This is a genomic window from Vibrio paucivorans (assembly GCF_054053395.1).
Window position 1 is genome coordinate 689,524 of record NZ_CM133230.1, and the last position, 115,343, is coordinate 804,866.

A 115,343-nucleotide genomic window follows, 5' to 3' on the forward strand; every position below is an offset into this window, starting at 1 on the left:
ATGTCCTGCGCTCTTACGAGATGCTTGAAGGAGAGGTACCGGCAACACAGGAGCAATGTGTTGAGGGAAAGACCATCACCAGCGTGAGGGCAGAAGAAGGTGGCTTTGTGATTTGCCATGTTGAGTTATTGGATAGTGTCGAACAAGGCCAAAAACTTGCTACGCAATACAATAGCTTTGGTGATGAGATTCAAACCTACTACTCACCTTCAAGCGGGACGGTGATCAGCCATAATGTAGAATCGGTTCGAGCACCGGGCTCACTAGTGGTTCGATTGATAAAGTAAACCCGATTTATCAATATCATATTGAAATAAAAAAAGGCCACCCGAAGGTGGCCTTTTCCAAACGTTTGGTGGAGCTGGCGGGAGTTGAACCCGCGTCCAAAAACCATTCATCATTGGTACTACATGCTTAGTCGATCTTTAATTTCACCACCTACCTGCGAACCGACACGCTAGTAAATGGCTAACCTGAATTATAATTCGCCGTTCATCTCTCAGGTGGGAAAATCCGGGCTAGCGCGTTTGGGTTTGATCTCTCGTTGGTCCCCGTCTTACGTGCGGAAGCTAGGGCGAGAGAGCTCTGAGCAGGTTATTAAGCTGCTAGTGCGTAGTTTTCGTCGTTTGCGACTATTTTTTTGCGGCTTTTTACGTGGCCAACCGCCCCACGGCATGCACCTCAGACTGCAAAATTCCTGTCGAATCCTAAATCAGCCCCAAAGTGTTCTTCGCATAGTACCAGAAAAGCTTAACCTGTCTAGCGTTACGCGTTTAAGTGCTCACATTTAACGCAATGCGCTTTTCATTACGCGTGCTTTCTCGCGAGCCCAGTCTTTCTCTTTAAGATCAGTACGTTTGTCGTGAAGCTTTTTACCCTTCGCAACGCCAATCTTCATTTTCACCCAAGAACGAGACCAATACAGCGATAGCGCTGCAAGTGTCATCCCTTCGCGGTTGATTCGACCAAATAGGTTATCTAGCTCGCGGCGGCTCATTAAGAGCTTGCGAACACGAGTAGGGTTAGCGACTACGTGTGTAGATGCTTGGTTCAAAGGAGTGATTGTCATGCCACTTACAAAGGCTTCACCATCACGCATGAAAACGTAGCTTTCTGCAATGTTAGCTTTGCCTTGGCGAAGCGCCTTCACTTCCCAGCCTTGTAGCTCTAGCCCTGCTTCAATTTCATCGTCGATGAAATATTCGTGGCGAGCTTTTTTATTGAGCACGATAGTATTGCTACCCGCTTTATTCTTTGATTTCTTTGCCATAGTCTCCGCATTATACGGCTTGGATTTCGGATAGGAAATGCTTTTATTTGCGCTATCAGAGAATAAAAGTAAAATTGCACCACGCTTAAGAACAAATTTTGGCGATAGAGGAATAACTATGAAGCAAGTCAGTCGCTCTGCGTTGGTCTCATTTAGTGCAGAGCAGATGTTCGATTTGGTTAATGATGTGGCTAAGTACCCAGAGTTTTTGCCGGGGTGCTCTGGCTCACGCGTGATTGAATCGTCGCAAGATGCCATGGTTGCTTCTGTTGATGTATCCAAAGCTGGGATCAGTAAAACCTTTACGACTTCAAATGAGTTAGTCGCAGGTTCAGCGATCATTATGAGTTTGGTCGATGGGCCATTTAAAACCTTAAAAGGGGGCTGGTACTTTACACCGCTTGATGACAAAGCATGTAAAGTAGAACTTAAACTGGAATTTGAGTTTTCTAGCAAAATGATCGAAATGGCTTTCGGTAAGATTTTTAATGAGCTAACCAGTAACATGGTCAATGCATTTACCAAACGCGCGAAACAGGTGTACGAGTGCTATGAGTATTGAGTCGGAAATGATTCATGTTGAGGTGGTGTATGCGTTGCCTCAAGAGCAGCGAGTATTTACGCTGGTAGTTAACAACTCTATGACGGTTGAAGAAATTATTCAGCAATCAGGTGTGATGAGTTTGTACCCGGAAATCGATCTGGCTAAGAATAAAGTCGGTGTGTTTAGTCGCAATGTGAAGCTTGATGCGACGGTGCGTGACAAAGATAGAATCGAAATCTATCGCCCGTTATTAGCCGACCCGAAAGAGATTCGGCGAAAACGTGCCGAACAGGCGAAAGCGGCAGGCAATGCGGATCCCGTAACTGGTGGGAAACCTAATACCTTACGTAAGACAAGCTAATGTATTTATACAAAAACACCTCCAACCGGAGGTGTTTTTGTTTGTGACTGTTGAGCTTATCTCGGTGAGTCTATGGTACTCGGTGTTTCTTCTTGGGTATAAATGAGTCCATCGGCAAGCTCTGTTGCCCGTAATAGTGATTGGCCTACAATACTATTTGGGCTGCTAAGAGACGCGAGGTTAGCCATCTCTATAAATGCGGTTTCTACGCCGTTTTGGGCGAGCAATTTCTCTACACTATTAGGTACACTTGATGCGTAATAGGGAGTCGAGCGCAGCTCAAGCTCAGCTTACATTGGTGTAATGTAGCCGTGGTCAAATGAATGGAGCAAACTGTACACGTTGTCTTCACCTATCATCTCTTTTAAGTGAGCAAATGCACCGATCGAGTCATGCCAAGCTCCGATGTAGGAGCTGATGTGCACGTTGTGTCCCCAAGCAACAATATTCTTATTTGGGAACCATTCTGTTTTTAGCCAATACAAGTTATCTGCTTGCATGATTTCATCGTCATTGTATGAGTCAAACCAACGGCTGTTGATTTGTGCTTGCATGCTTTTGACTATTTGTAGCCAGAATGTCGCATAGTCGCGAAAACCTGAACGATCTTCGAGGGCAGGTAGGGCCTGCGACGCTTTCATCTGAGTGAGCGCTGAATTAAGGCTTTGCAATTGGGTTATGAGTAATTCTTTATTCGCTGTGTCTGGCTCTTCAAAGTACCAAGGGCACATCATGGCGTTCCCGTTAGCAATAAAGCTATCCCAATCTAACGAGACGAGCTGATTCGCTTCGGAAAAAGTTTTCATTTCAGGAAGCATAGTGTCGCATGCAGGATCGCTGCTGTGTCTACCGTCAAAAGCAACTAGGTACATTGGGTTGTCGGTAAAGGCTTGCTGCTCTACGTATTCGTATAAAGGGTAAATCTCTGGTGTTTCTGCATATAGGAACATAAAGGAGTAAAGTATTGCGTCACGTACATCGGTGACGTCTCCATCCATTAAGCGTTGCCACAAACGCAGCCCGTCGTACAGGCCGCTTTCCATCGCGAGAACCTGATAGCCTTCTTCTTGATGAAGGTACTTAGCGACCCTTGATTTTAACTTATAACCTTGAGCACCACCGTGTGTGGCTTCGCCTAAACCAATAATGCTTTTTCCCGAGACGGCAGTACCAATCGCTTCGAGATCGCTATTATCCGTTTCACTGAACTCCAAGCTGTTAATGTAAGAGGTGACAGAGACTTGCTCTGGTTCGTTGTCTCCGCCACAGCCGAATAGCAAAAGAGTACAAAGTAGGGTACCGGTTATAGATTGATTATTCATAAGCAACTTCCTTGATATGTATGTTGCTATGAAGATTAGGTTTATGGATGGGCCGTTCAAATAGGGGAAAAGCCTAATTGCGGTGGTGTTCAATGTGTGGGGGGGGGGGGGCGAAGGGGAGTTTCTCGATTCACTGCGAATAAAAAAGCCTCCTAGGTGGAGGCTTTTTCATAAAAACTAGAGAGAACTCAAACTAACTTATTGAATTTGCTCAAAGAAGGTATCACTGGCTGGAAAGTCACCCGTAATATCTACGAGAGTGCCAGCTGCGTTGAAGTTCACAACGAGATTCTTTTGAATCGATGCTTTGTGGCCTTCAGTGTGGTGGTAGATGTAGTACCAAGTGTCAGGGTAGCCATTTTCAATCAGCATTGGAGAGCCCATTACATAACGCACTTGCTCTTTAGACATGCCGAACTTCAGCTTATCGACTGCTTCTTGTTCTACGTAGTTACCTTGATTGATGTCGATACGGTACACCAATTTTTCCAACAGGGAACAACCTGTCAGCATTGTCATTGCTAGTGGTACAGCGATTAGCCACTTTTTCAGTTGCATACTTAAAATTCTTAACTAATGGATCTCGAAACTGAGCTGATAATAAACAAGCTGGGAGCTAAAGTAAAAAGCTCCCTGCACTTTGAACTGTTTCAGACCATGAATTTTGAATTTGGTTGCAAACTCGACGCATTTTTTCGCCAAAAGGGAACTTATCCCTGCAAAAGCCTCAGCGGTAAGGCTAGGCGGCAATCAAAAGCTCTTTAGCGTTCGCCAGTGTGGAATCAGTGATTTGGCTACCACCGAGTAATCTTGCTAGCTCGGAAACGCGTTGCTGATCATCTAATTGGTGCATCTGAGTTTCTGTCTTTCCGGCTTTTGTCTGCTTGGCAACAAACAATTGCTGATGGCCGCAGCCTGCAACTTGCGGAAGGTGGGTAACACATAGAACTTGCGTTGACTCACCAAGTGTACGAAGCATTTTGCCTACCACTGCCGCTGTTGGACCACTGATACCCACATCCACCTCATCAAAGATCAGGCTTGGAGTATCCACTTTCTGTGCGGTAATGACTTGGATTGCTAAAGAGATTCGAGACAGTTCACCACCAGAAGCCACTTTAGCAATTGGCTGCATTGGTTGGCCTGGGTTGGTTGATACTAAGAAAGTCACGCAGTCTAACCCGAGTGGCGATGGGTGAGTATTTTGATTGTCTACATCAATACAGAACTTGGCTTTTTCCATGCTCAGTTCGTGCATACTTTGGCTAATCAGTTTATTTAGCTCCTTGGCGTAGCGGCTACGAGACTTGTGCAGTTTCTCAGCGGTCACTAGGAAAGCTTGATACTTATCTTCGACTTCTTGTGCTAACGCATCCAGTTTTTCATCTGAGCAGTCTAGTGCTTCGATCTGAGCTAACAAATCTTGGTGATGCTGATAGAGCTCCTCAGGCATGACATGATGCTTTCTCGCGATAGACATGACTTTGGAAAAGCGTTCTTCAATAAAGGCCATACGAGCGGGATCGACGTCTATGGCATCAAGGTAGTTACGTAGCTCACTATTGGTTTCTTCTATTTGGATAATTGCTTCCGCCAGCATATTCGGCAGTTCAGCGAGTTTCTCATCCAATTCAGCGAGTTGAATTAGGGAGTGATTGGCTGATTGCAAAATACCAAGTGCATTAATTTCTTCACCTTCGTAAATAAGCTCGATGGCTTGCTGGCAGGTAGAGGCAAGCTCTCCGCTATTCGACAATCGTTTGTGTTCTTGTTCGAGTTCTTCAAATTCATTCTCCCCAATCGACAGTTCGTTGAGTTCTTTGATTTGGTATTCCAGCAATTGTTTTTGTGCGAGGTTTTGTTGGCTGTTTTCTTTGAGTTGCTTGAGCGTGTTATCTGCTTGACGCCAAGCTTGATATGCGTTTCGCGTATTTTTTAAAAGGTTGAGGTGGCCAGCATACTGGTCGAGCATTGCCATTTGGTGATCGCTTTTCATCAATTGATGATGGGCATGCTGACCATGAATGTTAATAAGCAGCTGACCAAGAGTTTTGAGCTGAGAAAGCGGAACGGGACTACCGTTTACGAATGCACGGGAGCGGCCTTCTTTTGTAATCGTACGTCTGAGAATACATTCGCTGCCATCGAGTAAGTCGTTATCTTCTAACCAGCGAGTTGCATGGAGATTATTGTCCAACAGGAATGCAGCACTGACTTCGGTTTTTTCTTCACCTTGGCGTACCATGCCAGCTTCAGCTCTTCCGCCAAGGCAAAGCCCTAAGGCATCAATAGCAATAGATTTACCTGCACCGGTTTCACCGGTAATGGTCGTCATTCCTTTAGAAAGCTCTAACTGCAAAGACTTAACGATAGCAAAGTTATTAACACTTAAATGAGCCAGCATTTTGGTTACCTGTATAATTGAACGATACTGTATAAAGAAACAGTATATACTGTTTCTTTATACAGTAAAGTGAGCAGGTGATTTTTTTGTGAAGAGGATCAGAGCAGAGATTTACTGAGAGAGTGATAACGTCGCTGTGGTGGTGTTTTGTTTAACGTACTTTGAATTAATCCTATAAAAAGAAAGGGTTGACGTTTTTCGTCAACCCTCGCAAATGTATTTAATGGCTTAGAAAAGCTTACTCGACCATCCCAGTTTGTTTCGTAGCACATGGTAATAGCTGTAGTCTTTAGGGTGGATGAGTTTTAAAACATTCGGACTTTGATAGATGAGGATTTCATCACCAGGTGAGACTGGCAGAGAAATTTGGCCATCACAACTCACTTCTTGAGTTCCTCGGTTATCTGGCGACACAACCAGTTTTATACGGCGTTTTCCGTCGACGACGAGTGGTCGGCTAGAAAGAGTATGCGGGAACATTGGTACTAAACTGATCGCGTTCAAACTAGGGGATAGTATAGGGCCACCACCGGATAGTGAATAAGCGGTTGAGCCAGTTGGCGTCGAAACAATTAACCCGTCGGAACGTTGAGAGAACGCAAAGCTGTCGTCTATATAGACTTCGAATTCAATCATATGAGCCACTTGGCCCGGGTGAAGTACGGCTTCGTTTAGAGCTGCATTGTGGCTTTTGATTTGGCCGTGGCGGTGGATCTCGGCTTCGAGTAGAAAGCGCTCTTCCACCATGTATTCGCCATTGAGTACATCAAGTAATGCCGTTTGGAAGTTGTCTGGATTGAGGTCGGTTAAGAAGCCTAGGTTTCCTCGATTGACCCCAATTACGCAGATGTCGAAACGCGAGAGTACCCGTGCAGCACCTAGCATGTTTCCATCACCGCCGACAACAATGGCGAGATCAGCCTTTTTCCCTAACTCTATCAAGCTTGCGAAATGGTTCTCGGGTACGTCGTCGAGAATTTCACACAGTCTGTCATCGATATACACTTGGTAACCAAGAGATGTTAGCCAAAGATACAACTCTTTATGCGTTTGAATCGCTTGTTGATCTCGTGGTTTTCCGATAATCGCAATCACATCAAATGATTTTTTCATAGGTTTTCCAGGCGAATTAGGCTTGATTCAGGAATCTTCATCCCCATAATAAGGGCAAGTTACCCATTTATGCGAATTTTTGTGTATCTAATCCTTATAAACTTGAAGGAATTAGACACTGAGCAAGTTGAATTCAGGAGAAATCATGAGCAACGAAGAAAACAAAGTTACAGAAGAAGAGCTTGATCAAATCATCGAAGAAGCAGAGAAAGTAGAAGCGGCTGCTCAAGAAGCAGAAGCAGAACTTGAAGAAGCTGGTGACGAGAAAGACGTTAAGATTGCTCAACTAGAAGCAGCACTATTGTCTAGCGAAGCGAAAGTTCAGGAGCAAAAAGATTCTGTATTACGTGCGAAAGCTGAAGTAGAAAACATGCGTCGTCGTACTGAAACTGAAATCGATAAAGCTCGTAAATACGCGTTGAACAAGTTTGCTGAAGAGCTTCTACCTGTTATCGACAACCTAGAGCGTGCAATTCAAGCTGCAGATGCTGAAAACGAAGTGGTTAAGCCTATTCTTGAAGGCGTTGAGCTAACGCACAAAACATTCGTTGATTCAGTGGCTAAGTTTGGCCTGAAAGAGATCAACCCTGAAGGTGAAGCGTTCAACCCTGAATTTCATCAGGCTATGTCGATCCAAGAAAGCCCAGATCACGAATCAAACACAGTTATGTTTGTGATGCAAAAAGGCTACGAATTGAATGGTCGTGTAATTCGCCCAGCAATGGTTATGGTTGCAAAATAACACACTGCAACAGAGTGAATTAAGAGAGGCTTTTGCCTCTCTTTTTTTTTGCTTTTTGTTTAAAACAATAGCAAATACAAAGGTAGGAGAGGGGGAGAGCAACTAATTAATTGTTGTGATTGGTAAATGGTGTTTTATATCGTTAGATATATGATTGGCTAGAAATTGTTCTAACTTGTTTGGTGTGACATTTTTGTAAATAAAGACTTTTATTTGTAACTTTTGTGTGTATTATGCGCGGTTGTTAGCTGTTTAAAACAAATAAATAGCTTAATTATTACAAATATTCAACACAACAAACTGGAGACGAACGATGGATAAATCGCTCTCAAGTAAAATTTTTGTAGGCTTATTTGCTGGTCTGCTTATCGGTACTGCGATTCAGTACTTGTTTAATGGGGTAGCTATCTTTGATACGTACTTGCTAGGTGCAGCTGAAGGCGCTGGTGGTATGTTTGTTTCATTGATTAAACTTCTTGTTGTGCCACTTGTTTACGTATCTATCGTATGTGGCATCGTCGATCTAAAAGACATCACTGCTTTTGGTCGTTTAGGTGGTAAAACTTTTGCTCTATACATTATTAACACCATCATCGCGATCACTGCGGCATTGACTGTTGGCCTAATCTTCCAGCCAGGTGCAGATGCAAACCTAGCTGGCACTATTTCTGAAGCGGTTCAATTAACCACTACAGAAACACCAGATATTTTCTCTCTTGTTGTGAACATTGTACCTAGCAACCCTGTTCAGGCGTTTGCAAACGGTGACATGCTACAAATTATCTTCATGGCGATCCTGACTGGTCTTGCGATTCAAGCTTTGGATTCACGTGGTGGTCCGGCAATCCGCACGTTCAAAATGGCAAACGAGATTATGATGAAGCTTGTTGGCCTAGTAATGAGCCTTGCGCCATACGGTGTATTTGCTCTGATGATTCAACTAGGTGCAACACTAGACGCGAACACGCTAATGTCGGTTGCGGGCTATGTAGCACTCGTTGTTGCAATGCTGGTATTCTGGATTTTCTTCTTCTACCCAATGATGGTTGGTCTAACGACAGGTATTTCTCCAAAAACGTTCCTGCGTGCGACTCGTGAGCAAATCCTTTTCTCGCTATCAACAGCAAGCTCCAATGCAACAATTCCAGTAACAATGCGCACTCTAACTGAGAAGCTTAAAGTTTCTAAGTCAGTGGCTGGTTTCGGTGTACCACTAGGTGCAACCATGAACATGTCTGGTGTGTCTATCTACATTGCACTAGCAACTATTTTCGTAGCAAACGCGTTTGGTCAACCAATCAACACAGCTGACGTATTCACGCTTGGTTTAACTATCCTTCTACTATCGATCGGTGCTGGTGGTGTTCCAGGTGGTGGCGTGGTAATGGTTGGTGTTCTATTGCACCAACTAGGTCTTCCACCAGAAGGCCTTGCAATCATTGCAGCAGTAGACCGTATCAACGATATGTTCTGTACTTCTTCTAACGTAGTGGGTGATACCGCTGTAAACACTATCGTTGCGAAGTCAGAAGGCGAAGTGAACAAAGAGCAAGAAGTGGACGTTCAACCAGCGCAATCGAACGCTTAATTGTCAACTTATCGTATAAAAGCGAGGCCAAGTGCCTCGCTTTTTTATTTCTAGTCGCAATATTTTTCCATTTTTTTAGTTTTCTCCCTTGAAAAGCAGTTTGCCGCCCCTATCTATGGTGCATACAAGAAGCAAACATAATTATTTTTGTTTGTGTGAAAGGGTTGAAAGCCCACTATTCGTCCCCCACATAGGGGATATACAAAACGAAAATAGAATTTATTCGGAGATAGCCTGATGGGTAAAATCATTGGTATTGACTTAGGTACTACTAACTCTTGTGTTGCTGTTCTAGATGGCGACAAACCACGCGTAATCGAAAACGCGGAAGGTGAGCGTACAACAGCATCGGTAATTGCATACACAGATGGTGAGACGCTAGTTGGTCAACCAGCAAAACGTCAAGCAGTTACAAACCCAACTAACACGCTATTTGCTATTAAGCGTCTTATCGGTCGTCGTTTCGAAGACGAAGAAGTACAACGTGACATCGAAATCATGCCTTTCAACATCGTGAAAGCTGATAACGGTGATGCTTGGGTTGAAGCGCAAGGCCAAAAAATGGCGGCTCCTCAGGTTTCTGCTGAAGTACTTAAGAAAATGAAGAAAACTGCTGAAGACTTCCTAGGTGAGGAAGTAACTGGTGCAGTTATCACAGTTCCTGCTTACTTTAACGATGCTCAGCGTCAAGCAACTAAAGATGCTGGCCGTATCGCAGGTCTAGAAGTTAAACGTATCATCAACGAACCAACTGCTGCTGCTCTAGCTTACGGTCTAGACAAGTCAGGCGGCGATCGCACTATCGCGGTATACGACCTTGGTGGTGGTACATTCGATATTTCTATTATCGAAATCGATGAAGTTGAAGGCGAGAAGACGTTTGAAGTTCTAGCAACTAACGGTGACACTCACCTTGGCGGTGAAGACTTTGATAACCGTCTAATCAACTACTTAGTAGAAGAGTTTAAGAAAGAGCAAGGCATCGATCTTAAATCTGATCCACTAGCGATGCAGCGTGTTAAAGAAGCGGCTGAAAAAGCGAAGATTGAACTGTCTTCTGCACAGCAAACTGACGTAAACCTACCTTACGTAACGGCTGACGCGACTGGTCCTAAGCACATGAACGTTAAAGTAACTCGTGCGAAGCTAGAATCTCTAGTTGAAGATCTAGTTCAACGTTCTCTAGAGCCGCTAAAAGTTGCTCTAGCTGATGCTGACCTATCTGTAAGCGACATCAACGACGTTATCCTAGTTGGTGGTCAGACTCGTATGCCAATGGTTCAAGCGAAAGTTGCTGAGTTCTTTGGTAAAGACGCTCGTAAAGACGTAAACCCTGACGAAGCAGTAGCAATGGGTGCTGCAGTTCAAGGTGGCGTACTTGCTGGTGATGTGAAAGACGTACTTCTGCTAGACGTTACTCCTCTGTCTCTAGGTATCGAGACTATGGGCGGCGTAATGACTAAGCTAGTTGAGAAGAACACAACTATCCCAACGAAAGCGAACCAAGTATTCTCTACAGCTGAAGACAACCAAAACGCGGTAACAATCCACGTTCTTCAGGGTGAGCGTAAGCAAGCGACTTACAACAAGTCTCTTGGTCAGTTCAACCTAGAAGGTATTCAGCCTGCACCACGTGGTATGCCTCAAATCGAAGTAACTTTCGACCTTGATGCGGATGGTATCCTGCACGTATCTGCTAAAGACAAGCAGACAGGTAAAGAGCAGAAGATCACTATCCAAGCTTCAGGTGGTCTAAGCGACGACGAAATCGAGAAAATGGTACAAGAAGCAGAAGCTAACAAAGAAGCGGACAAGAAGTTCGAAGAGCTAGCTACTGCACGTAACCAAGCAGACCAAATGATCCACGGTACTCAGAAGCAAATCGAAGAAGCGGGTGACGCACTTCCAGCGGAAGAGAAAGAGAAGATCGAAGCAGCAATCAAAGAACTAGACGAAGCGAAGAAAGGCGACGACAAAGAAGCTATCGACGCGAAAGTTCAAGCTTTAATGGCTGCAGCTCAAAAGCTGATGGAAATCGCTCAACAACAAGCTCAAGCTCAGCAAGGTGCTGAAGCGGGTCAACAGCAAGCGCCAGAAGACGATGTTGTAGACGCTGAGTTTGAAGAAGTAAAAGAAGACGAGAAGAAGTAATTTCGTTTCAGGATAGCTAGGCTCCATTACCAGAAGTCTCGCTATCCGCTTAGAAATCTTTTGCAAGTTATAGTGCGGGCGTTTGAGGTGACTCTTACGCCCGCATGTTTGTAAACAATGTCTATCTAACTAAAAGTGTCTTTTTGGCGAGAAGTCATTAGGGCGTGTTGAACTTTCGAGCTGATTTTTGCAGCATTTTGTGGAAGATTTATACAAGGCAGAGGCTTTGATGTGTAGCTAGCCTACATGAGAAGCCGATAACGCAGTAGAAATGAACCACAAAGGCTGCCCGAAGGGTTCGGCTAAAATCGTTTTATGCTTTGTTGAAGACTCTTTGCTTAGAATGACTAGGCTGCACAGTCTTCGCCGCGCCTAAAACGATTTTATCTCGAACAAAATTTAACCACGAAGATCAACACGCCCTATAATCCAGAGCCATTAGTTAGATCGATATAAACACCAAGCGACATTCGGTCGTTTGCAGTAAGAAATTGGTGACGAAAACAATGTCAAAACGTGATTTTTACGAAGTATTAGGCGTTAGCCGTGATGCATCTGAGCGCGATATTAAGAAAGCGTACAAACGCTTAGCGATGAAGTTTCACCCAGACCGTAATCAGGGTGATGAGTCTGCAGCGGAAAAGTTTAAAGAAGTAAAAGAAGCGTACGAAATTTTACTGGATCCTCAAAAGAAAGCGGCTTACGACCAATATGGTCATGCTGCTTTTGAACAAGGTGGCATGGGCGGCGGTGGCTTCGGCGGCGGTCAAGGCGACTTTGGTGATATCTTCGGTGATGTTTTCGGTGATATCTTTGGTGGTGGTCGCCGTGGTGGCGGTCAGGCGCGTGCACAACGCGGTGCCGATTTACGTTACAACATGGAACTGTCTCTAGAAGAAGCAGTTCGCGGAGTATCAAAAGAAATTGAAGTTCCTACGTTAGTTAACTGTGACGTGTGTGACGGTAGCGGAGCTAAGAAAGGCTCTTCTCCTGAAACCTGTGGTACTTGTCATGGCCACGGCCAAGTGCAAATGCGCCAAGGCTTCTTTGCTGTACAGCAAACCTGTCCTACCTGTCACGGTAAAGGCAAGATCATTAAAGACCCGTGTAACTCTTGTCATGGTCAAGGTCGTAAGCAGAAAACCAAGACACTTAACGTTAAGATCCCTGCTGGTGTGGATACTGGTGATCGCATTCGTCTATCTGGCGAAGGTGAAGCGGGAGAAATGGGTGCACCAGCGGGCGACCTATACGTACAGGTTCATGTGAAAGAGCACCACATCTTTGAACGTGATGGCAACAACTTATACTGTGAAGTTCCAGTAAGCTTCGCGATGGCTGCGCTTGGTGGTGAGGTTGAAGTACCGACCCTAGATGGTCGTGTTAGCCTTAAAGTTCCAACTGAAACCCAAACCGGCCGCATGTTCCGTATGCGCGGCAAAGGTGTGAAGGGCGTTCGTGGCGGTGGTGTTGGTGATTTGATCGTTAAATTTGTTGTAGAAACGCCAGTTAACTTAAGTTCGCGTCAGAAAGAACTTCTGAAAGAATTTGAAGAGTCTTGCGGTGGCGAAGCGGCAACTAAGCATAAGCCTAAATCAGAAGGTTTCTTCAATGGTGTGAAGAAATTCTTTGATGATTTAACTAGCTAGTATTTAGTCACGAAGAAATGAATTAAAAAAAGCCTGCAGCCGCAGGCTTTTTTACATTTCGTTACTGTAAGTAAGATATACGTTAAGCCTGTCTACGCTTTACTCTTAAGCGTAAGAGTTATGCCAAATCATCTGCATGCTAACAGTCCCCTCAAACAATTGATCTAGCTTGCTTGTCTTTCAATAAGTAATGAGGGAACAAGATGAAGAAGTTAGCAGTGGCAGCAATTATCACCAGTGGCCTTTGGGCTGAGTCAATTAAAGCGGAAACTGGTGTAGGTGCTTTTGTAGGGAATCCATATTGGGGAGCAGAGCTTAAGCACAATGGATTGCGGATGAACGTCAGTTTGGATGAGCAATTTGGTTTGGCAATGAACAAAACATTCGCGGTAAACAACACACCATTGTATCTATTCATAGGCGGTCAATATGTTGATCGAGAGCGCCACTATATCGCGGTAACTCCGGGTATCGGCGCGGAATTTCGTGTAAAGCCAATGGGGTTCTATCTGGATCTAGCGCCTAGCGTGTATCTCGATGAACTTGAAGTTGAACTGGAGGCTAGAGCAGGATTACGAGTCTACTTTTGAGTTGTTGGCGTCACCAACATTCAGAGGGGAGCGCCTCACCGTCTGATGATAAAGACATTTGATGGTTGCTCGGTAGGCAGCTGTCGTTGGTTTGGCCTTTAGTGTTCTGTGCAGTCGCCACTATGGTGTAGGCGGCGGTGGCTGAGCTTGTTATTGAAAAGAGGTATCGCTCATTCGAACTTTCACAGACGGTGCAGCTACCACCACTTAACAGGCTCCCCCAACTGTAACCAGTGCCATAGTTCTGCTCGAGCAGGAGCTGTAGTTTCACCATGTCAGCCTTGGCAAGGTTGCGATGAGCTTGCAAGCTGTGATTTTGGTAAGCCGGGTAAGCAATGCTGGCTAAGATACCTATAATGACCACTGTCAGCATTACTTCGATCAGGGTCATACCTTTCGCATTACATCTCGCTGTTTTGCAAAGATCTTTTCGAATCATTTCCATTACTTCTGTGAATTCACCTCCGCTATTTTTAGGAGCTGTTAGCATTCGTGCAAGTTCATATTGGTCGACATCATGATTTACAGAAGAAATTGGGAAACGTCTCTCGGGTTTACACTCTTAGAGCTTTTGATCACCATTGCTGTCATGGCGGCTATTTTATTGGCGGCTGCTCCTAGCTTTTCTAGCCTTACAACAGCGAGCCAAATGACCCGGCTAGCCGACGAGCTACTCGGTTTTATGAGTCAGGCAAAATCTGAAGCGGTTTTCCGCAATCAAGACCTGTGGGCTCATATCAATGTTGCAACCATTCCGGATGATTCAGGGGCGTGGTCGATAACTTTAACTGACTCGGATGCACCCGGATCGGGAACGGCATTACTGACTATGTCGGGAAAGCCCTTTACCAACATCGCTCTGGAGCCGGTTTATAGTTCAGAGCAAGTGAAGTTTGGTGGGGTGAGAGGCAAAGTAAAAGCGGGAAGCATGTACTTTTATCCCACCGGGCAAACAAGTAAAAAGCTTAAGCTGAGCACTTCTTATGGTGCATCTCGAATTCTAGTATGCGGTGTTGGGGGAGACGTCTATGGCTATCCAGAGTGCGATTAGTCGTTCTTCAGGAGCATCGCTCATTGAGTTCATGGTGGCTTCATTGGTGGGTGTGATTGCAATTGGCTTAGTTGGCTCAGTGTTTATGTCCGGCCAAAAAGCTGCACTGGAGCGAAGTAAGCATATTTTGTTACTGCAGAATATGAACGCGGCTATGCAGCAATTGAAAGAAGACATGCAAAGAGCTGGCTACAATGGCAGTGAAAGTGGCGTCGTAATGTTATCTGGGGCTTCGCAAGTGGTTCATACCCAATCTTCCCCTGGAACGGTGGGGTATGTATATCGGGTGATGACGTCTGGAGCGGAGGATCTCAGACATGTTGTCTACCGTCACCAACCTGAGTCATCAGGGGCAGATCTACTTAGGTTATGTGAAAAACATCAGTCTGACGTACTGACTCCCGCTTCTGCTGCGGACTCGGGTTATGCGGGTGTCTGTTTTTCTATTTTTGATCCTAACCAAATCAACGTCGATGGTTTCTCTGTCGAGAATTCGTTGGTTGCCAGTGATTCTGCCAGTAGTGCATTTACGACAATTTCAATGAGTGCATCCCTTATTGGCGATTCTTCTGTTTCTCACTCAATGGTGCTGAACGTACAGCAGAGGAATTGGCAATGAGAGCGCAAACCGGTATCGCCACTCTATTGGTGACCAGTGTGTTACTCACAGCGGCATTGCTGATTACGTTGGGTAGCTATAAGTCACTTTTTTATCAGATCAAGAGAGCACAAAACGAAGTCAAAGCTCGTCAACAACATTGGGTAGCGGAAGGTGCCTTAGAGTGCTTCTATACCAAAGCAATTCAAACTCAAACCATTCCACAGTCTTCGAACTTCTCTGAGTGCAATACCAATGGAACAGTAACGTTTGGTTTTCAAACGTTAACGGCAAATCAAACATTGATCACCGCTTCCTATGGGTTTGCTCAAATTCAGAAGATCCTAACTTACCCGGGTAAGGGCGCGTCCGGTGTTATGAAAGCAACCTCAAGTCTCTATTTCGCTGGAGGGATGGCAATGCGGCCCGATCCGGGTGCGAGCTTAGGCGATGATGAGTGGGGATGTACGATGTTGCGTTATAGCAGCGACTTTAAAGTGTTTGGCACGATATCAAATCAAAACCTCAATGACGCACATCCACCCTATGCAGGCTTTCCATCCGGACAAAGTTGTCGCAATAGTAGCGGTGATAGCCACATCACTACGGCAATAGGAAACTACAATACGCCAACCGATCTGCAGCAAGATTTCGTCAATGATACGAGTCAAAAACCGTTTGAAGATCTGTTTGCCACCCCTCGTGAGCAATGGTTTGAAGTGATGTCGTCACAAGAGTTCATCAAGATATCTGACAGTATCCTAGTTAATGGGAGCGGTGAGTTGCTGTATGAGCAGTCCACATTGCCTGCGCCACAAATTGTTACTCACTGTGGGGATGAAATCGCGACTGCGATTGAATCTGGAGAGGATCTGATTTGGGTATATGGCAGCTGTCACCTTGATAGTGATGATCTTGCTAATATCGGCGAGGCTATTGACCCTGCGACAGGTACTTCCCCCATCGCTGGCGGAGTGATACTGGTCATCCACAATGGGCTGCTGTCTACGTCTGGAGCGCTCGATTTTAAAGGTATGCTGTATCACTTTGTGTCAGAGGATTCCGATGGTGAACCAGAGTTTGAGCCTACCGCATCTCTTTGGGAGTCTTTGGATGCCCCTCAAAAGCTTGTCCTTGATGGAGCTGTAGGACCGGTATCGGGTGTATCAGCTAGCAATACTGCGTATTTTCAGAGTGGCTCTTTTTATCCCATTGGTGGATATGTGATGGATGCTCCGGGGACGTATGCGGTTTACAACTCTTCAGTGAGCTTTAGTTACGACCAAGATGTTATTAATGTCCCTCTCTCTAAAATGAAAAAGCTCGAATGGAAGTCGGGAGGTTGGTATGTTCAATAAAGCATCACCAAGTGTTAAGCAATGTGGCTATAGCTTGGTCGAAGTGATGATTGCATTTATCTTAATCGGTGTGGCGTCACTGGCTTTATTAAAGCTGCAAGCGTATGTCGAACAAAAATCGGATTTTGCAACCCGCAGTATAGATGCTCTGAATATGGCTGAGCAAAAGTTGGAGTGGTTTCGTACTCGAGGTGCTTCATCAGCACTTTCTTCAATCGGTGTGGCGGACTATACAACTGACATTATAACCGGCAGTGATAATTCAGATCCTATCTACTCAGTGTCATGGACACTAGAAGAGGAAAGTTTGTCGGGGGCGCTGAAAACGATCAGCGTGGAAGTCAGTTGGTCCGATAGAAAAGGGACTACGCAAAACATCCATTTAGACTCTATGATCTCTCTTTATAGCGAATTTAGCGACTAGATAGGCTTATAGTTGCTTATTTTTGATTATGTAATGGGTGAGAGGTGAGTGGCGCTGTATGTTTTACAGAGTGGTGTATTTATTGTTGAAAAAACGTATATCATCATGTCTTTTTTGTGTTGCACGTAGATTGCGTTTTTGCAAAATATGTCTCCATTTTTGAATTATCCCTTAGAACCTTGTGCTTTTATTTGTGTCTTTTAATAGAATAAAGGTCGAAATATAGACCAGCATAATTATTCAAAAAGGTCTTGGGCACCAACATCAATTATGGAGTTACCATGAGTAACCAAGCTGCAAAACAAGCACCATCGCCGAAGCCGAGCGGTATGGATCGCTTTCTAAACTTTATTGAACGTGCAGGTAACAAAATTCCAGATCCTGCCATTCTATTTTTCTGGGCACTTGTCATTGTTTGGGTATCATCTGCACTTTTGTCGAACGTTACGTTCGATCTAATCAATCCTCGCACAGGTGATGCTCTAGAAGTAAACAACCTTTTAACTGGCGAAGCACTTGCTAGTTTCCTTGCAAACATGGTGACAACGTTCACTGGCTTTGCTCCATTAGGCATCGTATTGGTTGCGATGTTAGGTGTTGGTGTTGCGGACTCGTCTGGCTTCATCACTACTGGCCTTAAGAAGATGCTGAACTTCACACCAGCTAAGCTTCTAACGCCTATGCTAATCCTAGTGGCAATCGTATCGCACACTGCAGCGGACGCGGGCTACGTATTGGTTATTCCACTAGGTGGTATCATTTTCCACGCGGCGGGTCGTCACCCTCTAGCTGGTATCGCGGCAGCATTTGCTGGTGTATCTGGTGGTTTCTCTGCAAACTTCATCCCTTCAGGTATCGACCCTCTACTCGCTGGCTTCACGCAAACAGCGGCGCAAGTTCTTGATCCTGAGTACATCATTAACCCATTAGCAAACATCATGTTTACTGGCCTTTCTTCAGTAGTGGTTATTGCTATTGGTTGGTATGTGACAGAGAAAATCATCGAGCCTCGCTTAGCGAACACTCCAATTGATGACGATGCAGAAGAAGCACCAGACCTAGGTACGTTCACTGAAATCGAATCTAAAGCTTTCCGTTACGCGGGTTGGGCAATGGTAGTAGGTATTGCGGCTCTAGTATTTGCGGTAATGCCTGAAGATTCGGCGCTTCGTTCACCTGAAGGTGAAATCACGGCATTCTCTGCACCACTAATGCAGTCAATCGTACCGCTTATCTTTGTACTGTTTATCATCCCAGGTATCGTTTACGGCCGTGTTTCTGGCAAGTTCCAGAACAGCAACGACGTGATTAAATCGATGTCTGAGACGATGTCGACAATGGGCGCGTACATTGTAATGTCGTTCTTCTGTGCTCAGTTCCTAGCGGCATTTGGTCAGTCAAATATCGGTACTATGCTGGCGCTTTACGGTGCAGAAGGCCTGAAAGCGATGAACCTGCCTGGTCAAGCAACCATTGTGGGTATGATTTTACTTACTGCTAGCGTTAACTTACTGGTAGGCTCAGCATCAGCGAAGTGGGCTCTGATTGGTCCTATCCTAGTACCTATGCTAATGGCGGTAGGTATTTCTCCAGAGCTTTCGCAAGCTGCATACCGTGTAGGTGACTCTGTATCGAACATCATCTCACCACTAATGGTATTCTTCCCACTTGTGGTTGTTTACTGTCAGCGCTACGTTAAGTCGACAGGTATCGGTACGCTAGCGTCATTGATGATGCCATTCTCGATCGCAATGTTGATCGGTTGGACTGCGTTCCTACTCGCTTACTGGGCGCTAGGCATCCCACTAGGTATCCAAGCTCCGTACACTTACACAATGTAATTTGTCGTAACGTATCATTGATTAAAAAGCCTCGCTTATTAGCGAGGCTTTTTTATTGGTTATGGAATATAAATCTGCTTAATGTGTTTATGGTGGATTAAATAATTATAAAAAATAAGTATCAATGGTTTTAAATTCTACTAATTGTTTTATATATAACATTACCCATGATTCATCAGGGTGAGTTTTGGAACTATCTATCGCTAAGCCTTTCTCTATTAGTGTTTAATGTTTATTTGGTACGTCGTTCTGGGTTTTACACCATATATTCTGTTTGCTAATGTGCCCGCCCACTCAATAAGTGTGACTTAGTTAAAGTTTAGGATGTAATTTATGAGTGACATTGCAGCGCCAGAGCCAAAAGCATCAGGTGTAATCGGGTTTATCGAACGAGCGGGTAAAAAGATCCCGGATCCGGTGATTATTTTCATGTTCTTGTTTGCTTTTTCATTAGTGCTAACCAGCCTGATGGATGGCGTGAGCTTCGAGACCATTGGAAAAGGTGGAGAGGCGGTTGAGTTCTCTGTAAAGAACATGCTTGCAACAGAAAACTTCCGCTGGATGTTTGAAAATGCATTGCTGCAGAACTGGCTAGCCTTTGGCCACGGCGTACTTGGTGTCATTCTGATTGTAATGCTCGGGGTTGGCATTGCTGAAAATTCTGGTTTATTGACCGCAGTGATCAAGAAAGTCGGCCTTAAAATCAGTGACCGCTTGCTTCCTCTTCTGGTGGTGTTCCTAGGTATTATGAGCTCAATTGCGGCAGATGCTGGTTACCTTGTACTCATCCCGTTAGCGGGTCTTTTATATGCTGGTTTAGGCAAGAATCCACTTATTGGTATGGCTGCTGCTTTTGCGGGCGTATCAGCAGGCTTTAGCGCCAACTTACTGCCTGCGACACCTGTCGATGTGGTACTGGGTGTAAATGCAAAGATCTTTGCTGAATCGCAGAATGTTCCTTTTGTTGGCCGAGATGGCGAAGCGCTAAACCCAGCGACGATGCATTACTTTTTTGTACTGGTTTCTACTTTCCTACTTGCTATCGTTGGTGCTTGGGTGACAACCCGCTTCATTACTCCTCGCTTAGAAAAAATGTCTTACCAGCTTCCAGAAGAAGTAAACTTTGATGAGTTTGAACTGAGCAAAGAGGAGCAGAAAGGCCTGCGCTGGGCTGGTGTTGGCCTGTTGGCATCACTAGCTGCCATTTACGGATTGGCAGTTGGTCCACTAGCAACCTATACAAATGATGCAGGTAAAGAGGTCACACCGTATCTGGATAATATTATTCTGCTGATTTCACTTATCTTTGCGGTTGTCGGTTTATGCTTTGGTGTGGCTACGGGTAAGTTCAAAAAGCTTCAAGATGTAGTGACAGCCATGGTTAAGCAGATGAACACGATGGGTTACGTGTTAGTGCTGACTTTCTTCTGTTACAACTTCCTTGCGCTTCTGAGTTACTCGGGGTTAGGCACATACGTAACTTACCTTGGTGCGACATTCCTACAATCTTTAGGTTTGCAGCAGTTCCCTGCACTGATGTTGCTCGGTTTCATTTTGACTACAGCAGTGATTAACTTGTTTGTCGGTGGTTTGACTTCGAAGTGGATGCTGCTGGGTCCAATCTTCGTTCCTATGCTATATCAAGTAAACCCGAACATGACGCCGGATCTTGTTACTGCGGCTTATCGTGTTGCTGACTCATCAACCAATATCATTACTCCAATGATGAGCTATGCGGGTGTCGTACTGGCATTCATGCGTAAGTACAAACCAGAGCTGACTTTCGGCGATGTGATTGCGATTATGGTGCCTTACTCAGCGGCATTCTTGACCTTATGGTCGGCAGTGTTGATTGGTTTCTTCGCCTTTGGCTTACCGCTAGGTTTCTAACTAGAGACTGCTATGTACTAATAACGCCCAGCTTATGCTGGGCGTTTTGTTATCTCGGCTTGAAACGCTATAATTCTTTCTCTTTTTACTTCTTCTGCGAGCTTTCCTGTGTCTACTGAATCTACCGCGTCTACCACTCAGTTTACCGAACAAGATTACCACTTTATGCGAATGGCGATATCACTAGCCGAACGTGCAGAAGCTGAAGGGGAAGTGCCAGTAGGTGCTGTATTGGTTAAAGATGGAGAAGTGATAGCAGAAGGCTGGAACCAGTCTATTGGTCATCATGATGCGACGGCACATGCAGAAATGCAGGTGTTACGCCGTGCAGGACGATCTCTAGAGAATTACCGTCTCTTGGATACCACGCTGTACGTGACATTAGAACCGTGTCCTATGTGCGCTGGAGCGCTTTTACATAGCCGAGTTAAGCGTGTGGTATTCGGAGCCCCAGATCTTAAAGCTGGAGCGGCGGGAACCGTTCTTAATCTGTTCGAACATCAAGCCGCTTATCACTATGCTGATGTGGAAAGTGGGCTACTAGAAGAAGAGTGCCGCACTCAGCTTCAGGCTTTCTTTAAGCGCCGCAGAAAAGAGATAAAGGCTCAGAAACAAGAACGTCGTATGAGCTTACAAGCAACGTCTGAAAATAAAGGAAAGTCGAGTAAGAAAGGTGGCTAAACCAGTTGCTGCATAAAAGCTCGGTTACGCCATATGACTTTCTTCTTGTTATTCGCCAACATTCGCTTACGGCGATTAGCTGATACAGTTTGATTAATTCGTTTCGGTTGTCGGTTACGTTTTAGCATTGCTTGATGCCCTCAATGAAAGTGACAGCGAGTGTTTGTGTTTGCAAACCTCTATTCAGCCCTCTTTATAGAACGCAATTATTACCAATTTATGACGTTATGGCTGCGCGATGACAGACAAAAAAGCCGCACAAAGTAGTACGGCTTGTAGGTTAACTCTTTAACGAAGCTATTGTTTTTCTTCTTCCGTTTGCTCTGTGGCCTCTGCACCAGAAACGGTATCGTCGGTGCTATATAGGTCATTTTCAGGTACTTGAATCACGGTTAAATCATCAATACCACCCACTTCATTATCGCGATTTTGCTGCTCTACATGACCGATAATGCTTTGGTAATAACGTCTGATGTTCTCTACATAGTTTCGGGCTTCATCACCACGAGCAAACCCGTAACGAGTTTGGCTGTAGTATTTTTTCTGGCGCAGTAGTGGCAGACGATCTTTTACATCTGCCCACGCATCTGGGTTACCACCTTGCCACTTGGTCAGTCGTCTGGCATCCATCATATGGCCATAGCCGACATTGTAGGAAGCAAGCGCAAACCAGATCTTCTCGTGTTCAGCGATGCTGTCAGGGACACGACCTACCATACGACGCAGGTATTCCACTCCGCCCCAAACAGACTGTTCAGGGTCAAGGCGATCGCTGACTCCTACACTCTTGGCTGTAGGTAGGGTAAGCATCATCATGCCTCGTACACCTGTTGGCGATTTTGCTTTCGGATTCCAGTGAGACTCCTGATAAGCCAATGCTGCTACTAAGCGCCAGTCAAATTCGTCTGAGTACTCTTGGAACAGCGGCGCCCATTTCGGCAACTTGCTATCTAACGCGCGAATAAATGCTCGGGTATCCACATAATCAAAACTGTTTACATGGCCGATGTACTTTTCTTCCAACGCGGCAAGCTGATTCGACTGTTGTAGCCCACCAAAGAACTCAATCAACAGCGCATACAAACTCTCGTCATCAGAACGATTTAGGAACCAAGAGATTGGCTGATCCTCTGTTAGCTCGAATGCTAATGCGATGTCTGGGTAAATGCGCTGCGAAAGTGAAATTTCGACAGAGTCGGCAACGGTAAATTGCAAATCGCCATTTGAGACTTGTTTTAAGAGTTCGTTAACGTCGGCATTGATATCAACTGAGTATTTGAATTCTGGGTGCTTTTGTTGAACTTCACTTAGGCTATTTTTGAAGTGTGAGTCGTCTACGATAGTGAGCACTTTTTCTTGACTGGATTCTTCAATCAGTGACGGTTGCCTTTCTAGCAGTTGTTCTAAATTACGAGGTCGCCATTGACCTTTCTTATAAACCACTTGTTGGCTGACATAGTAATAGACAGGTCCCGCACGGAAGTTCTTTAAGCGCTCTTCTGATTGGCTTAAACCCGCCGCGATAATATCAATCTCACCATTTTTAAGCGCAGGGTAAAGGCTAGACATGCGATAAGCCGGCTTCATTTCTAACTTCACGCCGAGTTCATTAGCAAGCTCTCGTGCTAGCTCGTAGTCTAATCCCGCAGGACCATCTGGGCCGATGTAGTAAGAAAGCTGATTGTTGAGCGTACCAACACGCAGTACACCGCGTTCACGAATTTGGTCTAGTTCGCTTTTCGGCTGCGACTCAATTTGGCAGCCAGCTAGCAGAGTTAGAGCTGTAAACAGTGTGGCTAAGCGTTTAAAAGATAACGGGTATTTGATTAACATTTAATTCTTCTCATACATCCAGTAAGGCTTTTATATCAAAGCGGGGCGAGCAGGCAAAGTGAGTAAACGAAAGAATTAGTGAACTGTGTACTATTTCATCAATTTGCCTGTATTTCAAAATTGACAAAAAAAATGACGCAAACGGTTGCGTTTGGTGTTACATCACAAAAACAATTGCTATATAATGCGCTCGCAAAGGAGAGGTGGAATCGGCATAGGTTCTTAAATCTTAGGGAATAGCTTCGAAGTAAAACAGTCTAACCCACTGAATTTATTCCAATATCACCTCAGGTCATGAGACCTTAACCAATTGCATAAGAGACCTAAGCACATGAGAATTTTTCGTGGCTCCCCAGCTCTATCTGAATTTCGTGTTAACAAGCTTCTAGAGCTTTGTCGTGAACTTGGCCTGCCTGTGACTGGCATTTACGCTGAGTTTGCTCACTTCGCTGAATTATCAGCAGACCTTGATGCGTCTGAAGTTGAGAAACTAGAAAAACTACTGACTTACGGTCCAACAATTGAAGAGCATAAGCCAGAAGGTCTACTTCTACTTGCGACTCCTCGCCCTGGTACCATTTCTCCTTGGTCTTCGAAATCGACCGACATCGCTAATAACTGTGGTTTAGGCAAAGTAGTTCGTCTAGAACGCGGCACGGCATACTACATCGAAACATCGGCAGAGCTTTCTGAGCTTCAACTCGTTGAGTTAAAGGCGATCCTTCACGATCGCATGATGGAAGTGGTTTTCACTGACTTCGAATCAGCAGCCGCACTTTTCCAAGTTGCAGAGCCAGCACCAGTCGCTGACGTTGACCTACTCAATGGCGGTCGTTCTGCGCTTGAAAACGCAAACGTTACCCTAGGCCTTGCGCTTGCCGATGACGAAATCGAATACCTTTACGATGCGTTCGTAAACAAGCTAGATCGTAACCCAACTGACATCGAGCTAATGATGTTTGCACAGGCGAACTCAGAGCACTGTCGTCACAAGATCTTCAACGCAGACTGGACTATCGACGGCGTTAAGCAAGAGAAGTCTCTGTTCAAGATGATCAAGAACACCTTCGAAACCACACCAGAAAACGTACTGTCTGCGTACAAAGACAACGCAGCAGTAATGGTGGGTTCGGATGTCGGTCGTTTCTTCCCGAATCCAGAAACTCGCCAGTACGGTTACAGCCAAGAGAAAGCGCACATCCTGATGAAGGTGGAAACGCACAACCACCCGACAGCTATCTCTCCATGGCCGGGCGCTTCTACTGGTTCTGGTGGTGAAATCCGTGACGAAGGCGCTACGGGTATTGGTGGTAAGCCGAAAGCAGGCCTAGTTGGTTTTACAACGTCTAACCTACGTATTCCTGGTTTTGAGCAGCCATGGGAAACAGACTTCGGTAAGCCAGGTCGCATCGTTAACGCACTAGATATCATGCTAGAAGGCCCACTTGGTGGCGCAGCGTTCAACAACGAATTTGGTCGTCCAAATCTACTTGGTTACTTCCGTACTTACGAAGAAAAAGTGAACTCTCACGCTGGCGAAGAAGTTCGTGGTTACCACAAGCCAATCATGATTGCTGGTGGTATGGGTAACATCCGCGACGAGCACGTGCAGAAGAAAGAGATCCCAGTCGGAGCAAGCCTAATTGTTCTTGGTGGTCCTGCAATGAACATCGGCCTTGGTGGCGGTGCAGCATCTTCAATGGCGTCTGGTCAATCAGCAGAAGATTTAGATTTTGCTTCAGTACAGCGTGAGAACCCAGAGATGGAACGCCGCTGTCAGGAAGTGATCGACCGTTGTTGGCAGCTTGGCGACGAGAACCCAATCGCATTCATCCACGATGTGGGCGCGGGCGGTATCTCTAACGCACTTCCAGAGCTTGTAGACGATGGCGAACGTGGCGGTATCTTCCAATTGCGTGATGTTCCAAACGACGAACCGGGTATGAGCCCACTTGAGATCTGGTGTAACGAATCTCAAGAGCGCTACGTAATGGCAGTTGCTCCAGAGAACATGGAAGTATTCGATGCGATCTGTAAGCGTGAGCGCGCACCATACGCTGTAGTAGGTGTGGCAACGGAAGAACGTGAATTGAAACTTGAAGATTCACACTTCGACAACACGCCAATCGACATGCCGATGGATGTTCTTCTAGGTAAGACCCCTAAGATGCACCGTGATGCGAAGACGCTAAAAGCGAACAACCCAGCAGTTAACCGTGACGGTATTGAGTTAAACGAAGCCGCAGAGCGCGTGCTACGTCTACCTACGGTTGCAGAGAAAACATTCCTTATCACTATCGGTGACCGTACGGTGACTGGCCTAGTAGCTCGTGACCAAATGGTTGGCCCATGGCAGGTGCCAGTAGCAAACTGCGCAGTAACAGCAGCAAGCTACGATACTTACCACGGTGAAGCGATGTCGATGGGTGAGCGTACGCCAGTTGCTCTACTAGACTTTGGTGCTTCAGCTCGTCTAGCGGTGGGTGAAGCAATCACGAACATCGCAGCGACAAACATCGGTGATATCAAACACATTAAACTGTCTGCAAACTGGATGTCTCCAGCAGGCCACCCAGGTGAAGATGCAGGTCTTTACGAAGCGGTTAAAGCTGTGGGTGAAGAGCTATGTCCAGCACTTGGCCTAACTATCCCAGTTGGTAAAGATTCAATGTCGATGAAGACCAAGTGGGAAGAGAACGGTGAGCAGAAAGAAGTCACGTCTCCGCTATCTCTCATCATCACTGCGTTTGCTCGTGTTGAAGATGTTCGTAAGACAATCACCCCACAACTTCGTACCGACAAAGGTGACACGTCACTGGTTCTTATCGACCTAGGTAACGGTCAAAACCGTCTAGGTGCAACAGCGCTAGCACAGGTTTACAAGCAGCTTGGTGATAAGCCGGCAGACGTAGACAACGCAGCACAGCTAAAAGGTTTCTACGAGGGCGTACAAACTCTAGTAGCAAACGACCAAGTAGTGGCTTACCACGATAAGGGCGATGGTGGTCTATTCGTTACTCTTGCTGAGATGGCATTTGCTGGTCACTGTGGCGTTAAAGCGGACATCGCTGACCTAGGTGACGACGCTCTAGCAGCACTATTTAACGAAGAGCTAGGTGCAGTACTTCAGGTTAAGAACGATGATCTAGATTCTGTACTTTCAACGCTAGCAGCAAACGGCCTTGAAGCATGTTCACATGTTATCGGTTCTGTTGAAGCGTCTGATGAGCTAGTGATTACTTCTGGTGACACAGTCGTTCTTGAGCGTAACCGTACTGAATTACGCACTATCTGGGCTGAGACAACGCATAAGATGCAAGGTCTACGTGATAACCCAGCATGTGCTGACCAAGAGCACGAAGCGAAGAAAGACAACTCAGACCCAGGTCTGAACGTTAAGCTAAGCTTCGATGTGAACGAAGACATCGCAGCACCTTACATCGCGAAAGGTGCTAAGCCTAAGATGGCAATCCTACGTGAGCAGGGTGTTAACTCTCACGTTGAGATGGCTGCAGCATTCGACCGTGCTGGCTTCGAAGCAACTGATATTCACATGAGCGACATCCTAACCGGTCAAGCGGTTCTAGAAGAGTACCAAGGCCTAGTGGCTTGTGGTGGCTTCTCTTACGGTGACGTTCTAGGTGCGGGTGAAGGTTGGGCGAAATCTATCCTGTTCAACGAGCAAGCTCGCAACCAGTTTGAAGGCTTCTTCCAGCGTGAAGATACGTTCTCTCTAGGTGTATGTAACGGCTGTCAGATGCTATCGAATCTGAAAGAGCTAATCCCAGGTGCAGACCTGTGGCCACGCTTCGTTCGCAACGAATCTGAGCGTTTTGAAGCTCGCTTCAGCCTAGTCGAAGTGCAGAAGTCTGACTCTGTATTCTTCGATGGTATGGAAGGTTCACGTATGCCAATCGCAGTATCACACGGTGAAGGCCGCGTAGAAGTACGTGATGCTGACCACCTAGCGGCGATTGAAGCATCAGGTACAGTTGCTGTTCGTTACGTGGATAACCACGGTAATGCGACTCAGCAATACCCGAACAATCCGAACGGTTCACCAAACGCAATCACAGGTCTAACGACTCAAGACGGTCGCGTAACTATCATGATGCCGCACCCAGAGCGTGTATTCCGCACAGTCGCGAACTCATGGTCTCCAGAAGGTTGGGGTGAGAACGGCGCTTGGATGCGTATGTTCCAAAATGCACGTAAGAACGTAGGTTAATTCAACGACCTTAGTTTTCGCTTAGCAGCATAATAAAAGCGCAGATCGAAAGGTCTGCGCTTTTTATTTGTTGAAAAATCTATAGCCAACGGCTCTTTTTTGCGCTCTAATACCGCGCTTGCCAAGGGATGGCTAAATCCCTCAACAATCCCTTAGGAAATGAATATGTCGAACAACAAAAAATTTGCTATTCGCGTTACTGAAAAACGTAACGGTTGGTGTGCAGAAATTACTCGCCAAGTAACCTCGCGTAAAACATCAGTATCGAAGCGTGAAACAGGCTTTGAAACTGAAGCTCAAGCTCAAGAGTGGGCAGAGAAAGAATTAGCTGGTTTCATTCAAAACCAAGCTGCGCGCAATGAACGTAAAGGCGAAGCTCGTAAAGTACGCGTTGAACGTGAAGAGCGTTTGGCGCAAGAAGCTGCTGAGAAAAAAGCACGTCGTGCTGAAGAAGCAAAGCTAGCAGCTGCGGCTGAATTCGCTGAGGAAGAAGACTTCGCGGACGAAGACTAACTCACTATTGAGTTAGTCTTCATGCCAAATAAAAACCGCCTAATAAGGCGGTTTTTTACATCAGTTAAGCGACCAGAATGGGTTTAGCCTATCAGACTCCGTCGCTGATTAGCGAAACTGACCCGCTTCGGCCAAGAAGTCAAAACCAGCGGAAGCCAGTTTTGCTTCAAGCGCTGTTTTATCGATATCGAAATAAGCAACTAACTTGTCGAGATCCCCTGCGAAATCATCACGCAATTTCATGTTGACTATGCTCATCAACATCACGGGATCCATGCTTTCAAATTTAGACAAATTCATTACTTATCCTCAAAGTCTGAAATCAGCAGATTCGCTGCCGCGAAAGCCGCTTTTTCACGGGCTTCTTTTGGTAGTGACTCATCTGCCGCAATGTCGTTGAGTGCTCTCACTGCACAACTGATTGCCTGCGGTACATAGGCTTGATCGCCACTGCCGATTTGAGCGTAGAGTTCGCGGACTAGTTCACAACAGCCGTATACTTGCATGGTATTTCCCCTAAATGATAACTGATCTCAATATACACATTGAGCAAGAGAAAACAAAGTGAGAACCTTGTGCTAGCGCAAGAGCATGGTAGGTTTGGCGAGAAACTAACCTTGCACCTGCATTTCTAATTGCTGAACGACTTCTGGATTTAGGTTGAGCTGTTTACTCAGTTCCTGTAAGTAAGATTTTTCCATAAAGTTTTGTTCATCTGCGACCAACAGTGAAGCGAGGTAAACTTCGCTTGCTTGCTGTGGAGTGCGCGCTAATCGAGCGACATCAGCGGGGTCGAGAGGCTTGTTTAATTCTTGATGAATAAGCGCCTGCACGGAATCGTCCGCGCCCATTTCCGCAACCGCTTGGTCAATGCGCGCCATTTCTTGCTCATCGACGTGTCCATCGGCTTTGGCCGCTGCAATCATGGCTTTTAGAATTATTTGTTGGTGGTAATGATCACTTTCATCAAACTGGGCGTCAGAAGAAGCGGGTGGGGTACCGGGCTGCTTTGCTTGCCAATCGTTATAAACTTTATAGGCTAGCGCGCCTAGAGCCGCTGCACCACCGACACCTGCGGCCGTCTTAGCGTACTTCTTGGTTTTTTTAGAGCCCATCAGCACGCCAATTAGTCCGCCTGCGGCAACGCCAGCTCCCAGTGTTTTTAAGGTGCCTTTGTTGTCTTTAGAGGCGCTGCGCAAGCCTGAAGCATGCTGACTTAGCTTTTCGGAGCCTTGTTTAACAATGTCAGACTTTAGAATATCGGATTTAAGTGCTTGGTTGAGCAAACTGCTTAAGTTCATATATACCTCCAATGAATTTAGTTCAGTGTAGGAGACGTTAGATGAACCCAAGATTAATGACTGAAAACAAAAAGGGTTGGCAACGCCAACCCTTTATCTATTTTGCATTTGCTAAACGCTGTGGTTAGCTTAGCTGTGCCTGGATGTGCTCAACGATTTCAGCCATCGCTACAGGTGTTTTCTCACCGCTGCGGCGGTTCTTGTATTCGAAGTTGCCTTCTTTCATCGAACGATCGCCAATCACGATAGTGTGAGGAACGCCGATAAGCTCCATGTCTGAGAACATAACACCTGGGCGTTCTTTACGGTCGTCGAATAGCACTTCGATACCCATTGCAGTCAGTTCAGCATACAGCTTCTCAGCTGCCTCCTTTACTTCTTCTGACTTATGCATGTTCATAGGAACGATAGCCACTTGGAAAGGAGCTAGAGCGTCTGGCCAGATGATGCCGTACTTGTCGTGGTTCTGCTCGATTGCAGAAGCAACCACACGAGAAACACCGATACCGTAACAACCCATCTCTAGAATAACGTTCTTACCGTCTGGCCCAAGCACACCACAGTTCATTGCTTCAGAGTAAGCTTTACCTAGCTGGAAGATGTGACCAACTTCGATACCACGTTTAAGCTGAAGGGTACCTTTACCACATGGGCTTAGGTCGCCTTCGATTACGTTACGTAGGTCTTCTACTTGAGCAAGCTCGACATCACGACCCCAGTTGATACCGAAGTAGTGTTTACCGTCTACGTTTGCACCCGCGCCGAAGTCGCTCATTACCGCAACAGAGCGGTCAACGATGAACGGTAGTTCTAGGCCTACAGGGCCGAGTGAACCTGGACCTGCGCCGATCAGTGCGCGAATTTCTTCTTCGCTAGCCATCTCTAGTGGAGAAGCCACTTGTGGTAGGTTTTCAGCCTTAACTTCGTTCAGCTCATGATCACCACGGATGATCAATGCGATGATATCAGCTTCGATTTCTTCTGACGCTTTAACGAATAGAGTCTTAACGGTTTTCTCAATTGGTAGACCGTGTTGTTCGACTAACTCTGCGATGGTTTTCGCGTTTGGTGTATCAACAAGTTCCATCTCTTGAGTTGGTGCTGCCGCTTCTTCTGCAGGCGCTAGCGCTTCTGCTTTCTCGATGTTTGCTGCGTAATCAGATTCTGTTGAGAATGCGATTAGGTCTTCGCCGCTTTCAGCAAGCACGTGGAATTCTTGAGAACCACTACCACCGATAGCGCCAGAGTCAGCCAGCACTGGGCGGTATTCAAGACCCATACGATCGAACGCTTTACAGTAAGCGTCGTGCATTGCGTCGTAAGACTTTTGTAGACCATCTTTATCGATGTCAAAGCTGTAAGCATCCATCATCGAGAATTCACGTGCGCGCATTACACCAAAGCGAGGGCGGCGCTCATCACGGAATTTAGTTTGGATTTGGTACAGGTTTAGCGGCAGCTGTTTGTAAGAGTTCACTTCGTTACGCACAAGGCTAGTGATCACTTCTTCAGCTGTTGGGCTAAGTACAAACGGACGTGTATGGCGATCAGTAAAGCGAAGTAGCTCAGGGCCCATTTTTTCGCTACGACCTGTTTCTTCCCATAGTTCAAACGGCTGAACAACGGGCATCAAAGTTTCGACTGCACCTGCATTGTCGATTTCTTGACGAACGATGTTTTCGACTTTACGCAGTACACGTAGACCGGTAGGTAGCCAGGTGTATAGACCTGAAGCCAGCTTACGGATCATACCTGCACGTAGCATGAGCTGGTGGCTCACTACTTCTGCGTCGTTTGGAGTCTCCTTCAGAGTAGAAAGAAGATAATTACTGGTACGCATTAAATTTATCCGTTTATTAAAGTTAGTTACTCAACCTTGATTTGGCAGAGTATAAAGGACCCGCGAGGGAATTTTATTAGCCGTATATAATAGCAGCCATTTTACTAAGTCAAAAGCATTGTGAAGCTGAGACCTATTGTTGAATTCGCTTTTTACTCATCGTTGGTTAATTTGCATACATCAACCACGGTAACAAATGCGTTATTGGCTTTAAATTTCACGTCTAGATCAAACAGCCTAACTGAATAGAGCTTGTCGTCTTGGCTATTTTTGCGGTAAGCAGGCCTTGGATCTTGCGCCAACACTTCAGTGATCACTTTGTAAACTTGAGTTCTGTTTGGGTGACTATTGAGAATTTCTCTCGCACCGCAGTGAAAGGTCACACCTAACGTTTCTGGCGGGCTCTCAGCGTACCCACCACTGGAGTGTGGGAGTGAGTCGGTATAAGGAATATAAGGTTTGATATCAACAATAGGCGTGCCATCGACGAGATCCACGCCACCAAGATCAAGGTAAACTTGGTCACCTTTTTGTGTCACACCTTTTACTTCAACCGCTGACATGCCAATCCCATTTGGGCGAAAAGTAGCGCGTGATGCAAAAACACCAATACGTTGATTTCCTCCAAGCCTTGGTGGCCTGACGGTCGGTTTCCATCCTGCATTCAAATTTTGGTCGAATAAAAAGAGCAGCCATATGTGGTCGAACTGCTCTATACCGCGAACGGACTCTATACAGTTGGCAGTGCCTGTCAATCTTACTCGAGAGGTGGCAGACGGCACTAAGCTTGGTTGTCTAGGGACTGCAAACTTCTCTTTATAAGGAGATTCAATAAAGCCAATAGGGTCTATGGAATACATGGTAGTGACTCAAAATTTCAAATTAGCTAGAAAATATCACAAAACTGCTTGCGTTTCTTTTTGAGAATGATTATTAATTGCAGTGTTATATCATAACAAATTAATTTGAGAGGAAAGAATGAAACAGGGAATTCATCCTGAATACCGCACCGTGGTTTTTCACGATACTAGCGTTGATGAGTACTTCTTAATTGGATCAACTCTACAGACTGAGCGCACGATTGAATGGGAGGATGGTAAAATTTACCCGTACTTTATGGTTGAAGTATCCTCACAATCACATCCGTTTTATACCGGTAAGCAACGTGTGATTCAGAAAGAAGGTCGCGTCGCTAATTTCAATCGCCGATTTGGTCAGTTTGAAGCTGGAGGTAAATAATGAAAGTCGTTAAATCTCTGCGTAGTGCAAAGAGTCGTCACCCGGATTGCCAAATCGTCAAACGCCGCGGAAGGCTCTACGTTATCTGTAAAACTAACCCTAGGTTCAAAGCCGTTCAGAAGTAATACGCGACATAAAAGATCTATGAAATATAAAAGCCAAGTTTATCAACTTGGCTTTTTTAGTACGCAACCCAGAGAATACTTGGGTTTATGACCATTGCGTGACATCACAGTTTTAGAAATGACTAGGTCAAAAATTCTTAAGATCTATGAATTAAAACCGGTTCTATAGAAATAAGCGTTATATCAATAAAAATGGTTACAGGTGAATCGCTTGAAAGTATTCACGGCGAGAATGTTTGGTGGTTTTTATGGCAAAAATTGTATTTTTTTAGTTATTAGTTCTTTTAAAGCTGTTAAATGGTGGTTAATTATTAGGTTTTATGACATTTTTTGTTACATGTTGGGCTTCTGTTTATGTTCTCAGTCAAGTAACCTGCGCTCGCTTCGCTATAGATGGCGACGGCATAGGAATAACTACAAGGAGGGAACTGATGAGTTCATCAGCTTCGATTAAAAACAATTCACCTAAGAAACCGATATTTACTCGTTTTCTAGATACAGTTGAATATTTGGGGAACCTTTTACCTCACCCAATCACTCTTTTTGCCATTTTCTGTCTTGCTATCCTCGTAATGTCTGGCGTTGCCGGCTATTTTGAGGTTGCGGTTGCAGATCCACGTCCAGAAGGCGCGGCGGGTCGTGCTGCGGACGGTATGATTCAAGTGGTAAGCCTGCTCAACGCCGATGGTTTAGAGCTTATTGTAACTAACCTAGTGACAAACTTTGTTGGCTTCGCACCGTTAGGTACCGTATTGGTTGCGATGCTTGGTGTTGCCATTGCAGAACATTCTGGACTACTTTCTGCTGCAATGCGTGGCCTAGTCATGGGCGCTTCTCAGCGCATGGTTACAGTGACTGTCGTATTCGCGGGTATCATTTCAAATACAGCATCTGAGCTTGGCTATGTGGTACTGATTCCACTGGCTGCGATGTTGTTCCACTCTTTAGGTCGCCACCCTCTTGCTGGTCTAGCGGCGGCATTTGCGGGTGTATCTGGTGGTTACTCTGCAAACCTTCTAATTGGTACGGTTGACCCACTGCTTTCAGGTATTACTGAAACTGCAGCTCAGATGATTGATCCAAACTACACTGTTGGCCCAGAAGTTAACTGGTACTTCATGTTTGTTTCAACCTTCTTCATTGCGATTACTGGTGCATTCGTTACCGAGAAAATCGTTGAGCCTAAACTGGGCAAATACAATGACGAAGAAGCAGCAGAAGACCTTTCTCAAGACAAAATGGGCAGCCTAACTGCACAAGAGAAGAAAGGCCTTAAATTAGCGGGTATCGCGGTACTGGTTGTTTCAGCTCTTCTTGCTTGGACGGTTGTTCCAGCAGATGGCATCTTGCGTTCAGACGCAGGTACAGTTGCAGGCTCTCCATTCCTGAAAAGTATTGTAGCGTTTATCTTTGTGTTCTTCGCAGTACCAGGCTTCGTATACGGCCGTGTTGTAGGCACAATGAAAAACGATCGCGACGTGATTGATGCAATGTCGAAGTCGATGTCTTCAATGGGCATGTACATCGTATTAGTATTCTTTGCTGCTCAGTTCGTTGCTTTCTTCAAGTGGACTAACTTTGGTCAGGTATTCGCAGTTGCGGGTGCAGACTTCCTACAAAGCATCGGTCTAACAGGCCCAATGTTGTTCTTCGCATTCATCCTAATGTGTGGCTTCATTAACCTAATGATCGGTTCAGCTTCAGCGCAGTGGGCGGTTACAGCGCCAATCTTCGTTCCAATGCTGATGCTTGTTGGTTACGCACCAGAAACGATTCAAGCGGCATACCGTATCGGTGATTCAACCACTAACATCATCACTCCAATGATGAGTTACTTCGGATTGATCCTTGCGGTAGCGACTCGTTACATGAAAAATCTAGGTATCGGTACGCTGATTGCGACCATGCTACCTTACTCAATCGTCTTCATTGTAGGCTGGAGCTTGTTGTTCTACCTATGGGTATTCGTATTCGGTCTGCCAGTAGGCCCTGGTGCGGCAACGTACTACACGCCTTAATTGATTCGAACTCGAATCTAAAAAGCCTGCGCATTGCGCAGGCTTTTTTTATTTCTTATCTACTTACTTGCTTCTCCTGGACTAATAGGAGTAGGTCATGATGATGTTGAAAATCTGCCTGCCTGGGCCACCCATGTATTCCAAGTTCAGCCCGTATGTTTTGGTGATATTCCAGTTCATACCAACTAAGGCTGAGTAATCTTCTGCACTTTCTTGTGACAATTGGTAAGAAAGTCCTTCAACGCCTAGCGCATTATCTTCTTTAGTTAAGCCTTCGCTGTGCATGTACGCACCACCGATATAGGGGAAAACGTTGCCCCAACTTTCAGTTTGGATCAGCTTACCCACTCGCGGGCTAAACAAAATGGTTTTGGTATTGGTACGTTCATCGTCGGTGCGAGATTGAGTCATGCTGGCGGGCAACACATATGTGAAGTCACCCAGTTGGCCAACGAAGTTCATCGAGAAGCCCCAGTTCGTACCTTCTACATCAGGGGTAAACTCTGGTGTGGTGATAAAGTCTTGTTGGCACAGCTTGGGCCTATTCTCACAAATATCGAATAGAGAAGTAGGGATGGTGGCGGTGAGTGCAGTGCCACCATCAAATCGCCCTACATGGACACCCATTTGTAAAAATGGAAATACCCATGCTGCAGCGCGAATTTGCATACTTTTACTTTCGATCTCAGGTGTACCAAACGACACTTGAGAAAGATCGAATCTGTCGCCTAAGTTTACATCTCCAACTTGGACGCCAAGGTCGTACATGTTGATGTCTTGCTTGGAGGAATTACCAATCAGGGAGATCGAAAAAGGTAAGGGGAGTGAATAACCTAAATCGATGGCTTCTTGGGCGTGGAATGGCAGTGCGTGCTTCCACTTCTTATTGAGCTTTTCTTGGGTTTCGGCATCGGGGAAGTCGACACGCGCCCCTTCTTCTCCCCATGCAAACGTCGAGCTAGCAGCCAGTGCTGCGTATGCAGCAAGCTTAGTGAGTTTAGTCATTGTTACCCCCTAGAATGCTTCGTTGATCGACAAGTACAAGCCTTGAGCATCATTGGAGCCAAAGCCAAGGTCAACGCGGACATTCATGCGGGGTTGGAGTTCGTAGCGGTAACCTACACCATAGCTGTATATTTGCTCTTGATACAGCTCACCGGTGTGCTCTGCTGTACTGGCAATTCCCGCCCATAACGTAAAGCCGTGCTTGGTGTAATCACCATCACTTAAGAAAGATTGGCGGTACTCCATCGTGTGCTCAACACTGTGCATGTCGCGGTATCGCCCATAGTAGATCCCTCGCATCGAATCTTGACCACCAAATGTGGGCAGCTCGTAATACGGAACATCACCGGAGCTGAAGTTGGCTGTGTTGAGAAAAGCGAAGGTGGAGCCTTTCACCGGTGTCCAGTAGAAGCGATAGTCCGCTTCCATTTTTTCAAAATTGGAATCACTGCCAATGTTGTCTTGATAATTGGCATACTCAAGGCTAAAAAACTGGCCTTTTCGAGCATTGACAGCAACATCGCGAGTATCCCACTGCAACGCAATACCAAGCCCGAGAGCAAAAGGGTTCTCTTGGCCGTAAATGAAATCAGCATCCTGTGCGACAGTGCTAGACACCGACTCCTCGATTGCTTTTTTGTACTGCAATCGCAAGATAGGACCTAGGTAGATATTATTGCCTAGGTGAACACCAAGGTCGGCGTTATAGGTAATGAAGTCGTAGTCGACGAGATTCTGGTCATCTTTGCCGTTGTTTTTACCCGATTCATAGCCTGTGCCGAAGTAATACAGGCTCTGTTTGCCCATCGATAGCTGGCCGAAGTAGCGGAAACGATTTTGCTTGGAAAAGATTTTTTGTTTTGAGCGAATACCGAAACCAACACCACTGTCCATCTCGTTGGCAACCCCAACCAATGTAACCGATGAACGTTGAGTTGAATCTGGATCTTTTGGCGCAGCGTTGAAGGAATACAACCCACCAATGGCCAGCATAAAGCCAGTTTCAGGCATGTAAGCCGGACCACCCAGCAAGGAAAATAGACCATTGTCTTTTTCGGCCGGTGTGGTTGCCAGAACGGGATTTTCTTGAGCATGCGAGGCGGTAGAAAAACAGAAAAGCAGGGAGCATATCCATTGCAACGAGCCAAAAATCGTCGTTGTATTGCGTAGCATGGTGCACTCTTAGGTTCGCTAAAAGAGAGAAGTATCTATATCTGAGCTACGACTAGGTAATGAACTGTTTTTATATCTGGTATGCGTCAGGCGTATATTCTTTATCTAACAAAGGGTTAATCGCCATTATGAACATTGTTCAAAATGGCGAAAGTCGTAATAAGCGGGTTATTTAGGTCTTTTCGCGAGGATTTTATCTAGGTGATTAGCAAACTCTCTACGCTCTGTTTGAGACAGTGCGCTAGGACCGCCAGTTTGAATACCACTTGAGCGCATTGTATCCATAAAGTCGCGGATATTAAGTCGCGCTTTGATGGTGTCTTTCGTATAAAGTTCTCCGCGAGAGCTTAATGCCTGGCCCCCTTTGGTGATCACTTCATCGGCGAGCGGGATGTCAGAGGTAATCACTAGGTCGCCTGCTTCGGTGCGTTTTACGATCTCGTTATCAGCAATATCAAAGCCGCTTGGAACTTGCAGAGAATGGATATTGTCGCGTTTGGGTACTGGGACTACATGATTAGCAACAAAGGTACATTGTACGCCAGTACGTTCTGCTGCACGGACGATAGTTTCGCGGATCACTTTTGGACACGCGTCGGCATCTACCCATATTTTCATTAATCGTTTTTCTCTTCTAGTTGAGCTTCCAACGCAGCAACGCGCTGGGTGAGGGCGGCAATTTGCTGCTCGAGCGCGGCTATTTTGTCTTGTCCATCATCAGTTTTCACTGCGACTTCGACTTTAGGTACGCGGTTTGCTGCTTTCCAGCTCTTGATGGTAGTGATCAGTGCTGGCATAGGCACCGAGGTCGTTAAGCGAGATTTCACTAAGGCGACGGTGGGTTCTTTTCCCTGTGCGGCTAAACCTGCAAGTATGGTTTCTAGCTCTTTTGTTACGTCTTGAGTCAGCATGTTTAGCTCCTATATCTGCTTTAACGCTGATAATACGCGTTAAGGTAAAATTAAGCGAATATCAAAAATGCCTTATCGGTGTGAGAGATCTCGCACAGCCGTTGTGCGACAAAAGCAGAATTTGCGCAAGAGATTAGTGTGGTGTTTGTCTAACTTTATGAAAAATAAGCATTAGATGAGTTGTTTATGAATTGTTAAGGGAAAAAATGTGATAGCACCGGATTGTTCTATTTCTGAAAAGGCGTAAATTAAACCCTGTCGGAAGGAGCTGACACGGAACAGGAAAGGCCCAAGGATTTGGTCATCTTCAGGACGAAGATATGGTTGTTTAGGATAAATAACCAAGTAAGGATGCCGGGACATTGTAAGGACACAACAGTTAACAGGACGTTAGCTGCAAAGGAATGACAATGGACACCTCTAGGATGAGGAAGGACACCGCTTAAGGATAAGTGATGCGCGCTAACGGGGAATAGTTAGCTTTCAGGAAGAATAGGACACCGCTAGGACGGCGACGTACGGATAAAGCTGAAGGACTCAGCACTATTATGGATGATGCATGGAGCACACATTAGTAGCCGGACTGCTGCGAGTAAGACTATAGCCCCGATACGAAAGTGTCGGGGCTTTCTTTTTGGTGCATAGTCACTTCTCTAACTTTTTATAAAAACATCAATTACAACGACTAAAAAGTATCCTAGATCAATTACATACCAGTTGAGTTAGTTTAATTTTCGGCTTTCAATTATCAGCCTATACCTATCAAAGAACGTATATGAAACGTCAGTAGGTAGTAGGGCTGTGATGCGGTTTCTTTACGCGGATATTTTCTCGTGAAGGAGCATGTCTATGTGCTGCTATCAAGGATTGAGTGTGACTATAGTGACAAGAAGAATGCTTCTTCTTCCATACAATGAGTCGTTACAGTCAGAGTTTCTGATGTTGAACTGCTGCGCTAAAAATAGGGCCGAAATGAATGGTCCGCACTCTGTATCGTCTGCCAAACAACTATTTGATAAAGTCCTTAATGACCCTAATACCTACAGTATGGCTGTGCTAGATAGCCATACGCGTGAGTACATGGGGCATGTTTTTGTTTGCCAATTGGACACGGCGCCTGAATTAGGCTTTATCTTTGATAAGGTGTATTGGGGGCAAGGGTTTGCTTATGAAGCGCTGAAAGCATTCTTTCCGAAAGCGTGCCGAGAATTAAAATTAAGTAGGGTGATAGCTACCGCCAATACTCATCACGAAGCTTCGATTAAGTTATTAAGTAAACTTGGATTTAAGCATTCAGGCCAGCAAAAAGATCTGTACGGGCCTTATTATGAATTTGTATTTACATCCGATGTGGCGGTAGATGAAAGTTCATTGGCCTAAAGCCTACCATGATCAACTGACCTTGGTAGCAATCGTCTCCTAAGGCGGAAAATTCAAACTGATATGTTGTATGCCAACGCCAGCTTCCTGCTGGCGTTTTTAGTTTATGCTGCCCGAAAGCCACACTGATAAGTTGAAGATCAAGCTGATCGCATTTACGGCTGATTGCGGCTTTAGCCAGTTCCGATTGGCGGCGTTGTTGCCAGAAAAGAAAGCAGACAAAGCTGAGTCCCAGTATCGCCAGAAGATCTCCAAACATATGTGCTCCTGTTAGCCCTTAGCGGCTTGCTGAAGGTTAACCAAGGCTTTTGCCAGCTCTGGAGATGGGTTTGAGTGCAGCAGTGGTAGCAGTACCATGCGCAGCTCCGGCAGCATAACTAAATCCGCAAATAGCTGATTGAAAAGCGCTTGATTGCCTGTTTGAGCCAAACGCAGCAAGAATTGTTCTGCGGTATTTTCAAGCGCTAGTAAATGCCATGCTCGGCCTGCAATTCCGATCAATACTTCTTGATGACTCAAGCGTGGGCTAGAAAGAATTTGCTGCACCAGTGGAAGCGAGAGTTTGTCTTCCGCACCCGCTAGAGCTCGAGCTAAAGCGGATAACAAGAACAGATCTGGCTCGTCAGACTGAATCTGTGACTCGGCGAGTTCGGCAATTCTGCCAGCAAGTTTTGCTGGTAAGTCAGTATGTTCTAATGCACCTAACAGGGCGTAAAGAGGTTCACTAGGAAGGTGTTTCAGCGCTTTACGTACATTTACACCATTTTGCTCGATGCTTAATCGAGCACACAGGTCAGTAATTCCTTGTAGGCCAACGGTTTGCCAGTTATCCCATCCTAGATCACCGGTGAAGTAATGCTGCGCATGCTCGTAATATTGGCTGGTCGGCAAGTCTAGTTGTGCACGGACTTGGCTGTGAAAAACCGCCATTTTGTCGTCTTTTGGTTTAAACGTATACGGGTTGTTAGACAGTTTTTCTTGTTGCTCTTCACTCATCTCTTTATTTAGCCTAGTGCCCATGGCTTCAATGACGTATTTGAGGAAGTTACCAATATCGGCTTGCTTGAGTAAGCCACGCTCGTCTAAGTCAAACTTGAGAAACCAGATCCAAGGCTGGTTGTCTTCGTTCCAATAAGCGATAGCTAAATGCGCTTTTCTTTGCAGTGGAAAAGGGTATGGATGTTGGCCTTTTTCAACATTCTCAAATAACGGGTTGTCGATGGTTTTAATGCGGCGGCCCAAATCGAAGATTTTGTACTGGCAGCCACTGTTTTGAAGAAGTTGAGTGAGAGTATGAATGGTATCCATGGAAAATTGTGTCCTAACTGCATTTGTCTAATAGATGGTATCCTATGGCCCAATTTCAAGGTCCTGCACCCAAATAACTTCAAGATACTTTGAGCAATTGATGACACAGACTGAATCAATATTAGCATTACTCGACGCACTTCAAACTGAGTTGAGCCAACAAAATCTTTGGCAAACCGTTCCCCCAACTGATGAGGCGTTAGCCAGCGAACAGCCTTTCGCGATTGATACGCTCGCTCCGCACGAGTGGCTACAGTGGATTTTTATCGCCAAACTGCATTGGATGCATTCGCAGAATATGCCGTTGCCCAAAGGGTTTGAAGTGACACCTTACTTTGAACAAGTTTGGCAAGAGAAGCCTGAGTATCGTCAACTGTTGGTGATACTGAACAAGATTGATGAGGCGTGTGCCTGATGTTAGAGATAGTGTTTCAAGACGAGTACCTTGTCGCGGTCAATAAGCCCGCTGGAATGTTGGTGCACCGTAGCTGGTTAGATAAACACGAAACCCAGTTTGTGATGCAAACTTTGCGTGATCAAATTGGACAGCATGTTTTTCCGCTGCATCGATTGGATAGGCCTACATCCGGGGTGTTGGTGTTTGCTTTATCGAGTGAGATAGCATCTAAAGTCATGCCTATGTTCGCCAATCATGAGATGGAGAAAACTTACCATGCAGTGGTTCGAGGCTGGATTGAGCAGGGTGATATTCTGGATTACCCGTTGAAAGTGGAGCTCGATAAAATCGCTGATAAGTTTGCGAAAGAAGACAAAGAAGCTCAAGAGGCGATTACCGAGTATCAACCTTTAGCGAAAGTTGAAGTGCCTTATTCCACAGGACGGTTCCCAACCAGCCGCTACAGCTTGATTGAAATGAAACCGAAAACAGGGCGTAAACATCAACTTCGTCGCCATATGCATCACTTGAGCCACCCTATTATCGGTGACACCACCCACGGCGATGGTAAACACAATCGTCTGTTTCGAGAGTGCTATGATGCGCATCGATTGATGCTACATGCCTCCGAACTTCGCTTTGCTCATCCATTCACTGGTGAAGCTTTGGTGCTAACCGCGAGTATGGATGAAGTGTGGCAGAATCTGTTTACCCAGTTTGGCTGGTCACTACCAAACGCGTAGGTACCGTTTACGGCTACAAGAAACGAATAAAAAAACAAAAGCCCTCGAAAGAGGGCTTTTTAGATCGGGTTATGATTATCGCCAAATTTGCTTTGGAGGCTTATTTCGCCAGCCAGGGTCTTATTTCACGAGATAGTCACGAATCGATTGTTCAATTCCTTTGGAGTCTAAGCCAAGCTCTTCGTGCAGTTCTTGCTGAGAGCCTTGGGCTACAAAACGATCAGGTAAGCCAAGGTTCAGTACTGGCTTGAGGATCTTCTCGCTCATCATAAACTCGACAACCCCTGCACCAGCGCCACCTGCAATGGCGTTTTCTTCCAAGGTAACAATCACATCATGACTTGCCGCTAGTTCTTTAATCAGTGATTCATCCAGAGGTTTGACAAAGCGCATATCGGCAACAGTAGCATTAAGCGCTTCGGCCGCTTCGAGTGCACTTGGCATAAAGGTACCAAAGTTAAGAATTGCGACTTTTTCACCTTCACCAGCAGTTTCACAGCTACGAACAATGCGGCCTTTACCAATTTCTAGTTCGGTAAATTGCTGTTCGATTTCTGTCCCCATACCATTACCACGTGGATAACGGACGGCACTTGGACCATTGTGTTTGTGGCCGGTGTACAGCATTTGACGACACTCATTCTCATCGCTCGGCGCCATAATGACCATATTTGGGATGCAACGCATGAAGCTTAGATCAAAAGCACCTTGGTGAGTTTGTCCATCTGCACCAACAAGCCCTGCACGGTCGATGGCAAACATAACCGGAAGGTTCATGATTGCTACGTCGTGAATCAGTTGGTCGTAACCACGCTGCAAAAAGGTTGAGTAGATTGCAACGATAGGGTTATTGCCCGCAATCGCCATCCCTGTTGCTAGAGTCACAGCATGCTGCTCTGCAATCGCGACATCGAAGTACTGTTCTGGGAACTCTTTTGAGAAACGCACCATGCCAGAGCCTTCACGCATCGCTGGCGTAATCGCCATCAGCTTAGGATCTTGCGCAGCCATGTCACATAGGAAGTCGCCAAAAATTTTCGAGAATGTCGGTTTGCCATTGCTGCTTTTCGGCAGTTTATTGTGGCTTGGGTCGAACTTCGGTACACCGTGGTAGCCAATAGGATCTTTCTCGGCAGGCTCATAACCTTTGCCTTTCTTGGTCATGATGTGCAGGAACTGAGGACCCTTTAAGCCGCGCATGTTCTTCAGCGTTTTGATTAGCTCACTGACATCGTGTCCATCGATAGGGCCAATGTAGTTAAAGCCGAGCTCTTCGAATAGAGTACCTGGAACGACCATGCCTTTTAGGTGTTCTTCAGTACGACGAACCAACTCTTTAATAGGTGGTACACCGGATAATACTTTCTTCCCACCTTCACGAATTGAGGTGTAGAGATTTCCTGAAAGCACTTGAGCAAGATGGTTGTTCAGCGCGCCAACATTTTCTGAAATGGACATTTCGTTATCGTTCAGAATGACCAACATGTCTGAGTGAACATCACCCGCGTGGTTCATTGCTTCAAATGCCATACCAGCCGTGATGGCACCATCACCAATTACGCTGACGACTTTACGGTCTTTACCTTCTTTTTCAGCGCTGATGGCCATGCCGAGCGCAGCACTGATCGACGTAGATGAATGGCCGACAGATAGCGTGTCGTATTCACTTTCTTCACGCCATGGGAAAGGGTGTAATCCATCTTTCTGGCGGATAGTCGGCATTTGGTCACGGCGACCGGTAAGGATCTTGTGTGGGTAGGCTTGATGGCCCACATCCCAAATCAGTTGGTCAAACGGAGTGTTGTAGACGTAATGTAGCGCAACAGTCAGTTCAACGGTGCCAAGGCCAGAAGCCAGGTGGCCGCTTGACTGACTTACTGAGTTTAATAAATAGGTGCGTAATTCATCGCACAGCTTTGGTAGCGTTTCTTTTGGTAGGCTACGCAATTCGTCCGGCGTGTTTGCCAGAGCCAGTGTAGGATATTTTGAAATATCAAGAGTCATATAAATGCGCGCTTATAAATGTTAGTTCTTGCGCTCGATGACATATCGGGCGAACTCTTCGAGTAACTCTGTATTGTATGGGATAGATTCCAAAGCGTGTAGTGCTTCATTTAACAGAGTGTGAGCTTTGTTTATAGCACCCTCTAAGCCTAATAGGGCAGGGTAAGTGCTTTTATTGAGTTGTTGATCAGAACCTTGAGGCTTACCAAGCGTTTCGGTATCGCTAATAATGTCCAAAATATCGTCTTGAACCTGGAAAGCTAAACCGATGGCATCGGCGTATTTATCGAGCTGTGGCAGAACGTCGATACCTTTTTGTCCAGCAGCCAGTGCACCCAAACGAATCGCACATTTCATCAATGCACCGGTTTTGTTGCGGTGAATTTCTTCTAGCTCAGCCAGTGACACTTGACGGTTCTCAGCTTCTAAATCGAGAGATTGCCCCATGCACATGCCTTGTGCACCAGAAGCGGCTGCGAGTGCTTGTACCATTTTGATTCGGTTACTTTCAGCATCGGTACTTAACTCGCCTTCAGCCAGAATAGTGAAAGCCAGTGTTTGCAATGCATCGCCGGTTAAAATGGCAGTGGCTTCATCAAACTCGACATGACAGGTGGGTTTGCCACGGCGTAGCTCATCGTCATCCATTGCTGGAAGATCATCATGAATTAACGAATAGGCGTGAATGCACTCAACAGCGGATGCTGGAGTGTCTAGTTGCTCTGGCTTACAGCCGAGCATTTCACCTGTGATATAAACAAGAAATGGGCGAGCTCGCTTGCCACCTAGCAATAAGCCGTAACGCATCGCCTTAATCAGAGTTTGGTTCTGATGAGGGAGCTGGTTAAGCCAAGCATCAAGTTGCGAGTTGTTTCTTTGCTGATAAGAGGTTAGCGCCTCAATCATACGGATTCTTCACTTATTCTGGCTGAGGATTGAAATCACTAAGAGGAGCATTGTCGTCGTTTTGTAGCAAAATACTGACACGCTGTTCCGCGTCGTTAAGCTTGTTTTGACCACTACGAGCAAGGGCAATACCGCGCTCAAATTTTTTCAATGCATCATCTAAGGCAAGATCGCCGTTTTCCAGTTGGTCAACCAGAGTATCAAGTTCTTCAATTGTCGCTTCGAACGACATATTTTCAGGTTTCTTGCTCGCCATAATTTATCTACATTTAAAAGGATGGACGAAAGTTACCTTAGGGCGTGGAGATGGTCAAATTTAACCAAGTAAATTTGTCAGAAAAATGCAGTTTAGCGGGTCCTTATGTTACTAAGCGTAAAGCTCGGCTGAGTGAAAGCCAAAATATTTGCTACCATGCGCCAGGAAATCAGTTTCTTATGCCGATTTAGGCCCATAATTGTATTGAATAGTTGATCTGTGTGGAGGAAAGTTTGGAAACTGATATCAATTAAATAGTTAAAGATCTTATGATCATGCCGATAACTACTTTATACCAATCTGGATTTTTGCTGCATCAGCAAGTTTTTATCTCATAGTTTCTAGGTCTAGATTGGTATAAATCACATAAACGCTGAGAAATAGCATGAGGAGTGCTTTGTGGATTTAGCAACGCTATTAGGCCTGATAGGCGGATTTGCCTTCGTTATCATGGCAATGGTTTTGGGTGGAAGCATCATGATGTTTATCGATGTGGTATCGATACTCATCGTGGTCGGTGGCTCAACCTTTGTCGTTTTAATGAAATTTACCATGGGACAATTCTTCGCGTCGTTTAAGATTGCAGCTAAGGCGTTTATGTTCAAAACCGAAGAGCCTGAAGACTTGATCGCCAAAGTGGTGGAAATGGCTGACGCTGCACGTAAAGGTGGTTTCTTAGCACTAGAAGAGATGGAGATAACCAATAGCTTCATGCAAAAAGGCATCGATTTGTTGGTCGATGGCCATGACGCTGACGTAGTACGTGCGGCAATGCAAAAAGATATCGCCTTGACTGATGAACGACATGAGTTTGGTACTGCAGTATTTCGCGCGTTTGGTGACGTAGCACCAGCGATGGGTATGATCGGTACCTTGGTTGGCCTGGTTGCGATGCTTTCCAACATGGATGACCCTAAAGCCATCGGTCCAGCGATGGCGGTTGCACTTCTTACCACACTGTATGGCGCTATCTTAGCAAACATGTTGTTCTTCCCAATCGCCGATAAGCTATCTTTGCGCCGTGAGCAAGAAACGCTGAATCGCCGTTTGGTTATGGATGGTGTTCTCGCCATTCAAGATGGTCAAAACCCACGAGTTATCGATAGCTACCTTAAAAACTACCTTAACGAAGGTAAGCGCGCTCTCGATATTGATAACGAGTAAGGCTGAGCTATGGAAGAAGAGAATTGTAAATGTCCACCTCCCGGCCTTCCGGCTTGGATGGGCACCTTTGCCGATTTGATGGCACTTTTGATGTGCTTCTTCGTTCTGCTGCTGTCGTTCTCGGAAATGGATGTACTGAAATTTAAGCAGATTGCTGGCTCGATGAAATTCGCCTTTGGTGTACAAAACCGTTTAGAAGTGAAAGACATTCCTAAAGGGACCAGTATCATAGCTCAGGAGTTCCGTCCTGGTAGACCAGAACCGACACCTATCGATGTCATCATGCAGCAAACTATTGATATTACCCAGCAAACCCTTGAGTTTCATGAGGGGGAGTCGGATCGAGCAGGTGGTACTCAGCGTGATAAAGGTAAGCAGACCGGTGGTAAGTCTCCAGAGTCGTCGACTAAGGACAATCAAAATAACGAATCAGAACAGCAGCAACAACAGCAATCGGAATCTACCTCACAAGAGCTCGAGGTCGTCGAAGAAGCAGTGAAGAAAGCGCTGGAACGAGAGATTGCAGAAGGGGCGATTGAGGTTGAAAACTTAGGTCAGCAAATCGTTATCCGAATTCGAGAGAAAGGTGCATTCCCAGAAGGTTCGGCATTCTTACAGCCTAAGTTTAGGCCTTTAGTAAGGCAGATTGCGGAGTTGGTAAAAGACGTTCCTGGTATTGTACGTATCTCGGGGCATACTGATAATCAACGGCTAGATTCTGAGCTGTATCGCTCCAACTGGGACCTGTCGTCGCAACGTGCAGTATCAGTCGCGCAAGAGATGGAAAAAGTCCGTGGTTTCTCTCATCAGCGTTTACGAGTTCGAGGTATGGCAGATACTGCGCCATTGGGCCCAAATGATACTGAGGCTCAGCGTTCACGCAACCGCCGAGTAGAGATCAGTATTATGCAAGGTGAGCCTTTGTATAGCGATGAAGTTCCGTCTATACCGCAGCAATAGCCCAGCAAGAAACTTATATTAGGCGAGCAGAAATGCTCGCCTTTTTTATAACTGTGACCTCGTGTATAATCTTGCGCCCTTAGCGCGCGTTATCCTTGAGTGGCAATACACATACTCTTAGCGACGACCCGCATAGTCTTAATGACAAAGCTTGTAACCTTGTGAAGTGAACTATGAAATTTATTGTTAAGCCCCATCCAGAAATTTTTGTAAAAAGTGAATCGGTGCGTAAGCGCTTCACAAGGATTTTAGAATGTAATATTCGAATCATTATTCAGCGTCGTACTGAATCGGTAGCGGTTTTCAACCGCCGTGACCACATCGAAGTGACTGCTGAAAGTGATCAGTACTATAACGAAGTTCTTGAAATCCTAACCGAGACTCCGGGGATTCATCATGTGCTAGAAGTTCAGCAATCTGACTTCAAAGATATGCATGATATCTACGAGCAGGTACTGGAGCTTAATCGTAGCAAGATCGAAAACAAAACCTTTGTGGTACGCGCCAAGCGCCGTGGCAAACATGAGTTTACTTCGATTGAACTAGAGCGCTACGTGGGTGGTGGTTTGAACCAAGCAGTTGAAAGCGCTCGCGTTAAGTTAAGTAAGCCAGACGTCACAGTGAACATTGAAATTGCCAATGAAAAGCTGAATCAAGTCATTGCTCGCCATAAAGGTTTAGGCGGCTTCCCTCTAGGTACACAAGAAGATGTATTGAGCCTGATCTCCGGCGGTTTTGATTCTGGTGTATCAAGCTATCTACACATTAAGCGTGGTTCCAAAACCCATTACTGCTTCTTCAATCTAGGCGGTCCTGCACATGAGATCGGCGTAAAGCAAGTCTCGCACTACTTGTGGAACAAGTTTGGTTCATCCGCGAAAGTGAAATTCTTAGCTGTAGACTTTGAACCGGTTGTGGCAGAGATCCTAGAGAAAGTCGACGATGGTCAAATGGGCGTTATCCTCAAGCGTATGTTCATGCGTGCTGGTGGAATGCTGGCAGAGAAGTACGGCATTCAAGCGCTAGTAACGGGTGAAGCGTTAGGTCAGGTATCGAGCCAGACACTCACTAACCTACGCCATATTGACGGTGTAACGGACACTCTGATTCTTCGTCCTCTCATCAACTGGGACAAAGAAGATATCATCGACCTCGCTCGCGATATTGGTACAGAAGACTTTGCTAAAACTATGCCTGAATACTGTGGTGTCATCTCTAAGAAGCCAACAGTAAAAGCGGTAAAAGACAAACTGGAAGCGGAAGAAGCGAAATTCGACTTCTCGATTCTAGAGCAAGTGGTTCGTGATGCGCGCATGATTGATATTCGTGATATCGAAAAAGAGAGCCAAGAAGCTGCACCAGAAGTTGAGCAGGTTAAAGCAGTAGAAGAGCATGCGATTGTACTTGATATCCGTAGTCCTGAAGAAGAAGACGATAACCCACTAGAAATAGAGGGTGTGGAAGTTAAGCACCTTCCATTCTTCCGCCTTGGTACTCAGTTTGGTGACTTAGACCAGTCTAAAACCTACCTACTGTATTGTGACCGTGGTGTGATGAGCCGTTTGCAAGCGCTGTATCTGCAAGAGCAGGGCTTTAGCAATGTTAAGGTATACCGTCCTTAGTCAGTGTTCGTTTACAGCTTAGCTGTAACATATTACTGAAAATTAAAGCGCAACTCGTTGATTCGATTTGCGCTTTTTTAGTATCTAACGAAAGCGGCTGATTTTAAAAATGGAGTGGTTACGTTTAGGCTGAAAAAAGCTTGAGGCATAAAAAAACACCGCCTAATAGGCGGTGCTAAAAAATTTGACAGACAGGTCAAAAATACAGGAAGTATTCGTTTTGTCTTTGGGATAACAGAGACAAAACTGGTAGAAATCTACCTAACTCGAAGTACGAGTTTGCAAACACAACATCGCAACCACTGAGCCAATTGATTCAACCGAATCAAGCCGTTCAGGCCAGCGTTGCGGGATGAAATATAGAATTTCTCTAGCCGCTAGGCAACGGACAATTTATAATGTTTCAGATTAAAAAAACTAATCCAATTTTTTGAGTGTGTCTATGTCTAGAAGATTGCCACCGTTGAATTCACTTAAAGTGTTCGAAGCTGCTGCTCGTCATTTGAGTTTTACTCGCGCCGCTGAAGAGTTATTCGTGACTCAGGCTGCGGTTAGCCACCAGATCAAAGCGCTTGAAGAGTTCTTAGGATTGAAGCTATTCCGTCGTCGAAATCGCTCCCTGCTGCTGACTGAAGAAGGTCAAAGTTACTTTCTTGATATTAAAGATATTTTCTCATCGTTAGCAGAAGCGACTGATAAAGTGCTTGAACGCAGTGAAAAAGGGGCGTTAACCATCAGTTTGCCACCGAGTTTTGCTATTCAATGGCTTGTGCCAAGGTTGGCAGACTTTAACCAACAGGAACCAGATATCGACGTTAGAATCAAAGCAGTCGATATGGATGAAGGTTCTTTGACTGATGATGTCGATGTTGCGATCTATTATGGTCGTGGAAATTGGCCAGGCTTACGAGCCGATAAACTGTATCAGGAATTTTTGATTCCGCTTTGTTCACCTGCGTTACTTTTAGGTAACAAACCATTAGAAACATTAAGCGATTTAACCAAACATACCTTACTTCATGACACATCTCGTAAAGACTGGAAACAATTTGCTAAGCAATACGATTTAGACAGCGTGAATGTAAACCACGGGCCTATTTTTAGTCACTCGACAATGGTTCTTCAAGCCGCAGCTCACGGGCAGGGTATTGCGCTTGGCAATAATGTATTGGCACAACCTGAAATGGAAGCGGGACGCTTAATTGCGCCTTTCGATGAGCTACTCGTTACTAAGAATGCGTTTTATGTGGTGTGTCACGAGAAACAGGCGGATATGGGGCGTATTGCCACATTCCGAGACTGGATGCTGGCTAAAGCATTCAGTGAACAAGAGGAATTATTAGATGAGTAATTGGATTGTCGAAGGTGAGCAAGACTGGCCACTGTTTATTTTTGCTCATGGGGCGGGTGCAGGCATGGAGCATGACTTTATGCAAAGTGTTAGTGCAGGGCTAGTAGCTAAGCAGATCCGTGTTGCTCGTTTTAATTTCCCATACATGGTTAAGCGAGCGGAGGATGGTAAGAAGCGTCCACCTGATCGTGCACCTAAACTGTTGGAGGCGTATCAGGAAGTGATCACTCACTTTGCGCAAAACAAACCTGTAGTGATTGGTGGTAAATCAATGGGGGGCCGAATGGCGAGTTTACTGGCAGGAGAGCCGTTAGTTGCTGGCGTTGCATGCTTAGGTTATCCATTTCACCCTCCGGGTAAGCCAGAAAACTACAAAGGTGAGCACTTAGCCAGCCTTGATAAGCCATGCCTTATTTTACAGGGTGAGAGAGATACCTTTGGCAAGAAGGAAGAGTTTGACGATTTCGCGCTATCGGATTCAGTAAGGGTTTCTTTTTTACCTGACGGTGACCACAGCTTTAAGCCTCGCAAGCGCTCCGGGTTTACGGAAGAACAAAACATCGCGTCTGCTGTGGACTCTTTGAGTCAGTTTATTTTTGAGGTCTACGATGCAAAGTAAGTTATTGCTCACTATTGCTGGTGGATTGGGCGCTGTAGGTGTTGCACTGGGGGCGTTTGCCGCGCACGGTTTAAAAGCAATCTTATCCCCTTATCTTATCGGAGTTTTCCAAACGGGCGTGCAATATCAGTTCATTCATGTCTTGGCTGTGCTGGCATGTGGTGTATTACTACAGCTAAATCTTAGCGACAAAGCGCAAAAATATTTTTCCGTGCTGCAATTTGCTTTATCATCGGCATCCTTTGTTTTAGCGGTAGCCTCTACGCGCTGGCATTAACGGGTATTAAATGGTTTGGTCCTATCACGCCATTTGGTGGTCTACTCTTTATGCTAGGTTGGGGGCTGTTTGGCTATGCAGCACTACAGATGAAAGAGGTTAACAAGTGAAACACGTAATGCTCTACTGCCGCAGTGGCTTTGAAAAAGAGTGTGCTGGAGAGATTCAGGATAAAGCAACTCAGCTAGAGGTGTATGGTTTTCCTCGTGTGAAGAAGAATACCGGTTACGTGCTGTTTGAATGTTACCAAGATGGTGATGCAGATAAGCTAGTCAAAACTATCGATTTCCAGTCGTTAATATTTGCACGTCAAATGTTCGCCGTTGCGGTTGAACTGAGTGAACTGCCGAAAGAAGACCGTATTTCTCCGATTCTATCTGAGTTATCAGACGTTGAAGCGTTCCCTCACTGTGGTGATTTACGCATTGAAACACCGGATACCAATGAAGCGAAAGAACTACTGAAGTTCTGCCGTAAGTTCACTGTTCCAATGCGCCAAGCACTACGTGGTAAGGGGATTTTATACAGCAAAGACAACCCGAAAAAGCCAGTCTTACATATCTGCTTTATTGCTCCTGGTCACTGTTTTATTGGCTACTCTTACGCCAACAACAACTCAGCATTTTTTATGGGCATTCCTCGTTTGAAGTTCCCAGCCGATGCACCGAGCCGTTCCACATTGAAGCTGGAAGAAGCCTTCCACGTGTTTATTCCTCGTGAAGAGTGGGACACTCGATTAGCATCTGGGATGTGGGGCGTTGACTTAGGAGCTTGTCCGGGAGGCTGGACATACCAATTGGTGAAGCGTTCTATGTTCGTTCACTCGGTTGATAACGGTATGATGGCTGACAGTCTAATGGAAACTGGCCAAGTTAAGCACCACCAAGAGGATGGTTTTAAATTCGAACCAGCGCGTAAGAACGTGACTTGGTTGGTGTGTGACATGATTGAGAAGCCATCGCGTGTTGCTCAGTTGATGGGCGAGTGGATCATTCGTGGTTGGGCGAAAGAAGCAATCTTTAACTTAAAACTGCCAATGAAAGGGCGCTACGATGAAGTGCTGGAAGACATCGAGAATCTGAAGTACTTCTTAATTGAGAACGGTGTGAAATTTAAACTTCAAGCGAAACACCTTTATCATGATCGTGAAGAAATCACTGTCCACGTTCAGTCGCTATCGAACATCTCACCGCATTAAAGTCAGAGTGATTTGAATCAAAAAAGCCCACCGCGATCCTATAAAGAGCGGTGGGCTTTTTCTTTAAGAAGCTGTGATGATTACGCTGGTGGAGTAAAGCGTAAATCTTGTAAGTTAAACCCTAGCTCAATATCGATTTTGAGTGCTGAGACTTGTTTGCACGTTCTGGCAGACTCAATATGTTCATCAAACTTCTTACGGTATTTAGGTGCCAGCTCTTGGGAAGCGTAGGCTTGCTCTATGTCTTCAAACTGCGTCAGAATTTCTTTAGCCGCTTTTGGCCCAACACCCGGAATGCCTGGGACTTGGCTAGAGCTCACTCCCGTTAGCCCCCAATAGTCAGCAAGCTGAGTAGGCTTCACTCCAAACTCTTTTTGGATAAAGGGTTCATCAAGCCAGCGGTGTTGGAAATAATCTCGAATCTGCAGAGTTGGAGAGAGTAACTGACAATAGCCTTTATCCGTTGAAATAATCGTGACTTTCTCGCCATGTGAGGCCACTTTCACTGCTAAAGTCGCAACTAAGTCATCCGCTTCGTCGCCATCTGATAGTAAAGAGTCGATACCAAGCTCCCACCACGCTTGCTGAATAGCATCTAGCCCTTTTAATAAAGGCTCTGGCATCGGTTTTCTATTTTCTTTGTAGCTAGGCAGAATTTCTGCACGCCAGCCTCTGTCTTGAAGGTGGTGGTCAAACACCGCGATGATGTGAGTGGGTTCTGACTCAGAGATAATGCGAGACAAGGTGCGTGATGTGGTGGTGATGGTTCTTGCAATATCGTTTTGATCCGGCTGAGCTGAGTGCACGCGGCGGATAAGGTTAAGAGCGTCGATAATCACAAGGTGGATAGACATAATGTTCCAAAAAATAAGGGCTTATTCAGCCCTTATTGTACCTAACTTACTTTAAGATGCGAGCCTCGCTTCGAAGTGGGATTAGTCCGTACTTGCAATCTTATAGCACGGTACGTAATCACTGCCTCCTGGGAGTTTCATACGATGTTGATCAACAAAGTCGTTCAACAATTTATCCATTTTTTTCATCAGCTCGGCATCGCCATCGATGACAAAGGGACCTTTGCGCTCAATCTCTTGAATACCTTCTGCTTTGACGTTACCAGCGACAATGCCTGAGAACGCTTGTCGTAGCGCTGCGGCTAGGTTTTCCGGACGTTGGTCAAGGTGAAGGTCTAGACTCGCCATGCTTTCATGGGTTGGCTCAAATGGCATCTGGAACTCTGGTGCAATTTTCAGTGACCAGTTAAAGCTGTATGCGTCACCTGTGTCTTTGCGGTACTGACGAACGTCGCCCATAGACTGGCTCATGATCTGCGCCGCTTTTACGGGGTCATCAATTACTATCTGGTAGTGTTTCTGAGCATCTTCACCTAGAGTCTCGCCAATAAAGCGGTCTATTGATCGGAAATACTCTTCACTCTCTTTTGGACCGGTTAGTACGATTGGTAAAGGTTGATCGGCGTTTTCTGGGTGCATCATGATTCCCAGAATATACAGAAGCTCCTCGGCTGTGCCTGGGCCACCAGGGAAGATGATAATGCCATGTGCCATACGAACAAACGCTTCAAGACGTTTTTCAATGTCTGGCATGATCACCAGCTCATTTACGATAGGATTCGGCGGCTCAGCAGCGATGATCGATGGTTCGGTTAACCCTAGGTAACGCTGCTCATCATAACGCTGCTTAGCATGACCGATCGCAGCCCCTTTCATTGGGCCTTCCATTGCTCCCGGCCCACAGCCCGTACAAATATTGAGCTCTCGTAAGCCAAGCTCATGGCCGACTTCTCGAGTGTATTGATATTCTGTTGGGTTGATTGAGTGCCCGCCCCAACACACGACTAGGTTAGGTTCAATACCTGGTGTGAGAGCGCCAGCATTACGAAGAATGCCAAATACCAGGTTAGTTATGTGAGTGGCATTGGTCAGATTCAAGCGCTGGTTGTCGGCAAGATGCATGTTCACATAGACAATGTCACGCAATACCGAGAATAGGTGCTCTTGAATACCCTTAATAATATTGCCATCGACGAAAGCATGCTCTGGTGGGTTGCTGAGTTCGAGTTTTATTCCGCGTTCACGGCGCACCACATTTACATCAAAGGATTTGTATTTATCGAGTAGTTCTTTTGAGTTGTCGGTGTGACTGCCTGAGTTAAGTACCGCTAACGTACAGTTGCGATAAAGTTGGTAAAGATCACTGGATGCAGTTTTCTTAAGACGCTCAACTTCCAGTTGAGAAAGCAGATCCATGCTACCTGCAGGGCTAATATGAGTGATCATAATGGCCTCCTTGTGTTGAGAGGGAATAAGCCTCCCCACCTACGCTGGTGCGTGTAATTTGCAGGGAGTACTTGTTAGCTTAGCAAAGATTTTTGCTATATAACTAATTGAAAACACTATATCAATGAGAAATTGTCGCCAAATAGAATCTGGCTTTATCTAGAAAGGATGTGAAGCTGCACGGTTTTATGGTGCTACAGAATTTAATGTGGTTAAAAAGTAATCGAAATAAAAAAGACTATTTCCAAGTCAATTGGTTTGGACCAAAGTTCTTCGCTTCACTGAGTTTTCGATTCAGACGCTCAAGCACTTCTTCAGGGGTATCTGAGTCTTTAAAAGTGGTACTGGAAGCAGAAAGCGTAATGGTAATGCTTTGATCTTTAAACTTAAATGGCAGTTTGCTGACCTGACGCTGGATGGTTTGTACGATTTGGTAGCTTTCATTGTCGTTTTGTTCTGGGAGCAACAAAATAAACTCTTCGCCCGAGAAGCGTGCAACAGTGTCGGTTTCTTTAAGCTCTTTCAGCATAGTGCGGGCAATAATTTTAAGCGCTTTATCGCCAGCAGTGTAACCGAAGCTATCATTAATCGCTTTAAACTTATCCACGTCAAACAGTACCACACGTAAACTGTGCTGAGAGCGGATCCAACGGCGGTATTCTAATTCGAGACGATCACCAAATGCAGCGCGGTTGTAGACCTTAGTTAATGGGTCGAGCAGCATTCTTTGTGCTTGATCTTCAAGTCGGCGACGATAATCCTGAGTCAGCTCAAACAGGGCTTCGACTTGATTTTTGCCGTAGTTCATACGCTCTATTAAGGCTTGCTCACGTTGCTCTGCTAAGTTTAATCGTTCTGAAAGAGACGCAATTTGGCTCAGTAACGGGGACATGGCCTGTTGAGCTTGCTCAATCGAGGCGGACTGGGAAAGTGTGGCCTGACTTTTCCCAACTAAACTATCTAGCTCTTTGTTCATCTCTTGGCGCTGCTCAAAGTAACTTTCACTTTGATCGATGTTTTGTGCGGCGCTTTTAAGTGTAGAGGAGAGAGTAGAGTTTACTTGCTCAAGAAACTGTTCTGAACTTTTACGCTCAAAGTTAGTGCCTTCAATCACAAGCTTAAGAATTTGTAGGGTCAGCTCTAGTAGCGTGTGAGTCGATACACCAAGTAGCAGCTTAGCGCGGATATCAACCAGTAGCTCACCAGATTCACCCTCAAAATCCAGTTCAGTGATAACGTGTTGGAGTTCAGTTGATAGTCGAGTGAATAGCTCACGATCACTGGCGCTATTTAGCTCATTAATGGTGGTATCTGGGTTACTGGTAATGATTTTTACCGAGCGCTCATAAATACTGAGGAGTTTGAGGGCTTGCTCATTTTTGCTCGGCTGCACGGCACCCGAAAAGCTCAGCAAATCACGTAAATCACGTTTGATCTTTGCTGGTAACCCGGTAACACGGAGTAGGGTTTCTCCACCGTGTTTGATTTGAGAATCGAGATTCAGCGTTTGTTTTTCCATAGCCAACGTTTGTTGCTTTAGCATCCTTTCTAGTACTGCGAGGCGCGGTATGAGCGTGCTAACGTCTTTTTGTTGTTCTAACGCGTGACGCAACTCAGCTAAACTATCGTTTAGTTTTGAGTTTTCTCCACTACAGGCAATGCTGAGTGACGAGACGATACGCTTCAGAACCTTTTGTTCTCGCTTAAATTTGAACGATGTATCGCGCTGTGTCAAACGTACCTGTTCGAGTTCGCTTTTGAGCTGATGAAGCTCCGATTGAATATCCTGTTCGAGAACGCCCATGAAAACTAAACTATAAGCTGAATACAAAAGATCAATATGATCTTATTAACTAATCAATCGATAATAACAAAAAAAATAACAACGTCACTTATTCTTAGAACTGAATGGCTAGCTTTTACTCATCTTTTAATAGTTTTTTGATGCTGTCCTCATTCTTGTAAGAAGAATGAACTTTTATTAGGCCTTGGTTTATCGAGTGCTTGCAGGCTTTACGGATATTACCCGTTGCGAGGCTTGCTGCTGGTGCGTTTTCAATGGCCTTGAGGTAGACCCACTGACTGCAATGCTCTTTCAGGCTCAATGTGCGAGCGACGCTGGTGGACATCAATAGAATGTCGATCAGCTCTTTGTCATTGATTGCGGTGTAGGCTCGTGGCAAGAACGGGTAGTCGGCGATCCCTACTCTAATGACTCGCGTCATCGCTTTGTCTTCTTTGAACTCTAAGATCCAGTTTTGGATCTTTTTGAAGATCGCTTCTGGCTCATCGCTGTTTTCGGTTCTTGGCTCAATGTAGAGTAGCGTTGAATCAGAGAAGTGATAAATACGCGCTGGGCTTTCGACTTTACCTTTCAAATATTGTCCGAATGCTTTCTCTAGCTCCAAACCAGACTCATAGCCATATTGCAGGTACATATCACTTAAGAAAGGGACATCGATCATCACAAAGCGCAGTCGATCGTTGAGTGGTTCTTGGATCAAGTCACCGACATGCCATAGTTCAAAGCTTGAACGCGTTTTTTGCATTACGTTAGGGAGCTTTACATTAAGCATGCGCAAATTACGCAGCGTAGAGCGTGAGTGAGAATAGAGAGACGTGTTCAACGTGCCTATTTCTTCACGCTGACGTTGCAATACAAAGCCTCGGCGCAAATAGAGCAACAACAGCACGAAACTAAAGATAAATAGCGCCAGTGCGACTTTTTGGAACTTTCGGTACTCAACGTGTGTTTCTTCTAACTCTTGTGTTTGCCCTGCTAAATGCAGGGTTTGCTCCACAAACTCTTTTTGTTGACGAAATGCTTCTTCATTGATCAGGTTAAGCGTGTTTTGCTGAATTTGAACTAGTGAGTTGTACTTTTTTAAGTTTTCCAAAGATTTATCGAATTGGCCGACAAGCTCATAGCCCAAGTACAACATCTGATAAGCGCTGGTTTTAAGCCTGAGGTTATCTTCAGCTAAGCCAATATCTAATGCTTGTTGTGCATAGTTCACGGCGGCTGAGCCTTTCTTTTGAGAGTAGGCTAGGCCTGCATTCAGCAGCAAAGCATGAGCGTTTAAGCGAGGTACATCGGCGTACTCTAATAACTCTTCCGCGCGATTTAAGTACTGCTCAGTCAGCGGGTAGTTATACAGCTGCAAGTAGGTTGCGGCGAGTGAAATACGGATCTCGATGACACCTTCAATATTGTTTTGGTTACGTTCGTGATCAATGACGTTGAAGTAATGCACTAAGGCAAGATTGTACTTACCTTGCTGATAGTACACATCGCCCATTCGTTTCAGAACATCGACCAAAGCAGGAGAGTTTTGGAAGTTGTCGTAGAAATCGGCAGCCTGAGACAAGTGGTCAAGCGCCTTGTCTAACACGCGCCTTTCATAGAATAGGCGCGCTAATTGGCGATTTACCTTAGCTAATTGGGCGCTGGAGTTACTTTCAATTGATTGCCAGTAGCTCGCTAACAACTCAGATAAAGCAAGGTTGTATAGCTTGTGATCAAGGTAGTGCTTACCGTATGCAAGGTGATAGTCGATGTAGGTTTGTTTATTGCTGACATTGTCGATGTATGCCGACAAACTTTGATAGAGCGTATTGGCTTTGTCGATGTCTTTCTCGTACGACGCCATCTCCGCTTGCAGCATCACTAAACGGTAATGAATGCCCTTAGCTAACTGGTCTGCATTAGCAATATTGTTGTACGCCAATTGCAGTTGATCAACACGCTTTTGAGTGGCTTCAGTGTCACGGGTTTGCAACCAGTTAAGGCGAGTTTTTAGTATTTGAACACTCAGTCCAAGATATGGTAGCTGATGAGTGGTCGCTAAACGCTCTGCCTCCTCAAGGTGCATATTCGCTGCGCGGGCATTGTTCAGGTTGAACTCGGCCTGGGCTAGGATTTTTAATGCATCAATACTGCTGCTTGGGGTGCGATTGCGACTGTCTGCTTCATCGCGGCTGATGGTGCTGGGGCTTTTCTCACCGCGAGTGGTGAGCTCGCGTTGGGTTAAATAATTCGTTGCTAGTGCTTTGGCTTGCAACGGCACAATATCAACCAAGTTATTTGCCTCATTGAGCATTGGCGACGAATAGATCGTCGCATAGCTCATCGGAGTGAACAGACAAATAATGAGGAAAAGTAAACGCTCCCAGCGCATAGTTTGCTTCCTGTAATAGCTACGGCTTTGTGATAATAATCGACAGTGTCGAAAAAGTTATTGGCGCGCCATGCGATGGTTATGTGCTGGCTGAGCCTGCTCTGAAGAGCGGTAAGGATTGATGTCTAATCCACCTCGACGTGTATAACGTGCATACACTGTTAGTTTGCTCGGCTTACAGAATTGCATGATATCAGTGAAAATACGCTCGACACATTGCTCATGAAATTCATTGTGTTCACGGAAAGACACTAAGTAGCGTAGCAGAGCTTCACGATCGATTTTTTGACCTTGATATTGAATCTCAACACTTCCCCAGTCTGGCTGGTTAGTGATCAAGCAGTTAGATTTGAGCAGATGGCTGTGCAGCGCCTCTTCAACCACTTCGTCGCCAGCTGCGCCATTAAGTAAACCAGCGTCGAAATCGTAACTAGTGATTTCGATGTTCTGTTCATCAATGCATTCACCCTGCATAGTAACGATCGTTTGCTGAGTGTAGTCGGTAACAGGGTTTACTTTTACGCTAACGGTTTCACCTGCACAGTTGGAAAGATCACGGCTTAAATGCTGCTCTACGTCGTCCCAGCTAGCAAATTTGGTTTGGTTGTAGCTATTTAAGTACAACTTGAACGATTTAGATTCGATTAAGTTGGCACTTGTAGCTGGAATCGAGACCTCGCCTACGGCAACTTGAGGTAATCCTTTTTCGTTGAGCCATGACAGCTCATACAAAGTCCAAATATCACAACCTTGAAACGGCAATGTGTCGCCTAAGTTTAGGTCGTCGCGGTTTAAGCTACGTGGAACTGGCTGTAGTAGGCTAGGGTCATATTGATTGGTGTATTCAGTCTTTTGGCCCAGTGTTAAGCCCGCAAGCTCTTTAGCGTTGGAATATTTGCTCATACTTTGTGTCGAATTGGATTAGAATACCCAGAATTTTACGCAATCCTACCCTAACTGTCATTAGGGTTATCACCCTTCAATTGGAGATGTTCATGGCAAACGATGCCGCACAGGCCCTTTTCGCATTCAGCCAAAAATACTCAGACGCTTATGAAGCGCAACATGGTTCATTACCAGTAAGTGAAGAGCTGGCAGAGCTTGTTTCTCCTTGTGTCGAAGAGAAGCGCTCAGGTGAAGTGCTATGGAAAGCTCATATAAGAGAAACCCCGGCTGACTTTACTAATGTCGAAAATGGTATTGAGCTCACGCTGCATGAAGACATCAAAACCTTCTATGGTAGCCAGTACAGTGCGGATATGGATGCCACTTGGCAGGGGAATGAGCTGTCGCTGCTACAAGTATGGAGTGATGATGACTTCGTTCGCCTTCAAGAAAACATTCTGGGCCACTTGGTAACCCAGCGCCGATTGAAACTGAAACCAACGGTGTTTATTGCCGCAACGGATGCTGAACTTGATGTGATTTCTATCTGTAATCTATCGGGCAATGTCATTTTGGAGCGCTTGGGTACGGATAAACGAGACGTGCTGGCGGAAACTCTTACTGAGTTTCTTCAAGGCATTGAGCCTGCGGTGTAACCATGTACGTAGTAGAGCTGCAATTTGAGTGTTTCGATAACACTACGGTGAGCGCGGTTGATAGGGCAATCAATGGCTTAATGGATGCGCTGAGATATAACGGTCAAGTGCTTGGACGAGAATTTCCGATCGTCATGGGGGAGGGGGAGTTCTTTGTTCGCGTTGTTTGTCCAGAGCAGGATAGCTTGCACCCAAGGTATCACTCTGATTTTGTAAAGGTGTGCATGAACCGCTTGGCGGAAGCGAGCTTACTCGCTCCGAAGATGCGCCTGTTAGGCCGTGACCTGAATTCAGAAGAAGCTGCTGAAGAGGAAGCCCCAAGCTGGCAAATCCTATATACCACTTATGTGCATACTTGCTCGCCGCTGCGTAGCGGCGAAACCTTGTTGCCAATCCCGCTTTATCGTAACCCACCAACGCTTAACGGTGACCACAAAGCGGTTGTAAAGTGGCAAACTGAATGGCAAGCGTGCGACGAAATCCAGATGGCTGGTGGCTGTCGAGCGGAGCACGCAGCGCTGCATGAAATTTGTGATTTTGATAGTGTGCTATTTAAACGTGGCTGGGATCTGCGTGGTCGTATCGAGTACATCACTAAGATTCCAACCTATTACTATCAATACCGTGTTGGTGGAAAAAGCCTAGCGGATGAGCAGGCGCGAAAATGCCCTAAATGCGGTGGCGAGTGGCTGTTAGATGAGCCTGTACATGACATTTTCCATTTTAAATGCGATGACTGTCGAATCGTATCGAACATGTCTTGGGATCATATCAAGTAATACATGATTGGATATTAAAAAGCCGCTCTTTGAGCGGCTTTTTTTTCGAGTAAGTGAGTGGTATTCAGGCAATAAAAAGCCCTCAATAATGAGGGCTTTCTAATCGATAGGGCGTTAAGGTGATATTACCAACCTTTAACTACGCCACCTTGGAAGATGTCAGACGCAGCTGAGTATACTTCTTCAGTTTGGTATGCCTTAACGAAGTTCTGTACGTTTTCAGCGTTTAGGTTGTCTTCACGCGCGACGATAAGGTTTACGTATGGAGACTCTTTGTCTTCAACGAATACACCGTCTTTTTGTGGTGTTAGGTTGATAGAGCTTGCGTAAGTTGTGTTGATGATAGATAGCGCAACATCGTCTAGTGAGCGTGGAAGCTGAGCTGCATCCAGTTCAACGATAGTGATGTTTTTAGGGTTCTCTACGATGTCACGTACGGTTGCCAGTAGACCAGCACCTTCACGTAGGGTGATTAGACCTTGTTGCTCAAGTAGTAGTAGAGAGCGGCCTAGGTTAGTTGGATCGTTTGGTACAGCAATGCGAGCGCCTTCAGCGATCTCATCAACAGAGGTCACTTGCTTAGAGTAACCAGCGATTGGGTAAACGAATGTGTTGCCAGCAATAGTCAGTTTGTAGCCACGGTCAGTCACTTGTTGGTCTAGGTATGGCTTGTGTTGGAACGCATTAATATCAATTGAGCCATCATCTAGCGCTGCGTTTGGTGTTACGTAATCAGTGAAAGTCACAAGTTCTACGTCTAGACCAAATTGCTCTTTCGCTACTTTTGCTGCGACTTCTGCAACTTGTGCTTCAGCGCCAGCCATTACACCGACTTTGATCTTACTCGTATCTGCTTCTTTCTCGCCGCAACCTGCTAGAACCAGAGCAGACGCTGCTGCTGCAATGGTAAGTAAACCTTTAAGGCTAAATTTCATGACTCTCTCCTTATTTGAATCTAATTTGCTTAATGCATCTGTGCGCCCGATAAGGGGCTGTCTTTATCTGTGGTCTACACGGCGTACGATAGAATCGCCGATAGACTGAATAATCTGTACCAATATAATCAACATCACGACAGTTACCGCCATGATCACTACATCGTAACGGTGGAAGCCGTAACGAATCGCTACGTCACCTAGGCCACCGCCACCAACCGTCCCTGCCATTGCAGAATAGCTTACAAGTGTAACCAGTGTGATAGTGACTGAGTTAACAATGGTAGGTAGTGCTTCTGGCAGTAAAACCTTAGTAATGATTTGAGTCGGTGTTGCGCCCATTGATTGTGCCGCTTCTACCAAGCCTGTTGGTACTTCAAGTAGTGCGCCTTCAATTAAACGAGCGACAAACGGGATAGCACCAATTGTCAGTGGCACAATTGCTGCTGTTGTTCCAATGAATGTACCTACTAACAGCTTGGTCACTGGAATGATGGCAACCATCAATACCAAAAACGGAACAGAGCGACCGATGTTGACAATCGCACCCAGAGTACCGTTCAGTTTGGTGTTCTCCAGTAAGCCACCTTTCTTCGTGGTATGAAGGATTACGCCAAGTGGGATACCAACTGCGAAGCCAACAATACCCGCAACGCCAACCATGTATAAGGTTTCCCACGTAGCGCCAAGCAGTAAGTTACCGTTAAGACTTAGCCATTCAGAAATCGTATTAAAGGACATAGCCAAGTACCTCTACTTTTACGTTATGTTCACGCAGAAACTCAATCGCTGCGTTGTCGTCTTGTTCGTTACCAAATAGCTCTGCGACCATCATGCCAAATTTTACGCCGCCAGCGTAGTCGAGATCTGAGCTCAGAATGCTGACATCAATGTTGAACTTACGAGCAATTTGCGTCATTAACGGTGCATCCACGGTGGCACCGGTGAACTCTAAACGCACCAGTGGGTAGCTACCATTTACGCGCGTGTCTTGCAGGCGAGCTTGATAATCATCTGGAATCGAAAGGTCTAGTGTTGAGCGAATGAATTCATGCGCTAATTCCGTTTTCGGATGCGCGAAGATCTCACCAACCGTGCCTTTCTCTACCAGTTCACCACCACCGATAATCGCAACTTCATGACAGATGCTCTTCACTACGTCCATTTCGTGGGTGATGAGCAGCATGGTGATATTCAGCTTGCGGTTGATTTCTTTAAGTAGTTCAAGAATCGATTGAGTCGTCGCTGGATCTAGTGCGCTGGTGGCTTCATCACATAGAAGTACTTTCGGGTCACTAGCCAGAGCGCGAGCGATGGCGACACGTTGTTTCTGACCGCCACTCAAGTTAGCTGGATAGGTATCGCGCTTGTCGGCAAGGCCAACCAGCTTTAATAATTCGCTGACTTTGGTATCGATGTGTTGGTTGTCTTTACCTGCCAGTTCCAGTGGCAGCGCCACGTTCTCAAACACAGTGCGCGAGGAAAGCAGGTTAAAGTGCTGGAAGATCATACCAATATTACGGCGCGCTTCGCACAGCTGAGATTTTGTCAGCTTAGTTAGGTCAACGCCGTCAACAATGATTTCACCTGTCGTTGGTGCTTCTAGCATGTTTACACAGCGAATCAGTGTGCTTTTCCCTGCACCTGATGAACCAATCACACCAAAAATGGTGCCTTGGGGAATGGATAGGTTGATATCTTTCAGAGCGTTGATTTCCTTAACGCCTTGATAAAAAACCTTATTTACTTGGTTAATCTCGATCATCTTTCTACCTGTGCAGGGACAACAGAATAATATTTTGAGCTAAGTCTCATTTAGTAGAGGATGCTATGGGTTTCGCTGATTCAAGTCAATAGATATTTTTACGTCTAGACGTCTAAATAGCTATTGCTCAATTCGATTAGGTAATTAGATAGTGATGAATGAAATAAAGCGTGCGATAATTCAAGGCTATACAGAGAAGATTGAGAACTGAATTTTGGCTAAACCAGCAGTGTTTTTAGATCGTGATGGCGTAATCAACGTGGACCACGGTTACGTGCATGATGAGCATGACTTTGAATTTGTTGAAGGGGTATTTGAAGCAACTAAGCAGCTTCAGCAAATGGGGTATATGCTTGTATTGGTGACCAACCAATCTGGTATTGCGCGTGGCATGTTTAGCGAAGATCGTTTCCTTTCTCTGACTCAGTGGATGGACTGGAACTTTGTTGACCACGGCGTAGAGTTTGACGGCTTTTATTACTGCCCACACCATGCTGAACACGGCGTAGGGAAATACAAAGAAGACTGCAACTGCCGTAAGCCTAAGCCTGGTATGTTTATCTCCGCGCGCGACTTCCTTAAGATTGATATGGCTAACTCTGTAATGGTAGGCGATAAAGCAGAAGATATGATGGCGGCAGAAGCTGCTGGTGTTGGCACAAAGCTACTAGTGCGCACTGGCAAGCCTGTTACCGAGAAAGGCGAAAGCCTCGCAAGTGCGGTGCTAGACAGCATAAGAGACGTGCCTGCTTACCTATCAAAATAAAGGTCGCCTTAGCGGCCTTTTTCATTATGTAGTGTGTGCAAGCTCTGGAGGTAGTGATGAGCAAATATCCTCTTATTCTATTCGCAGTCGGCTTACTTGCCGGTTGTACTCAGTCTGCGGTAAATGGCGACACCCTCAACGATAGTCAGTTTATGCATTACCAGTGTGGTGCCGATAAGTCGTTTGACGTGGCTTACTTAACCGAAAGTGAAGAGGCGGTGCTGCGCTTACCAGACAACGAATACCGCTTAGTGCAAGTTCGAGCAGGTTCCGGGACCAAATATATTTTGAATGACGGAACCGCTGAGTTGATGAACCCTGTTACCTTACGCACAAAAGGCAAAGAAGCCCGACTCGAACTGGGACGAGTGATTTACAAAAACTGTAAAACCCAATAACGTAATGCCACATGGTGGGCGGTCTGCCCACCAACTATCCATACAACCAACGACACTTTCATCTATATGAGCAAAAAACTCACGATTCACGACATAGCGAAACTTTCAGGCGTCGGTAAATCAACCGTCTCTCGAGTGCTGACTAACGACCCTAAGGTTAAACCAGCCACTCGTGCCAAAGTGGAGCAAGTGATCCAAGAGTCGGGGTATATTCCGTCGAAATCTGCGCAATCAATGCGAGGCGGGAGCCAAAAGGTGGTTGGTGTAATCATTTCGCGTTTGGACTCACCGTCGGAAAATAAAGCAGTTGGCAGTATGCTTCAGGCTTTATACCGCCTTGGCTACGATGCTGTAATCATGGAAAGTCAGTTTGATCGTGACAAAACTAACGAACACCTCAACGTGCTTAGAAAACGTAATGTTGATGGCGTGATTGTGTTTGGTTTTACCGATTTTGATATCAGTCAGCTCCAAGCGTGGCAAAACAAAGCCGTCGTTATCGCTATGGACACTGAAGAAGTCTCGTCGATCAATTATGATAACCGTGGTGTGATACATCAGGCGTTGCGCCATTTATCTTCTCAGTCACTTAATGACGTTGCTTATATTGGTGTTGACCCGAGCGACCGCACTACCGGGCAGCTACGTTTAGACGCTTATCTACAGTGGTGTACAGCAAACAATATTGAACCGAATTACCAAACGGGCCAGCTTCATCATGAAAGTGCCTATCAGCTAGTCGATAAGGTGCTCGCGAGTCAAACTCAAGCGATAGTCTGTGCCAGCGACACTTTGGCTTTAGGTGTGATAAAACGGCTTCAAGAGCTTGGCCGTGAAGATATCGCTGTAACCGGTGTGGGTGGCAATGAGCTGTTGTCTTTTCTATTTCCTAACATCTATAGCATCGACCCAGGTTATGCGCTTGCTGGAGAAAAAGCGGCTAACCTTTTGATCTCACATATAAATGGCAGTGAATCTCTCATTCACATCACCCAAGAGCCGGTCAATAACTAACTCACTAATTTATAAATGAATTAAAATTATACTGTGATCTCATTCAATTAATGGGACTGTTCCCATTTTTATTGCGAATTGAGTCTGTCAATATAATTGCAGTTTTTGGGAATGTTCCCATAAATATAAGAACAATTCAGAATGAGACTCCAAATAGGGTGGACAAGGATATGAGTAAGATAGCGAGACAAGACGTTACGCGTCTTATAGAACTGGTCGGGGGCAGCGATAACATCGCTAGTGTAAGCCACTGCCTAACGCGCTTACGTTTTGTATTAAACGATACTGACAAAGCGGATGAAAAAGCGTTAGAAGCACTGCCTATGGTGAAAGGGTGTTTCACCAACGCAGGCCAATTTCAAGTTGTGATTGGCACAGAAGTCGATGAGGTGTATGCCATCCTGATCGAACTTTCGGGGAAGTCAGAATCTTCCAAAGACGAGTCAAAACAAGCCGCTCGTCAGAACATGAATGTGCTCGAACGCGGTATTTCCCATCTTGCTGAAATCTTTGTTCCGCTGTTACCTGCGATCATCACTGGTGGTTTGATTCTTGGTTTCCGTAATGTCATCGGCGACATCAAGATGTTTGATGGTCAAACACTGACTGAAATCAGCCAGTTTTGGGCTACCGTTCATAGTTTCCTATGGTTGATTGGCGAAGCTATCTTCTTCTTCCTGCCGGTTGGTGTGTGTTGGTCTACGGTGAAAAAGCTGGGCGGCACACCAATTTTGGGTATTACGCTCGGTGTGACGTTAGTTTCCCCGCAACTGATGAACGCGTATCTGATTGGTAAGCAAGTGCCTGAAGTATGGGACTTCGGCCTGTTTGTTATTGAGAAAGTTGGATACCAAGCTCAGGTTATTCCTGCCATGTTAGCCGGTATGGCGTTGGCGTTTATCGAAACTAATCTTAAGCGCATCGTTCCTTCATACTTGTATTTAGTCGTGGTGCCATTTGTTTCAATAATCGTGTCGGTTGTACTGGCGCACTCTCTGATTGGTCCATTTGGTCGTGTATTAGGTGATGGCGTAGGGATCGCGGCGAAAGCGGCGATGACCGGTGACTTTGCTGTGATTGGTTCAATGGTGTTTGGTTTCTTATATGCTCCATTAGTGATAACGGGTATTCACCACACCACCAATGCCGTTGACTTGCAATTGATGCAAGATTTAGGCGGTACGCCAATCTGGCCATTGATTGCGTTGTCTAACATTGCACAAGCATCAGCTGTAGTGGGCATTATCATCATCAGTAAGAAGCACGGTGAGCGAGATATTTCTGTCCCGGCTGCAATTTCTGCTTATCTTGGTGTTACAGAGCCAGCAATGTACGGCATCAACTTGAAATACAAATTCCCAATGTTGAGCGCCATGATTGGTAGTGCGATTGCAGCTGCAATTTGTGGTAGCGCAGGTGTGATGGCGAACGGTATTGGTGTAGGCGGCCTTCCAGGTATTTTATCAATCCAACCGCAATTCTGGGGTGTTTTTGCTATCGCTATGTTGGTTGCGATTGCCGTACCAGCAGCGTTGACACTGTTCTTCTACAAACGAGCGCAAATGAAAGGCGAATTAGAGCCAGCTAGCGCGTAAGTCATTATTTTTGGAAGCGGCATATCGCCGTTTCCGCTTTTCTCTATTTTTTGTTTTTGGTAAGTGAGTACATTAATGACAACCGATCCGAATTGGTGGAAAACCGCCACGATTTATCAGATTTACCCAAAAAGCTTTTGCGATAGCACAAATAAAGGTACCGGAGATATTCAGGGTATCATCAGTAAACTGGATTATCTTAAACTGCTTGGTGTAGACGCTATTTGGTTAACACCTGTATATCAGTCTCCAATGATCGACAACGGTTATGATATTTCTGATTACTACGCGATCAACCCTGATTTTGGCACCATGGCGGATTTCGACCAGTTGTTGGTACAAGCACACCAGCGTGGCATCCGTATCATTATGGATATTGTGGTCAATCACACCTCGACAGAGCACCAATGGTTTCAATCAGCTCTTGGCGATAAGAGCAGCCCTTATCGTGATTACTATATTTGGAAAGATCCGGTTGATGGTGGTATCCCGAATAACTGGCAATCTAAATTTGGTGGCAGTGCTTGGGAGTGGGATGAAAAAACCGAGCAATACTTCTTACACCTGTTTGCCAAAGAGCAAGCGGACCTGAACTGGGAAAACCCAAATGTTCGTGCAGAAGTTAAAGAGGTGATTAGCTTTTGGGCAGAGAAAGGCGTTGATGGATTCCGTTTAGATGTGATCAACCTAATTTCCAAGCAGCAGGACTTCCCGAATGATGATGTAGGCGATGGCCGTCGATTTTACACTGATGGCCCGCGCGTACATGAGTACTTGCAAGAGATAAGTGAAGCAGTATTTCAAAAGTATGGCAGTGTGACCGTTGGTGAAATGTCTTCAACCACGCTAGAACATTGCCAGCAATACTCTTCTCTAGATAACAAAGAGTTATCTATGGTGTTCAATTTTCATCACCTTAAGGTTGATTACCCGAATGGGGAGAAGTGGACCAAAGCTCCTTTTGACTTTTCTATGCTAAAACAGATCTTTAACCACTGGCAGACTGGCCTCAACGGTAAAGGTTGGGGAGCACTATTTTGGTGTAACCACGATCAGCCACGTGTTGTTAGCCGTTTGGGTAATGATGTTCAATATCGAGTGAAATCGGCAAAGATGTTGGCTGCATCGGTGCATATGATGCAAGGTACACCGTACATTTTTCAAGGTGAAGAAATCGGTATGACTAACCCAGGCTACACTTCGATAGAGCAATACCGAGATGTAGAAAGCACCAACATGTACGACATCATGGTCAACCATCACGGTGTTGGACACGATGAGATGATGGCGATTCTGGCACAAAAGTCCCGTGACAATTCACGTACACCAATGCAGTGGAACAGTGAGCAATATGCAGGCTTTTCCAAAGCTCAGCCATGGCTTGAAGTGGCGAGTAACTATCCAGAGGTGAATGCGCAGCAAGCGGTGGCGGATAATGATTCTGTATTTTACTTCTACCAGCAACTGATTAAGTTACGTAAACAGATAGAAGTAATAACAACAGGCAGTTACCAAGATCTATATCCAGAGCACCATGCCGTATTTGGTTATCAGCGTACGTCTAAACACCAGACCCTGATTTGTTTAAACAACTACTATGGTGAAGAAACAGAATGTGTTCTGCCACAAGGGTTTGACTGTGAAAAAGCGCACTATGTATTAGGTAACTATGAGCTGGCGAATACGAAAGTCTCACAGCATCAAATATTGAGGCCTTACGAAACTCGGATCATTCTTTTAGATAAACTTGCACCTTTCAATAACTAACACCCCCTATAGCGTTAGTTAGTGCCCCAGCGTTTGGTTGGGGCTTTTTTGTATCCGTGCCTTTTGGGTAGAGGTATACAGCCTCAGAAACGAAAAAAGCCAACTCAATGAGTTGGCTTTCTTGTATATGGTGGAGGGGGACGGATTCGAACCATCGAAGGCAGTGCCAGCAGATTTACAGTCTGATCCCTTTGGCCACTCGGGAACCCCTCCAGGGTGTTTTCTTACTCTAAAAGTAAGCTTGATTAGGTTTTCCCAACACGTTAATCAAGGTTTCTTCACAACTTACTCAGAGCTTATTAAGCCATGATGGTTGTAAGAGAATATGGTGGAGGGGGACGGATTCGAACCATCGAAGGCAGTGCCAGCAGATTTACAGTCTGATCCCTTTGGCCACTCGGGAACCCCTCCAGGGTGTTTTCTTACTCTAAAAGTAAGCTTGATTAGGTTTTCCCAACACGTTAATCAAGGTTTCTTCACAACTTACCCAGAGCTTATTAAGCCATGATGGTTGTAAGAGAATATGGTGGAGGGGGACGGATTCGAACCATCGAAGGCAGTGCCAGCAGATTTACAGTCTGATCCCTTTGGCCACTCGGGAACCCCTCCAGGGTGTTTTCTTACTCTAAAAGTAAGCTTGACTAATGTTTTCCCAACACGTTAATCAAGGGTTTCTCACAATTTACTCACTGCTTATTCAGCAATAAGATCATCACAAGAAAGAATATGGTGGAGGGGGACGGATTCGAACCATCGAAGGCAGTGCCAGCAGATTTACAGTCTGATCCCTTTGGCCACTCGGGAACCCCTCCAGGGTATTTCCTATTCTCTAATGAATAGGCTTAATTAATGTTTTCCCAACACATCAATCAAGTGCGGAGCGCATCATAGCAAACTCGAACAAGCTGTAAAGGCTTTTCTTATGATTTTGAATCGAATGCTGCCTTTTTGGACAAAGGTGATAGTTATTACCCACTTTTCACCGCGCAGTCGCCACTAAGCTTACAGTTTATTTCTCATTATTTACATTACTTGACGTTCAAATGACGCATATACGGTTAAAATATGATTAGTTTCTTTTGTAGATAAATATTATGAAAAACAACAAACTCACCTCTCTTTTGGCTCTGTCTATTCTGATCGCAACGCCGTCAGTTCATGCCAAGAGACCGCAAGGCCCTCAAGCGGTCACTGTGATCACTGAGCAAGTACAGACCCACCAAGTTTCTCAATCTCTTTCTCTCGTGGGTAAGCTGGAAGCCGACGAATCGGTTGTCATTTCATCGGAAGTGACAGGTAAAGTCGATAAAATCGCAATTCGTGCTAATCAAGTGGTGCAAAAAGGGCAGTTGTTAGTTCAGTTAGATGACGATAAAGCGCAAGCCGCGTTAGCTGAAGCAAAAGCTTACCTCAACGATCAGCAGCGTATTCTTAAAGAGTTTGAGCGCCTGTTAAAACGTGGTGCGATTACCCAAACGGAAATTGATGCGCAAAAAGCCAGTGTCGAAATTGCAGACGCAAGGCTAACCGCAGCTGAAGCGAACCTAAAAGATTTACACATTACCGCACCATTCTCTGGCACTGTGGGCTTCATCGATTTCAGCCGCGGTAAGTTTGTCAGCGTAGGGGATGACTTACTCACGCTCGACAACTTGTCAGTTATGCAGCTCGATCTACAAGTTCCAGAACGTTACCTATCTAAGATAAGCCAAGGGATGGCTGTAACGGCAACTACGAGCGCGTGGGGCGACATGCTTTTTACCGGTGAAGTTGTGGGTATTGATTCCCGTATCAATCAAGAAACGTTGAATCTACGTGTTCGTATTCATTTTGATAACGGCGAATCTAAGCTCAAACCGGGCATGCTAGTGTCTTCGAATATGGCATTCCCTCCGATTGAAGCACCGATCATTCCAGTACAGGCTCTCGAATATTCAGGTACCAAGCGTTACGTATACGTCGTTGACGAAACGAATAAAGCGGCTCGCACCGAAGTCTTCCTTGGCGCGCGTATTGGTAATGAAGTAGTGATCGAAAGTGGGCTAGAGATTGGTGAGAAGATTGTTGTTCAAGGCATCGTAAACATGCGCGATGGCGTAACCGTTGCAGAGCTGAATAAAGACGGCACTCTACCAGAGAAGGAAATTCACTAATGTTACTCTCTGATGTATCGGTAAAAAGACCGGTCGCTGCCGTTGTATTGAGCTTACTGTTGTGTGTGTTCGGTATTGTATCGTTCAACAAACTCGCAGTACGCGAGATGCCGGATATTGAAAACCCAGTGGTATCGATCAGTACCCGCTATGAAGGAGCATCGGCCACCATTATTGAGAGCCAAATAACCTCGGCGCTCGAAGACCAGCTATCTGGTATCAGTGGTATTGATGAGATCTCATCCACCACGCGTAATAGTATGTCACGCATCCAAATTACGTTTGAGTTGGGCTATGACTTGAACACCGGTGTCAGTGATGTGCGTGACGCAGTTGCACGTGCGCAGCGCTCTTTACCGGATGAGGCCGACGATCCAATCGTATTTAAGAACAATGGTTCTGGTGAAGCTTCGCTGTACATCAACTTGAGTTCGTCTGAGATGGACCGTACTCAGTTGACCGATTATATCGATCGTGTGCTGTTAGACCGTTTCAGCTTAATTACTGGTGTGAGTTCGGTTGATGTCTCGGGTGGTTTGTACAAGGTTATGTACGTCAAACTCAAACCTGAGCTTATGGCTGGCCGCGGTGTCACGACCACAGATATTACTAGTGCGCTAAACCGTGAAAACTTGGAAAGTCCTGGCGGTGAAGTACGTAATGACTCGATTGTAATGTCGGTTCGAACAGCGCGTACTTACAATCAGCCGGAAGACTTCGATTACTTAGTGGTTAAGCGTGCCAGCGATAATACACCTATCTATTTAAAAGATGTCGCGGATGTGTTTATTGGCGCGGAAAACGAAAACTCGACCTTCAAGAGCGATGGTGTTGTTAATGTCAGTATGGGGATTGTGCCGCAATCAGACGCTAACCCACTAGAAGTGGCTGACCTAGTCCATGTTGAAGTAGAGAAAATCCAGAAATTTTTGCCAGAAGGGACACGTTTAGCGATCGACTATGACTCGACCGTATTCATCGATCGCTCCATTTCTGAAGTGTATAGCACGCTATTTATTACCGGTGGCCTTGTCATCTTAGTGTTGTACATCTTTATTGGTCAGGCTCGTGCCACTCTGATCCCTGCGGTTACCGTGCCGGTATCTTTGATTTCGTCTTTCATCGCTGCCTACTACTTTGGTTTCTCGATCAACTTGATCACTCTAATGGCATTGATCCTATCGATTGGCTTGGTGGTTGATGACGCTATCGTGGTGGTCGAGAACATCTTCCACCACATAGAGCGAGGTGAAAAGCCACTACTGGCGGCCTATAAAGGTACGCGTGAGGTTGGCTTTGCGGTTATCGCAACCACACTGGTTCTTGTGATGGTTTTCCTGCCTATTTCGTTTATGGATGGCATGGTAGGTCTGCTGTTTACTGAATTCTCGGTATTACTCGCAATGTCAGTGATTTTCTCGTCGCTTATTGCTTTAACCCTGACTCCGGTATTGGGTAGTAAGATCCTACAAGCTAATGTTAAGCCAAACCGCTTCAACCTGCTGGTGGATAACGTGTTTGGCAAGCTGGAATCGGGTTATCGCAAAGTATTGAAAGGTGCGCTTCGTTGGAAATGGGCAGCGCCAATCATCATTATGACGTGTATCGGCGGCAGTTACGGCCTAATGCAACAAGTGCCTTCTCAGTTGACACCATCGGAAGACCGAGGGGTAATCTTTGCCTTTGTTCGTGGCGCGGATGCAACCAGTTATAACCGTATGTCGGCGAACATGGATATCGTTGAAGACAGGCTGATGCCACTGCTTGGGCAAGGTTTCTTGAAGTCGTTCAGTATCCAATCTCCAGCCTTTGGTGGTAATGCGGGTGACCAAACTGGTTTTGTGATCATGATTTTAGAAGACTGGAACGACCGTGACGTGACTGCGCAAGAAGCGTTGGGCGAAGCGCGTAAAGCGCTAGCAGGTATTCCAGATGTTCGTGTATTCCCATTCATGCCGGGTTTCCGTGGTGGTTCAAGTGAACCTGTCCAGTTTGTATTAGGTGGCTCAGATTATCCTGAACTGCAAAAATGGGCCGACATGCTCAAGCATGAAGCCGAAGCGTCACCGTTTATGGAAGGGGCGGATATCGACTACTCAGAGAAAACTCCTGAACTAGTGGTCACGGTTGATAGGCAGCGAGCAGCAGAGCTCGGTATTAGCATCGCCGATATTTCCGATACGTTAGAAATCATGCTTGGCGGCCGCAGTGAGACAACCTTTGTTGACCGTGGTGAAGAATACGATGTCTACCTTCGTGGTGATGAAAACAACTTTAATAATGCAGCTGATTTGAGCCAAATCTATATGCGTACTGCGTCTGGTGAGTTAGTCACGCTCGATGCCGTCACTCATATCGAAGAAGTGGCATCATCGATTAAGTTGTCGCACTACAACAAGCAGAAGTCGATTACCATTACAGCCAACTTGTCGGATGGTTATACCTTAGGTCAGGCGTTGGACTTCTTGGATGGTAAAGCGATTGAGCTGTTGCCAAGTGATATTTCGGTGAGTTACTCGGGTGAATCGAAAGATTACAAAGAGAATCAGTCGAGCATTATGGTGGTGTTTGCGTTGGCACTTCTGGTTGCCTACTTGGTACTAGCTGCTCAATTTGAAAGCTTCATTAACCCACTGGTTGTGATGTTTACGGTACCGATGGGCGTGTTTGGTGGTTTTCTTGGCTTGTTCGTCATGGGCGAAGGGCTCAATATTTATAGCCAAATCGGGATGATCATGTTGATAGGCATGGTGACGAAGAACGGTATTCTTATAGTCGAGTTTGCTAACCAACTGCGTGACCGTGGGATCGAGTTTGAAAAAGCGATCGTTGATGCTGCAGCGCGCCGATTACGCCCAATTATGATGACAGCATTTACGACGCTTGCAGGCGCTATTCCATTGATTCTATCTACTGGTGCGGGTTATGAAAGCCGCGTTGCGGTGGGTACGGTTATCTTCTTCGGTATGGGCTTTGCGACTTTGGTAACTTTGTTCGTCATACCTGCGATGTATCGTCTCATCTCTGCATCGACTCAGTCTCCTGGTCATGTTGAAGCTGAGCTAAATCGCGAACTTAGCCATGATGTTAAGGCGCGAACTTCACACGGTTAATCACAACCCAAAAGGGTGACTCCTCGAGTCACCCTTTTTCTTTCTGCCTCTCTCTGAGCGCTTATCTGCTCACTCTATATTTATGTTGGCAACCTGTTATTTGGTATTTGTTTAGCAGGTTTTGGCGTATTTAATATTTATGGATCTAGCCATCTAGTTTCCTATTAATTGGCTCTGGGTAAGGTGATTTAGATTCTTATGTTGTTGATTATATTTGGTTTTGTTAGGTAATTAGCAACTGCGTGGTATTAAACTGTGTGAATATTGATAATGTTAATTATTTGTTTTAGTTATTAATGTGAGCCTGCCAAGGCTCAAAAAGTAGCCAGAGATGAGTTTAAGATAATTCCTGTTCTGAAAGATAAAGCAACCTAATGTTGCCAACGTAATAGGTATTAACATGAAAAAATCAATTTTGGCGGTTTCACTGGTAGCGGTAGTAAGCGGTTCTGCATTAGCGCAAGAAAAGTTTGCCACACTTGGCGATCACCTTCCTAAGAAAGGCGAGCCAACCGAACTACAACTTCAAAATGCAGGCCCAATTGCGGTAACAGCCGACAACTTCATCATGGCTGAGTCAGACAAGTACTTCTTTGAACAGCAAGCTGAAAGCAAAATGAACACCTTCAATCATGCTGATACTCTCATTACACCAGACAACCAAACGGTGGTTCGTCAGAACCGCGATACGCTTTATTCAAAAGGTATCTTCGATACACAGGGTGGCCTAACGTTTGAATTGCCGGCTCTAGATACTTACCAAAGCCTGCAAGTTATCGATGAACAGCATAGAACCATTGGTGTTATCTACGCTGAAGAAGGCAAAAACAAGATCACTGTAACTCCTGACATGCTGTCTTCGGGTGAGCACGTATGGGCAATTATCCGTACTCAAGTTGCTTCTATGGATGAGAAAGATCTAGAAGCCGGTCGCGGTAAGCAACGTTTAGTTAAAATTGATGCTAACTCTGCGAATCCGTACGTAGCAAAAGGCTTTGAGCAAGTATCTCGTGAGCAGACTCGCCTAGAGCAAGAGCGTAACATCCTTAAGATTGATCTAACTCGCTCTTTCGGTGCGCCTGGCTCTGAACAAGTGCGCGAGTTTGATGCGAAAGTAGCTACGGCAATGGGTTTTGGTGGACTGCCATCACAGCACGCATTCTACAAAGTTCTAATCGCTGAAGATCGTACCGGTGCTTGCCAAACTATGACATTTGAAAAGCCACCACTTAAAGAGAAGGGCTTCTTCTCTGTAACGACCTACGGTTCAGACGGCTACATTCACGCTTATAACTACGCAACGTCTAGCCGTGAAATTACACCAAACAAAGATGGTTCAATCACAGTGAACTTCAACTGTGAAGGTGAAAAGAACAACCTAGACGTCCCAGCAAACTGGAGCGGTATCCTACGTATGTACATGCCACAAGATCTCAATGAAATCGTGGCTTACGGTAAGAAAGTAGAAATGCCACACAGCAAGTAATTTCCTTTCTCAGTTCACTGGTTTCGCCAGTGAACTGGTTTTCATTACCTTATTGTTTCTAAAGGGGGGGAGCTATGAGTTCAGGCGATTGGATGAATGCGTTGCCTTCAAAGTGGGGTAATGAAAGCTTAGAAGGTCTGGTGGAAGTTGCTTCCATACCGGAAGTGAGTTGGCTACCAAGCAGTATTGGTTGGCAAGTGCTGGTTACTCTGGGAGGGGCTTGGTTACTGGTTCAAGTGCTAAACGCAGCGGCTGTTTACCATTCTAACCGTTACCGTCGCCAAGCTAGTAAGAAACTAGGGCTGCTACGAGATAATGGGCAGATCGCTGAGATGCCAGCTGTGCTTAGAGAAACGGCGTTACATGCGTTTCCTCGCACAGCCATCGCACCGCTGACAGGTCAACACTGGGAGCGGTGGTTAGACAACCGTTGCCCAGACAGCGGGTTTACCGCTCAATCGAAGTCGCTGCTTAGTCAAGCCGCGTACCACTCTAGCGTTATGGATGACGACAAGGTTAATACACTTTACGCGTCTATTCAGTTGTGGATAGCTCGCCACTAATTTCACTAAGGTCGACAATGTTAGAGCTACAAAATCCCTGGCTTCTTTCGCTGATTTTCTTACCGGTGTTGGTGTATGTCTTGGTGCCAGCAAAGAAAAAGCCTCAATCTGCTATCCAAGTTCCTCAGTTTGAGTTGTTGTCTCAAGTGTCTGGAATTTCTCCTCAGCAAGGCGTAATCATGCTAAAGCGAACCAAGCGACAAAAGTTGATCGTCGTGTTCGGTTGGCTATGTATCGTTGTTGCGTTGGCCAAGCCAGTGTGGGTAGGTGAGCCAATTGCTCGCGAGAAATCAGCGCGCGATATTATGGTTGCACTCGACTTATCTGGGTCGATGATTAAAAAAGACTTTTACTCTCAAGACGATAAAAAAATCACCCGCCTACAAGCTGCGCAGCAAGTGCTTAAAACCTTTGCTGAAAGTCGTGATAAAGACCGACTTGGTCTAATCCTGTTTGGCGACGCGCCCTACTTGCAAGTGCCATTGACGGAAGAAACGCAAACTTGGACCGACTTACTTGAGCAAACAAGTTTAGGCATTGCTGGATGGCAAACCGCCATTGGCGACGCCATTGGATTGTCTATCCAAGTCTTTAGCCAACAAAAAGCCAGTAACCCACTATTAGTCCTGTTAAGTGATGGTAACGACACGGTGTCGAAAATGCCGCTACTAAAGGCGGCTCAAATTGCCAAAAAACATGGAGTAAAGATCTATACCGTGGCGATGGGGAATCCGCAGGCGGAGGGGGAATACCGAGTTGACGTCGAGTCGCTGCAAAAAATCGCAGAGATCACTGGTGGCAAGAGCTATTTAGCCCAAGACAGAGTCGAACTTGAACGCGTATATCAGGAAATCGATCAATTAGAACCACAGATCTTTGAAACTAAAACTTATCGGCCTCGAGTGAGCTTACATTTTGTTCCTGTAGCCTTATATGCCTTTGTGATGGTGCTGCTGTTACTGCCTTTGCTGTTAAGGAGTAGGCGCTCAGTCCCTCAACAGCTGGAGGCTCATCAATGATTGAACAGTTTCACTTTATTCGGCCGCTTGGGCTTCTACTGTTGCTTCCAACAGCGTATTTGTTTTGGCGATTGAAACAGCAACAACGGGCTAAAGACAGCTGGAAGAAAAGTATAGCGCCTCATTTGTACCAGCATTTACTGATTGAGAAAAAAGGCGCTTCTGTACTTTCGCCAGAAAAGATGTTGGTGCTGCTTTTCCTGATTGCCAGCGTTGTCGTTGCAGGTCCTACATGGCAAAGACAAGCGTCTCCATTTCTAAAAGATGATGCGATTGTTGTGGTGGCAGTGGATCTCTCACAGAGCATGAGCTTGGCAGATGTGAAGCCGTCTAGAATCTATGTGGCCAAGAAGATGGCTGAGTCACTAATAAAAGGTCGCGGAGATAACAAAACCGCGTTGATTGCCTTTTCCGGTACCGCTCATGTAGTGATGCCACCTTCCAGAGATCAGGCCATGACGTTGAAGTTCTTGCACGCTTTGGACAGCCAGTCTATTGCTAATCCGATTAAACAGACGGACTCGCTGATTGCAAAGGTCGAAGACATTCGTAGCAAGAGCCAAGCCCCGATAACGGTTGTCATGATTACTGATGGCGTCAGCGATGGCGCACAGCAAGAGTTCGAACAGTATTTCGAAAAACACAAAAACATAAAGCTGGTGACATGGTCAGTGGTTGGTCAGCAGTTGGCTGCGCATAAGCAAGGGCTTAAGCAATTGGAACAACTCGCAACGGTGACATCTGGTGAGCTCGTTGTCCGTAGCGACGAAGAGCCGGGCGTTGGAAAGGTCACGCAGCTTACTGAAACCCAAATGGTGCTCAGCGATGATGATGCAATGCCATGGGAAGATGCCGGTTACTGGCTGATCTACTTGTTGGCTTTGGTTCAAATGATGTGGTTTAGAAAAGGGTGGGTGATTCGATGGCGTTAACTCTCAACCAAATATCCGAGTATACCGTGCCATGGAAAGTGCCAACTTTGACGCGTAAATGGAAGCGTCATGTCATCTGGCTAGTGATCCTTGTAAACATACTTGCGGCTGGGTTATCGACTCGTTCGTATTTGCTGCTGTGGCTATCCAATGATCAGCTTGGTCGAGTGTACTTTCAGCTCGGTGAATACACCCAGGCTTCTGAAGTCTTTGAGGATAATAAGTGGCGTGCGAGGAGCCTGTATATGGCAGAAGATTTCAAAACTTCAGCTCAAACTTGGGCGCAAGTAACCGACTTGTCAGCCAATGTGGCCATGTTTAATCAAGCGAACGCTTATGCGCATCAGCAGAATTACTACCAAGCGTTTGTGCTTTACCAAAAGATTCTGGATACAACACCGAATCATCAAGGGGCGAAGAAGAATATTGAGATTGTTGAACCTTTGATTAAGACATCGGCAAGCCTTGGTGACTCAGGGGATAACGCCATCATCGACAAGGAAAGCCAACAAGAAAGTATTGAAAACCTTGGTAACCAGTATCAAGCCGAAACTCTCTCTGACCAAGAATGGCTCGAGAGTATTGAATCGGATCCCAAGGTGTTTCTAAAGAAAAAGTTCTTCATCGAACAGTATGAAGAAGCGAAACGCAAAGCGCAGCAAGCGCAAAACAAGTAACCGTATGAAATGAATTGGTGGAATTGATATGTCTATTAAACCGAATTTGAATAAAGTGTTGGAGTTAAAGCAGCGCGTTTTGCAATCTGTTATCGCGCAAGATGAAATGGTGGACGCGCTAATCATCTCATTGTTGGCCAATGGCAATGTGTTGCTAGAAGGGTTACCTGGCACAGCAAAAACGCGTTCGATTAAAACCCTTTCTAAGGCTTTAGCCGTCAACCTCGGGCGTGTGCAGTTTACCCCCGACTTATTGCCGTCAGACGTAACGGGCACTGAGGTATACCAAGAAGTTCAAGGTAAGCACCAGCTGAGCTTCCAGCAAGGCCCGATTTTTAATAACTTTCTACTGGCCGATGAAATTAACCGTGCTCCGGCCAAAGTTCAGGCGGCTCTATTAGAAGCAATGGAAGAGCGTCAAGTGACAGTGGCAGGGCAAACCTATCGGCTACCAGATCTGTTTATGGTGTTAGCGACACAAAACCCAATTGAGCAAGAGGGGACGTATCCGCTACCAGAGGCTCAAATGGACCGCTTCTTAATGAAAGTGAATATGGCGTACCCAAGTGGTGAAGCAGAAGCGCAGATCATTCGCCTTGTTCAAGCAGAAGAGAACGCAAGTGAACCTGCAGGGAACCAAAATGAAATTCAACCGATTGACCCTGCAGTGATTTTCTCGGCACGCGAAGAAGTGAAAGCGGTATTTAGTAGCGACAATGTGATTGATTACATTGTTAGCATCATTATGGCGACCAGAAAGCCAGAGCGCTATACAGGGAGCTTGTTATCCCAGTGGATCGCTACTGGCGCAAGCCCAAGAGCGAGTTTGGCGATCGATAAATGTTCCAGAGCGTATGCGTGGATGCAAGGGAAAGACTTTGTCGAACCTGAAGATGTAAAAAGCATTGTGCACAACGTATTACGTCATCGTATTAGCCTTAGCTATGAAGCGCTTGCTGAAGGGATAACAACCGATGACGTAATCGATGAAATCCTTAGGTACGTTTCGGCGGCGTGAGGTGAGTGATGAAGAAACTTCATGACTCTCGTGTTCGTGTCGAGTTGGCTGAACTGTATAAATTGCAGTTCAAAGCGCAAAAGCTCAACCTTACCACCAATCAAACCATAAACAGCTTGCTGAACGGGGCACATCCATCAAGGCTGCGCGGCCGAGGCTTGAATTTTGAAGAGCTGAAACAATACCAAGTTGGGGATGACATTCGAACCATGGATTGGAAAGTCACTATGCGGACCGGTAAACCTCATGTCAAAGTTTTCAGTGAAGAGAAAGACCGAGCGGTGTACGTATTGGTGGATCAAAGGCAATCGATGTTATTTGGCAGCCAATATAAAATGAAGTCAGTAATAGCGGCGGAGTTGAGTGCACTGCTAGGTTGGATTTCGCTAACGGCAGGAGACCGCTTAGGTGGGGTGTCGTTTACCGATAATCAGCAGATGTTGTTTAAACCAAGTCGATCTAAGAACGATTTCTCCAGATTCTTACGTAAGCTAGTCGAGCACAACCACATGCTCAAAGTGGGGAAAAGTGCGGTGAGTTTAAGTGACTCTCTTAATCAGCCATTAAAGACGATAGCGAACTTACAAACCAAAAACACCCTAATTGTATTAATTAGTGACGGGCGTGGGTGGGATGATACGACCACCAAATACGTGAAGGCGCTGAGCCAGCAAAACGAATTGGTTGTGGCTCATGTCACCGACCAGTTGGAGTTGGATCTGCCAACTCATACTTACAGTGTGGTCAGTGATGGACAATCTCAATTTGAAGTGGACTTGTCTGAACATAAACAGCAATTTGAACAAGCGATCAAACAGCAAATTGAGGCTGTTGATGCAATACGTTCGAAATATGAAGTGCCGTTGTTCCCGATCTCTACGCTGGTGGATGTGGATTATCAGCTGAGAAAAAGCCTAGCGAGAGGTTGAGGTTCAACCAACAAAAATGCCAGTAGTTTATGTAACCACTGGCATCGCGTATCGGGTGGGGAGCTGGTGAGACTATCGGCTCTAGCCGTGGCGCACCGAGTAGCGCGTTGGTTTATGGTTCATCGCCAGGACCACGTTGAGCGCGACTGCGCCGAGCACCGACAGCAAAATTGTCATCGGTGGTACAAAGAAGAATGAAGTCATTAGAATTGCCATGTCGATAGCGAGCTGGCTTTTTCCTACTGATATACCGAACTTATCTTGAATAAACAGACACAGTACATTGAAGCCCCCTAGGCTAGAGCGATGTCTAAATAGGATCAGCATACCTAGTCCCATCAGCAGTCCGCCAGCAATGGCACAATACACTTCATTGATCTTGTCGAGTGAAATAAATAAGTACAAGTGGTCGGCAAATACCGACACCATCGCACCTGAAATCGCACTGTTAATGGCGAATCGACGGCCAAATCGCTTCCATGCGAGTAAATAGAATGGACAGTTGGCTACAAAATACAGCGTACCAAAAGAAACTGAGACCAATTGGCTCAGCAACAGTGCTAATCCAGCCGTGCCACCAGTCAACAGACTCGCAGACTGCAAGAAGAATAAGCCTTGAGCTACAAGGAAAGTCCCTGTCAGGATTGCCATCCAGTCTTCTTTACGTGTGTGTTTTTCCATCAATTTTAAAATTAACTGCTCTATAATGGCGTGCATAGTAAGGAAAAGTTGATATTTTCGGTAGCTAGAGAGGCAAATTTAAGGTAAACCTATGTAATTATCGTTTTACAGGGTGTAAAGCGTAAATTTGACAGGGGTTTGCGAGTCAATTCAACTTTGTGACTCATCATGACAAACCTTCTATGTCATTATGAAAAAACTGCATGAGAAAAATTCAAATTTTCTCTTTATGACCTAGATCAAATTATGTAGAATGCGCACCATTAGCTTGATGCAAACGTTTGCGTGACGACTTTTGCGTAGATTATAGCGGCATTAAGTGGTTTTTTTGAAACTTTCAGTACAATCTGAGTCAGGAGATACAGATGCTTAAGCGTGATATGAATATCGCTGATTACGATGCGGATCTATTCGCAGCAATCCAAGAAGAAACTCTTCGTCAGGAAGAACACATTGAACTTATCGCTTCGGAAAACTACACAAGCCCACGTGTAATGGAAGCTCAAGGTTCTCAGCTAACAAACAAATATGCTGAAGGTTACCCTGGCAAGCGTTACTACGGTGGCTGTGAGTACGTAGACAAAGTGGAAACACTGGCTATCGACCGTGCATGTGAATTGTTTGGTGCGGAATACGCGAACGTACAACCTCACTCAGGTTCTCAAGCAAACAACGCAGTATACATGGCGCTACTGAACGCAGGCGATACGGTACTTGGTATGAGCCTAGCACACGGTGGTCACCTGACTCACGGTTCTCCAGTAAACTTCTCAGGTAAGCTTTACAACATCATTCCTTACGGTATCGACGAAGCAGGCCAAATCGATTACGAAGAGATGGAAAAACTGGCTATCGAGAACAAGCCTAAGATGATCATCGGTGGTTTCTCTGCTTACTCTCAAATCTGTGATTGGAAACGCATGCGTGAAATCGCAGACAAAGTTGGTGCGTACCTATTCGTTGATATGGCACACGTTGCCGGCCTAATCGCTGCAGGTGTTTACCCTAACCCAGTACCACACGCGCACGTTGTTACAACAACAACACACAAAACGTTAGCAGGTCCACGTGGCGGTCTTATCCTTTCTAACGAAGGTGAAGAGCTGTACAAGAAGCTGAACTCAGCGGTATTCCCAGGTGGTCAAGGTGGTCCTCTAATGCACGTTATCGCAGGTAAAGCAGTAGCGTTCAAAGAAGCACTAGAGCCAGAATTCAAAGAATACCAAGCTCGCGTTGTTGCAAACGCAAAAGCAATGGTAGCGGAGTTTATCGCACGTGGTTACAACATCGTTTCAGGCTCAACAGAGAACCACCTGTTCCTAGTTGACCTAATCGATAAAGACATCACAGGAAAAGATGCAGATGCAGCACTAGGTGCAGCAAACATCACAGTAAACAAGAACTCAGTACCAAACGATCCTCGTAGCCCATTTGTTACATCAGGTATCCGTATCGGCTCTCCTTCAATCACTCGCCGTGGTTTCTCTGAAGAAGATGCGAAGAACCTAGCAGGTTGGATCTGTGACATCCTAGATAACATGGGTGATGAGTCTGTTATCGAAGCGACGAAAGCAAAAGTACTAGAGATCTGTAAGCGTCTACCAGTTTATGCTTAATTTTTCTTCGTAGTGATTTGAACTTCGTTGTCGAGCATGCTCACTTACATTCGTAAGCTCCGCGTGCTCTCCTAGAATTTCAAACAACTACTTTGAAAAATGATGATACTTGAGGCTCCTTTTTAGGGGCCCTTTTTATTGGTCGATATTATCCAGATAGTGAGCAAATTTCTGTGTCGCACATACTCAGTTGCTAGCGCAAACTCCGTGTAAGCTCCTTGAACTTTGCTCATCTACTTTGAAAAAGAGTTTTAAAGGTCCCTGTTGGGGCCTTTTTACTTTTGTGAGGAGCTGCACTGTCGAATAGGCTCACTTACATTCGTAAGCTCCGCGTGCTCTCCTAGAGCTTCAAACAACTACCTTAAAAAATGATGTAAAGCTCCTTCTTTGAGGCTTTTTTGTTAGAGCTTGAGAGGGGATAGGGCGATGATTGGAGCTTCTTCGAATACGAAAAAGGGCAGGTGTTTATCACCTGCCCTTTGTAATGAGTACGGTAAATGTTGGTTACTTAGCGATGCTCAGTAACGTGCCTGATTTACACTTAAACGAGTAGTATTTGCGGCTCTCGTTGAATTTACCCAATCCTTCACCATCACAGTAGTCGATATTGATGTCGCGCATCGTCTCGAGTGTTTTCTCGCTAGTTAGGGCGAACTTAGAACCATCGGAACATACGATGCGTACGCGGCCGTCGTCGCTTACTGAGTAAATGTCTACCTCGGTATTACACAGTTCAAAAGAAGCTTCGCGAAAATTGTCTTGCTGGGTGTTGGATGCACAACCGGCAGCAAAGGTCGCTGCAACAAGTGCCATCAGTCCGAGTTTATTCATTGTTAATTCCTTAGCTACCATTAACTAGATAGGTGAATTTGGCTTTATTTTAAGGTAAGCCTATAGAACAAAATGCATAGATTCAAGCGGATGGATAGCAAGATTCGCCTTCGTAGGAACAAAAAAGCCGATATCTCAGATATCGGCTTTTTAATTGGAATGGAAGTCTATTTAACTTCTTCACCTTTCGCCTGTAAGTCGGCGTGGTAAGAAGAACGAACAAATGGACCACAAGCAGCGTGGGTAAAACCAAGCTCGAGTGCGATTTCTTTTAGTTCATCAAACTCTGCTGGTGGAACGTAGCGTTCAACTGGTAAATGGTGACGGCTAGGAGCTAGGTACTGACCCAAAGTTAGCATGCTGACACCGTGAGCACGAAGGTCTTTTAGCACCTCGATGATTTCTTCTTTGGTCTCACCCAAACCCATCATTAGACCAGACTTAGTTGGGACATCAGGGTGCTGCTCTTTGAATTTTTGTAGCAACTGAAGTGACCACTTGTAGTTCGCACCAGGTCGAGCCTTACGGTACAAACGTGGCGCAGTTTCCAAGTTGTGGTTGAACACATCTGGCGGGTTGTCTTTTAGCAGATCAAGTGCCACGTCCATACGGCCACGGAAATCAGGAACCAAAGTTTCGATACGAATTTCTGGGTTCAGAGCGCGGATCTCGCGGTTACAATCGGCAAAGTGCTGTGCACCGCCATCACGTAGGTCGTCGCGGTCTACTGAAGTAATTACAACGTACTTCAGCTTCATGTCTTTGATCGTTTGAGCTAGCTTCTGTGGTTCACCTTGCTCTGGTGCCATTGGACGGCCATGGGCAACATCACAGAATGGACAACGGCGAGTACAGATAGCGCCAAGAATCATAAAAGTAGCAGTGCCGTGGTTAAAACACTCTGCCAAGTTTGGACAAGAGGCTTCTTCACATACTGAGTGAAGATCGTTTTTGCGCATTGCAGACTTAATGTCTTGAATACGTTGGCTGTCTGATGGCAGCTTGATCTTCATCCATTCCGGTTTACGAAGAATTTCTTTTTGCTCCGCAGGCATGTTCTTGACTGGAATCAGTGCCATCTTGTCGGCGTCACGGTACTTAACGCCTTTTTCCATCTGGATTGGTTTACTCATGCTTCTACTACTTATTGTTAAGGGCTTCAGTGCTAAGCTCTGTTTGCTCGTAAGTAACGTCTTGATAATCAAGTAACGCCACGAGTTCTTTGATTAGTTGTTGCTCCACGGTTTCTACGTGATCTGGTCCACCAAGCTGGCTAACCTGAACCATTTCCATTCCTTGATAACCACACGGATTAATGCGTAGGAAAGGAGATAAGTCCATGTTGACGTTTAATGCCAACCCGTGAAACGAGCATCCTTTACGAATGCGGAGCCCCAACGAACAAATCTTTTTGTTATCGACATAAACGCCAGGAGCATCTGGTCGAGCGGCTGACTCGATATTGTATGTCTTTAGGGTGTTGATTACGAGGTTCTCAATATGTGTGACGAGATCTCGAACGCCTAATTTCTTGCGGCGCAGGTTAATCAAAAAGTACACCACCAATTGGCCAGGGCCGTGGTAGGTGACTTGGCCACCTCTATCACTTTGTACAACAGGGATGTCACCTGTATTGAGCAAGTGTTCAGCTTTACCCGCTTGGCCTTGAGTAAAAACAGGATTATGCTCAACCAGCCATACTTCATCACGGCTGTCATCGGTACGGTTGTCAGTAAACTCATGCATCGCTTGCCAGACGGGTTGATAGTCTTGGCGCCCGAGTTGTTTTACAACCAGTTGATTTTGCATGCCTGATTCCACTGTCGATAAATAAAGTTTTCGGATTATAAACTCTATTCATGATTTGAACTACACACTAGTAACAGGTTTTTAACTCTGAGTGTAGCTGGAGTTTATTATCTTATTGATATATAGAAAGAAAGCAGCTTGCGCTGCTTTCAAAAATATTTGATAGATTAAAAAACTAGTGAGAATACTCTAGTTTAGTTATCAGTTTGGGCTGGAAATTAAAGCACCATTCGTACGATATCAATCTCACCCAACTCTTTGTACAGAGTTTCAACCTGCTCAATCGAGGTGGCGGTAATGTTGATCGATACTGAGTGGTAGTTGCCTTTTGCACTCGGCTTAACGGTTGGGCTGTAATCGCCTGGAGCGTGGCGCTGAATCACTTCAAGAACTCGCTCTGGTAGTTCAGGTTTTGCGTAACCCATAACCTTGTAAGTAAAAGAACAAGGGAACTCAAGCAGATCTTTCAGCTTCGCGTCTGAATTGATGTTCAACATAATGGAGACTCCAGTTTGAATTTCGATTTAGCGGTGCGGAATAGTACTGCCAAATAAGGTTTATCTCAAGAGCAGGGATTACTGCTCGTTACAAATAGAAAAAGCCGCGCGAGGCGGCTTTTATGTTCAGTAATCTGTGGGATTAGAATAAGCCTTTAAACAGCAATACAATGTAATCCCATAGACGGCTAAATAGACCACCTTGCTCGACATCTTCTAGAGCAAGTAGAGGGTATTCAGCAATATCTTCGCCATCTAGTTGATAGTATAGCTTACCAACTACGTCACCCTTCATGATTGGGGCTTCTAGCTCTTTTTCAAGTACAAAACTGGCTTTCAGGTTTTTCGCTTGGCCTCGTGGAAGCGTGACATAGGTGCTTTCGTCTACGCCAAGTGCAACGGTATCTTTGTTACCCATCCAGATTTTCTCTTCTACGAAGGTTTCGCCAGCTTCGTGTGGCGCCACTGTTTCGAAGAAGCGGAAGCCGTAGCTCAGTAGCTTTTTGCTTTCTGATTTGCGAGCGTTAGCATTCTTAGTTCCCATGACTACAGCGACTAAACGCATTTTGCCTTCAGTCGCTGAGCTTACTAGGCTGTAGCCTGCATTACTTGTATGGCCAGTTTTAATGCCATCAACGTTCATGCTCTTGTCCCAAAGTAGACCGTTGCGGTTGTACTGGGTAATGCCGTTGTAAGTGAATTTTTTCTCTGCGTAGATACGGTACTCTTCTGGAACATCGCGAATTAACGCAGTACCAAGCAGGGCCATGTCGTAAGGGGTAGAGTATAGCTCTGGGTTGTCTAGGCCGTGAACATTAGCAAAGTGCGTGTTTGTCATGCCAATAGAGTCAGCCCAAGCGTTCATTAGATCAACGAAAGCATCTTCTGAACCGGCAATATGTTCAGCCATTGCAACACATGCGTCGTTACCTGATTGGATGATGATACCGCGGTTTAGGTCTTCAACTTTTACAGTTGTGCCCACTTCGATGAACATTTTCGAAGAATCTGGGAAGTTTTTTGCCCATGCGTTTTTGCTGATGGTGACTTCGTCTTCTGGAGAAATATTACCACTTGCCAGTTCTTGGCCGATGACGTAGCTCGTCATCATTTTGGTTAAACTTGCTGGAGATAGCTTAGTGTTCATCTCTTTTTCAGCTAGAACCTTACCTGAATGGTAATCGAGTAGAACGTAACCTTTTGCTGCAATTTGCGGTGCGTCAGGGACGACAATAGGTGAAGCGATAGCTGATGTTGCTAGTGTTGCAGAGAGAGCAACGGTAGTAGCAAAAATAGATTTGATTGATGTTATTTTTTTCATGATGAATGCAAGTTTATAGTTAACTGTCCATATCTTAACAGAAACAATCGCTCAAACCAGTGCAGGTTCAGACCCACATTGGGTTGAGGACTATTTAGTCGCTGTGTGTTTTCTGATGAATGCAGAATCAAAGCCGAGCAGCTTAACTTGCTCCAAGGCCTCCTGCGTCAGCTTATAGTCATTAAATGGCCCCAAAAAGACTCGATGAGTCTTATTGTTGCTATCAATAAAGCTGTCTACAGATAATTTCTGACTCAATTCTTCGGCTAAAGTTCGCGAGCGATCTTCATATTTTGAGGTTGCCACTTGAATGCGGTAGCTAGGTAGCTTTTGTACTTTGTGCTCCGCGCTAGGTCTTTCTACGGTGATGACTTCAATCTCAACGTTCGCGGTGCCCGTTTTGATTACGTCGAGCTTGTAAGCCGCGGCGTAGCTGAGGTCGATAATACGCCCTTCGTGGAATGGACCACGGTCGTTGACTCGAACGATGGTCGATTTACCATTATCAGTATTAGTGACTTTTACGTAACTCGGGATAGGCAGCGTTTTGTGCGCAGCTGTCATGGAGTACATATCATACACTTCACCATTGGAGGTGAGGTGGCCATGGAATTTTTTTCCGTACCAGGACGCTTGGCCTTTTTCGGAGAACCCTTTCGGGTCTTTGATAATTTCGTAGTCGTTGCCACGCAGCGTGTAATTGCTATTACCACCTAAGCTGTACGGTTCGTATTGTGGGATGGCATCTTCAATATGTTCTACGGAGATTGGCGCTTTAGGCGCAGTATCATCATCTAAGTCGTATCTAGAAGAAGATGAACAGCCTGCAAGAATAGAGGCTGCTACCACCGAGAGAAAAAGGTGCTTTTGATTCATGTATTACGTTGCCTTTGAAAATGCTTTTCTGTGTGTATGGATGGACATCAAAATGCCAAATCCAGCCATTAGTGTGACCATAGAGGTACCACCGTAGCTGATTAAAGGCAGAGGTACGCCAACAACAGGTAAAATTCCACTTACCATACCAATATTTACAAATACGTAGACAAAGAAGCTTAGTACTATACTGCCGGCGATCATACGACCAAATGCGGTTTGAGCATTACTGGCTAAATACAGCCCGCGACCGATGATAAATAGATAAATCGAGAGCAGTGCTAAAATTCCGATCAGCCCCCATTCTTCAGCGATAACCGCAAAAATGAAGTCGGTGTGCCGTTCTGGTAGAAACTCCAATTGTGACTGAGTGCCTTGTAGCCAGCCTTTGCCTGAAATTCCCCCTGAGCCGATCGCAATTTTACTTTGAATAATGTGATAACCAGCGCCGAGCGGATCGGACTCTGGGTTAAACAAGGTTCTCACACGAACTTTTTGATACTCGCGCATCAAAAAGAACCATAGTACAGGCACAAATGCTCCGACAGCCGCCGCAGCTGCAAAGATAATTTTCCAACTAATGCCCGCTAAGAAAATAACGAAAATGCCGGATGCGGCAATCAAAATCGATGTACCTAAATCAGGCTGCTTCGCGATTAAAATAGTAGGAACAAATACCATCACCAGTGAGATAACTAAGGTTTGGAAAGTTGGTGGCAGTGAGCGTTTACCAATGTAACGTGCCACCATCAGTGGTACAGCAAGTTTGAGTAACTCTGACGGCTGAAATCGCACAAAACCCAAGTTCAGCCAACGCTGTGCACCTTTGGAGGCTTCACCAAAAAACAACACCCCAAACAGCAAGGCGACGCCACAGAAAAACATCAGTGGCGCTAGCGTTTCATAAGTTCTTGGTGGTATCTGAGCCAAGAAGAACATCACGCCCAGTGCAAGTGCCATTCGCATTGCTTGGCGATCCATCATCTCTAAGCTCTGGCCGCTCGCGCTGTACATTACGATCAAGCCGAACCCCATGAGCACTAAGATCCCTAGAAGTAGCGGAAGATCGATGTGCAGGCGTTGGAAAAACGCTCGGTTTTGTCCAGTAGAAGGATCCAGTTCCATTATTTCTCTGCCTTTTCTTCACCGAGTATTGCGTGATCGAATACTTTTCTCACAAATGGTCCACCATTGCTGGAACCACCGCCGGCATTCTCAAGTACTACAGTGACAACATATTGAGGGCCGTCAAACGGGGCAAAACCCGTGAACAGAGCATGATCTCGTAGGTGTTCTGCAAGTTCGTCTGCGTTGTATTCTTGGTCTTCAGCAAGACCAAATACTTGCGCTGTTCCTGATTTTCCGCCTGTGCTGTATTCCATGTTTCTAAACGCTCGGCGTGCTGTTCCTTTTTTACCGTGGTTTACCAAACGCATCCCTTCGGTAGCGATGTCCCAGTATTTTTCTGACACATTGGTAATCGGTGGGTAAGTTTCAATCTCAGACATTTGCATTGAGTCAAAATCGTCACCATTGTTGATGGTGCCTCTGAGAAGGTGAGGCGCAACCACTTGACCGTGGTTGACCAACACTGAAGTTGCTTTTGCTATCTGCATTGGTGTTGCGGTCCAGTAGCCTTGTCCAATGCCCACTGGAATGGTGTCACCTTGATACCAAGGGGTACGATGGCGCGCCATCTTCCACTCGCGAGTTGGCATATTGGCTTTACTTTCTTCGTAAATATCAATGCCGGTGTATTCACCAAAGCCAAACTTCATCATCCAAGTAGAGATACGGTCGATGCCCATATCGTAGGCTATTTGATAGAAGAAGGTATCGACTGACTCTTCAATCGACTTAACAATATCGACTTTCCCGTGACCCCATGCCAACCAATCGCGGAATGGACGAGTTTTAGAATTCGGAATGCGCCAGTAACCTGGGTCATTTCGCGTTGTTCTTGGCGTTATTACGCCTTCTTCCAATGCCGCCACGGCCATGAATGGTTTAATAGTCGACGCCGGTGGGTAAATACCTAATGTGGTTCGGTTTACTAGCGGGCGGTTATTGTCATTCAGAAGTTTGCTATAAGCTTTGCCTGAAATGCCGTGCACGAACGCATTCGGATCGTAGCTTGGGCTTGAAGCCATAGCGAGTACGCCGTTATCTTTTGGATCTAGAACGATGGCAGAACCACGACGACCGTCCAGTAGTTTATGGACATAGAGTTGAAGGTTGATATCGAGGTTGAGAACAATGTCTTTACCCGGTACCGGTGGTACGTACTTCAAAGTACGGATAATACGGCCTCGGCTATTGACTTCGACTTCTTGATAACCAGCTGTACCGTGAAGTACATCTTCGTAGTAGCGTTCGATACCGAGTTTACCGATGTCACGTGTAGCCTGGTAGTTTGCGGCTTTTTCTTCCCTGACTAAGCGCTGCATATCACGGTCATTGATACGTGAAACATACCCGATCACGTGAGTGAGGACCTCACCGTATGGGTAGTAGCGTTTTAGCGCAGCATTGACGGAAACACCGGGAAACTTATGCTGGTTTACCGAAAAAATGGCGACTTGTTCTTGAGTAAGTTGAGTCAGCAATGGGACGGATTTAAAGCGGCGAGTTTGGCGACGCTCTTTCTTGAAAGACTCAACCCGTTCAGGGGTGATTTCTGGCATCAGAGCTTGCAATTGAGCAATGGTTCTATCCATATCCTCAACTTTCTCTGGTGTTACTTCTAAGCTAAATACAGGTCGGTTTTCCGCCAGAAGTTTACCATTACGGTCGTATATCAATCCTCGGTTTGGAGCGATAGGGACGACTTTGATGCGGTTGTCATTCGAGCGGGTTTTGTAATCTTGGTACTGGTTGATCTGAATATTGTAGAGGTTAGTAACCAGCAGTCCAATCAGGACAACAATTCCAATAAAAGCAACCAAGGCCCGACTTTTAAATAGTCGAGCCTCTTCTTGGTAGTCACGAATTTGGCTACGCTTACGCAACATTCAATCTATTCTCGATGGTAAGGGTGGTTAGCGGTAATGCTCCACGCTCGGTATAAACTCTCTGCCATAACGATACGAACGAGCGGGTGGGGCAAGGTTAACGCGGATAAAGACCAGCTTTGATCTGCGGCCGCTTTACATGCTGGCGCTAAACCTTCCGGGCCACCGATAAGAATCGAAACGTCGCGCCCATCTAGTTTCCAACTTTCAAGCTGTTGTGCGAGTTGTGGTGTATCCCACTTCTTGCCCGGGATATCGAGAGTAACAATTCGGTTGCCTTTTGGCACGGCTGCCAACATGGCTTCGCCTTCTTTTTGCAAAATTCTTGCAATATCGGCATTTTTGCCGCGCTTACCTGCTGAAATTTCAATCAATTCAAGTGGCATATCATGAGGGAAGCGGCGACGATACTCTTGGAACCCTTCTTCAACCCACTTAGGCATCTTAGTCCCGACGGCAATCAGTTGTATTTTCAAAAGGTTAGCTCCACAGCTTTTCTAGTTGGTAGAGTTCACGGTGCTCTTCTTGCATGACGTGTAACATAGTACTGCCCATGTCTAGAACGACCCATTCACCTTCTTTTTCACCGTCCATTCCCAGAGGAATAAGGCCGATCTTTTTGATTTCATTCGCGACATGATCCGCGATTGATGCAACGTGTCTTTTCGACGTTCCAGTACAAATGATCATGAAGTCAGTGACGCTGGATTTGCCTTGGACATCGATAGTTTTAATGTCTAGGGCTTTCATGTCATCAGCTTTGTCTGCTAGAAAATCGTTTAACGCTTCGTGTTGCAAGGGAAAATTCCTCTAGAGTGGTAATAAAAATAGGCTTTTGGCGCAGTATAGCACGCATTTAATTCAGGGCAGCGATGTTAACGTTAGGCACAGTAAGTTGAACGCTCAGTTGCTGCAAAATTGGCCATGATGAGGTGTCGTATTGGGTTTTTGTCAGCACTTCACACTGGGTAAGTAATTGGAGCAAGTTGGAAATTGACTCATTAGTGAGTCGTGATAACGCGCTCGAGTAGAGTGGGCGTTTAGATTGCCATACTCGGTGCTTGTCGAAAACCTGCCCAATAGCCGAAACGTTAAGCTCCTGCTTCATTTTTAGCAAAGTGAGTAACTCTTTCTGAATCGTGCGTATCAGTATCGTTGCCTCAACTCCCTCAGCTTCTAGTTGGCGCAAGATACGTTGCGAGCGGTTGGATTTTCCAGCTAACAGCGCATCGACCCAGTGGAAAGCGGTAAAGTGATTATGTCGACTGAGTGATTCTTCTATGCGAACCAGATTTAGCACGCCATCTGGGTAAAGTAAGGCTAGTTTCTCGAGGCTTTGTGAAAGTGCCATGAGGTTGCCTTCATGCCACTGAGCTAACATTTGGAACGTTTCACGATCGCCGGTCAAGCCAAGAGTGCGGCAGCGAGCTTGTACGAACTGTGGCAGCCTTTGAAGATCGGGTGTAAGGCAATTCACCCAACAACCATTTGAGCTTAACGATTTAAACCATTTGGTGTTTTCTTGTGCTTTAGTCAGTTTACCACCGACTAAGACCAACATTACATCAGGATGCAAAGCATCGGCTAAAGCTGTCAGTTCTTTACCGATAGCAGCATTCACTCCCGATTCTGGTAGTTCAAGTTCTATCAGTTGGCGTGACGAAAAAAGGCTCAGCGATTGTGTGCAGTCATGGACTTCATTCCAATCCAGACTGCTATCAACGCTAAATCGGTGGCGTTCGTCGAACCCGTGTTGGCTTGCTGATTGTTGAATCGCTTGGCGGGATTCTTGGAGAAGCAGTGGCTCATTACCGAACAAAAGATAGAGTGGGTGTAGCCCTTTCTTCAATTGTTCGGGTAGACGATCCGAATAGATGCGCATGGGCTCTACTGTTCTTTGCTGTCAGTTGAAGTTGCCGGTGCTGCAGCTTCTTGTTCTGCTTGAGTTTGCTCTGCTATTCTTTGGGCTTCGACCTGAGGGCTAGCAATATCACCGACTTCGCCTTCAATAGTCTTTATGTCATATTGTTCTTCTGACATTTCAGAAGTAATAGTTTCTTGCTCTTCTAGCATCATTTCATTGGATTCGATGTCGGCTTTCAGGCGAGCCATCTGACGTAAGATCTGTGTTGCTGCCAGTTTGCGCATTTCGTCTTCAATCATGTCGCGCTCGACCGATTTTGCTAATGCAGTCAGCGGGTTATCTAAGTAGCTTCGGGTTACACTGGTTCTGAATACTTTCGAACCCAGTTCCGGGATTGTAACTCTGTATGACGCGCGGAATGTCAGTTCTTTTTCTGCCGCTCGAGTATTTTGGTACAGAGAGAGCGTTCTTTCACCAACGCCTTCCCCCATCAAGTGTAAGTTAGGAACATCCGCCGCCGGAGAAACAATCTCAATCTCACTCATACGTAGCTGACCTTTCACGGCTCGGGTAAACGTACTGTATTGGTCATAACTGGTCACAGACATAGTATTGAGTTCTTCCGGAACCGAGTAATCACCGCGCAGATGAAAACCACAAGCGGATAAAAGGCTTGCTAAGAATACAACACTAGTAACCTTAATTGATGACTTTGAAATCAGACGTGATGCGCTACGAAACATGGGTATAGGGCTCTCGATTATTGGAATACTTATCTTACGGTTCTATACCTCGATTCGAGGCTAAAACATTAAGATAAATAAAGCAGGGTAAGGCTTTAGTTCAATAGACTAGAGCCACCCTGCTTATGGCTTATTTATCAGCGATTAGTTCGCACTTTTCACTACTGCGGTGCTTAGTTAGCAACGATGTTTAGAAGTTTACCTGGTACGTAGATAACTTTACGTACAGTTTTACCTTCTGTGAACTTAGTAACGTTCTCATCGTTTAGGCCAAGCGCTTCAATATCTTCTTTAGAGATATCTGCTGGTACAGTCAGTTTCGCACGTAGCTTACCGTTAACCTGAACGATGATTAGTTTCTCGTCTTCAACTAGCGCTTTTTCATCAAACGTTGGCCATGTTGCATTGTCGATGTCGGATTCGCCTAGACCTACCCACATTTCGCTAGAGATATGCGGTGTGATTGGGTAAAGCATTGCAACAACTGCTTTTAGCGCTTCATCAAGGATTGCACGATCTTGTGCAGATTCTTGAGGCGCTTTCGCTAGCTTGTTCATCAATTCCATGATTGCAGCGATTGCCGTGTTGAACGTTTGACGACGAGCGATATCGTCAGTCACTTTCGCGATAGTCTTGTGAACGTCACGACGAAGTGCTTTTTGGTCACCAGACAGTGCAGAGGCATCAACAGCTTCTGCCGCGCCTTTCGATGCGTGCTCGTTTACTAGTTTCCAAACACGTTTCAGGAAGCGGTTAGCACCCTCAACGCCAGACTCTTGCCACTCAAGTGTCATGTCTGCTGGAGATGCAAACATCATGAATAGACGTACTGTGTCAGCACCGTACTTGTCTACCATCTCTTGAGGATCGATACCGTTGTTCTTCGACTTAGACATCTTGATCATGCCTGAGTGTTCAACGTCACGGCCAGTGTTGTCTTTCGCTGAAGTGATGCGGCCTTTACCGTCACGCTCAACAGTCACGTCAGTAGGTGCAACCCACTCAGTACCGCCTTTCTCGTTCTCGTAAGAGAATGCATCAGCCAGTACCATGCCTTGACATAGTAGGCGCTTGAATGGTTCATCAGATGTTACGTAGCCTGCATCACGTAGAAGCTTGTGGAAGAAGCGAGAGTACAGTAGGTGCATACAAGCGTGCTCGATACCACCGATGTACTGGTCTACTGGCAGCCAGTAGTTTGCTTTCTCTGGATCTAGGATGTCGTCAGCTTGTGGTGAACAGTAACGTGCGTAGTACCAAGAAGATTCCATAAACGTATCGAACGTGTCAGTCTCACGTAGAGCTGGTTCGCCGTTGAATGTTGTCTTCGCCCACTCTTTATCAGATTTGATTGGGCTAGTTACGCCGTCCATTACTACATCTTCTGGAAGAATGACTGGTAGTTGGTCCGCTGGTACTGGGTGAACTTCACCATCTTCAGTGGTTACCATTGGGATTGGAGCACCCCAGTAACGTTGACGAGATACACCCCAGTCACGTAGACGGAAGTTAACTGTCTTAGTGCCTTTGCCTTCAGCTTCAAGCTTCGCTGCGATTGCATCGAATGCCGCTTGGAATTCAAGGCCGTCGAACTCACCTGAATCGAACAGTACGCCTTTCTCAGTGTACGCTTCTTCAGAGATGTTTAGCTCGCTGCCGTCAGCCGGCTTGATTACAGGGATGATGTCTAGACCGTACTTAGTCGCGAACTCGTAGTCACGTTGGTCGTGTGCAGGTACTGCCATTACAGCGCCTGTACCGTAGTCCATCAGTACAAAGTTAGCCACGTAAACAGGAACCTCACGGCCGTTCAATGGGTGAATAGCAGTAAGGCCAGTTGCCATACCTTTCTTCTCCATTGTTGCCATTTCAGCTTCTGCTACTTTGTTGTTCTTACACTCTTCAACGAAAGCCGCTAGCTCAGGGTTTGTCTTAGCTGCTTCTGCTGCAAGAGGGTGACCTGCTGCGATACCGACGTAAGTCACACCCATTAGTGTGTCTGGGCGAGTTGTGTAAACTTCTAGGTCTTGCTGACCTTTCACTTCAAACTTTAGCTCTACACCTTCAGAACGGCCGATCCAGTTGCGCTGCATGGTCTTAACCATCTCTGGCCAGCCATCTAGTGTGTCTAGATCGTCGATCAGCTCTTGAGCGTATTCAGTGATCTTGATGAACCATTGAGGGATCTCTTTCTGCTCAACGATTGCGCCTGAACGCCAGCCACGGCCGTCAACAACCTGCTCGTTTGCAAGAACTGTTTGGTCAACTGGATCCCAGTTAACTGTAGACATCTTCTTGTAAACTAGACCTTTTTCGTAAAGCTTAGTGAAGAACTCTTGTTCCCAGCGGTAGTACTCTGGTGTACAAGTCGCGAATTCACGATCCCAGTCGTAGCCCAAACCAAGCATTTTAAGTTGGTTCTTCATGTACTCGATGTTTTCGTAAGTCCATGGTGCAGGAGCTGTGTTGTTTTTTACCGCAGCGTTTTCTGCTGGAAGGCCGAATGCATCCCAACCGATTGGTTGCATTACGTTTTTGCCTTGCAGGCGTTGGAAGCGAGATACCACATCACCGATTGTGTAGTTACGCACGTGACCCATGTGCAGTCGGCCACTTGGGTAAGGGAACATGGATAGACAGTAGAATTTTTCTTTGTTTGGGTCTTCACTTACAACAAAGGTCTTGTTGTTGTCCCAGTGCTGTTGAACTTTCTGTTCAATATCTTGCGGGTTGTATTGTTCTTGCATCGATGATGTCCGGTTATCTTGGAATTTGTGAGTTCGGTTAGAACAGACTTAAATAGATCGTCATAGAATACCTAAAGGAACGAGGTACAACAATAGCTATCCCCGTCATACTTGCAGTCGCTAGGCTGTTGGCGATGCAAATTCCCTCTGAACCTATAGAAGAACTATGCTAATAGGAAGGGATTTGGTTGTTTTGCTCAGAGTTGAGGTCGTTTAATCACGACGTTAATTCTTTAGGGGATAAAGTAGAAGGTAATCTTGAGGAGGTTCGCTATGCCAAAACGTAAAGCTGGTTATGAAGAGATGCTAGATGACGTGGTAGAGACGCTCAAACATAGCCCTGATGAAGTGAATAACGTCATTGAAACGTCGGGGAAGGTAGCTCAAGCAGCAAATGACCTAACTAAGGATGAAATGGCGCTTGTTTCTGCGTATGTAAAATCTGATTTAAAAGAGTTTGCAGACAACTACGAGGATTCAAAAAGCGGACCTTTCTACCTCATGATTGCCGACTCGGTTTGGCAAGGGCTACTTGATATTACTGACCGTACCAAGGTTGAGTGGGTCGAGCTGTTCCAAGATTTAGAACACCAGGGCTTGTATCAAGCGGGTGAAGTGATTGGGCTGGGAAATCTTGTCTGTGACGACTGTGGACATAAAACGCAATACAACCACCCAACAATTATCATTCCTTGTACCAAATGCGGCTGTAAAGGCTTTAGTCGACAGCCGTTAAAGCCTTAACCCGTCATTGTTCTGGGTGAAAAGAAAAAAGGGTTACACATTGTGTAGCCCTTTTGTGTGTTCGCAATCTAATTGGTTTTCGCTAGTCTTTCAGTCTCCAGCCAACAATTAGGCTGATAAACACCCAGATATACAGCGGCCAGGTACCAACATGACGATAAGGTGTGTGGCCAGTTGTCGAGGTTAACTCAGCTCTGAGGACTCCGGTTTCGAACTGAGGAATTTGCTCAACGACGTTCCCTTGGTAATCAGTCACAGCGGTAACGCCATTATTAGTTGAACGAATCAAAGGCTTACCTAACTCTTTCGCTCTCATACGAGCAATTTCCATATGCTGAAGTGGACCAATGGAATCTCCGAACCACGCATCATTCGATAGAGTTAAGATGAAGTCGGTTTCATCAGTAACGTTTTGTCTGACTTGGTCATTAAAGATAATTTCATAACACAACGCAGGTGCCATATGTCGGCCATTTGCGATAATGTTTGGCTGAATGAATTCCCCTTGGCTGAATGATGACATTGGCAAATTGAAGAAAGGGGCCAACGGGCGCAAAATATCTTCAAATGGTACAAACTCACCGAAAGGCAGTAAGTGGTGTTTATGGTAGCGCTCAGACGGATCATAGCTGTAGTCACCATAAGGTGTTTGCCCTAACGCTAGAATGCTGTTGTAGAACTTTTTATCTTCGCCTTGATTCACGACTCCGGTGATGATGGCGCTATCATTCATTTTTGCAGCTGAGTCGAGATTTCGTAGAAATGAAGGGATCTCGTATTCGAAAGCTGGAATGGCCGCTTCAGGCCAAATAATTACATCAGCATCCCAATTCTCTCGGCTAAGATCGGTGTATTTCATGATAGTAGGCCAGCGTTGACTCGGTAACCATTTGATTGCTTGGTCTATGTTGCCTTGAATGAGTGCTACTTTAGTTGTGTTAGTTGGATCTGGAGTGACCCAAGAAATATTTCTCAGGCCAAAGCCGGTTGCAAACACAACAGCTGGAATGAGTAAGTTCAGCCATATTTTGGGAGAGTTGGACTTATGAATAAACGTGTAAGCAAGGGATGAAGCACACACAATTACCAGTAATGTGATGAGTTCTACCCCTGCTAATGGGGCAAAGTTGGCTAAGGGGGAGTCGATTTGGCTATAGCCTAGCCATAACCAAGGGAACCCAGTCATTACCCATCCTCTAAGCCAATCAAAGATCAACCAAAGTGCAGGGGCTGCCAAGAAAAATCGAGTTTTGTTGCTGCGTGCGAAAAACTTATTCAGTGACCAAGCGAACAGTGCACTGTAGGCAGCCAGATAGCCAACCAACAGCGCCATCAAAAAGAGGCTAGCGGCTTTCGGCATACCGCCAAAATTATCAATACTGATGTGTACCCAGCTGATGCCGGTTGCAAACTGCCCTATGCCCCACGCATAACCTGTAAAAAACGCACTTCTAGGTGAAGTATTGTTGATAAGCAGCAGCAGTAATAGAGGGCTGATAATGGCCAAGGGCCAGATTTGATAAGGAGCAAAGGATAGGGTAGTTAAAGCGCCAACAAAAGCGGCCGCAAGCGGCCGCAGTAGGCGATGAGTAAGGATTTTATTCATCGTTTCTTATTCTGATACTCTCTTTCGAGAGGATTCGCGTTACTCTTCAGTAGGTTCTGGAAGAGGCTCTTCGTCGGGAATCGTAACTTGTAACTGTACCACTCTGCGGTTATCCGCAGCAGATACTTTGAAGCTGTAGTTTTCGATTTCTACCACTTCACCACGAGACGGTAGGTGACCAAGCGCTGTCATAACCATACCACCTACAGTATCGACTTCTTCATCGCTGAAGTCTGTACCAAACGTTTCGTTGAACTCTTCGATCGTCGTTAACGCTTTTACTGCAAATGTATGTTTACTTAGCTTGCGGATATCGACTTCTTCTTCATCGTCGAATTCGTCTTCAATTTCACCAACGATTTCTTCGAGAATGTCTTCGATAGTCACCAAACCAGAAACTCCGCCGAACTCATCTACGACAATCGCCATGTGATATCGTTCCTCACGGAATTCTTTAAGTAGACGATCAACTCGCTTACTTTCCGGAACTACAACCGCTGGGCGTATCACTTGTTCAAAGTCGAACGGGGCACTTTCAGAGCCAAGATATTTGAGTAAGTCCTTCGCAAGCAGGATACCTTCCACATGGTCTTTGTCTTCACTGATCACTGGGTAGCGAGAGTGTTGTGCATCGGTGATGAGAGCAACAAGTGCATCAAGATCATCGCTGCGATCGACGGTAACCATTTGAGAACGCGGGATCATAATATCGCGAACTCGCATTTCGGAGATTTCCATAACACCTTCGAGCATGTCTCTGGTGTCATGATCAATCAGGTCATTTTCCTCTGAGTCGCGAATTACATCAACGAGCTCTTGGCGATCTTTGGGTTCACCTTGGAAAAGTTGACCTAGGCGGCCGAAGAAGGACTTTCTACTCGGACCTTCAGATTTTTCTTTCTTGCCTTCTGTTGAAGAAGGAGAATTATCTTCGTTCATTGTTTCTCTATTAAGTAACGCTATCAGATGTGTGATAGCTCACGTATAGAAACTGGTCTACCTCTAAAGTTTCTATAGCTTCTCAGCAAGGTAAGGATCTTCGAATCCCAACTCATGCATGATTTCTGTTTCGAGGGACTCCATTTCTTCCGCTTCGTCATCCTCGATATGATCATAACCTAGCAGATGCAGAGTGCCATGTACAACCATATGCGCCCAGTGTGCCATCACCGGCTTATTTTGTTGCTCCGCTTCCAGTTCAACTACTTGGCGACAAATAATTAGGTCACCAAGTAAGTCGAGCTCGATGCCTGGAGGCGCCTCAAAAGGAAAAGACAGTACGTTTGTCGGTTTGTCTTTCCCACGGTATTGGTGATTAAGCGTATGGCTTTCTTCACTGTCTACGATTCGTATCGTTACTTCGGCATTTGGCTGGAATTTTGTCACAGCGTTGCTGAACCAAAGATGAACGTCTTGCTCACTTGGCAGTCCTTGTTCATCTTCGACTGCCAATTGTAAATCCAGTTCGATTGCCATTATTTATTCAGCTCTTGTGGTTGTGAGGTGGGAGTCGGCGTATCTGCAAGTTTTGCTTCTCGCTCTTCTCTGCGGCGCCTTTCATACTCTTTGCGCTCTTTTTGATCTTGAGCTTCCCACTTTTCGTAAGCGTTAACGATACGTGCAACCACTGGGTGACGAACAACATCATCAGACTGGAAGAAGTTAAAGCTGATTTCATCCACTTCACTCAATACTTCAATCGCATGACGCAAGCCAGACTTAGCACCTCGTGGTAAATCAATTTGCGTCACGTCGCCAGTAATGACAGCACGCGAATTGAAACCGATACGAGTCAGGAACATCTTCATTTGTTCCACAGTGGTATTTTGGCTTTCATCCAAGATAATAAACGCATCGTTAAGAGTACGGCCGCGCATGTAGGCTAGTGGTGCCACTTCAATTACGTTGCGCTCAATAAGCTTCTCTACTTTCTCGAAGCCAAGCATTTCAAACAACGCATCGTAGAGTGGGCGAAGGTATGGGTCGACTTTTTGGCTCAAATCACCAGGTAAGAAGCCCAACTTCTCACCGGCTTCTACCGCAGGGCGAGTGAGCAAAATGCGACGGATTTCTTGGCGTTCTAATGCATCTACTGCTGCAGCTACCGCTAGATAAGTTTTACCAGTACCTGCCGGACCGATACCAAATGAAATGTCGTGAGTAACCATGTTCACTAGGTATTGAGCTTGATTCGGAGTACGTGGCTTGATTACGCCTTTTTTAGTCTTAATAAAGACTTCTTTGCCATGTTCGATGTTGGATTCTAGGTTTTGCTCTAGAACACCTGTTTCTTTGATGGCTAGGTGTATTTCATCTGGCTCTACATCAGGAATTTTCCCGCGTACTGGAGCGGTGTTAACGTAAAGTGTTTTGATTATTTCTAACGCAGCAGCTGAAGTGTGGGGTTTACCAACGATAGTGAAGAAGTTGCCACGATAACTGATTTCTACACCGAGACGACGTTCTAAGTGTTTGATGTTGTCGTCGAAAGGGCCACATAAACTGGCTAGACGGTGATTGTCTGAAGGTTCTAGATTAATTTCTAGGGTAACGATTTTATTGCTCAAAGTTGCCTCTCATTATTGGCCATTTGTTAAAAGCCCGATTGAGACCGGGCTTTTAATGGCTACATATACCTATCTCTAAGATGGTCACTTAGTGAGGTATTTTCAAGCTTATAGTGATGAAGAGCACTAATTAAGGTGTAAAGGTTGCTACACCTAGCTCATCTTCACGTTTTGTTTTCGCCATCATTTGTGTTGGAGAAATTACGGTACGTAGATCCATGTCTTTCTCTGTACGAACCAGCTCGCCACGTAGAGAGTTAGCAAACACGTCAGTGATCTTCACGTCAACGAACTGACCAATTAGGTCTGCGCTACCTTCAAAGTTCACCACGCGGTTATTTTCAGTGCGTGCACGAAGCTCCATCAAGTTCTTCTTCGATGGGCCTTCAACCAGAACGCGTTGCTCTGTATCTAGCATTAGGCGCGAGTAACGCATCGCTTGTGCATTTACCGTTTGCTGAAGTTCGTATAGACGTTCTTTTTTCTCTTGCTCTAATACGTCACACGGATAGTCCGCAGCGGGTGTACCTGGGCGAGGAGAGAAGATAAAGCTAAAGCTCATATCGAAATCAACGTCTTTAATTAGCTTCATTGTATCTTGGTGATCCTTAGCCGTTTCACCAGGGAAACCAACAATAAAGTCAGAGCTGATTTGAATATCAGGACGCGCTTTACGCAGCTTACGAATGATCGATTTGTATTCGATTGCTGTGTGAGGGCGCTTCATCATAGTAAGGATGCGGTCACTACCACTTTGTACAGGTAGGTGAAGGAAGCTTACAAGCTCTGGTGTGTCTTCATATACTGCGATGATGTCGTCAGTGAACTCTAGTGGATGACTAGTCGTAAAGCGAATACGGTCGATGCCATCAATAGATGCAACAAGACGTAGCAACTCTGCGAAAGAACAAATATCGCCTTCGTGCGTTGGACCACGGTATGCGTTTACGTTTTGACCTAGTAAGTTAACTTCACGTACGCCTTGATCTGCCAGTTGTGCGATCTCGAAAAGAACGTCGTCCATTGGACGGCTAACTTCTTCGCCGCGAGTGTATGGTACTACACAATAGGTACAGTACTTAGAACAGCCTTCCATGATAGAAACGAATGCTGTTGCACCTTCAGCGCGAGGTTCAGGTAGACGGTCAAACTTCTCGATTTCAGGGAAAGAAATGTCCATGACGGGTGCATCATCACTTTGAGATTGCTTAATCATCTCAGGAAGACGGTGCAGAGTTTGTGGGCCGAAAATAACGTCGACAAAAGGTGCACGCTCACGAATGTGGTCGCCTTCTTGAGTGGCAACACAGCCACCAACACCGATCACAACACCGTCGTTCTTATCTTTTAGAGTTTTCCAGCGGCCTAGCTGGTGGAAGACTTTTTCTTGGGCTTTTTCACGAATCGAACAGGTGTTAAGTAACAGAACATCTGCTTCCTCTGGTTCTTCTGTTAGCTCATAGCCATTAGCAGCGTTAAGCAGGTCGGCCATTTTCGATGAATCGTATTCGTTCATCTGGCAGCCCCAGGTTTTAATTAGCAGTTTTTTACTCATGTTGTTCGCTCGATCGTTAGTTTAAATTAAGGGAGCAAATCGCCCAGTGTTTCTTAGTGCCATCCCAGCTTTTATTGCAAAAATGACGATAATTTGTCCGCCCTCTCGGCGGTAAGCGGCGTATTGTACTGCTTTAAAAACCGACTGACTAGTGCTGTCGATAAATCAATTCCAAGCGTTGTTAAATAAGGGTTTTGACCGCAAAGTGGATAAGGTTTTTGATTACATTTTGGTAATGAAAACGTACAATAAAAAACAGCCAATGAATCAATATGATGAAGTACAAATTATGAGCAAGTTTGATGTTGCTGTGATTGGTGGGGGTATGGTTGGTGCCGCTACTGCGATCGGTTTTGCTAAACAAGGCAGAAAGGTAGCCGTTGTTGAAGGTTATGCGCCCAAAGCATTTTCCCCTGAGCAGCCGATGGATATCCGCGTTTCAGCTATCTCTGAACATTCCGTTGCAATATTGGATGAACTTGGGGCATGGAGTGACATCGCAAAGATGCGAGTATGCCCATATCGACGTTTAGAAACCTGGGAGCACCCAGAGTGCCGAACGCGTTTTCACTCTGATGAGCTCGGTATGCCGCAACTTGGTTATATTGTTGAGAACCGACTTATTCAATTGGGCTTATGGCAGCAACTTACTCAATACGAAAATATTGAACTATTTTGCCCTGATACGTTAGAAAACATAGAGTTCGACGAGGTAAATAAGGTGGTTCTGGCTTCTGGTACTACTCTAGAGGCCGAACTAGTGGTTGGCGCAGATGGTGCGAATTCCAAAGTGCGCTCACTGGCCGGGATTGGAGTTACAGCATGGGATTACAGACAGCATTGCATGCTAATCAATGTAAGAACAGCGTTACCCCAACAAGACATTACTTGGCAGCAGTTTACGTCTAGCGGACCGCGTTCATTTTTGCCCCTTCCTTCACTAGATGGCGTAGGGCAGGGTTCATTGGTTTGGTATGACAGCCCGAAACGCATTAAACAGCTTTGTGCCATGACACCAGAGAAGCTTAGGGAAGAGATTGTTGCTCATTTTCCTCCAGAGCTTGGTGATATCGAAGTGCTTCAATTTGGTTCATTTCCTTTGACTCGTCGTCACGCGCAATCGTACAGCAAGAAAAATTGTGTTCTAGTGGGCGATTCAGCACATACGATCAACCCACTTGCTGGGCAGGGGGTGAATTTGGGCTTTAAAGATGTCGAAGTATTGCTAGAGGTTACCGCTGGGCAAGAGGTTATAGGTACGTCAGTGTTGAATCATTATCAACGTAAGCGTAAGCCTGACAACTTGTTGATGCAGTCTGGAATGGACTTATTTTACAAAGGGTTTAGTAACGACATTGCTCCGTTACGGTTCATGCGTAATGCAGCTCTAAAAATTGCCGAGAATTCTGGTCCGTTGAAAAAACAGGTGCTGAAGTATGCTTTAGGCCTGAAGTAACTCATTTTCACTGTGTGAAATACATACAAACAAAAAACGCAGCCATTGGCTGCGTTTTTTCATGCACTAAATATAGCTTACTTAGTTACACGAAGTACTGGAGTCTCACCAACAGTTACAGAACCAGCAAGCTTGTTCAGCTCTTTGATTTCGTCCATGTTAGAGATAACTACAGGAGTTAGAGTAGACTTAGCCTTCTCTTCAAGTAGAGCTAGGTCGAACTCAATGATAGTGTCGCCAGCTTTAACAGCTTGGCCTTCTTCAGCGATACGCTTGAAACCTTCGCCTTTTAGTTCAACGGTATCGATACCGAAGTGAACAAATAGCTCAACGCCATCGTCAGACTCGATAGAGAAAGCGTGGTTAGTTTCGAAGATCTTACCGATAGTACCGTTAACAGGAGCTACCATTTTGTCGCCAGCAGGCTTGATAGCAATACCGTCACCTACGATCTTTTCAGCGAAAACAACATCTGGCACATCTTCAATGTTTACGATTTCACCAGATAGAGGTGCGATGATTTCAATTGCACCAGCGTCAGCACTGTCATCAGATACTAGCTTCTTAAGTTTGTCAAACAGACCCATTGTGTCATGCTCCTAACGTTTAGTTTTATTCTGTCGAATTATAGTATACCAATCATAGAGAATAGACGACTACTTTTAGTCGTCTATCCCTTGTTGTTGCTTATGATTTAGGGGTATCAGCAGATTATTGAGACTTTTCTGCAATAAATTTTTCTACGCAAGCTTCGATTTCAGCAGCGGTTGGAAGAGAAAGTGCTTCCTCTGCCATTGCTTTCACTTCTGCGAAGTTAGAGTTACGAACGACTTTCTTCACTTTCGGGATAGAGATGCCGCTCATTGAGAACTCATCTAGACCCATACCCAATAGAAGTAGTGTCGCACGCTCGTCACCAGCAAGCTCACCACACATACCAGTCCACTTGCCTTCTGCATGAGAAGCATCGATCACTTGTTTGATCACTGTTAGTACAGCTGGTGATAGCGGGTTGTATAGGTGAGAAATCATTTCATTACCGCGATCTACCGCTAGCGTGTACTGCGTTAAGTCGTTAGTACCGATAGAGAAGAAAGATACTTCTTTCGCTAGGTGGTGCGCGATAGCCGCTGCAGCAGGGGTTTCAACCATTACGCCGATTTCGATTTCTTCATCGAACGCTAAGCCTTCTGCACGTAGCTCTGCTTTGTACTCTTCGATTGCTTTCTTAAGCTCACGGATTTCTTCAACAGAGATAATCATTGGGAACATGATACGCAGTTTTCCGTGTGCAGAAGCACGTAGAATACCACGTAGCTGATCGCGTAGGATTTCACGACGATCTAAGCTGATACGAACTGCACGCCAGCCTAGGAACGGGTTCATCTCTTGTGGCAGATCCATGTATGGAAGATCTTTGTCACCACCGATATCCATAGTACGGATGATCACTGATTGACCGTTCATTGCTTCCGCAACTTCTTTGTACGCTTGGTACTGCTCTTCTTCAGTAGGAAGTGCGTCGCGGTCCATAAATAGGAATTCAGTACGGTACAGGCCAACACCTTCACCACCGTTACGGATGATACCGTCACAGTCTTTAACCGTACCAATGTTACCGCAAACTTCTACGCGGTGACCGTCAGTCGTTTCTGCGTGTAAATCTTTTAGTTTAGCTAGCTCTTCTTTCTCAGCTGCGAATGCTGCTTTTACCGCTTTCGCTTCCTCTATCTCTGCTTCAGATGGGTTAACAACAATCTTGTTGTTCATCGCGTCAAGAATCAGCATATCGCCGTTCTTAACGCGCGATGTGATGTCGTTAGTGCCAACAATCGCTGGAAGTTCTAATGAACGAGCCATGATTGAAGTGTGAGAAGTACGACCGCCGATGTCACAAGCAAAACCAAGAACGTAGTCAAGGTTGATCTGCGCTGTTTCAGATGGAGTAAGGTCGTAAGCAACTAGAATAACTTCTTCATCGATATCGCTTAGCGAGACAATGTTGATGCCTAGTGCATTTTTTACAAAACGTGTACCGATATCGCGGATATCAGTTGCACGCTCTTTTAGGTATTCGTCGTCTAGAGACTCAAGTGCCGTCGCTTGTTCTTCGATAACTGTGTGAATCGCGTTATCAGCGTGCATCTTGTCTTTTTTGATCAGTGCTAGGATTTCTTCTTCTAGCTCTTCGTCTTCAAGAAGCATGATGTGACCTTCAAAGATCGCTTCTTTTTCTTCACCAAACGTCTCAAGAGCTTTCTGCTTGATTGTTTCTAGCTGTGCTGCGGATTTGTTACGCGCATCGAAGAAGCGTTGAACTTCTGCTTCGACTTGATCGTCTGAAATGGAGTTTGTATTTAGGACTATTTCATCTTCTTGAAGAAGTAGTGCTTTACCAAAAGCAATACCTGGAGATGCTAGGATGCCTGAAATCATAGCCTTACCTTAAATTGGTCAACTGTAAACGGGAGAGTGTGAACTAAAGTGCTAACGATAAGTTGTAGCTCAAGTTTTGCCCTATTTCCAACGAAGCCATTTTGCTTTCACAAAATGGCTTCGAAAATAGGAGACCGGATTAGTGTAGTTGGTCCATTAGAGCAACTAGGTGGTCAACAGCTTGTTGAGCTTGTGGGCCTTCAGCTGAAATAGTTACTTTAGTACCTTTTACAAGGCCAAGAGTTTGTAGCTTGAATAGGCTTTTCGCGCTAGCGCTCTTGCCGTTAGAAGTCACAGTGATGTCCGCGTCGAATGCTTTAGCTTCTTTAACGAACTGTGCAGCTGGACGAGTGTGAAGACCGTTTTCTGCAGTGATTTCTACTTGCTTCTCGTACATGTTATATACCCCAATTGATTTATTTTTTGTTAGTTTCTAAGCCAGAATTAGCTTAACTCCTTAAACACGTTTCTGCTAGCAGGGTAACGTTGTTTTCGTGTCAGAACTGATACTGGCTAAAAATTTAACAATCGCAAAGTCAGTCTATGCTGTTTTATGCCATTGTATGAAATTCGTTTTAACTTCTTTTATTTTGAAGCTAAAAATAAAACAGCCCTGATATTACCAAAGGTGAGGCAGGGATCAACAAAAAAGCCCCTGAATGGGGCTTTTTTAAACTAAAAATTGATTTGAGCCATATTACTGTTGGTTCTCTTTTTCAGTAAAAATGCCTGCAAATAGTGCTGTGCTTAGGTAGCGCTCACCAGAACTTGGTAGAACAGTTACAATGGTTTTTCCTGCAAATTCAGTTAGTTCCGCTAGTCGGTTTGCTGCAACAACGGCTGCACCTGAAGAAATACCGGCTAAGATACCTTCTTCTTCCATTAGGCGACGAGCCATTTCAATCGCTTCGTCTGAAGTGACAGATTCAACTCGGTCTAGAAGCTCTAAATCTAGGTTGCCAGGAATGAAACCTGCGCCGATACCCTGAATTTTATGTGGAGCTGGTTGAATTTCGTCACCCGCTAGCGCTTGAGCAATAACAGGAGACTCAGCTGGCTCTACAGCGACAGAAACGATGTTTTTGCCTTTCTCGCCTTTAATGTAACGACTTGTACCTGTAATAGTACCGCCTGTACCTACGCCCGCAACGAACACATCAATTTCACCATCTGTTGCTTCCCAGATTTCAGGGCCAGTGGTCTTCTCGTGGATTTCTGGGTTCGCTGGGTTGTTGAATTGTTGAAGTAGTAGATACTTGTCTGGGTTACTTGCAACGATTTCTTCAGCTTTTGCAATTGCACCTTTCATGCCTTTTGCAGCTTCAGTAAGCTCTAGGTTTGCACCCAGCGCTTTTAGAAGCTTACGACGTTCTAGGCTCATTGACTCAGGCATTGTAAGAGTCAGTTTGTAACCGCGTGCCGCTGCAACAAATGCTAGAGCAACACCAGTGTTACCACTTGTCGGTTCTACTAACTCAACACCAGCTTTTAGCTTACCGTCTTTCTCAGCTTGCCAAATCATGTTTGCACCGATACGACACTTAACACTGAAGCTAGGGTTACGAGCTTCGATTTTTGCCAGTACCTTACCTTTGCTTACTTTGTTTAAGCGGACAAGAGGTGTGTTACCAATAGTCAGTGAATTGTCTTCGTAGATTTTGCTCATAGTGATGTTCCTTCATTACACGTTGTACGTGGTTTGCACGTTTGTGATTACGTTTAGAAGAATATTCGCTAACAGAAAAACCGAAAAGGATTAAAAAGTTATAACTTATAGAAGGGAAGGAATTAAGCGCTCTAGCTTATGAAAATGAGCTCCCTAGAGCGCATAAATACTTATTTATCTTTGAACTCTGCCACCCACATAGCTGTGGCTCCACAGACAGCAACAGGCATGATGATCAAATTGAGAACAGGAATTGTAGTGAATAATGCGACTAACGCACCAAAGCCATATGCTTTTGACTGTTTTTGTTTCAATTTGTATCGCATGTCATTAAAGCTCACTTTGTGATTATCGAATGGATAATCACAGTATTGAATTGCCAAAATCCACGCAGTAAAAATGAACCACAAAATTGGCCCAATGGTTTGGCCGAGTGCTGGGATCAGTAGTAGCAAAAACAGACCAATGGCCTTTGGCAGTACATAGACTAATTTTCGCCATTCTCTGGCCATAATACGCGGCGTATCTTTGAGCGTGTCAAATAGGCTATCGTCGTTAATTCTGTTTCCTACTAGCTTTTCCTCTACTTTTTCGGCGAGTAATCCATTAAAAGGAGCGGCAATGAAATTGGCAAAGGTGCTGAAGAAATAAGAAAAAGTCCCTAAGATAGTGATTACCACTAACGGCCATAGCAAATAGCTTAACCAGCTTAGAAATTCTGGTAGTTGCCCCATCAATTGATCAATCCACCCCCCCATATTTGAGAAAAGATAAAAAAGCGCGCCACCCACTAATACGATGTTGGCCAATAATGGCATTAGAACGAAGCGCCTGATTCCTGGAGCAAGGGCAAGTTCAATCCCGTAGAAGAAGTAGCCAAACCCGGTGCGTTGCTTAAAACTTGAACTCATAACGGTGGTTTTCCTCATGTTGTGAAGTCATTTTGAGTACGCTTTTAATTGTACTTATCTAATTTGAGAAAAAAAGCGTGGTCAAAATCACATCATTATTGGAACTTCTAACATTAAGTTGTTCTAAAACAGTGGAGAGTTTTGGTAAAGTATCGATAAAGTCATATAAATTCACCTCGCAATAGAGCAAGGACATTGCGCTATCGGTGAGAGTTTGAGAGTGAAGCATGCAGGAATTGCGATTCGTACTTATTATTGTCGGCGCGCTAGCGATAGCCGCGTTACTGTTTCATGGTCTTTGGACAAGTAAGAAAGAAGGAAAAGCCAAGTTTGGTGATAAGCCACTTGGAAAGTTAAAAGTCGAGAACGACGAATCCCAAGATACACCTCAACGAGCGTTCGCTCCGGAAGATGATTTCGAGATTATTCGCAAGGATCGAAAAGAACCTGATTTTGGCGCTGGTGGTGAACATGCTGAGGTAGACCCTCTGATTGACGGCTATGAACCTGAACGAGATATCGCTGATGAGCCAGCCGTAGCCAGTAAAGAAGTCACTGAAGAGCTCGATGTTTTACCTTCTTTTAAAGCGATAGAAGAACCAGAGGTTGATACAGAAGTTAGCTCACTAGTTGCTGAAAAAAGTGATGCCGAAAATGTGAATATTGAACCCGACGTTGCCTCTGACGAAGACGTGCAGCAAACACCAACAAGTGCTGAAAGTCCTGCTGAGCCAGAAATGGAAGTTATAGTGCTAAACGTGCACTGTGCAGGTAATGACGCATTTATTGGTACCAAGCTATTTGATAGCATGCAACAAAATGGCTTGTTATACGGCGAAATGGATATTTTCCACCGCCATTCAGATTTGTCTGGAACAGGTAAAGTGCTGTTTAGTGTCGCGAACATGATGCAACCAGGTACCTTAAAGCATGATGATCCTGCTGAATTTAGTACCAAAGGTATTTCATTCTTTATGACCCTACCTTGCTTTGGTGAAGCCGATCAGAACTTTAAGTTGATGCTCAAGACTGCACAGCAAATTGCAGATGACTTAGGGGGTAATGTATTGGATGATGCTCGAAATCTAATGACCCCTGATCGACTAGCGAAATACCGCCGTCAAATCCAAGATTTTGATAACGCTAGAAAAACAGCTTAAGAATCAGCGAAGGCTCCTAGAGGGAGCCTTTTTTAATGCGATGACCAGTTAGAGTTAAGTATGTCCCAATCAATCAATCAAAAATTGAACCAGTTAAAAGAGACGCTGCATTACCATGCGGTCCGTTATTACGTAGAAGATGCTCCTGAAATTCCAGATGCAGAATACGATCGTTTGATGCGAGAGTTGTTGGAACTGGAAGAGCAAAATCCAGAGCTTGTCACTATAGACTCACCAAGCCAAAGGGTTGGTGGTGCTCCTCTTGATGGCTTTGAGCAAGTCACGCACGAAATTGCCATGTTGTCGCTGGATAACGCATTTAATGACGACGAGTTGGATGCGTTTAATAAGCGTATGAATGATCGTCTCGCACCGCTGAAAACAGGTAAATACTGCTGTGAACCTAAACTTGATGGTTTAGCGGTAAGTCTTTTGTATGAAAATGGTGTTTTGGTTCAAGCAGCAACTCGTGGTGATGGCACTACGGGTGAGAATATTACCGATAATGTACGTACCATAAGCGCTATCCCTCTAAAGCTTCAAGGTGAAGGTTGGCCTCAACGACTTGAAGTGCGTGGTGAAGTCTTCATGCCTACGGCTGGTTTTGAAAAGTTGAATCAAGATGCTGCCAAAAAGGGTGAAAAGGTATTTGTGAACCCGCGTAACGCAGCAGCAGGCAGTTTACGCCAACTAGATTCACGTATTACCGCTAAAAGGCCGCTAAGTTTTTATGCCTATAGCGTTGGTGTGGTCGAAGGTGCAGCATTATCAAACAGCCACTACCATCGTTTTTTACAGCTTAAGTCCTGGGGGCTGCCAATGTGTCCTGAGACTAAGCTGGTTGAATCTATGGAAGATGTGAAAGCGTACTACAAAGACATCTTGGAGCGCCGTGAACAATTGGCCTACGAGATTGATGGGGTAGTAATTAAGCTCGATGACATTGAACTGCAGCTTCAACTGGGTTTTGTTGCAAGAGCGCCACGCTGGGCTATTGCCTACAAATTTCCCGCACAAGAAGAGCTTACTGTTTTAAATGATGTCGAGTTTCAAGTTGGACGAACAGGGGCAATCACACCGGTTGCTAAACTTGAGCCTGTTTTTGTTGGTGGCGTAACCGTAAGTAACGCGACACTGCACAATGCGGACGAAATTCAGCGCTTAGGAGTAAAGGTTGGTGACACCGTCGTTATTCGCCGCGCAGGTGACGTTATTCCTCAAATTGTCTCTGTTGTACTAGACCGTCGTCCTGTGTCGGCAAGAGATATTGTATTTCCTACTCAATGTCCGATTTGCCAATCTACGGTTGAGAAATTAGAAAGCGAGGCAGTCGCTCGTTGTAGCGGTGGTTTGATATGCCAAGCGCAACGTAAAGAGGCCTTAAAGCATTTCGTATCACGTAAGGCTCTGGATGTTGACGGCTTAGGTGATAAAGTCATTGAACAGCTTGTTGACCGAGAAATGGTAGAAACACCAGCGGACCTTTTCAAACTGTCGGCTGGTGTTATTACTGTGTTGGAAAGAATGGGGCCAAAGTCGGCGCAGAACATAGTTAACGCATTAAATAAATCTAAAAGCACCACTTTAGCTCGTTTTATTTATTCTTTAGGTATCAGAGAGGTTGGCGAAGCTACGGCAGCGAACTTAGCTCAGCACTTTTTCACACTTGATGCTATTCAAAATGCTGATCATCAACAGTTGATTGAAGTTCAAGATATTGGTGACGTTGTGGCGAAGCATATAGTGGCATTCTTCGCTCAGGACAAGAATCAGTCTGTGATTTCGGAGCTCATTGAGCATGGAGTGCAATGGCCGGAAATCGAAGAGATTGACGAATCTAAGCCTTTACCGCTTGCTGGTAAGACGGTGGTTCTGACGGGATCTTTGTCTCAGTTAACAAGAAGTGATGCGAAGGCTGCACTGCAAGCACTTGGTGCGAAAGTGACTGGAAGTGTATCTAAAAAAACTGACATTTTGTTTGCTGGAGAAGCTGCAGGTTCTAAGTTAACCAAAGCTCAAGAGCTAGGAATTGAAGTTAGAAGCGAGCAAGACCTACTTAATTTGATGTGATTATTTAAATAAGTGTCGACTATACAAGCCTTAGTTTTAATAGAACTAAGGCTTTTTTCTTGCCTGAAATTTACCCTCAAATTTCATGAAAACAATCTATGGATATTTAAAGTGATCCGGCTCATACCTAGAGGCCACAGTGCAAAGTTCCATAAAATGATGCGACGCACTTCAAAATTAATAAATTAACACCAAACCTAAGTTGTTGTAATTTATGTATTTACCTTTTTTGATCTTGTTTTTTTGTTTGAAATGAAGATGTGGATCACTAACTTGGAAAAACTTTGCAATGGGTCATATTTTTTTAGTTAAAAATTAAGTTCTAATTGATGTTTTTTGATGCGAAGTTAGTCTTCTAACTATGGATACACGGCGTGTATGCAGGAAAAAGAAAATCGAAGTTAATGACTAATTTAGATTTTCAACATAGGAAATGATTTCTCCCTTCGGCGGCCAACTTAAGGTGAGGAATATAAAAAGACAGCTATATCCATTTTTAGGAGTTTTTTTCATGGACAAAATGTTTAAACGCACACTTCTAGGCGCGACTATCGCACTTGCATCAACTGGCGTAATGGCTAAGCAAGTAGGTGTTAACTCAGACTTTACGGTTGAAGTTTACGGTGTTGCAGCAATCTCTGTTGTTAACTACAACGTTTCAGATAACAAAGCAGGTGAGAACTCAACTGGTGGTGCAGGCCAAATGGGTTTCGTAGTAGAAAATGAATCTCGTATCGGCTTCCGTGCTCATAAAGATATGTTTGAAAACTTTAAGATCACCATGCAAATTGAATCTGGTTATGTAGATAATATCGACTGGGCTCACGGTGGTGTGGCAGGTGGTGTGCTAGGTTTCCGTGATACATATATCGGTGCTTCTGGTGACTGGGGTAATGTACGCATTGGTCGTGTTCTAACACCAACTTATGAACTAATTGACTGGCCATTTTCTAACCCTGGTCTAGGTTCTGTATTTGACTGGGGTGGTATCAACGCTCACTACGATCGTCAATCTAACCAGGTTCGTTACGACTCTCCTTCTTTCGGTGGTTTCTCTTTTGCAGCGTCTGTCGGTCGCGACACTAATGCTAATGAGCCAGGAACTGGTGGTGCAGCGACTAAAGATTCAAACTTCTTCAGTGGTAACGCAAAGTACACATTCGAAAAAGTTACGTTAATGGGTGGTGTTGAAACTGGTTCTGATTTCCGCGGTGTTACGAATCAAGACAACTTGACTTACCTATTAGGTGCAGAAGTTGGTCTTCCAGGTGGTTTTGGTCTAGCAGCCGCATACAAGATGGAAGAGCTTGATGGTTACCTGGGTGTTAATGGCGCGAAAGTTGATCAAGGTTCTTACTCAATCATTGGTCAATACTGGAACGGCCCTCTAGGCATTAAGGTGGGCTACGCAGCTAATGACGAAGCAGAATTGAACGGTATGACCGTAACTGATTCTGACAGCAACACTATTTCTGCTCAGGTTATGGGCGTTATCAACGGTTTTGTACCATACGTTCGTGTAGCAGGTCGTACCGCTGGCAGCCTTGATACCGATATCGTTACTCGTTTTGGTCTGGAGTACGGTTTCTAACCGACCTCTAACTAAAAACATATTAATATCTTCTGTGTTTATTCACAGAGTTAAATATAAACGCTGGCTAGTAGTCAGCGTTTTTTATAATAATAACAAAGGGTAGGCAGTTTTAGTCACCGTTGATTGAAAAGGCAGAAGTTTATGCAGAAGACTAGTATTGTATTAATTGCTTTCACATTAAGTGCTTGTTCGTCGTTAGACTCTAAGAGCGACTTTATAGATGCGGTGGACACGATTAAAGATCGCAAAAATTATGTAGAAGTAGTTGCTAAGGATTATTCTCCAGATTTCAAGGCTGTATCTGGACCAAATATTATGAAGTCGGAGTTGATTCTAAACGCCAACTTCCCAAAAGCAGATGTCAAAGTGCCTGAATCATATATCGCTTTTGAAGTCAGCTATTTCCAGAATTACGATGAGTACAAGACAGTTTCCTATAACGGAAACAATTACCCATTGAAATCGCTACAAGCAACAGTGAATAGCTGTAATGAGCATTGTACAACAACGCAGTATGTGAGCTTTCCTATTGATATTGAAAGTATCAAAACATCTGCAAAAGATGGGTTCGAATTTCAAATGGCTTCTTCGGGGAAAGGTTTAGTTACTGATTTTGAAATCCCTGCTGGTTACTTCAATGCTGTAGTAGATGAATCAGAGCGATACTTGGCTACAGGTTCATCGGCAGCTGTTGCCGCGCCAGTCG

106 protein-coding genes, 4 tRNA genes, 1 other RNA gene and 1 pseudogene (2 of these 112 only partly in view) are annotated in these 115,343 nt (G+C 45.4%); 53 read left to right on the plus strand and 59 right to left on the minus strand.

Going from position 1 to position 115,343, the window contains the following annotated elements:
* A protein-coding gene (locus ACXABW_RS03295; protein WP_457523976.1) for a succinylglutamate desuccinylase/aspartoacylase family protein crosses the window boundary here: on the plus strand, positions 1-287 show its 3' end. Its footprint begins 712 nt before the window's first position; 287 of the gene's 999 nt are visible here — the last part of the coding sequence; the start codon falls outside the window, past its left edge; it ends in the stop codon at positions 285-287.
* 66 nt (positions 288-353) lie between these two features.
* On the opposite strand, the gene ssrA is transcribed toward ACXABW_RS03295, so the two are convergent.
* Together ssrA and smpB are read right to left on the minus strand one after the other, a co-directional pair.
* Positions 354-720, minus strand: a transfer-messenger RNA (tmRNA) gene (ssrA, locus tag ACXABW_RS03300).
* 67 nt (positions 721-787) lie between these two features.
* Positions 788-1,270 (minus strand): SsrA-binding protein SmpB, encoded by a 483-nt coding sequence (smpB, locus tag ACXABW_RS03305; RefSeq protein ID WP_457523978.1) that lies wholly within the window; start codon positions 1,268-1,270, stop codon positions 788-790.
* Positions 1,271-1,388: 118 nt separating this feature from the next.
* Here smpB and ACXABW_RS03310 point away from each other — a divergent pair, with 118 nt between their 5' ends.
* Together ACXABW_RS03310 and ACXABW_RS03315 are read left to right on the plus strand one after the other, a co-directional pair.
* Complete coding sequence (locus ACXABW_RS03310; RefSeq protein WP_252029699.1) at positions 1,389-1,832, plus strand: SRPBCC family protein; 444 nt, start codon at positions 1,389-1,391, stop codon at positions 1,830-1,832.
* Positions 1,822-2,175 (plus strand): RnfH family protein, encoded by a 354-nt coding sequence (locus ACXABW_RS03315; RefSeq protein ID WP_252029700.1) that lies wholly within the window; start codon positions 1,822-1,824, stop codon positions 2,173-2,175. Before ACXABW_RS03310 ends, ACXABW_RS03315 begins: the two co-directional genes overlap by 11 nt.
* A gap of 290 nt (positions 2,176-2,465) precedes the next feature.
* On the opposite strand, the gene ACXABW_RS03320 is transcribed toward ACXABW_RS03315, so the two are convergent.
* The 4 genes from ACXABW_RS03320 to nadK all read right to left on the minus strand — a co-directional run bounded on the left by ACXABW_RS03320 (position 2,466) and on the right by nadK (position 7,014).
* On the minus strand, positions 2,466-3,497 hold the full coding sequence (locus tag ACXABW_RS03320) for an erythromycin esterase family protein (RefSeq protein WP_457523979.1): 1,032 nt from the start codon (positions 3,495-3,497) through the stop codon (positions 2,466-2,468).
* Positions 3,498-3,695: 198 nt separating this feature from the next.
* A complete protein-coding gene (gene bamE / locus ACXABW_RS03325; RefSeq protein WP_252029702.1) occupies positions 3,696-4,055 on the minus strand; it encodes an outer membrane protein assembly factor BamE in 360 nt (119 codons plus the stop codon).
* 181 nt (positions 4,056-4,236) lie between these two features.
* On the minus strand, positions 4,237-5,901 hold the full coding sequence (gene recN / locus ACXABW_RS03330; RefSeq protein WP_457523981.1) for a DNA repair protein RecN: 1,665 nt from the start codon (positions 5,899-5,901) through the stop codon (positions 4,237-4,239).
* 228 nt (positions 5,902-6,129) lie between these two features.
* On the minus strand, positions 6,130-7,014 hold the full coding sequence (nadK, locus tag ACXABW_RS03335; RefSeq protein ID WP_252029704.1) for an NAD(+) kinase: 885 nt from the start codon (positions 7,012-7,014) through the stop codon (positions 6,130-6,132).
* A gap of 145 nt (positions 7,015-7,159) precedes the next feature.
* On the opposite strand from nadK, the gene grpE reads away from it, so the two are divergent.
* The 5 genes from grpE to ACXABW_RS03360 all read left to right on the plus strand — a co-directional run bounded on the left by grpE (position 7,160) and on the right by ACXABW_RS03360 (position 13,734).
* The gene (gene grpE / locus ACXABW_RS03340; RefSeq protein ID WP_252029705.1) at positions 7,160-7,756 is read left to right on the plus strand and encodes a nucleotide exchange factor GrpE; all 597 of its coding nucleotides are present in this window, start codon (positions 7,160-7,162) and stop codon (positions 7,754-7,756) included.
* A gap of 313 nt (positions 7,757-8,069) precedes the next feature.
* The gene (locus tag ACXABW_RS03345; RefSeq protein WP_457523984.1) at positions 8,070-9,344 is read left to right on the plus strand and encodes a dicarboxylate/amino acid:cation symporter; all 1,275 of its coding nucleotides are present in this window, start codon (positions 8,070-8,072) and stop codon (positions 9,342-9,344) included.
* 237 nt (positions 9,345-9,581) lie between these two features.
* Positions 9,582-11,495, plus strand: coding sequence for a molecular chaperone DnaK (gene dnaK, locus ACXABW_RS03350; RefSeq protein WP_457523985.1), 1,914 nt, complete (start codon positions 9,582-9,584; stop codon positions 11,493-11,495).
* A gap of 506 nt (positions 11,496-12,001) precedes the next feature.
* Positions 12,002-13,144, plus strand: a complete 1,143-nt coding sequence (gene dnaJ / locus ACXABW_RS03355) for a molecular chaperone DnaJ (RefSeq protein WP_457523987.1) — start codon at positions 12,002-12,004, stop codon at positions 13,142-13,144.
* 203 nt (positions 13,145-13,347) lie between these two features.
* The gene (locus ACXABW_RS03360) at positions 13,348-13,734 is read left to right on the plus strand and encodes a hypothetical protein (RefSeq protein WP_252029709.1); all 387 of its coding nucleotides are present in this window, start codon (positions 13,348-13,350) and stop codon (positions 13,732-13,734) included.
* A 10-nt stretch (positions 13,735-13,744) separates the two neighbouring features.
* On the opposite strand, the gene ACXABW_RS03365 is transcribed toward ACXABW_RS03360, so the two are convergent.
* Positions 13,745-14,173: a type IV pilin protein gene (locus tag ACXABW_RS03365; RefSeq protein WP_457523989.1), complete on the minus strand. Its 429-nt coding sequence runs from the start codon at positions 14,171-14,173 to the stop codon at positions 13,745-13,747.
* Between the two features lie 78 nt (positions 14,174-14,251).
* Here ACXABW_RS03365 and ACXABW_RS03370 point away from each other — a divergent pair, with 78 nt between their 5' ends.
* The 7 genes from ACXABW_RS03370 to tadA all read left to right on the plus strand — a co-directional run bounded on the left by ACXABW_RS03370 (position 14,252) and on the right by tadA (position 21,577).
* Entirely contained in the window at positions 14,252-14,785 is a 534-nt protein-coding gene (locus ACXABW_RS03370) for a GspH/FimT family pseudopilin (protein WP_457523991.1), read from the plus strand.
* The gene (locus ACXABW_RS03375; protein WP_457523993.1) at positions 14,763-15,404 is read left to right on the plus strand and encodes a PilW family protein; all 642 of its coding nucleotides are present in this window, start codon (positions 14,763-14,765) and stop codon (positions 15,402-15,404) included. The genes ACXABW_RS03370 and ACXABW_RS03375 overlap by 23 nt, the downstream gene beginning before the upstream one ends.
* Complete coding sequence (locus ACXABW_RS03380; RefSeq protein ID WP_457523994.1) at positions 15,401-16,741, plus strand: hypothetical protein; 1,341 nt, start codon at positions 15,401-15,403, stop codon at positions 16,739-16,741. The genes ACXABW_RS03375 and ACXABW_RS03380 overlap by 4 nt, the downstream gene beginning before the upstream one ends.
* Entirely contained in the window at positions 16,731-17,165 is a 435-nt protein-coding gene (locus ACXABW_RS03385) for a type IV pilus modification PilV family protein (protein ID WP_265688642.1), read from the plus strand. Before ACXABW_RS03380 ends, ACXABW_RS03385 begins: the two co-directional genes overlap by 11 nt.
* 281 nt (positions 17,166-17,446) lie before the next feature.
* Complete coding sequence (locus ACXABW_RS03390) at positions 17,447-19,006, plus strand: AbgT family transporter (RefSeq protein WP_252029715.1); 1,560 nt, start codon at positions 17,447-17,449, stop codon at positions 19,004-19,006.
* Between the two features lie 333 nt (positions 19,007-19,339).
* Positions 19,340-20,896, plus strand: coding sequence for an AbgT family transporter (locus ACXABW_RS03395; RefSeq protein WP_252029716.1), 1,557 nt, complete (start codon positions 19,340-19,342; stop codon positions 20,894-20,896).
* Positions 20,897-21,061: 165 nt separating this feature from the next.
* On the plus strand, positions 21,062-21,577 hold the full coding sequence (tadA, locus tag ACXABW_RS03400; RefSeq protein ID WP_457524943.1) for a tRNA adenosine(34) deaminase TadA: 516 nt from the start codon (positions 21,062-21,064) through the stop codon (positions 21,575-21,577).
* Here the strand turns inward: tadA and ACXABW_RS03405 are convergent.
* Positions 21,574-21,705: a hypothetical protein gene (locus ACXABW_RS03405; RefSeq protein WP_265686943.1), complete on the minus strand. Its 132-nt coding sequence runs from the start codon at positions 21,703-21,705 to the stop codon at positions 21,574-21,576. The genes tadA and ACXABW_RS03405 overlap by 4 nt on opposite strands.
* A 169-nt stretch (positions 21,706-21,874) precedes the next feature.
* Entirely contained in the window at positions 21,875-23,410 is a 1,536-nt protein-coding gene (gene mltF / locus ACXABW_RS03410; protein ID WP_457523996.1) for a membrane-bound lytic murein transglycosylase MltF, read from the minus strand.
* 331 nt (positions 23,411-23,741) lie between these two features.
* On the opposite strand from mltF, the gene purL reads away from it, so the two are divergent.
* Both purL and ACXABW_RS03420 read left to right on the plus strand, forming a co-directional pair.
* Positions 23,742-27,638, plus strand: coding sequence for a phosphoribosylformylglycinamidine synthase (purL, locus tag ACXABW_RS03415; protein WP_457523998.1), 3,897 nt, complete (start codon positions 23,742-23,744; stop codon positions 27,636-27,638).
* Positions 27,639-27,803: 165 nt separating this feature from the next.
* The gene (locus ACXABW_RS03420) at positions 27,804-28,151 is read left to right on the plus strand and encodes a DUF3622 domain-containing protein (protein WP_457523999.1); all 348 of its coding nucleotides are present in this window, start codon (positions 27,804-27,806) and stop codon (positions 28,149-28,151) included.
* A gap of 108 nt (positions 28,152-28,259) precedes the next feature.
* Here the strand turns inward: ACXABW_RS03420 and ACXABW_RS03425 are convergent, their stop codons facing one another.
* The 5 genes from ACXABW_RS03425 to tsaA form a co-directional block, all read right to left on the minus strand.
* Positions 28,260-28,451, minus strand: coding sequence for a DUF4250 domain-containing protein (locus ACXABW_RS03425; RefSeq protein ID WP_252029720.1), 192 nt, complete (start codon positions 28,449-28,451; stop codon positions 28,260-28,262).
* Positions 28,451-28,657 carry a YaeP family protein gene (locus ACXABW_RS03430; protein ID WP_039478024.1) on the minus strand — a complete coding sequence of 69 codons (207 nt, stop codon included), beginning with the start codon at positions 28,655-28,657 and terminating at the stop codon, positions 28,451-28,453. The genes ACXABW_RS03425 and ACXABW_RS03430 overlap by 1 nt, the downstream gene beginning before the upstream one ends.
* 105 nt (positions 28,658-28,762) lie before the next feature.
* Positions 28,763-29,452, minus strand: a complete 690-nt coding sequence (locus tag ACXABW_RS03435) for a tellurite resistance TerB family protein (RefSeq protein ID WP_457524001.1) — start codon at positions 29,450-29,452, stop codon at positions 28,763-28,765.
* A 124-nt stretch (positions 29,453-29,576) separates the two neighbouring features.
* Positions 29,577-31,292 (minus strand): proline--tRNA ligase, encoded by a 1,716-nt coding sequence (locus tag ACXABW_RS03440; protein ID WP_457524003.1) that lies wholly within the window; start codon positions 31,290-31,292, stop codon positions 29,577-29,579.
* A 152-nt stretch (positions 31,293-31,444) separates the two neighbouring features.
* Entirely contained in the window at positions 31,445-32,152 is a 708-nt protein-coding gene (gene tsaA, locus ACXABW_RS03445) for a tRNA (N6-threonylcarbamoyladenosine(37)-N6)-methyltransferase TrmO (RefSeq protein ID WP_252029723.1), read from the minus strand.
* Positions 32,153-32,270: 118 nt separating this feature from the next.
* On the opposite strand from tsaA, the gene ACXABW_RS03450 reads away from it, so the two are divergent.
* The 3 genes from ACXABW_RS03450 to ACXABW_RS03460 all read left to right on the plus strand — a co-directional run bounded on the left by ACXABW_RS03450 (position 32,271) and on the right by ACXABW_RS03460 (position 34,674).
* Positions 32,271-32,531 carry a type B 50S ribosomal protein L31 gene (locus tag ACXABW_RS03450; RefSeq protein ID WP_457524004.1) on the plus strand — a complete coding sequence of 87 codons (261 nt, stop codon included), beginning with the start codon at positions 32,271-32,273 and terminating at the stop codon, positions 32,529-32,531.
* Positions 32,531-32,656: a type B 50S ribosomal protein L36 gene (ykgO, locus tag ACXABW_RS03455; RefSeq protein ID WP_265686953.1), complete on the plus strand. Its 126-nt coding sequence runs from the start codon at positions 32,531-32,533 to the stop codon at positions 32,654-32,656. Before ACXABW_RS03450 ends, ykgO begins: the two co-directional genes overlap by 1 nt.
* 431 nt (positions 32,657-33,087) lie before the next feature.
* Positions 33,088-34,674, plus strand: a complete 1,587-nt coding sequence (locus ACXABW_RS03460) for an AbgT family transporter (protein ID WP_457524005.1) — start codon at positions 33,088-33,090, stop codon at positions 34,672-34,674.
* Between the two features lie 81 nt (positions 34,675-34,755).
* Here the strand turns inward: ACXABW_RS03460 and ACXABW_RS03465 are convergent, their stop codons facing one another.
* The 4 genes from ACXABW_RS03465 to ACXABW_RS03480 form a co-directional block, all read right to left on the minus strand.
* Positions 34,756-35,679 (minus strand): hypothetical protein, encoded by a 924-nt coding sequence (locus tag ACXABW_RS03465; protein WP_457524007.1) that lies wholly within the window; start codon positions 35,677-35,679, stop codon positions 34,756-34,758.
* 9 nt (positions 35,680-35,688) lie between these two features.
* Positions 35,689-36,852, minus strand: coding sequence for a BamA/TamA family outer membrane protein (locus ACXABW_RS03470; RefSeq protein ID WP_457524009.1), 1,164 nt, complete (start codon positions 36,850-36,852; stop codon positions 35,689-35,691).
* Positions 36,853-37,020: 168 nt separating this feature from the next.
* Positions 37,021-37,470, minus strand: a complete 450-nt coding sequence (locus ACXABW_RS03475; RefSeq protein WP_252029729.1) for a YaiI/YqxD family protein — start codon at positions 37,468-37,470, stop codon at positions 37,021-37,023.
* Positions 37,470-37,763 (minus strand): hypothetical protein, encoded by a 294-nt coding sequence (locus tag ACXABW_RS03480; protein WP_252029730.1) that lies wholly within the window; start codon positions 37,761-37,763, stop codon positions 37,470-37,472. The genes ACXABW_RS03475 and ACXABW_RS03480 overlap by 1 nt, the downstream gene beginning before the upstream one ends.
* A gap of 894 nt (positions 37,764-38,657) precedes the next feature.
* On the opposite strand from ACXABW_RS03480, the gene ACXABW_RS03485 reads away from it, so the two are divergent.
* Complete coding sequence (locus ACXABW_RS03485; RefSeq protein ID WP_457524944.1) at positions 38,658-39,143, plus strand: GNAT family N-acetyltransferase; 486 nt, start codon at positions 38,658-38,660, stop codon at positions 39,141-39,143.
* Here ACXABW_RS03485 and ACXABW_RS03490 read toward each other — a convergent pair.
* Both ACXABW_RS03490 and ACXABW_RS03495 read right to left on the minus strand, forming a co-directional pair.
* Positions 39,103-39,402: a DUF3301 domain-containing protein gene (locus ACXABW_RS03490; RefSeq protein ID WP_457524010.1), complete on the minus strand. Its 300-nt coding sequence runs from the start codon at positions 39,400-39,402 to the stop codon at positions 39,103-39,105. The genes ACXABW_RS03485 and ACXABW_RS03490 overlap by 41 nt on opposite strands.
* Positions 39,403-39,413: 11 nt before the next feature.
* Positions 39,414-40,451, minus strand: a complete 1,038-nt coding sequence (locus ACXABW_RS03495) for a DUF3549 family protein (RefSeq protein WP_457524011.1) — start codon at positions 40,449-40,451, stop codon at positions 39,414-39,416.
* Between the two features lie 100 nt (positions 40,452-40,551).
* Between ACXABW_RS03495 and ACXABW_RS03500 the strand changes: the two genes are divergently transcribed.
* Together ACXABW_RS03500 and truC are read left to right on the plus strand one after the other, a co-directional pair.
* Positions 40,552-40,866 carry a YqcC family protein gene (locus ACXABW_RS03500; protein WP_252029733.1) on the plus strand — a complete coding sequence of 105 codons (315 nt, stop codon included), beginning with the start codon at positions 40,552-40,554 and terminating at the stop codon, positions 40,864-40,866.
* Positions 40,866-41,591, plus strand: a complete 726-nt coding sequence (gene truC / locus ACXABW_RS03505; RefSeq protein WP_457524014.1) for a tRNA pseudouridine(65) synthase TruC — start codon at positions 40,866-40,868, stop codon at positions 41,589-41,591. The genes ACXABW_RS03500 and truC overlap by 1 nt, the downstream gene beginning before the upstream one ends.
* A 120-nt stretch (positions 41,592-41,711) precedes the next feature.
* Here truC and dxs read toward each other — a convergent pair whose 3' ends face one another.
* The 3 genes from dxs to xseB are packed head-to-tail and all read right to left on the minus strand — an operon-like array spanning position 41,712 to position 44,757.
* Entirely contained in the window at positions 41,712-43,595 is a 1,884-nt protein-coding gene (gene dxs / locus ACXABW_RS03510) for a 1-deoxy-D-xylulose-5-phosphate synthase (RefSeq protein ID WP_457524016.1), read from the minus strand.
* A 21-nt stretch (positions 43,596-43,616) separates the two neighbouring features.
* Positions 43,617-44,501 carry a (2E,6E)-farnesyl diphosphate synthase gene (gene ispA, locus ACXABW_RS03515; RefSeq protein WP_252029736.1) on the minus strand — a complete coding sequence of 295 codons (885 nt, stop codon included), beginning with the start codon at positions 44,499-44,501 and terminating at the stop codon, positions 43,617-43,619.
* A 13-nt stretch (positions 44,502-44,514) separates the two neighbouring features.
* Entirely contained in the window at positions 44,515-44,757 is a 243-nt protein-coding gene (xseB, locus tag ACXABW_RS03520; RefSeq protein ID WP_252029737.1) for an exodeoxyribonuclease VII small subunit, read from the minus strand.
* A gap of 399 nt (positions 44,758-45,156) precedes the next feature.
* Here xseB and pomA point away from each other — a divergent pair, with 399 nt between their 5' ends.
* The 7 genes and pseudogenes from pomA (at position 45,157) to rlmM (ending at position 51,948) form a co-directional block, all read left to right on the plus strand.
* Positions 45,157-45,921, plus strand: a complete 765-nt coding sequence (pomA, locus tag ACXABW_RS03525; RefSeq protein WP_252029738.1) for a flagellar motor protein PomA — start codon at positions 45,157-45,159, stop codon at positions 45,919-45,921.
* Positions 45,922-45,930: 9 nt separating this feature from the next.
* Positions 45,931-46,881 carry a flagellar motor protein MotB gene (locus ACXABW_RS03530; protein ID WP_252029739.1) on the plus strand — a complete coding sequence of 317 codons (951 nt, stop codon included), beginning with the start codon at positions 45,931-45,933 and terminating at the stop codon, positions 46,879-46,881.
* 173 nt (positions 46,882-47,054) lie between these two features.
* A complete protein-coding gene (thiI, locus tag ACXABW_RS03535; RefSeq protein ID WP_457524019.1) occupies positions 47,055-48,503 on the plus strand; it encodes a tRNA uracil 4-sulfurtransferase ThiI in 1,449 nt (482 codons plus the stop codon).
* Positions 48,504-48,945: 442 nt separating this feature from the next.
* On the plus strand, positions 48,946-49,854 hold the full coding sequence (locus ACXABW_RS03540) for a transcriptional regulator GcvA (RefSeq protein WP_252029741.1): 909 nt from the start codon (positions 48,946-48,948) through the stop codon (positions 49,852-49,854).
* Positions 49,847-50,473 (plus strand): alpha/beta fold hydrolase, encoded by a 627-nt coding sequence (locus tag ACXABW_RS03545; RefSeq protein WP_457524022.1) that lies wholly within the window; start codon positions 49,847-49,849, stop codon positions 50,471-50,473. The genes ACXABW_RS03540 and ACXABW_RS03545 overlap by 8 nt, the downstream gene beginning before the upstream one ends.
* Positions 50,463-50,860 (plus strand): annotated as a pseudogene (locus tag ACXABW_RS03550) (DUF423 domain-containing protein). The gene ACXABW_RS03545 and the pseudogene ACXABW_RS03550 overlap by 11 nt, the downstream one beginning before the upstream one ends.
* Entirely contained in the window at positions 50,857-51,948 is a 1,092-nt protein-coding gene (rlmM, locus tag ACXABW_RS03555) for a 23S rRNA (cytidine(2498)-2'-O)-methyltransferase RlmM (protein WP_252029744.1), read from the plus strand. The pseudogene ACXABW_RS03550 and the gene rlmM overlap by 4 nt, the downstream one beginning before the upstream one ends.
* An 80-nt stretch (positions 51,949-52,028) precedes the next feature.
* On the opposite strand, the gene xni is transcribed toward rlmM, so the two are convergent.
* From xni to queF, 5 genes are all read right to left on the minus strand, one after another.
* Positions 52,029-52,802 carry a flap endonuclease Xni gene (xni, locus tag ACXABW_RS03560; protein WP_252029745.1) on the minus strand — a complete coding sequence of 258 codons (774 nt, stop codon included), beginning with the start codon at positions 52,800-52,802 and terminating at the stop codon, positions 52,029-52,031.
* A gap of 81 nt (positions 52,803-52,883) precedes the next feature.
* Positions 52,884-54,248: a nucleotide 5'-monophosphate nucleosidase PpnN gene (ppnN, locus tag ACXABW_RS03565; RefSeq protein ID WP_457524024.1), complete on the minus strand. Its 1,365-nt coding sequence runs from the start codon at positions 54,246-54,248 to the stop codon at positions 52,884-52,886.
* Between the two features lie 238 nt (positions 54,249-54,486).
* The gene (locus tag ACXABW_RS03570; RefSeq protein WP_457524026.1) at positions 54,487-56,052 is read right to left on the minus strand and encodes a diguanylate cyclase domain-containing protein; all 1,566 of its coding nucleotides are present in this window, start codon (positions 56,050-56,052) and stop codon (positions 54,487-54,489) included.
* 115 nt (positions 56,053-56,167) lie between these two features.
* Entirely contained in the window at positions 56,168-58,426 is a 2,259-nt protein-coding gene (locus ACXABW_RS03575) for a tetratricopeptide repeat protein (protein ID WP_457524028.1), read from the minus strand.
* Between the two features lie 57 nt (positions 58,427-58,483).
* Positions 58,484-59,329, minus strand: a complete 846-nt coding sequence (queF, locus tag ACXABW_RS03580; protein ID WP_457524030.1) for an NADPH-dependent 7-cyano-7-deazaguanine reductase QueF — start codon at positions 59,327-59,329, stop codon at positions 58,484-58,486.
* Positions 59,330-59,421: 92 nt separating this feature from the next.
* Here queF and syd point away from each other — a divergent pair, with 92 nt between their 5' ends.
* Both syd and ACXABW_RS03590 read left to right on the plus strand, forming a co-directional pair.
* Positions 59,422-59,967, plus strand: coding sequence for a SecY-interacting protein (gene syd / locus ACXABW_RS03585; protein ID WP_457524032.1), 546 nt, complete (start codon positions 59,422-59,424; stop codon positions 59,965-59,967).
* Between the two features lie 2 nt (positions 59,968-59,969).
* Positions 59,970-60,746, plus strand: coding sequence for a Zn-ribbon-containing protein (locus ACXABW_RS03590; protein ID WP_457524034.1), 777 nt, complete (start codon positions 59,970-59,972; stop codon positions 60,744-60,746).
* Between the two features lie 125 nt (positions 60,747-60,871).
* On the opposite strand, the gene ACXABW_RS03595 is transcribed toward ACXABW_RS03590, so the two are convergent.
* From ACXABW_RS03595 to metN, 3 genes are all read right to left on the minus strand, one after another.
* The gene (locus ACXABW_RS03595; RefSeq protein ID WP_252029752.1) at positions 60,872-61,681 is read right to left on the minus strand and encodes a MetQ/NlpA family lipoprotein; all 810 of its coding nucleotides are present in this window, start codon (positions 61,679-61,681) and stop codon (positions 60,872-60,874) included.
* 63 nt (positions 61,682-61,744) lie between these two features.
* Positions 61,745-62,422 carry a methionine ABC transporter permease gene (locus ACXABW_RS03600; RefSeq protein WP_457524036.1) on the minus strand — a complete coding sequence of 226 codons (678 nt, stop codon included), beginning with the start codon at positions 62,420-62,422 and terminating at the stop codon, positions 61,745-61,747.
* A complete protein-coding gene (gene metN, locus ACXABW_RS03605; protein WP_457524038.1) occupies positions 62,412-63,446 on the minus strand; it encodes a methionine ABC transporter ATP-binding protein MetN in 1,035 nt (344 codons plus the stop codon). Before metN ends, ACXABW_RS03600 begins: the two co-directional genes overlap by 11 nt.
* A gap of 214 nt (positions 63,447-63,660) precedes the next feature.
* Here metN and gmhB point away from each other — a divergent pair, with 214 nt between their 5' ends.
* The 5 genes from gmhB to treC all read left to right on the plus strand — a co-directional run bounded on the left by gmhB (position 63,661) and on the right by treC (position 68,986).
* Positions 63,661-64,212 (plus strand): D-glycero-beta-D-manno-heptose 1,7-bisphosphate 7-phosphatase, encoded by a 552-nt coding sequence (gene gmhB, locus ACXABW_RS03610; protein WP_265686365.1) that lies wholly within the window; start codon positions 63,661-63,663, stop codon positions 64,210-64,212.
* Positions 64,213-64,268: 56 nt separating this feature from the next.
* Entirely contained in the window at positions 64,269-64,610 is a 342-nt protein-coding gene (locus ACXABW_RS03615) for an MliC family protein (RefSeq protein ID WP_457524040.1), read from the plus strand.
* Between the two features lie 66 nt (positions 64,611-64,676).
* Positions 64,677-65,624, plus strand: coding sequence for a trehalose operon repressor TreR (treR, locus tag ACXABW_RS03620; protein WP_457524042.1), 948 nt, complete (start codon positions 64,677-64,679; stop codon positions 65,622-65,624).
* A 170-nt stretch (positions 65,625-65,794) separates the two neighbouring features.
* Positions 65,795-67,219, plus strand: coding sequence for a PTS trehalose transporter subunit IIBC (gene treB / locus ACXABW_RS03625; RefSeq protein ID WP_265686367.1), 1,425 nt, complete (start codon positions 65,795-65,797; stop codon positions 67,217-67,219).
* Between the two features lie 75 nt (positions 67,220-67,294).
* Positions 67,295-68,986 carry an alpha,alpha-phosphotrehalase gene (treC, locus tag ACXABW_RS03630; protein WP_457524045.1) on the plus strand — a complete coding sequence of 564 codons (1,692 nt, stop codon included), beginning with the start codon at positions 67,295-67,297 and terminating at the stop codon, positions 68,984-68,986.
* A 128-nt stretch (positions 68,987-69,114) separates the two neighbouring features.
* On the opposite strand, the gene ACXABW_RS03635 is transcribed toward treC, so the two are convergent.
* The 4 genes from ACXABW_RS03635 to ACXABW_RS03650 form a co-directional block, all read right to left on the minus strand.
* Positions 69,115-69,199: transfer RNA gene (locus tag ACXABW_RS03635), tRNA-Tyr, on the minus strand.
* Between the two features lie 113 nt (positions 69,200-69,312).
* Positions 69,313-69,397, minus strand: a tRNA-Tyr gene (locus tag ACXABW_RS03640).
* Positions 69,398-69,510: 113 nt separating this feature from the next.
* Positions 69,511-69,595, minus strand: a tRNA-Tyr gene (locus ACXABW_RS03645).
* 118 nt (positions 69,596-69,713) lie between these two features.
* Positions 69,714-69,798, minus strand: a tRNA-Tyr gene (locus ACXABW_RS03650).
* A gap of 282 nt (positions 69,799-70,080) precedes the next feature.
* On the opposite strand from ACXABW_RS03650, the gene ACXABW_RS03655 reads away from it, so the two are divergent.
* From ACXABW_RS03655 to ACXABW_RS03695, 9 genes are all read left to right on the plus strand, one after another.
* The gene (locus ACXABW_RS03655) at positions 70,081-71,139 is read left to right on the plus strand and encodes an efflux RND transporter periplasmic adaptor subunit (RefSeq protein WP_252029760.1); all 1,059 of its coding nucleotides are present in this window, start codon (positions 70,081-70,083) and stop codon (positions 71,137-71,139) included.
* Entirely contained in the window at positions 71,139-74,252 is a 3,114-nt protein-coding gene (gene vexH, locus ACXABW_RS03660; protein WP_457524047.1) for a vibriobactin export RND transporter permease subunit VexH, read from the plus strand. Before ACXABW_RS03655 ends, vexH begins: the two co-directional genes overlap by 1 nt.
* A gap of 400 nt (positions 74,253-74,652) precedes the next feature.
* Complete coding sequence (locus ACXABW_RS03665; protein WP_457524049.1) at positions 74,653-75,738, plus strand: DUF1254 domain-containing protein; 1,086 nt, start codon at positions 74,653-74,655, stop codon at positions 75,736-75,738.
* Between the two features lie 74 nt (positions 75,739-75,812).
* A complete protein-coding gene (locus ACXABW_RS03670) occupies positions 75,813-76,301 on the plus strand; it encodes a DUF4381 domain-containing protein (protein ID WP_457524051.1) in 489 nt (162 codons plus the stop codon).
* 17 nt (positions 76,302-76,318) lie between these two features.
* Complete coding sequence (locus tag ACXABW_RS03675; RefSeq protein WP_457524052.1) at positions 76,319-77,320, plus strand: VWA domain-containing protein; 1,002 nt, start codon at positions 76,319-76,321, stop codon at positions 77,318-77,320.
* A complete protein-coding gene (locus ACXABW_RS03680) occupies positions 77,317-78,252 on the plus strand; it encodes a vWA domain-containing protein (RefSeq protein ID WP_457524054.1) in 936 nt (311 codons plus the stop codon). Before ACXABW_RS03675 ends, ACXABW_RS03680 begins: the two co-directional genes overlap by 4 nt.
* Positions 78,243-78,929, plus strand: coding sequence for a tetratricopeptide repeat protein (locus ACXABW_RS03685; RefSeq protein WP_457524055.1), 687 nt, complete (start codon positions 78,243-78,245; stop codon positions 78,927-78,929). The genes ACXABW_RS03680 and ACXABW_RS03685 overlap by 10 nt, the downstream gene beginning before the upstream one ends.
* A gap of 34 nt (positions 78,930-78,963) precedes the next feature.
* Positions 78,964-79,947 (plus strand): AAA family ATPase, encoded by a 984-nt coding sequence (locus tag ACXABW_RS03690; RefSeq protein WP_457524946.1) that lies wholly within the window; start codon positions 78,964-78,966, stop codon positions 79,945-79,947.
* Positions 79,948-79,955: 8 nt separating this feature from the next.
* Positions 79,956-80,876 carry a DUF58 domain-containing protein gene (locus tag ACXABW_RS03695; protein WP_457524057.1) on the plus strand — a complete coding sequence of 307 codons (921 nt, stop codon included), beginning with the start codon at positions 79,956-79,958 and terminating at the stop codon, positions 80,874-80,876.
* Between the two features lie 81 nt (positions 80,877-80,957).
* Here ACXABW_RS03695 and ACXABW_RS03700 read toward each other — a convergent pair whose 3' ends face one another.
* A complete protein-coding gene (locus ACXABW_RS03700; protein WP_252029769.1) occupies positions 80,958-81,557 on the minus strand; it encodes a YitT family protein in 600 nt (199 codons plus the stop codon).
* A gap of 365 nt (positions 81,558-81,922) precedes the next feature.
* On the opposite strand from ACXABW_RS03700, the gene glyA reads away from it, so the two are divergent.
* The gene (gene glyA / locus ACXABW_RS03705; RefSeq protein ID WP_252029770.1) at positions 81,923-83,173 is read left to right on the plus strand and encodes a serine hydroxymethyltransferase; all 1,251 of its coding nucleotides are present in this window, start codon (positions 81,923-81,925) and stop codon (positions 83,171-83,173) included.
* A gap of 504 nt (positions 83,174-83,677) precedes the next feature.
* Here glyA and ACXABW_RS03710 read toward each other — a convergent pair.
* From ACXABW_RS03710 to leuS, 13 genes are all read right to left on the minus strand, one after another.
* Positions 83,678-84,004 (minus strand): hypothetical protein, encoded by a 327-nt coding sequence (locus ACXABW_RS03710; protein ID WP_265686381.1) that lies wholly within the window; start codon positions 84,002-84,004, stop codon positions 83,678-83,680.
* Between the two features lie 167 nt (positions 84,005-84,171).
* On the minus strand, positions 84,172-85,137 hold the full coding sequence (gene lipA / locus ACXABW_RS03715) for a lipoyl synthase (RefSeq protein ID WP_252029772.1): 966 nt from the start codon (positions 85,135-85,137) through the stop codon (positions 84,172-84,174).
* A gap of 7 nt (positions 85,138-85,144) precedes the next feature.
* Positions 85,145-85,813 (minus strand): lipoyl(octanoyl) transferase LipB, encoded by a 669-nt coding sequence (gene lipB / locus ACXABW_RS03720; RefSeq protein WP_252029773.1) that lies wholly within the window; start codon positions 85,811-85,813, stop codon positions 85,145-85,147.
* 218 nt (positions 85,814-86,031) lie between these two features.
* Positions 86,032-86,310 carry a DUF493 family protein YbeD gene (gene ybeD, locus ACXABW_RS03725; RefSeq protein ID WP_176288439.1) on the minus strand — a complete coding sequence of 93 codons (279 nt, stop codon included), beginning with the start codon at positions 86,308-86,310 and terminating at the stop codon, positions 86,032-86,034.
* 142 nt (positions 86,311-86,452) lie between these two features.
* Positions 86,453-87,631: a serine hydrolase gene (locus ACXABW_RS03730; protein WP_265686383.1), complete on the minus strand. Its 1,179-nt coding sequence runs from the start codon at positions 87,629-87,631 to the stop codon at positions 86,453-86,455.
* A gap of 90 nt (positions 87,632-87,721) precedes the next feature.
* Positions 87,722-88,507, minus strand: a complete 786-nt coding sequence (locus tag ACXABW_RS03735; RefSeq protein WP_457524061.1) for a septal ring lytic transglycosylase RlpA family protein — start codon at positions 88,505-88,507, stop codon at positions 87,722-87,724.
* Positions 88,508-88,510: 3 nt separating this feature from the next.
* The gene (gene rodA, locus ACXABW_RS03740; RefSeq protein ID WP_252029776.1) at positions 88,511-89,632 is read right to left on the minus strand and encodes a rod shape-determining protein RodA; all 1,122 of its coding nucleotides are present in this window, start codon (positions 89,630-89,632) and stop codon (positions 88,511-88,513) included.
* Positions 89,632-91,518 (minus strand): penicillin-binding protein 2, encoded by a 1,887-nt coding sequence (gene mrdA / locus ACXABW_RS03745; protein ID WP_457524063.1) that lies wholly within the window; start codon positions 91,516-91,518, stop codon positions 89,632-89,634. The genes rodA and mrdA overlap by 1 nt, the downstream gene beginning before the upstream one ends.
* Before the next feature lie 5 nt (positions 91,519-91,523).
* Positions 91,524-91,994 (minus strand): 23S rRNA (pseudouridine(1915)-N(3))-methyltransferase RlmH, encoded by a 471-nt coding sequence (gene rlmH, locus ACXABW_RS03750; protein WP_252029778.1) that lies wholly within the window; start codon positions 91,992-91,994, stop codon positions 91,524-91,526.
* A 4-nt stretch (positions 91,995-91,998) separates the two neighbouring features.
* Positions 91,999-92,316 carry a ribosome silencing factor gene (rsfS, locus tag ACXABW_RS03755; RefSeq protein WP_252029779.1) on the minus strand — a complete coding sequence of 106 codons (318 nt, stop codon included), beginning with the start codon at positions 92,314-92,316 and terminating at the stop codon, positions 91,999-92,001.
* Positions 92,317-92,374: 58 nt separating this feature from the next.
* The gene (gene holA, locus ACXABW_RS03760) at positions 92,375-93,400 is read right to left on the minus strand and encodes a DNA polymerase III subunit delta (RefSeq protein ID WP_457524066.1); all 1,026 of its coding nucleotides are present in this window, start codon (positions 93,398-93,400) and stop codon (positions 92,375-92,377) included.
* A gap of 5 nt (positions 93,401-93,405) precedes the next feature.
* On the minus strand, positions 93,406-94,125 hold the full coding sequence (gene lptE / locus ACXABW_RS03765; RefSeq protein WP_457524068.1) for an LPS assembly lipoprotein LptE: 720 nt from the start codon (positions 94,123-94,125) through the stop codon (positions 93,406-93,408).
* 173 nt (positions 94,126-94,298) lie between these two features.
* Positions 94,299-96,872 (minus strand): leucine--tRNA ligase, encoded by a 2,574-nt coding sequence (leuS, locus tag ACXABW_RS03770; RefSeq protein ID WP_457524070.1) that lies wholly within the window; start codon positions 96,870-96,872, stop codon positions 94,299-94,301.
* A gap of 273 nt (positions 96,873-97,145) precedes the next feature.
* Here leuS and ACXABW_RS03775 point away from each other — a divergent pair, with 273 nt between their 5' ends.
* Positions 97,146-97,616: a zinc ribbon-containing protein gene (locus ACXABW_RS03775; protein ID WP_252029783.1), complete on the plus strand. Its 471-nt coding sequence runs from the start codon at positions 97,146-97,148 to the stop codon at positions 97,614-97,616.
* A gap of 82 nt (positions 97,617-97,698) precedes the next feature.
* Here the strand turns inward: ACXABW_RS03775 and lnt are convergent, their stop codons facing one another.
* The 5 genes from lnt to miaB form a co-directional block, all read right to left on the minus strand.
* Positions 97,699-99,222 (minus strand): apolipoprotein N-acyltransferase, encoded by a 1,524-nt coding sequence (gene lnt / locus ACXABW_RS03780; protein WP_457524073.1) that lies wholly within the window; start codon positions 99,220-99,222, stop codon positions 97,699-97,701.
* A gap of 39 nt (positions 99,223-99,261) precedes the next feature.
* Complete coding sequence (gene corC / locus ACXABW_RS03785) at positions 99,262-100,161, minus strand: CNNM family magnesium/cobalt transport protein CorC (RefSeq protein WP_252029785.1); 900 nt, start codon at positions 100,159-100,161, stop codon at positions 99,262-99,264.
* Between the two features lie 72 nt (positions 100,162-100,233).
* Positions 100,234-100,698: an rRNA maturation RNase YbeY gene (gene ybeY / locus ACXABW_RS03790; protein WP_252029786.1), complete on the minus strand. Its 465-nt coding sequence runs from the start codon at positions 100,696-100,698 to the stop codon at positions 100,234-100,236.
* Positions 100,698-101,789 (minus strand): PhoH family protein, encoded by a 1,092-nt coding sequence (locus ACXABW_RS03795; RefSeq protein WP_252029787.1) that lies wholly within the window; start codon positions 101,787-101,789, stop codon positions 100,698-100,700. Before ACXABW_RS03795 ends, ybeY begins: the two co-directional genes overlap by 1 nt.
* Positions 101,790-101,919: 130 nt before the next feature.
* Positions 101,920-103,344: a tRNA (N6-isopentenyl adenosine(37)-C2)-methylthiotransferase MiaB gene (gene miaB, locus ACXABW_RS03800; RefSeq protein WP_457524075.1), complete on the minus strand. Its 1,425-nt coding sequence runs from the start codon at positions 103,342-103,344 to the stop codon at positions 101,920-101,922.
* Positions 103,345-103,633: 289 nt separating this feature from the next.
* Between miaB and ACXABW_RS03805 the strand changes: the two genes are divergently transcribed.
* Complete coding sequence (locus tag ACXABW_RS03805; RefSeq protein ID WP_457524077.1) at positions 103,634-104,800, plus strand: 2-octaprenyl-3-methyl-6-methoxy-1,4-benzoquinol hydroxylase; 1,167 nt, start codon at positions 103,634-103,636, stop codon at positions 104,798-104,800.
* Between the two features lie 77 nt (positions 104,801-104,877).
* Here the strand turns inward: ACXABW_RS03805 and crr are convergent, their stop codons facing one another.
* From crr to cysZ, 5 genes are all read right to left on the minus strand, one after another.
* Complete coding sequence (gene crr, locus ACXABW_RS03810) at positions 104,878-105,387, minus strand: PTS glucose transporter subunit IIA (protein WP_252029790.1); 510 nt, start codon at positions 105,385-105,387, stop codon at positions 104,878-104,880.
* Between the two features lie 124 nt (positions 105,388-105,511).
* The gene (ptsI, locus tag ACXABW_RS03815) at positions 105,512-107,236 is read right to left on the minus strand and encodes a phosphoenolpyruvate-protein phosphotransferase PtsI (protein ID WP_457524079.1); all 1,725 of its coding nucleotides are present in this window, start codon (positions 107,234-107,236) and stop codon (positions 105,512-105,514) included.
* Between the two features lie 139 nt (positions 107,237-107,375).
* On the minus strand, positions 107,376-107,633 hold the full coding sequence (locus tag ACXABW_RS03820) for an HPr family phosphocarrier protein (RefSeq protein ID WP_252029792.1): 258 nt from the start codon (positions 107,631-107,633) through the stop codon (positions 107,376-107,378).
* 300 nt (positions 107,634-107,933) lie between these two features.
* Entirely contained in the window at positions 107,934-108,902 is a 969-nt protein-coding gene (cysK, locus tag ACXABW_RS03825) for a cysteine synthase A (protein WP_457524081.1), read from the minus strand.
* A 170-nt stretch (positions 108,903-109,072) separates the two neighbouring features.
* The gene (cysZ, locus tag ACXABW_RS03830; RefSeq protein WP_457524082.1) at positions 109,073-109,813 is read right to left on the minus strand and encodes a sulfate transporter CysZ; all 741 of its coding nucleotides are present in this window, start codon (positions 109,811-109,813) and stop codon (positions 109,073-109,075) included.
* Between the two features lie 227 nt (positions 109,814-110,040).
* Between cysZ and zipA the strand changes: the two genes are divergently transcribed.
* The 4 genes from zipA to ACXABW_RS03850 form a co-directional block, all read left to right on the plus strand.
* Positions 110,041-110,973, plus strand: a complete 933-nt coding sequence (zipA, locus tag ACXABW_RS03835) for a cell division protein ZipA (RefSeq protein WP_457524084.1) — start codon at positions 110,041-110,043, stop codon at positions 110,971-110,973.
* A 60-nt stretch (positions 110,974-111,033) separates the two neighbouring features.
* Positions 111,034-113,043 (plus strand): NAD-dependent DNA ligase LigA, encoded by a 2,010-nt coding sequence (gene ligA, locus ACXABW_RS03840; protein ID WP_457524085.1) that lies wholly within the window; start codon positions 111,034-111,036, stop codon positions 113,041-113,043.
* A 511-nt stretch (positions 113,044-113,554) separates the two neighbouring features.
* Positions 113,555-114,634, plus strand: coding sequence for a porin (locus tag ACXABW_RS03845; protein WP_457524087.1), 1,080 nt, complete (start codon positions 113,555-113,557; stop codon positions 114,632-114,634).
* A gap of 144 nt (positions 114,635-114,778) precedes the next feature.
* Positions 114,779-115,343: the 5' portion of a DUF2057 family protein gene (locus tag ACXABW_RS03850; protein ID WP_457524089.1), read on the plus strand. It continues 263 nt past the right edge of the window; the window shows 565 of its 828 coding nt (coding positions 1-565); it begins with the start codon at positions 114,779-114,781; its stop codon lies off the right edge, out of view.

Bases quoted from the DNA above. Each gene is read 5' to 3' on its own strand.
- smpB (WP_457523978.1), bottom strand. From the start codon at position 1,270: ATGGCAAAGAAATCAAAGAATAAAGCGGGTAGCAATACTATCGTGCTC.
- ACXABW_RS03310 (WP_252029699.1), top strand. From the start codon at position 1,389: ATGAAGCAAGTCAGTCGCTCTGCGTTGGTCTCATTTAGTGCAGAGCAG.
- ACXABW_RS03315 (WP_252029700.1), top strand. From the start codon at position 1,822: ATGAGTATTGAGTCGGAAATGATTCATGTTGAGGTGGTGTATGCGTTG.
- ACXABW_RS03320 (WP_457523979.1), bottom strand. From the start codon at position 3,497: ATGAATAATCAATCTATAACCGGTACCCTACTTTGTACTCTTTTGCTA.
- bamE (WP_252029702.1), bottom strand. From the start codon at position 4,055: ATGCAACTGAAAAAGTGGCTAATCGCTGTACCACTAGCAATGACAATG.
- recN (WP_457523981.1), bottom strand. From the start codon at position 5,901: ATGCTGGCTCATTTAAGTGTTAATAACTTTGCTATCGTTAAGTCTTTG.
- nadK (WP_252029704.1), bottom strand. From the start codon at position 7,014: ATGAAAAAATCATTTGATGTGATTGCGATTATCGGAAAACCACGAGAT.
- grpE (WP_252029705.1), top strand. From the start codon at position 7,160: ATGAGCAACGAAGAAAACAAAGTTACAGAAGAAGAGCTTGATCAAATC.
- ACXABW_RS03345 (WP_457523984.1), top strand. From the start codon at position 8,070: ATGGATAAATCGCTCTCAAGTAAAATTTTTGTAGGCTTATTTGCTGGT.
- dnaK (WP_457523985.1), top strand. From the start codon at position 9,582: ATGGGTAAAATCATTGGTATTGACTTAGGTACTACTAACTCTTGTGTT.
- dnaJ (WP_457523987.1), top strand. From the start codon at position 12,002: ATGTCAAAACGTGATTTTTACGAAGTATTAGGCGTTAGCCGTGATGCA.
- ACXABW_RS03360 (WP_252029709.1), top strand. From the start codon at position 13,348: ATGAAGAAGTTAGCAGTGGCAGCAATTATCACCAGTGGCCTTTGGGCT.
- ACXABW_RS03365 (WP_457523989.1), bottom strand. From the start codon at position 14,173: ATGATTCGAAAAGATCTTTGCAAAACAGCGAGATGTAATGCGAAAGGT.
- ACXABW_RS03370 (WP_457523991.1), top strand. From the start codon at position 14,252: ATGATTTACAGAAGAAATTGGGAAACGTCTCTCGGGTTTACACTCTTA.
- ACXABW_RS03375 (WP_457523993.1), top strand. From the start codon at position 14,763: ATGGCTATCCAGAGTGCGATTAGTCGTTCTTCAGGAGCATCGCTCATT.
- ACXABW_RS03380 (WP_457523994.1), top strand. From the start codon at position 15,401: ATGAGAGCGCAAACCGGTATCGCCACTCTATTGGTGACCAGTGTGTTA.
- ACXABW_RS03385 (WP_265688642.1), top strand. From the start codon at position 16,731: ATGTTCAATAAAGCATCACCAAGTGTTAAGCAATGTGGCTATAGCTTG.
- ACXABW_RS03390 (WP_252029715.1), top strand. From the start codon at position 17,447: ATGAGTAACCAAGCTGCAAAACAAGCACCATCGCCGAAGCCGAGCGGT.
- ACXABW_RS03395 (WP_252029716.1), top strand. From the start codon at position 19,340: ATGAGTGACATTGCAGCGCCAGAGCCAAAAGCATCAGGTGTAATCGGG.
- tadA (WP_457524943.1), top strand. From the start codon at position 21,062: ATGCGAATGGCGATATCACTAGCCGAACGTGCAGAAGCTGAAGGGGAA.
- ACXABW_RS03405 (WP_265686943.1), bottom strand. From the start codon at position 21,705: ATGCTAAAACGTAACCGACAACCGAAACGAATTAATCAAACTGTATCA.
- mltF (WP_457523996.1), bottom strand. From the start codon at position 23,410: ATGTTAATCAAATACCCGTTATCTTTTAAACGCTTAGCCACACTGTTT.
- purL (WP_457523998.1), top strand. From the start codon at position 23,742: ATGAGAATTTTTCGTGGCTCCCCAGCTCTATCTGAATTTCGTGTTAAC.
- ACXABW_RS03420 (WP_457523999.1), top strand. From the start codon at position 27,804: ATGTCGAACAACAAAAAATTTGCTATTCGCGTTACTGAAAAACGTAAC.
- ACXABW_RS03425 (WP_252029720.1), bottom strand. From the start codon at position 28,451: ATGAATTTGTCTAAATTTGAAAGCATGGATCCCGTGATGTTGATGAGC.
- ACXABW_RS03430 (WP_039478024.1), bottom strand. From the start codon at position 28,657: ATGCAAGTATACGGCTGTTGTGAACTAGTCCGCGAACTCTACGCTCAA.
- ACXABW_RS03435 (WP_457524001.1), bottom strand. From the start codon at position 29,452: ATGAACTTAAGCAGTTTGCTCAACCAAGCACTTAAATCCGATATTCTA.
- ACXABW_RS03440 (WP_457524003.1), bottom strand. From the start codon at position 31,292: ATGCGTACCAGTAATTATCTTCTTTCTACTCTGAAGGAGACTCCAAAC.
- tsaA (WP_252029723.1), bottom strand. From the start codon at position 32,152: ATGTATTCCATAGACCCTATTGGCTTTATTGAATCTCCTTATAAAGAG.
- ACXABW_RS03450 (WP_457524004.1), top strand. From the start codon at position 32,271: ATGAAACAGGGAATTCATCCTGAATACCGCACCGTGGTTTTTCACGAT.
- ykgO (WP_265686953.1), top strand. From the start codon at position 32,531: ATGAAAGTCGTTAAATCTCTGCGTAGTGCAAAGAGTCGTCACCCGGAT.
- ACXABW_RS03460 (WP_457524005.1), top strand. From the start codon at position 33,088: ATGAGTTCATCAGCTTCGATTAAAAACAATTCACCTAAGAAACCGATA.
- ACXABW_RS03465 (WP_457524007.1), bottom strand. From the start codon at position 35,679: ATGACTAAACTCACTAAGCTTGCTGCATACGCAGCACTGGCTGCTAGC.
- ACXABW_RS03470 (WP_457524009.1), bottom strand. From the start codon at position 36,852: ATGCTACGCAATACAACGACGATTTTTGGCTCGTTGCAATGGATATGC.
- ACXABW_RS03475 (WP_252029729.1), bottom strand. From the start codon at position 37,470: ATGAAAATATGGGTAGATGCCGACGCGTGTCCAAAAGTGATCCGCGAA.
- ACXABW_RS03480 (WP_252029730.1), bottom strand. From the start codon at position 37,763: ATGCTGACTCAAGACGTAACAAAAGAGCTAGAAACCATACTTGCAGGT.
- ACXABW_RS03485 (WP_457524944.1), top strand. From the start codon at position 38,658: ATGCTTCTTCTTCCATACAATGAGTCGTTACAGTCAGAGTTTCTGATG.
- ACXABW_RS03490 (WP_457524010.1), bottom strand. From the start codon at position 39,402: ATGTTTGGAGATCTTCTGGCGATACTGGGACTCAGCTTTGTCTGCTTT.
- ACXABW_RS03495 (WP_457524011.1), bottom strand. From the start codon at position 40,451: ATGGATACCATTCATACTCTCACTCAACTTCTTCAAAACAGTGGCTGC.
- ACXABW_RS03500 (WP_252029733.1), top strand. From the start codon at position 40,552: ATGACACAGACTGAATCAATATTAGCATTACTCGACGCACTTCAAACT.
- truC (WP_457524014.1), top strand. From the start codon at position 40,866: ATGTTAGAGATAGTGTTTCAAGACGAGTACCTTGTCGCGGTCAATAAG.
- dxs (WP_457524016.1), bottom strand. From the start codon at position 43,595: ATGACTCTTGATATTTCAAAATATCCTACACTGGCTCTGGCAAACACG.
- ispA (WP_252029736.1), bottom strand. From the start codon at position 44,501: ATGATTGAGGCGCTAACCTCTTATCAGCAAAGAAACAACTCGCAACTT.
- xseB (WP_252029737.1), bottom strand. From the start codon at position 44,757: ATGGCGAGCAAGAAACCTGAAAATATGTCGTTCGAAGCGACAATTGAA.
- ACXABW_RS03530 (WP_252029739.1), top strand. From the start codon at position 45,931: ATGGAAGAAGAGAATTGTAAATGTCCACCTCCCGGCCTTCCGGCTTGG.
- thiI (WP_457524019.1), top strand. From the start codon at position 47,055: ATGAAATTTATTGTTAAGCCCCATCCAGAAATTTTTGTAAAAAGTGAA.
- ACXABW_RS03540 (WP_252029741.1), top strand. From the start codon at position 48,946: ATGTCTAGAAGATTGCCACCGTTGAATTCACTTAAAGTGTTCGAAGCT.
- ACXABW_RS03545 (WP_457524022.1), top strand. From the start codon at position 49,847: ATGAGTAATTGGATTGTCGAAGGTGAGCAAGACTGGCCACTGTTTATT.
- xni (WP_252029745.1), bottom strand. From the start codon at position 52,802: ATGTCTATCCACCTTGTGATTATCGACGCTCTTAACCTTATCCGCCGC.
- ppnN (WP_457524024.1), bottom strand. From the start codon at position 54,248: ATGATCACTCATATTAGCCCTGCAGGTAGCATGGATCTGCTTTCTCAA.
- ACXABW_RS03570 (WP_457524026.1), bottom strand. From the start codon at position 56,052: ATGGGCGTTCTCGAACAGGATATTCAATCGGAGCTTCATCAGCTCAAA.
- ACXABW_RS03575 (WP_457524028.1), bottom strand. From the start codon at position 58,426: ATGCGCTGGGAGCGTTTACTTTTCCTCATTATTTGTCTGTTCACTCCG.
- queF (WP_457524030.1), bottom strand. From the start codon at position 59,329: ATGAGCAAATATTCCAACGCTAAAGAGCTTGCGGGCTTAACACTGGGC.
- syd (WP_457524032.1), top strand. From the start codon at position 59,422: ATGGCAAACGATGCCGCACAGGCCCTTTTCGCATTCAGCCAAAAATAC.
- ACXABW_RS03590 (WP_457524034.1), top strand. From the start codon at position 59,970: ATGTACGTAGTAGAGCTGCAATTTGAGTGTTTCGATAACACTACGGTG.
- ACXABW_RS03595 (WP_252029752.1), bottom strand. From the start codon at position 61,681: ATGAAATTTAGCCTTAAAGGTTTACTTACCATTGCAGCAGCAGCGTCT.
- ACXABW_RS03600 (WP_457524036.1), bottom strand. From the start codon at position 62,422: ATGTCCTTTAATACGATTTCTGAATGGCTAAGTCTTAACGGTAACTTA.
- metN (WP_457524038.1), bottom strand. From the start codon at position 63,446: ATGATCGAGATTAACCAAGTAAATAAGGTTTTTTATCAAGGCGTTAAG.
- ACXABW_RS03615 (WP_457524040.1), top strand. From the start codon at position 64,269: ATGAGCAAATATCCTCTTATTCTATTCGCAGTCGGCTTACTTGCCGGT.
- treR (WP_457524042.1), top strand. From the start codon at position 64,677: ATGAGCAAAAAACTCACGATTCACGACATAGCGAAACTTTCAGGCGTC.
- treB (WP_265686367.1), top strand. From the start codon at position 65,795: ATGAGTAAGATAGCGAGACAAGACGTTACGCGTCTTATAGAACTGGTC.
- treC (WP_457524045.1), top strand. From the start codon at position 67,295: ATGACAACCGATCCGAATTGGTGGAAAACCGCCACGATTTATCAGATT.
- ACXABW_RS03655 (WP_252029760.1), top strand. From the start codon at position 70,081: ATGAAAAACAACAAACTCACCTCTCTTTTGGCTCTGTCTATTCTGATC.
- vexH (WP_457524047.1), top strand. From the start codon at position 71,139: ATGTTACTCTCTGATGTATCGGTAAAAAGACCGGTCGCTGCCGTTGTA.
- ACXABW_RS03665 (WP_457524049.1), top strand. From the start codon at position 74,653: ATGAAAAAATCAATTTTGGCGGTTTCACTGGTAGCGGTAGTAAGCGGT.
- ACXABW_RS03670 (WP_457524051.1), top strand. From the start codon at position 75,813: ATGAGTTCAGGCGATTGGATGAATGCGTTGCCTTCAAAGTGGGGTAAT.
- ACXABW_RS03675 (WP_457524052.1), top strand. From the start codon at position 76,319: ATGTTAGAGCTACAAAATCCCTGGCTTCTTTCGCTGATTTTCTTACCG.
- ACXABW_RS03680 (WP_457524054.1), top strand. From the start codon at position 77,317: ATGATTGAACAGTTTCACTTTATTCGGCCGCTTGGGCTTCTACTGTTG.
- ACXABW_RS03685 (WP_457524055.1), top strand. From the start codon at position 78,243: ATGGCGTTAACTCTCAACCAAATATCCGAGTATACCGTGCCATGGAAA.
- ACXABW_RS03695 (WP_457524057.1), top strand. From the start codon at position 79,956: ATGAAGAAACTTCATGACTCTCGTGTTCGTGTCGAGTTGGCTGAACTG.
- ACXABW_RS03700 (WP_252029769.1), bottom strand. From the start codon at position 81,557: ATGGAAAAACACACACGTAAAGAAGACTGGATGGCAATCCTGACAGGG.
- glyA (WP_252029770.1), top strand. From the start codon at position 81,923: ATGCTTAAGCGTGATATGAATATCGCTGATTACGATGCGGATCTATTC.
- ACXABW_RS03710 (WP_265686381.1), bottom strand. From the start codon at position 84,004: ATGAATAAACTCGGACTGATGGCACTTGTTGCAGCGACCTTTGCTGCC.
- lipA (WP_252029772.1), bottom strand. From the start codon at position 85,137: ATGAGTAAACCAATCCAGATGGAAAAAGGCGTTAAGTACCGTGACGCC.
- lipB (WP_252029773.1), bottom strand. From the start codon at position 85,813: ATGCAAAATCAACTGGTTGTAAAACAACTCGGGCGCCAAGACTATCAA.
- ybeD (WP_176288439.1), bottom strand. From the start codon at position 86,310: ATGTTGAACATCAATTCAGACGCGAAGCTGAAAGATCTGCTTGAGTTC.
- ACXABW_RS03730 (WP_265686383.1), bottom strand. From the start codon at position 87,631: ATGAAAAAAATAACATCAATCAAATCTATTTTTGCTACTACCGTTGCT.
- ACXABW_RS03735 (WP_457524061.1), bottom strand. From the start codon at position 88,507: ATGAATCAAAAGCACCTTTTTCTCTCGGTGGTAGCAGCCTCTATTCTT.
- rodA (WP_252029776.1), bottom strand. From the start codon at position 89,632: ATGGAACTGGATCCTTCTACTGGACAAAACCGAGCGTTTTTCCAACGC.
- mrdA (WP_457524063.1), bottom strand. From the start codon at position 91,518: ATGTTGCGTAAGCGTAGCCAAATTCGTGACTACCAAGAAGAGGCTCGA.
- holA (WP_457524066.1), bottom strand. From the start codon at position 93,400: ATGCGCATCTATTCGGATCGTCTACCCGAACAATTGAAGAAAGGGCTA.
- lptE (WP_457524068.1), bottom strand. From the start codon at position 94,125: ATGTTTCGTAGCGCATCACGTCTGATTTCAAAGTCATCAATTAAGGTT.
- leuS (WP_457524070.1), bottom strand. From the start codon at position 96,872: ATGCAAGAACAATACAACCCGCAAGATATTGAACAGAAAGTTCAACAG.
- ACXABW_RS03775 (WP_252029783.1), top strand. From the start codon at position 97,146: ATGCCAAAACGTAAAGCTGGTTATGAAGAGATGCTAGATGACGTGGTA.
- lnt (WP_457524073.1), bottom strand. From the start codon at position 99,222: ATGAATAAAATCCTTACTCATCGCCTACTGCGGCCGCTTGCGGCCGCT.
- corC (WP_252029785.1), bottom strand. From the start codon at position 100,161: ATGAACGAAGATAATTCTCCTTCTTCAACAGAAGGCAAGAAAGAAAAA.
- ybeY (WP_252029786.1), bottom strand. From the start codon at position 100,698: ATGGCAATCGAACTGGATTTACAATTGGCAGTCGAAGATGAACAAGGA.
- miaB (WP_457524075.1), bottom strand. From the start codon at position 103,344: ATGAGTAAAAAACTGCTAATTAAAACCTGGGGCTGCCAGATGAACGAA.
- ACXABW_RS03805 (WP_457524077.1), top strand. From the start codon at position 103,634: ATGAGCAAGTTTGATGTTGCTGTGATTGGTGGGGGTATGGTTGGTGCC.
- crr (WP_252029790.1), bottom strand. From the start codon at position 105,387: ATGGGTCTGTTTGACAAACTTAAGAAGCTAGTATCTGATGACAGTGCT.
- ptsI (WP_457524079.1), bottom strand. From the start codon at position 107,236: ATGATTTCAGGCATCCTAGCATCTCCAGGTATTGCTTTTGGTAAAGCA.
- ACXABW_RS03820 (WP_252029792.1), bottom strand. From the start codon at position 107,633: ATGTACGAGAAGCAAGTAGAAATCACTGCAGAAAACGGTCTTCACACT.
- cysK (WP_457524081.1), bottom strand. From the start codon at position 108,902: ATGAGCAAAATCTACGAAGACAATTCACTGACTATTGGTAACACACCT.
- cysZ (WP_457524082.1), bottom strand. From the start codon at position 109,813: ATGAGTTCAAGTTTTAAGCAACGCACCGGGTTTGGCTACTTCTTCTAC.
- zipA (WP_457524084.1), top strand. From the start codon at position 110,041: ATGCAGGAATTGCGATTCGTACTTATTATTGTCGGCGCGCTAGCGATA.
- ligA (WP_457524085.1), top strand. From the start codon at position 111,034: ATGTCCCAATCAATCAATCAAAAATTGAACCAGTTAAAAGAGACGCTG.
- ACXABW_RS03845 (WP_457524087.1), top strand. From the start codon at position 113,555: ATGGACAAAATGTTTAAACGCACACTTCTAGGCGCGACTATCGCACTT.